General features: G+C 40.3%; 93 protein-coding genes and 1 pseudogene (1 of these 94 cut by a window edge). 57 read left to right on the forward strand and 37 right to left on the reverse strand.

Features of this window, described 5'->3' with window-relative positions:
• Nucleotides 1-48: 48 nt before the first annotated feature.
• The 3 genes from PAUR_RS22825 to PAUR_RS22835 are packed head-to-tail and all read right to left on the reverse strand — an operon-like array spanning nucleotide 49 to nucleotide 4,346.
• Nucleotides 49-405 carry an Hpt domain-containing protein gene (locus PAUR_RS22825; RefSeq protein ID WP_192510013.1) on the reverse strand — a complete coding sequence of 119 codons (357 nt, stop codon included), beginning with the start codon at nucleotides 403-405 and terminating at the stop codon, nucleotides 49-51.
• Entirely contained in the window at nucleotides 392-3,145 is a 2,754-nt protein-coding gene (locus tag PAUR_RS22830; protein ID WP_192510014.1) for an ATP-binding protein, read from the reverse strand. The genes PAUR_RS22825 and PAUR_RS22830 overlap by 14 nt, the downstream gene beginning before the upstream one ends.
• 16 nt (nucleotides 3,146-3,161) lie before the next feature.
• Nucleotides 3,162-4,346 carry a response regulator gene (locus PAUR_RS22835; RefSeq protein ID WP_192510015.1) on the reverse strand — a complete coding sequence of 395 codons (1,185 nt, stop codon included), beginning with the start codon at nucleotides 4,344-4,346 and terminating at the stop codon, nucleotides 3,162-3,164.
• A gap of 334 nt (nucleotides 4,347-4,680) precedes the next feature.
• Here PAUR_RS22835 and PAUR_RS22840 point away from each other — a divergent pair, with 334 nt between their 5' ends.
• The 3 genes from PAUR_RS22840 (at nucleotide 4,681) to PAUR_RS22850 (ending at nucleotide 8,823) form a co-directional block, all read left to right on the forward strand.
• A complete protein-coding gene (locus PAUR_RS22840; RefSeq protein WP_192510016.1) occupies nucleotides 4,681-5,571 on the forward strand; it encodes a cation diffusion facilitator family transporter in 891 nt (296 codons plus the stop codon).
• A gap of 89 nt (nucleotides 5,572-5,660) precedes the next feature.
• Nucleotides 5,661-8,429 carry an ATP-binding protein gene (locus PAUR_RS22845; RefSeq protein WP_192510017.1) on the forward strand — a complete coding sequence of 923 codons (2,769 nt, stop codon included), beginning with the start codon at nucleotides 5,661-5,663 and terminating at the stop codon, nucleotides 8,427-8,429.
• A 199-nt stretch (nucleotides 8,430-8,628) separates the two neighbouring features.
• Nucleotides 8,629-8,823, forward strand: a complete 195-nt coding sequence (locus tag PAUR_RS22850; RefSeq protein ID WP_192510018.1) for a bacterioferritin-associated ferredoxin — start codon at nucleotides 8,629-8,631, stop codon at nucleotides 8,821-8,823.
• Between the two features lie 72 nt (nucleotides 8,824-8,895).
• Here the strand turns inward: PAUR_RS22850 and bfr (PAUR_RS22855) are convergent, their stop codons facing one another.
• Together bfr (PAUR_RS22855) and bfr (PAUR_RS22860) are read right to left on the reverse strand one after the other, a co-directional pair.
• Nucleotides 8,896-9,360: a bacterioferritin gene (bfr, locus tag PAUR_RS22855; RefSeq protein ID WP_192510019.1), complete on the reverse strand. Its 465-nt coding sequence runs from the start codon at nucleotides 9,358-9,360 to the stop codon at nucleotides 8,896-8,898.
• A 9-nt stretch (nucleotides 9,361-9,369) separates the two neighbouring features.
• A complete protein-coding gene (gene bfr, locus PAUR_RS22860) occupies nucleotides 9,370-9,840 on the reverse strand; it encodes a bacterioferritin (RefSeq protein ID WP_192510020.1) in 471 nt (156 codons plus the stop codon).
• 275 nt (nucleotides 9,841-10,115) lie between these two features.
• Here bfr (PAUR_RS22860) and PAUR_RS22865 point away from each other — a divergent pair, with 275 nt between their 5' ends.
• The 11 genes from PAUR_RS22865 (at nucleotide 10,116) to sigZ (ending at nucleotide 22,042) form a co-directional block, all read left to right on the forward strand.
• Nucleotides 10,116-10,481 carry a hypothetical protein gene (locus tag PAUR_RS22865; protein WP_192510021.1) on the forward strand — a complete coding sequence of 122 codons (366 nt, stop codon included), beginning with the start codon at nucleotides 10,116-10,118 and terminating at the stop codon, nucleotides 10,479-10,481.
• 45 nt (nucleotides 10,482-10,526) lie between these two features.
• Nucleotides 10,527-11,657: an efflux RND transporter periplasmic adaptor subunit gene (locus tag PAUR_RS22870; RefSeq protein ID WP_192510022.1), complete on the forward strand. Its 1,131-nt coding sequence runs from the start codon at nucleotides 10,527-10,529 to the stop codon at nucleotides 11,655-11,657.
• 9 nt (nucleotides 11,658-11,666) lie between these two features.
• Nucleotides 11,667-14,762, forward strand: coding sequence for an efflux RND transporter permease subunit (locus PAUR_RS22875; RefSeq protein ID WP_192510023.1), 3,096 nt, complete (start codon nucleotides 11,667-11,669; stop codon nucleotides 14,760-14,762).
• A 191-nt stretch (nucleotides 14,763-14,953) separates the two neighbouring features.
• Nucleotides 14,954-15,460 carry an outer membrane protein assembly factor BamD gene (locus tag PAUR_RS22880; protein ID WP_192510024.1) on the forward strand — a complete coding sequence of 169 codons (507 nt, stop codon included), beginning with the start codon at nucleotides 14,954-14,956 and terminating at the stop codon, nucleotides 15,458-15,460.
• 21 nt (nucleotides 15,461-15,481) lie between these two features.
• Nucleotides 15,482-16,090, forward strand: coding sequence for a superoxide dismutase (locus PAUR_RS22885; protein ID WP_192510025.1), 609 nt, complete (start codon nucleotides 15,482-15,484; stop codon nucleotides 16,088-16,090).
• Nucleotides 16,091-16,208: 118 nt separating this feature from the next.
• The gene (locus PAUR_RS22890) at nucleotides 16,209-17,573 is read left to right on the forward strand and encodes a DNA-3-methyladenine glycosylase 2 family protein (RefSeq protein ID WP_192510026.1); all 1,365 of its coding nucleotides are present in this window, start codon (nucleotides 16,209-16,211) and stop codon (nucleotides 17,571-17,573) included.
• A 124-nt stretch (nucleotides 17,574-17,697) separates the two neighbouring features.
• Complete coding sequence (locus PAUR_RS22895) at nucleotides 17,698-18,477, forward strand: amino acid ABC transporter substrate-binding protein (protein WP_192510027.1); 780 nt, start codon at nucleotides 17,698-17,700, stop codon at nucleotides 18,475-18,477.
• A gap of 94 nt (nucleotides 18,478-18,571) precedes the next feature.
• Nucleotides 18,572-19,153, forward strand: coding sequence for a thymidine kinase (locus PAUR_RS22900; protein WP_192510028.1), 582 nt, complete (start codon nucleotides 18,572-18,574; stop codon nucleotides 19,151-19,153).
• 57 nt (nucleotides 19,154-19,210) lie between these two features.
• Entirely contained in the window at nucleotides 19,211-20,617 is a 1,407-nt protein-coding gene (locus PAUR_RS22905) for an ATP-binding protein (RefSeq protein ID WP_192510029.1), read from the forward strand.
• Between the two features lie 112 nt (nucleotides 20,618-20,729).
• Nucleotides 20,730-21,425, forward strand: coding sequence for a glutathione S-transferase family protein (locus PAUR_RS22910; protein WP_192510030.1), 696 nt, complete (start codon nucleotides 20,730-20,732; stop codon nucleotides 21,423-21,425).
• A gap of 74 nt (nucleotides 21,426-21,499) precedes the next feature.
• Entirely contained in the window at nucleotides 21,500-22,042 is a 543-nt protein-coding gene (gene sigZ, locus PAUR_RS22915; RefSeq protein ID WP_192510031.1) for an RNA polymerase sigma factor SigZ, read from the forward strand.
• Nucleotides 22,043-22,130: 88 nt separating this feature from the next.
• Here the strand turns inward: sigZ and PAUR_RS22920 are convergent, their stop codons facing one another.
• Nucleotides 22,131-22,421, reverse strand: coding sequence for an ArsR/SmtB family transcription factor (locus tag PAUR_RS22920; protein ID WP_192510032.1), 291 nt, complete (start codon nucleotides 22,419-22,421; stop codon nucleotides 22,131-22,133).
• A gap of 110 nt (nucleotides 22,422-22,531) precedes the next feature.
• Between PAUR_RS22920 and PAUR_RS22925 the strand changes: the two genes are divergently transcribed.
• Together PAUR_RS22925 and PAUR_RS22930 are read left to right on the forward strand one after the other, a co-directional pair.
• Nucleotides 22,532-23,446: a permease gene (locus PAUR_RS22925; RefSeq protein ID WP_225738559.1), complete on the forward strand. Its 915-nt coding sequence runs from the start codon at nucleotides 22,532-22,534 to the stop codon at nucleotides 23,444-23,446.
• Between the two features lie 190 nt (nucleotides 23,447-23,636).
• Complete coding sequence (locus PAUR_RS22930; RefSeq protein ID WP_192510033.1) at nucleotides 23,637-24,803, forward strand: MalY/PatB family protein; 1,167 nt, start codon at nucleotides 23,637-23,639, stop codon at nucleotides 24,801-24,803.
• Between the two features lie 180 nt (nucleotides 24,804-24,983).
• Here PAUR_RS22930 and rlmF read toward each other — a convergent pair whose 3' ends face one another.
• On the reverse strand, nucleotides 24,984-25,883 hold the full coding sequence (gene rlmF / locus PAUR_RS22935) for a 23S rRNA (adenine(1618)-N(6))-methyltransferase RlmF (RefSeq protein WP_192510034.1): 900 nt from the start codon (nucleotides 25,881-25,883) through the stop codon (nucleotides 24,984-24,986).
• A gap of 150 nt (nucleotides 25,884-26,033) precedes the next feature.
• Between rlmF and PAUR_RS22940 the strand changes: the two genes are divergently transcribed.
• Nucleotides 26,034-26,954: an alpha/beta fold hydrolase gene (locus tag PAUR_RS22940; RefSeq protein ID WP_192510181.1), complete on the forward strand. Its 921-nt coding sequence runs from the start codon at nucleotides 26,034-26,036 to the stop codon at nucleotides 26,952-26,954.
• Here the strand turns inward: PAUR_RS22940 and PAUR_RS22945 are convergent.
• From PAUR_RS22945 to PAUR_RS22955, 3 genes are all read right to left on the reverse strand, one after another.
• Complete coding sequence (locus PAUR_RS22945; protein WP_192510035.1) at nucleotides 26,917-28,362, reverse strand: tetratricopeptide repeat-containing sulfotransferase family protein; 1,446 nt, start codon at nucleotides 28,360-28,362, stop codon at nucleotides 26,917-26,919. The two genes, PAUR_RS22940 and PAUR_RS22945, sit on opposite strands and share 38 nt — an antisense overlap.
• Nucleotides 28,363-28,458: 96 nt before the next feature.
• Nucleotides 28,459-31,104 carry a TonB-dependent receptor plug domain-containing protein gene (locus PAUR_RS22950; RefSeq protein ID WP_192510036.1) on the reverse strand — a complete coding sequence of 882 codons (2,646 nt, stop codon included), beginning with the start codon at nucleotides 31,102-31,104 and terminating at the stop codon, nucleotides 28,459-28,461.
• Nucleotides 31,105-31,339: 235 nt separating this feature from the next.
• Nucleotides 31,340-31,519 carry an oxidoreductase-like domain-containing protein gene (locus tag PAUR_RS22955; RefSeq protein ID WP_192510037.1) on the reverse strand — a complete coding sequence of 60 codons (180 nt, stop codon included), beginning with the start codon at nucleotides 31,517-31,519 and terminating at the stop codon, nucleotides 31,340-31,342.
• Nucleotides 31,520-31,613: 94 nt separating this feature from the next.
• Between PAUR_RS22955 and PAUR_RS22960 the strand changes: the two genes are divergently transcribed.
• Nucleotides 31,614-31,985, forward strand: a complete 372-nt coding sequence (locus tag PAUR_RS22960; protein WP_192510038.1) for a hypothetical protein — start codon at nucleotides 31,614-31,616, stop codon at nucleotides 31,983-31,985.
• 59 nt (nucleotides 31,986-32,044) lie between these two features.
• Nucleotides 32,045-33,412 (forward strand): leucyl aminopeptidase family protein, encoded by a 1,368-nt coding sequence (locus PAUR_RS22965; RefSeq protein ID WP_192510039.1) that lies wholly within the window; start codon nucleotides 32,045-32,047, stop codon nucleotides 33,410-33,412.
• 331 nt (nucleotides 33,413-33,743) lie between these two features.
• On the opposite strand, the gene PAUR_RS22970 is transcribed toward PAUR_RS22965, so the two are convergent.
• On the reverse strand, nucleotides 33,744-35,213 hold the full coding sequence (locus PAUR_RS22970; protein WP_192510040.1) for an aminoacyl-histidine dipeptidase: 1,470 nt from the start codon (nucleotides 35,211-35,213) through the stop codon (nucleotides 33,744-33,746).
• A 67-nt stretch (nucleotides 35,214-35,280) separates the two neighbouring features.
• Entirely contained in the window at nucleotides 35,281-36,345 is a 1,065-nt protein-coding gene (locus PAUR_RS22975) for a ketoacyl-ACP synthase III (protein WP_192510041.1), read from the reverse strand.
• A 143-nt stretch (nucleotides 36,346-36,488) separates the two neighbouring features.
• On the opposite strand from PAUR_RS22975, the gene PAUR_RS22980 reads away from it, so the two are divergent.
• From PAUR_RS22980 to PAUR_RS23035, 12 genes are all read left to right on the forward strand, one after another.
• Entirely contained in the window at nucleotides 36,489-36,887 is a 399-nt protein-coding gene (locus PAUR_RS22980) for a nuclear transport factor 2 family protein (RefSeq protein ID WP_192510042.1), read from the forward strand.
• 106 nt (nucleotides 36,888-36,993) lie between these two features.
• Nucleotides 36,994-38,223: an ATP-binding protein gene (locus tag PAUR_RS22985; RefSeq protein ID WP_192510043.1), complete on the forward strand. Its 1,230-nt coding sequence runs from the start codon at nucleotides 36,994-36,996 to the stop codon at nucleotides 38,221-38,223.
• Nucleotides 38,223-38,750, forward strand: coding sequence for a response regulator transcription factor (locus tag PAUR_RS22990; RefSeq protein ID WP_192510044.1), 528 nt, complete (start codon nucleotides 38,223-38,225; stop codon nucleotides 38,748-38,750). Before PAUR_RS22985 ends, PAUR_RS22990 begins: the two co-directional genes overlap by 1 nt.
• Before the next feature lie 85 nt (nucleotides 38,751-38,835).
• A complete protein-coding gene (locus PAUR_RS22995; protein ID WP_192510045.1) occupies nucleotides 38,836-39,240 on the forward strand; it encodes a DUF1761 domain-containing protein in 405 nt (134 codons plus the stop codon).
• Between the two features lie 5 nt (nucleotides 39,241-39,245).
• Nucleotides 39,246-39,497 (forward strand): hypothetical protein, encoded by a 252-nt coding sequence (locus PAUR_RS23000; protein ID WP_192510046.1) that lies wholly within the window; start codon nucleotides 39,246-39,248, stop codon nucleotides 39,495-39,497.
• A gap of 160 nt (nucleotides 39,498-39,657) precedes the next feature.
• Entirely contained in the window at nucleotides 39,658-39,921 is a 264-nt protein-coding gene (locus tag PAUR_RS23005) for a CBU_0592 family membrane protein (protein WP_192510047.1), read from the forward strand.
• A 124-nt stretch (nucleotides 39,922-40,045) separates the two neighbouring features.
• Nucleotides 40,046-42,040: a TonB-dependent receptor plug domain-containing protein gene (locus tag PAUR_RS23010; RefSeq protein WP_192510048.1), complete on the forward strand. Its 1,995-nt coding sequence runs from the start codon at nucleotides 40,046-40,048 to the stop codon at nucleotides 42,038-42,040.
• A 235-nt stretch (nucleotides 42,041-42,275) separates the two neighbouring features.
• Nucleotides 42,276-43,709 (forward strand): imelysin family protein, encoded by a 1,434-nt coding sequence (locus PAUR_RS23015; RefSeq protein ID WP_192510049.1) that lies wholly within the window; start codon nucleotides 42,276-42,278, stop codon nucleotides 43,707-43,709.
• A 96-nt stretch (nucleotides 43,710-43,805) separates the two neighbouring features.
• Entirely contained in the window at nucleotides 43,806-45,509 is a 1,704-nt protein-coding gene (locus PAUR_RS23020) for a di-heme oxidoreductase family protein (RefSeq protein WP_192510050.1), read from the forward strand.
• Nucleotides 45,506-46,948, forward strand: coding sequence for a di-heme oxidoreductase family protein (locus PAUR_RS23025; protein ID WP_192510051.1), 1,443 nt, complete (start codon nucleotides 45,506-45,508; stop codon nucleotides 46,946-46,948). Before PAUR_RS23020 ends, PAUR_RS23025 begins: the two co-directional genes overlap by 4 nt.
• A gap of 17 nt (nucleotides 46,949-46,965) precedes the next feature.
• Nucleotides 46,966-48,168, forward strand: coding sequence for an imelysin family protein (locus PAUR_RS23030; RefSeq protein WP_192510052.1), 1,203 nt, complete (start codon nucleotides 46,966-46,968; stop codon nucleotides 48,166-48,168).
• A 2-nt stretch (nucleotides 48,169-48,170) separates the two neighbouring features.
• Nucleotides 48,171-49,295, forward strand: a complete 1,125-nt coding sequence (locus PAUR_RS23035; protein WP_192510053.1) for a DUF1513 domain-containing protein — start codon at nucleotides 48,171-48,173, stop codon at nucleotides 49,293-49,295.
• Between the two features lie 131 nt (nucleotides 49,296-49,426).
• Here the strand turns inward: PAUR_RS23035 and PAUR_RS23040 are convergent, their stop codons facing one another.
• Nucleotides 49,427-49,849 (reverse strand): hypothetical protein, encoded by a 423-nt coding sequence (locus PAUR_RS23040; protein ID WP_192510054.1) that lies wholly within the window; start codon nucleotides 49,847-49,849, stop codon nucleotides 49,427-49,429.
• A gap of 439 nt (nucleotides 49,850-50,288) precedes the next feature.
• Between PAUR_RS23040 and PAUR_RS23045 the strand changes: the two genes are divergently transcribed.
• The 4 genes from PAUR_RS23045 (at nucleotide 50,289) to PAUR_RS23060 (ending at nucleotide 57,736) form a co-directional block, all read left to right on the forward strand.
• A complete protein-coding gene (locus tag PAUR_RS23045; RefSeq protein ID WP_192510055.1) occupies nucleotides 50,289-52,478 on the forward strand; it encodes a M4 family metallopeptidase in 2,190 nt (729 codons plus the stop codon).
• A gap of 65 nt (nucleotides 52,479-52,543) precedes the next feature.
• The gene (locus PAUR_RS23050) at nucleotides 52,544-54,400 is read left to right on the forward strand and encodes a M28 family metallopeptidase (RefSeq protein WP_192510056.1); all 1,857 of its coding nucleotides are present in this window, start codon (nucleotides 52,544-52,546) and stop codon (nucleotides 54,398-54,400) included.
• Between the two features lie 337 nt (nucleotides 54,401-54,737).
• Complete coding sequence (locus PAUR_RS23055; protein ID WP_192510057.1) at nucleotides 54,738-56,195, forward strand: SLC13 family permease; 1,458 nt, start codon at nucleotides 54,738-54,740, stop codon at nucleotides 56,193-56,195.
• A 173-nt stretch (nucleotides 56,196-56,368) separates the two neighbouring features.
• Nucleotides 56,369-57,736 carry an aldehyde dehydrogenase family protein gene (locus PAUR_RS23060; protein ID WP_192510058.1) on the forward strand — a complete coding sequence of 456 codons (1,368 nt, stop codon included), beginning with the start codon at nucleotides 56,369-56,371 and terminating at the stop codon, nucleotides 57,734-57,736.
• A 79-nt stretch (nucleotides 57,737-57,815) separates the two neighbouring features.
• Here the strand turns inward: PAUR_RS23060 and PAUR_RS23065 are convergent, their stop codons facing one another.
• The 4 genes from PAUR_RS23065 to PAUR_RS23080 all read right to left on the reverse strand — a co-directional run bounded on the left by PAUR_RS23065 (nucleotide 57,816) and on the right by PAUR_RS23080 (nucleotide 60,508).
• Nucleotides 57,816-58,559, reverse strand: a complete 744-nt coding sequence (locus PAUR_RS23065; RefSeq protein ID WP_192510059.1) for a tetratricopeptide repeat protein — start codon at nucleotides 58,557-58,559, stop codon at nucleotides 57,816-57,818.
• Nucleotides 58,560-58,715: 156 nt separating this feature from the next.
• Entirely contained in the window at nucleotides 58,716-59,372 is a 657-nt protein-coding gene (locus PAUR_RS23070) for a flavin reductase family protein (RefSeq protein ID WP_192510060.1), read from the reverse strand.
• Between the two features lie 33 nt (nucleotides 59,373-59,405).
• Nucleotides 59,406-60,128 (reverse strand): SDR family NAD(P)-dependent oxidoreductase, encoded by a 723-nt coding sequence (locus PAUR_RS23075; RefSeq protein ID WP_192510182.1) that lies wholly within the window; start codon nucleotides 60,126-60,128, stop codon nucleotides 59,406-59,408.
• The gene (locus PAUR_RS23080) at nucleotides 60,128-60,508 is read right to left on the reverse strand and encodes a thiol-disulfide oxidoreductase DCC family protein (protein ID WP_192510061.1); all 381 of its coding nucleotides are present in this window, start codon (nucleotides 60,506-60,508) and stop codon (nucleotides 60,128-60,130) included. The genes PAUR_RS23075 and PAUR_RS23080 overlap by 1 nt, the downstream gene beginning before the upstream one ends.
• Nucleotides 60,509-60,627: 119 nt before the next feature.
• Between PAUR_RS23080 and ppc the strand changes: the two genes are divergently transcribed.
• The 3 genes from ppc to cdd all read left to right on the forward strand — a co-directional run bounded on the left by ppc (nucleotide 60,628) and on the right by cdd (nucleotide 64,756).
• A complete protein-coding gene (ppc, locus tag PAUR_RS23085; protein WP_192510062.1) occupies nucleotides 60,628-63,261 on the forward strand; it encodes a phosphoenolpyruvate carboxylase in 2,634 nt (877 codons plus the stop codon).
• 224 nt (nucleotides 63,262-63,485) lie between these two features.
• Complete coding sequence (locus PAUR_RS23090; protein WP_192510063.1) at nucleotides 63,486-63,854, forward strand: hypothetical protein; 369 nt, start codon at nucleotides 63,486-63,488, stop codon at nucleotides 63,852-63,854.
• 44 nt (nucleotides 63,855-63,898) lie between these two features.
• Nucleotides 63,899-64,756: a cytidine deaminase gene (cdd, locus tag PAUR_RS23095; RefSeq protein WP_192510064.1), complete on the forward strand. Its 858-nt coding sequence runs from the start codon at nucleotides 63,899-63,901 to the stop codon at nucleotides 64,754-64,756.
• Nucleotides 64,757-64,836: 80 nt separating this feature from the next.
• Here the strand turns inward: cdd and udp are convergent, their stop codons facing one another.
• Nucleotides 64,837-65,589 carry a uridine phosphorylase gene (udp, locus tag PAUR_RS23100; RefSeq protein WP_192510065.1) on the reverse strand — a complete coding sequence of 251 codons (753 nt, stop codon included), beginning with the start codon at nucleotides 65,587-65,589 and terminating at the stop codon, nucleotides 64,837-64,839.
• A gap of 155 nt (nucleotides 65,590-65,744) precedes the next feature.
• On the opposite strand from udp, the gene PAUR_RS23105 reads away from it, so the two are divergent.
• The 3 genes from PAUR_RS23105 (at nucleotide 65,745) to PAUR_RS23115 (ending at nucleotide 68,949) form a co-directional block, all read left to right on the forward strand.
• Entirely contained in the window at nucleotides 65,745-66,524 is a 780-nt protein-coding gene (locus PAUR_RS23105) for a DUF2189 domain-containing protein (RefSeq protein ID WP_192510066.1), read from the forward strand.
• A 296-nt stretch (nucleotides 66,525-66,820) separates the two neighbouring features.
• Nucleotides 66,821-67,933, forward strand: coding sequence for an arginase family protein (locus tag PAUR_RS23110; RefSeq protein ID WP_192510067.1), 1,113 nt, complete (start codon nucleotides 66,821-66,823; stop codon nucleotides 67,931-67,933).
• Between the two features lie 302 nt (nucleotides 67,934-68,235).
• Nucleotides 68,236-68,949 (forward strand): substrate-binding periplasmic protein, encoded by a 714-nt coding sequence (locus PAUR_RS23115; protein WP_192510068.1) that lies wholly within the window; start codon nucleotides 68,236-68,238, stop codon nucleotides 68,947-68,949.
• On the opposite strand, the gene PAUR_RS23120 is transcribed toward PAUR_RS23115, so the two are convergent.
• Together PAUR_RS23120 and PAUR_RS23125 are read right to left on the reverse strand one after the other, a co-directional pair.
• Nucleotides 68,935-69,180: a VF530 family protein gene (locus PAUR_RS23120; RefSeq protein WP_192510069.1), complete on the reverse strand. Its 246-nt coding sequence runs from the start codon at nucleotides 69,178-69,180 to the stop codon at nucleotides 68,935-68,937. The genes PAUR_RS23115 and PAUR_RS23120 overlap by 15 nt on opposite strands.
• Before the next feature lie 23 nt (nucleotides 69,181-69,203).
• Complete coding sequence (locus PAUR_RS23125; RefSeq protein ID WP_192510070.1) at nucleotides 69,204-69,494, reverse strand: DUF1496 domain-containing protein; 291 nt, start codon at nucleotides 69,492-69,494, stop codon at nucleotides 69,204-69,206.
• Nucleotides 69,495-69,618: 124 nt separating this feature from the next.
• Here PAUR_RS23125 and PAUR_RS23130 point away from each other — a divergent pair, with 124 nt between their 5' ends.
• A complete protein-coding gene (locus PAUR_RS23130) occupies nucleotides 69,619-69,849 on the forward strand; it encodes a TIGR02647 family protein (protein WP_192510071.1) in 231 nt (76 codons plus the stop codon).
• A gap of 40 nt (nucleotides 69,850-69,889) precedes the next feature.
• On the opposite strand, the gene maiA is transcribed toward PAUR_RS23130, so the two are convergent.
• Together maiA and hmgA are read right to left on the reverse strand one after the other, a co-directional pair.
• A complete protein-coding gene (gene maiA, locus PAUR_RS23135) occupies nucleotides 69,890-70,516 on the reverse strand; it encodes a maleylacetoacetate isomerase (protein ID WP_192510072.1) in 627 nt (208 codons plus the stop codon).
• Nucleotides 70,517-70,582: 66 nt separating this feature from the next.
• A complete protein-coding gene (gene hmgA, locus PAUR_RS23140) occupies nucleotides 70,583-71,878 on the reverse strand; it encodes a homogentisate 1,2-dioxygenase (RefSeq protein WP_192510073.1) in 1,296 nt (431 codons plus the stop codon).
• Nucleotides 71,879-72,000: 122 nt separating this feature from the next.
• Here hmgA and PAUR_RS23145 point away from each other — a divergent pair, with 122 nt between their 5' ends.
• Together PAUR_RS23145 and PAUR_RS23150 are read left to right on the forward strand one after the other, a co-directional pair.
• Nucleotides 72,001-72,435 carry a MarR family winged helix-turn-helix transcriptional regulator gene (locus PAUR_RS23145; protein WP_192510074.1) on the forward strand — a complete coding sequence of 145 codons (435 nt, stop codon included), beginning with the start codon at nucleotides 72,001-72,003 and terminating at the stop codon, nucleotides 72,433-72,435.
• Between the two features lie 415 nt (nucleotides 72,436-72,850).
• Nucleotides 72,851-73,816: pseudogene (locus tag PAUR_RS23150) on the forward strand (IS256 family transposase).
• Nucleotides 73,817-73,851: 35 nt separating this feature from the next.
• On the opposite strand, the gene PAUR_RS23155 reads toward PAUR_RS23150, so the two are convergent.
• From PAUR_RS23155 to PAUR_RS23170, 4 genes are all read right to left on the reverse strand, one after another.
• Nucleotides 73,852-74,670 carry a hypothetical protein gene (locus PAUR_RS23155; protein ID WP_192510075.1) on the reverse strand — a complete coding sequence of 273 codons (819 nt, stop codon included), beginning with the start codon at nucleotides 74,668-74,670 and terminating at the stop codon, nucleotides 73,852-73,854.
• A gap of 811 nt (nucleotides 74,671-75,481) precedes the next feature.
• Nucleotides 75,482-78,691 carry a TonB-dependent receptor gene (locus PAUR_RS23160; RefSeq protein WP_192510076.1) on the reverse strand — a complete coding sequence of 1,070 codons (3,210 nt, stop codon included), beginning with the start codon at nucleotides 78,689-78,691 and terminating at the stop codon, nucleotides 75,482-75,484.
• Nucleotides 78,692-78,965: 274 nt separating this feature from the next.
• On the reverse strand, nucleotides 78,966-82,085 hold the full coding sequence (locus tag PAUR_RS23165; protein ID WP_192510077.1) for a TonB-dependent receptor: 3,120 nt from the start codon (nucleotides 82,083-82,085) through the stop codon (nucleotides 78,966-78,968).
• Nucleotides 82,086-82,112: 27 nt separating this feature from the next.
• Nucleotides 82,113-82,970, reverse strand: a complete 858-nt coding sequence (locus PAUR_RS23170; protein ID WP_192510078.1) for a S1/P1 nuclease — start codon at nucleotides 82,968-82,970, stop codon at nucleotides 82,113-82,115.
• 344 nt (nucleotides 82,971-83,314) lie between these two features.
• On the opposite strand from PAUR_RS23170, the gene PAUR_RS23175 reads away from it, so the two are divergent.
• Both PAUR_RS23175 and PAUR_RS23180 read left to right on the forward strand, forming a co-directional pair.
• Nucleotides 83,315-84,082, forward strand: a complete 768-nt coding sequence (locus PAUR_RS23175; RefSeq protein WP_318782648.1) for a PhnD/SsuA/transferrin family substrate-binding protein — start codon at nucleotides 83,315-83,317, stop codon at nucleotides 84,080-84,082.
• Complete coding sequence (locus tag PAUR_RS23180) at nucleotides 84,082-85,008, forward strand: hypothetical protein (protein ID WP_192510080.1); 927 nt, start codon at nucleotides 84,082-84,084, stop codon at nucleotides 85,006-85,008. The genes PAUR_RS23175 and PAUR_RS23180 overlap by 1 nt, the downstream gene beginning before the upstream one ends.
• Before the next feature lie 112 nt (nucleotides 85,009-85,120).
• On the opposite strand, the gene ushA is transcribed toward PAUR_RS23180, so the two are convergent.
• The 3 genes from ushA to PAUR_RS23195 form a co-directional block, all read right to left on the reverse strand.
• Complete coding sequence (gene ushA / locus PAUR_RS23185; RefSeq protein ID WP_192510081.1) at nucleotides 85,121-86,719, reverse strand: bifunctional UDP-sugar hydrolase/5'-nucleotidase UshA; 1,599 nt, start codon at nucleotides 86,717-86,719, stop codon at nucleotides 85,121-85,123.
• Nucleotides 86,720-86,789: 70 nt separating this feature from the next.
• Nucleotides 86,790-86,975, reverse strand: coding sequence for a hypothetical protein (locus tag PAUR_RS23190; protein ID WP_192510082.1), 186 nt, complete (start codon nucleotides 86,973-86,975; stop codon nucleotides 86,790-86,792).
• A 106-nt stretch (nucleotides 86,976-87,081) separates the two neighbouring features.
• Entirely contained in the window at nucleotides 87,082-87,507 is a 426-nt protein-coding gene (locus PAUR_RS23195) for an MAPEG family protein (protein ID WP_192510083.1), read from the reverse strand.
• A 106-nt stretch (nucleotides 87,508-87,613) separates the two neighbouring features.
• On the opposite strand from PAUR_RS23195, the gene PAUR_RS23200 reads away from it, so the two are divergent.
• Nucleotides 87,614-90,493 (forward strand): insulinase family protein, encoded by a 2,880-nt coding sequence (locus tag PAUR_RS23200; RefSeq protein ID WP_192510084.1) that lies wholly within the window; start codon nucleotides 87,614-87,616, stop codon nucleotides 90,491-90,493.
• A gap of 200 nt (nucleotides 90,494-90,693) precedes the next feature.
• On the opposite strand, the gene PAUR_RS23205 is transcribed toward PAUR_RS23200, so the two are convergent.
• From PAUR_RS23205 to PAUR_RS23220, 4 genes are all read right to left on the reverse strand, one after another.
• Entirely contained in the window at nucleotides 90,694-91,290 is a 597-nt protein-coding gene (locus PAUR_RS23205; protein ID WP_192510085.1) for a PqiC family protein, read from the reverse strand.
• Nucleotides 91,290-92,945 (reverse strand): intermembrane transport protein PqiB, encoded by a 1,656-nt coding sequence (pqiB, locus tag PAUR_RS23210; protein WP_192510086.1) that lies wholly within the window; start codon nucleotides 92,943-92,945, stop codon nucleotides 91,290-91,292. Before pqiB ends, PAUR_RS23205 begins: the two co-directional genes overlap by 1 nt.
• Entirely contained in the window at nucleotides 92,938-94,146 is a 1,209-nt protein-coding gene (locus tag PAUR_RS23215) for a PqiA/YebS family transporter subunit (protein ID WP_192510087.1), read from the reverse strand. Before PAUR_RS23215 ends, pqiB begins: the two co-directional genes overlap by 8 nt.
• An 82-nt stretch (nucleotides 94,147-94,228) precedes the next feature.
• A complete protein-coding gene (locus PAUR_RS23220; protein WP_192510088.1) occupies nucleotides 94,229-95,029 on the reverse strand; it encodes an acyl-CoA thioesterase in 801 nt (266 codons plus the stop codon).
• Between the two features lie 228 nt (nucleotides 95,030-95,257).
• Between PAUR_RS23220 and dnaK the strand changes: the two genes are divergently transcribed.
• The 3 genes from dnaK to ybaK all read left to right on the forward strand — a co-directional run bounded on the left by dnaK (nucleotide 95,258) and on the right by ybaK (nucleotide 99,310).
• Complete coding sequence (gene dnaK, locus PAUR_RS23225; protein ID WP_192510089.1) at nucleotides 95,258-97,189, forward strand: molecular chaperone DnaK; 1,932 nt, start codon at nucleotides 95,258-95,260, stop codon at nucleotides 97,187-97,189.
• Nucleotides 97,190-97,329: 140 nt separating this feature from the next.
• The gene (dnaJ, locus tag PAUR_RS23230; protein WP_192510090.1) at nucleotides 97,330-98,463 is read left to right on the forward strand and encodes a molecular chaperone DnaJ; all 1,134 of its coding nucleotides are present in this window, start codon (nucleotides 97,330-97,332) and stop codon (nucleotides 98,461-98,463) included.
• A gap of 388 nt (nucleotides 98,464-98,851) precedes the next feature.
• Complete coding sequence (ybaK, locus tag PAUR_RS23235; RefSeq protein ID WP_192510091.1) at nucleotides 98,852-99,310, forward strand: Cys-tRNA(Pro) deacylase; 459 nt, start codon at nucleotides 98,852-98,854, stop codon at nucleotides 99,308-99,310.
• 10 nt (nucleotides 99,311-99,320) lie between these two features.
• On the opposite strand, the gene PAUR_RS23240 is transcribed toward ybaK, so the two are convergent.
• On the reverse strand, nucleotides 99,321-100,181 hold the full coding sequence (locus tag PAUR_RS23240) for a helix-turn-helix domain-containing protein (protein WP_192510183.1): 861 nt from the start codon (nucleotides 100,179-100,181) through the stop codon (nucleotides 99,321-99,323).
• 182 nt (nucleotides 100,182-100,363) lie between these two features.
• Here PAUR_RS23240 and PAUR_RS23245 point away from each other — a divergent pair, with 182 nt between their 5' ends.
• From PAUR_RS23245 to PAUR_RS23255, 3 genes are all read left to right on the forward strand, one after another.
• Nucleotides 100,364-101,290 (forward strand): DMT family transporter, encoded by a 927-nt coding sequence (locus PAUR_RS23245; RefSeq protein ID WP_192510092.1) that lies wholly within the window; start codon nucleotides 100,364-100,366, stop codon nucleotides 101,288-101,290.
• Between the two features lie 264 nt (nucleotides 101,291-101,554).
• Entirely contained in the window at nucleotides 101,555-103,804 is a 2,250-nt protein-coding gene (locus PAUR_RS23250; protein ID WP_192510093.1) for an acyl-CoA dehydrogenase, read from the forward strand.
• Between the two features lie 102 nt (nucleotides 103,805-103,906).
• The gene (locus PAUR_RS23255; RefSeq protein ID WP_192510094.1) at nucleotides 103,907-104,914 is read left to right on the forward strand and encodes a phosphotransferase; all 1,008 of its coding nucleotides are present in this window, start codon (nucleotides 103,907-103,909) and stop codon (nucleotides 104,912-104,914) included.
• A 57-nt stretch (nucleotides 104,915-104,971) separates the two neighbouring features.
• Here PAUR_RS23255 and PAUR_RS23260 read toward each other — a convergent pair whose 3' ends face one another.
• Nucleotides 104,972-106,591, reverse strand: coding sequence for a S8 family serine peptidase (locus PAUR_RS23260; protein WP_192510095.1), 1,620 nt, complete (start codon nucleotides 106,589-106,591; stop codon nucleotides 104,972-104,974).
• A gap of 202 nt (nucleotides 106,592-106,793) precedes the next feature.
• Nucleotides 106,794-107,843 carry an ABC transporter substrate-binding protein gene (locus tag PAUR_RS23265; RefSeq protein WP_192510096.1) on the reverse strand — a complete coding sequence of 350 codons (1,050 nt, stop codon included), beginning with the start codon at nucleotides 107,841-107,843 and terminating at the stop codon, nucleotides 106,794-106,796.
• 146 nt (nucleotides 107,844-107,989) lie between these two features.
• On the opposite strand from PAUR_RS23265, the gene PAUR_RS23270 reads away from it, so the two are divergent.
• The 4 genes from PAUR_RS23270 to PAUR_RS23285 all read left to right on the forward strand — a co-directional run bounded on the left by PAUR_RS23270 (nucleotide 107,990) and on the right by PAUR_RS23285 (nucleotide 115,079).
• Nucleotides 107,990-108,376: a cytochrome b562 gene (locus PAUR_RS23270; protein WP_192510097.1), complete on the forward strand. Its 387-nt coding sequence runs from the start codon at nucleotides 107,990-107,992 to the stop codon at nucleotides 108,374-108,376.
• A gap of 181 nt (nucleotides 108,377-108,557) precedes the next feature.
• Nucleotides 108,558-110,015, forward strand: a complete 1,458-nt coding sequence (locus PAUR_RS23275) for a basic secretory family protein (protein ID WP_192510098.1) — start codon at nucleotides 108,558-108,560, stop codon at nucleotides 110,013-110,015.
• A gap of 140 nt (nucleotides 110,016-110,155) precedes the next feature.
• Nucleotides 110,156-112,981 carry a TonB-dependent receptor domain-containing protein gene (locus PAUR_RS23280; protein WP_192510099.1) on the forward strand — a complete coding sequence of 942 codons (2,826 nt, stop codon included), beginning with the start codon at nucleotides 110,156-110,158 and terminating at the stop codon, nucleotides 112,979-112,981.
• Between the two features lie 13 nt (nucleotides 112,982-112,994).
• Nucleotides 112,995-115,079, forward strand: coding sequence for a basic secretory protein-like protein (locus PAUR_RS23285; RefSeq protein ID WP_192510100.1), 2,085 nt, complete (start codon nucleotides 112,995-112,997; stop codon nucleotides 115,077-115,079).
• Between the two features lie 186 nt (nucleotides 115,080-115,265).
• On the opposite strand, the gene ykgO is transcribed toward PAUR_RS23285, so the two are convergent.
• A protein-coding gene (ykgO, locus tag PAUR_RS23290) for a type B 50S ribosomal protein L36 (RefSeq protein WP_010361844.1) crosses the window boundary here: on the reverse strand, nucleotides 115,266-115,343 show its 3' portion. Its footprint extends 63 nt past the window's final position; the window shows 78 of its 141 coding nt (coding positions 64-141); its start codon lies off the right edge, out of view — the gene reads right to left on this strand; its stop codon occupies nucleotides 115,266-115,268.

The following is a 115,343-nucleotide window of genomic DNA, read 5'->3' on the forward strand; positions in this document are numbered from 1 at the left end:
CTCATAGCAGCCAGTAAGGTGTTTTAGATAAAGCGAGGGGAGACGGTGTCAGCCATTAGGTGTAATACAGTGATACACCCGTTTCAATTCTTCGCTCAGGCTCTGAATGTGTAATTTACATGTGGCTTTATCTTGCTCCTGTGAAGAGTCTTCAAGGGTTTGTAAATGATGGGCGCAAATTTCGGCGCCGACGGCTTTGGCCGAGGTTTTCAAAAAATGCGCTTCTTCTTTTATTTTTGCCAGTTGCTCGGTACGATAAAATGTGGCGATATGTTGTAAGCTTTGCTTTGCTTGTATCAAAAATTGTTGTTGAAAGCGAATGATTTCATTGTGGTCATTGCCAATAAGGTCAATCATCACTTGTTGATTTATGGTTTGTAACTCACCTACTTCATGCTCCTTCATACCACCTCCCAATCACATTTTTAAATTTGTCTAAGGTAATAGGTTTACTAATAAAGTCAGACATGCCTTTAGATAAACAATAGTCCCTGTCGCCCTTCATCGCAGCACCTGTCACCGCTATTATAGGAATGTGTGGTTTATCTAAATTACTCTCTATTTCACGGATCTGCCGCGTCATCTCATAGCCATCCATTTCAGGCATATGGCAGTCAGTTAAAATCAAGGTATACGCTTTATTTTGCCATTGCTTTAAACCCAAAACCCCATTTTCAGCGATATCACATTGATAGCCTAGTTTGTTTAGTTGCTTTGTCATTAGGTTCTGGTTAAAGGGGTTATCTTCGACAAGTAAAATAGTCGGGTTATCCTGCGTGTTTGAGTCAGTTGTGGCATAAAGCAATGAGTCATCACAGACTTGAGTAAGCTGACTGTTAATGTCTAGACCTTGATTGGGTAGGTGTGGTTCACAGACAAGATTCAGGTCAAAATCCGTTGCGCTGAGATGTGGCGTTGAGTCATTGTGAGTATGTACTAATCGGCGCAAAAGCTTTTGTATCGAAAACAGAGTTTGTGTACTTAAAAACCCAGTAGGTGTGTCTTTAATTAATTGTTTAAGCTGTGTTATGTCACCTTTTTCCACAAGGACGACCGCATTGTGATCAATCGTTTTTAACATATTGTATTGTAACGAGGACTGCATGTTATCGACAGCGAGTATATAAGTGCTGAGTTTATCTAATTGGGGTAAGGCATCCCAATCAATTACATGAACTTCATTACAAAACATATCAACTATTTTGATAAGTTGCTGTATATTAGGAACGGTTGAATTTGAGCAAATGAGGGTTATAGCCGAAAAAAGGGTATCTACTTTACGTGGTTCGAATTGCCAAGTCGGTATGCGTACTGTAAATGTGCTACCTATATTCAATTCGCTGTGTAAGTTTAACTGACCGCCCATCAAATCAATCAACCTGCCACATATTGCAAGCCCTAATCCTGTGCCCCCAAAGCGACGAGTGGTGGTTTTGTCTCCTTGTGTAAACGGGGAAAATAATTTTTTTTGCGTGTCTTTATCAATACCAATGCCATTGTCTTTCACAGAGATAACAAGCGTATGGATGATTTCATTTTCAGGTTCCCAGCTTACAGAAATATCAACGGTACCCGCGTGTGTTTTGTCGTTACCGCTAAATTTGATGGCATTACTAATAAGGTTAAACAGTATTTGTCTGATCCTATTGTCGTCGTTGTGTATGGTTAAGGGGAGGGTGCTTGATTCATATACAGACAAGTTAACCCCTTTACTGTGAGCAATGGGGCCAAATACAACCAAAATATTATAAAGTAACTCTGAAAAGTCGAAATTAATACAATCAAGCTCTAGCTTACCGGCTTCTATTTTCGTAATGTCTAAAATATCGTTGAGTATTGAAACCAGATTATTGGCTGAAATTGATGCGGTATCTAATAACTCTTGTTCTTCAAAACTATTTTGCTGGAGGGTAAGCAAGTCAAGTGCCCCAATGATGACATTCATCGGCGTACGTAGCTCGTGGCTCATCATTGAAAGGAAATCCGACTTAGACTTGTTTGCTGTTTCAGCATGTTCAAGTGCTTTATTTAACTCAGTGGTTCTATCTCGAACTTTTTCCTCCAAATTTAGATTTATTTCTTGTAGCTGTGCTTTGGTTTTATAGGCGGCGGTTTGATCTATTACAACCCCATCCATACGGATGCTCTCTCGTTGTTCATTTTTACTTACCAGTCCTTTCACTAACACATGAATGACATTGTTAGATGGTTGGATATATCGGCATTCTTGCTCAAATTCATTCCCGGTATCTAGTGCGTGTCTGAAGGCTTTAAATACATTCGAGGTGTCTTGTGGGTGAATGTTCTTCAACCAGCTTGTTATTTTACTATCTTCAGTAAGGTCCATTTGAAAAATCGCATTGGCCTGTTTATCCCACTCCCATTCCCAATGCCCATTGCGTTTTACGCTGCTCCAATTACCGATTTTACCTGCTTCTAAAGCAATGCGGCGATTTTCATTGGCCTCAGACAATGCTTTTGTCATTTGTTTTTCTTGGCTGCACTCCTGTAACGTACCATACCAGTATTTTTTATAATTATTGGGTTGGTTTGCAAGGAGTTGATACCAATGTAGGTGGCCATTTATGGTCATTCTGAATTCAAGACTTAAGGGGACATCTGCGATGGAATTAGTGAAAAATGACTTTAAGGTAATTTGATCTTCTGGGTGGATCAAAGAAACAAATTGGTCCCAAGATAAGCCTTGTGCGGGCGATTTTTTAATAAGCTGATAAAAGCTGTCTGAGAAATAAACATTGTTGAGTGAGTTATCAACTCGCCAAATCCCTATTTTGGCACAGGAAATTGCGGTATCAAGAATATAACTTGAGTTAGGTGTTAACGGTGTAATGGCACAGGTTTGATTGCAAGTGATGAGTATGTCGTAATGATTGGGCTTTGTTTTATAGCAGTGTAATGTATAAGGAAATCTATTTTTAAAATACGCAGTAATATTTTTTGACTCATTCATTTTAATGCACTGATAAGAAACATGCTGTGTGAATGCAAAGAGTGATGCTAAAGGTTTCCCAAGGAGTTCATCTATTGTGACGTTGAGTAGCTCACACGCGGGACTGTTCGCAGCGCAAACTTCTCCATTTTCAGTGACCTCTAAAAGAGGTAGCGCATCCAGTAATGAACTCATCTGTCTATCCTTGCTATTAACTGGCTAAGGCCCGCTTTGCTTTTTCGACGGTTTTTAATATTGAGTGCTTAGTAGATGGCTTTGCAATATATGCTGTTAATCCAAGTGTTGCCCACTTGCGAATTAACTCTTTGTTTTTATTACTTGTAAGCGCAACAATTGGTAAATTTTTACAGTGGTTAATATTACGAATGTTTCTGGTAGTATTATATCCATCAAGCTCTGGCATAAATAAATCCATGAAGATCATGTCGTATTTTTGTTTTTTGAGCTTTTTAATTGCCACTAAGCCACTTGATACCGCTTCTACATTATGTCCTTCGTCAATTAGGATTTTACTGATCATTTCACGATAAATTTCATTGTCTTCAACGACCATGATTTTGATATTACGATTGGTCAGTGCAATTACTTTGTCGGAAGGGTCTTCAGCTGCATATTCAGTTGCTGAGCGGGTGGTTTCAGGCAACGATTTTTCAATTAATAGTGCTGACAACTCAGCCAAAGTGATTTGCTTGTTTTTTAAGTTGTTAGTAAGTTCTTCGATACTCATAGCGAGTTTTTTTTCGAGCTGGTCTAGCAACGGATCAATATGTTGTGCCCTGAGTTCTTTCATTAATGCCGTTTGGATATCATTAACCCCCTTGGCTTGTTCTAAATTTTTTCGTGCGTTTGTTAAAGTTTGCTGAGCGTCAACATGATAAACAGCTGCATCATCAATCAGCTGTTTGAGACTTTCATCAATTTTACCAAAGTGCTCTTCTCGTATGTGTGTGGTGTCGTGTGCATTTTTACAGCGTAATAACGCATTATGTAATATCATGCGCAATCGATAGTTTTCATACATAGGTTTATAAACGAAATAGTCGCTGAAGACGTGCTTCATACAGCAGCGAAATCCAACGCCTGATTCCTTGTTTTCACACAGCAATATATTTTCATGGGGGTAATCAAGAAAACCAAGTTGTGCTAACTGCCGGTACAGTTCAATACTTGCACTGACAGAAGGCATCGCGATAATGATGACAAGGGGGGCTGACTCAAGTAACACTTCTTTTATGTCATGCATTTTTGTGAGTACGCGAAAAGCACTGACTTGCGAACTAATTATATCACTGACCCCACTGAGTTCTTCAACTTTGTTGCACAATAATACGACTTTAGGGTGGCGTTCGATATGTTCAATTTCTTTTCGAGCCATGGCTACGTCCATTCATGAATTTTTCATTACTAACACGGGTTATCTATATCTAAGTCGCATTAACATACGATAGGAATAGGACATTATTACTACATTCTTTTTTACTATAGTAAGGTTATTCAGCAACGCAACCCGCATTAAGAAGTAATTATTTTAGCTAAAATTGGGTACAAAAATATGGTCGTATTTATATATCTGCTGTTTTACATGGAAATAGAAATGGGTAAATAGTGAGGTTTTTAATGCGTCATAAGTAAATTCAGGCTACAATTGCGACTGTATATCATTACCCTTGCGGTAGCATTTCATCAGTTTAAGGTTTCCAGCTTCTTCAATGACGGACATAACAACACATCGTGCTTCTCGAGCTCGATTATTAATTGCTTTGGTAATTACTTGCACATTTATGGTTATTCAATTAATCGGTGCCTATTTTTCGAATTCACTTGCTGTTGCAGCCGATGCAGGTCACTTATTTGTTCATAACAGTAGCTTATTCATTGCTTTAATTGCTTCTACATTGGCTATTCATTTGGCCAAAACATTCAATGATGGGTATAAAAAAACCGAATATGTAGGGGGGCTAATTAATGGCTCTCTTTATTTAGTCATTTCATTGGTTATTTTGTTTGAGGGCTCAGAGCGATTTTTAGAGCACAGCCAAGGGCATGATTTTGAAGTGAATACTTATTTGATGTCAGTAGTGTCGGCGATTGGGTTTTTATTTCATGGTGCATCAGCTTGGGTGTTATACAAAGGCAGAAAAGACAGCATTAATGTATATGCCGTTTTTTTACATTCATTTTTTGATCTTCTGTCAACGATATCAACGTTTGCAGCAGGTATTTTGATCTATGTCACGGGCTATGAGGTGATTGACATTATTTCGAGCATGTTGATCTCTTTGTTTGTTTTGTTTACTGGTGTGAAAGTCATTCGTAGTTGTGTTATTGGGTTGTTTTTTACGTCAGTGAAATTACCAAAAATTCAGCAAATTGAAAGTGAGATTCTACGGACAGAGCATGTTGAAAGTGTTCACAATATCGCTATCAGTGAGTTAGATGGTAAGTTGGCTGTTGGCGCACATATTGTTTTAAAACATCATTGTACAATCGATAATCATGATGAGTCATGCCGCTCTCAAGTTGAGTTACTTTTGCAAAAAACATTTGGTGTTTCTAGCTGTGTTTTGCAAATAGAAAGTCATGATTGTCCTGAACATTAAATGTACGCTAATAAAATTGCGTAGTTACAGTATATAACTTGGCAAAATGGTGTTTTTCTTTTACCTTTAAGAGACTTAAGCTAAGAGACATGCCATTGCTCGCATTGAATAACAAATACAAGCCGATTATACTCACGCTAGCTCTGGCGACTATTGGCGGGTTTGTCAATCTATTACCCATTTGGTTTTTAGATAGTTCAGAGTTTTTGTTTGGCCAACTATTTGTTTTAAGTTGTTTGGTTTTATTTGGTTGGCAATATGCCGTACTCGCCATTGCTATTACCGGTAGCTTTATTTTTTATAGATGGGGGCATAGCTGGCCCTCCGTGGTATTTTTATTAGAAATACTCTGGCTACAATTATTTTGTGTACGTCCGAAAAAACCATTCTTTACTCGAGGATTGAGTTTTTGGCTTGTGATCGGCTTACCATTGTTATTTATTTTTGGCTTTTATGTATTACAACTCCCTTTATTAGTGATATTCACTGCGTTAGCAAAGTATTTTATTAACGCGACACTGTACCTTGCCGTCATCGATTTACTGAGCTTTTTTCTTATAAGAGCGTTATGGCGTGCGCAACCTCTCTATTCAATACTCAATTACACGATCAGCTTGTTAGTTGTGTTGGTGGTTTTGATCACATCAATTGTTTTAACCAATAATCATTACAGTAGAATAGAGTTTGAGGTGCAAGCCCAGCTTGGTGAAGCATCTGAAACAATCAATAAGCAAGTTGAAGACTATTTACAAAGTTATACAAGAGCAATTTCAATGACAGCTCGAGGAATTGCACACGGTATTGACAAAGATTTTGCATTGGAGCGTTTAATATCGATGCACTCAGGGCTTCGCACAGCCATTGTTTCAGATGAAAAAGCATTTGTATCACATTATTATCCCGCGGCATTAAAAGAAAGTTTAGTTGGTGATATTCCTTCAATTGCTGACCGAGATTATTTTATACAAGCCCCATTTCATCCTGACGGCTACATTTCTTATATTTTCCGTGGCCGTGGCTTTGGTGATGATCCCATCGTAGCAATTTCAGCACCAATTTTTGAGGGTGAAGAGTTTAAAGGGGTTGTGGAAGGCTCATTGATTTTTGAATCGCTTGAACAGTTTATTCCTAAACTGTTGTCTCAAAAAGGGGAGTTAATTGTACTTGATGGCCGTCATCAAGTGGTATACAGCTCTTTGAAAAGTGATTTCAATACGTTAGATTTGGTGCCAAAAGATGTGTTTAATGACTGGTTATCAAAAGATCAGCAATTGTTTACAACCAAGCATGGGCAGGTATTTTATCGTCAGGCATTTAAATCGAAAGCTTTAAGCTGGACTGTAGTCACAATGCTTGAGCGCAAGCATGTTAATTTGGCAGCAGCTGCAGCGTGGGGACAATCTCTGTTGTTAGCTATTTTTATTATTGTTTTGAGCAGTGTTTTTGTGAGTCAACTAACCCGAATGCTGGTTAAACCGATTGCAGCGCTCAGTGATGACATTCATAAGTTTGAACCAGATAAGCTAATAGAGGACTCTTCTCATTCAGATACCAGCTGTTTGGAGGTGATTGCATTACAACAACAATTTAATCAACTTGCGTTTAAACTCACGATGAACTTTTCTAAGTTGCAAATGGCCAGTGGAGAAAATGAAGCACTTAACAAGAGGTTAACTGATTTTAATTCAAAGCTTGAGCAACAAGTTGATGAAAAAACGCAAGAACTTATTGCTGCTGTTGCGGCGGCAAATAATGCCAGCAAAGCCAAGAGTCAATTTTTGGCTAATATGAGTCATGAAATTCGAACGCCTCTCAACGGTATTATAGGTTTAACCGGGTTATTAAAGGAGCAATTGGAAGAGGATGAAGAATCCGCACATCAACTAGAAATTATTCAAACATCAGCACGTAATTTATTACTGATCCTAAATGATATTTTAGATTATTCGAAAATTGAAGCCGGTGCATTATCTTTGGATTTACATGCAACAGATCCATTTCGTATGTTTGATAGCTTAGCTGCCGTTTTTAGGCAAACAGGATTAAAGTCAGGTGTGACATTTGAGTATTCAATTGATGCAAAATTGCCAGAATATATTCTTATTGATTCGTTACGAGCGACGCAAGTGGTCAATAATTTACTGAGTAATGCCGGGAAATTTACGGAGCAGGGGAGTGTCGCGTTAAAGGTTGAGTTTATCGAAGATCATATTGAAGTTTGTGTGAGTGACACGGGGATTGGCATTTCAGATGCTCAACAAGAGCTTTTATTTCAAGAGTTTACTCAAGCTGATGTGTCTACAACGAGAAAGTATGGGGGGACTGGATTGGGTTTAACCATTACAAAGCGTTTAGTAGAAGCAATGGCTGGGTCATTATCCTTAGAAAGTAAGGTTGGGAAGGGCAGTCGATTTAAAGTGAGATTACCAGCAACAGCAACAAACTCAGATATAGCAACTCATGCATTTAAAAAAGTACCTGATCTTGCTGGGGTTGAAGTGCTATTAGTGGAAGATAATATGGTCAATCAAATTGTTGCATCGAAAATTTTAAGTAAAACAAACTGCACTTTACATAAGGCAGTCGATGGTATTGAAGCGTTAAAACACCTTGAGAACCATGCCACAGCTTTAGTATTGATGGATTGCCAAATGCCCAATATGGATGGCTTCGATTGCACACATCATATTAAGCATGCGCCTGACAAGTATGGCACGCCGTATATTATTGCAATTACTGCAAATGCATATAGTGAAGATAGATTGAAATGCTTACAATATGGAATGGACGACTTCGTCGCCAAGCCAATCGATGAAGAGTTACTGTTTAAAGCCATTGCGCATTGGTATAGGGTGTAACTCAGCTTAATAATTCGGATTTTACGGCTATTTTCGGTAATTAATAAGCGGCTAGTTTCTCAATGAGCAGAGGAACTTATGGTACCCGACCTTATGATAATAGCAATAATTCTCATTTTTTATCTATATCGAGTTGATAACTATTTTTGTTTAGATTAAACTTAGCAGCAGTTAATGTTATTGAGATTGGTTTTCATTCATGTATATCTGCATATGCCATGGCGTCACAGACAAGAAAATAGTTCAAACCATCGAAAATGGTGCGACTAGCATGCGTGAATTAAGCAAAGAATTGGGTGTGGGTACACAATGTGGTAAGTGTACAAATTGCACTAAAAAGATACTTAATGAGAAACTAATAGATATTGTTGATATAACCGACCAAGTCGCTTAGAACACGATCAACATTCTCATAGATTAAAAAAGGGCTTAGAAGCCCTTTTTTAATGGGTATATGACTTTTACATTAGAGTTGAGACTGTAAATAATTCTCTATCCCTGTCACCTTAATTAAGTGTTGTTGAGTTTCAAGCCAGTCAATTTGCTCTTCTTGATCGTTCATTATTTTATCTAACGCATCACGAGATATGTAATCTTGGTGTTGTTCCGCGAGCGCAATCGCATGCTTTAAGTCAATGATCGATAGTTGCTCAAATGCCATGTTGGCCGCTATCATTTCTTCACTATTCTCACCAATTTTTAGGCGACCTAAATCTTGCAGGTTTGGTAATCCCTCTAAGAATAGTATTCGTTCAATTATTCGGTCTGCGTTTTTCATTTTTTGAATGGATGTTTTGTAGTCTGCTTTATCTAGTTGCATAAAACCAAAATCTTTAAACATACGCGCATGCAAAAAATACTGATTAATGCCAACAAGTTCATTTGCGAGCACCTTATTTAAAGCAATAATAACGTCTTTATTTCCTTTCATGATAGCGCCTTACCCAATTTGAGATTGAATGTAATTTTGCGAACCAATTTTTTCCATTAAACCAAGTTGCTGTTCAAGCCAATACACATGGTCTTCTTCCGTATCGAATAATAGTTTCGATAATACTTCACGAGATTGATAATCTTGTTCTTGCTCGCAAATTGCAATTGCATTTTTAACACTGGAGACGACTTCAAGCTCAAGTGTTAAATCGTTTTGCATCATTGATTTTACGTCGTGACCAATCAGTAAATCACGACGATTAGTCATATTAGGTACACCTTCGAGGAATAGTATACGCTTAATAAGCCAATCAGCGTGGGTTGTTTCCTCTTCCATTTCATGATTAAGGCGCTCATATAGTTTGCCCAGGCCCCAATCATCATACATGCGTGAATGGATAAAGTACTGATCAATTGCCGCTAACTCGTTTGCCAGAAGTGCATTAAATGCATCAATGACTTTTTGCTTACCTTGCATACGATTCACCTTCATTAATTTAATTGTCGCCAGTTTATCCAAAAACACTGCCTTGTCAATAAAATGCTTATAAATCATGTGCTTGCAATTGGTTTTGATTCGTATTACAGTTTGTTTTTAAACAATTAGAATAGAATTATTTGCATTAAGCTTCTGCCGTTTGTTGATCAAGCCACCAGCAAATGGAGCGCTTGTGCTTAAGCATGTGCTTTTTTCTTGAGTTAGGAGGCGTAGTTGGGTATGGTATTGTTTAACACCCTTATTTTTTGGTTTCTATGTATAAATCATTTATTTTAGTCTTGTTGTTACTATGCCAGCCTTTGCTGGATAGTTTCGATGTAGCTAAAAACAATGATGCTTTTCATTTGACAACACACCTGCTTGATGCGACTCAAATTTTAGAGGCACACTGTCAGGCTTCCGATGATCATGAACGCCATAAAATACAATATGACAATTTAAGTGCACAGTTATCAGAAGCCGCAAATGATGCCCATTGTCATGTGTGCCATTTGAGCCATGATTTATGGATGGGGGCTTTAACAAATAACATCGGTTATAAATCTGTACATCATCATCATACACAAGATGTGTTTATAAATGCCCAATACAAAGTCCCGCTTCGACCTCCTCTAGCTTAGTAATTAAATCAAACTGTTCCTTTTTTAATTACTGAGAATCAAAATATGAAAAAAATTAATTTTATAGACATTAAGTCTATGGGTTTGAATGTGCGTATATATGCATTGGCACTGATGTTTACTTTGCCGGTTAAGGCGAGTGAGAACGATCATGGTCACGTAGACAACAGCGGTATTGAATTAACGACGCGTCAACAAGCCAATAGTGGGATCGAAGTGAGTACAGTAGTGCTCAGTTACAACAAAGTTGTTGCTGTAGCGCCTGCTGAGGTGATTAATAATGATTTCGCAACTGAACTGGTGAGCATAGCAGTGCCTTCACAGGTTAAAAAACGTTATGTGAGCTTGGGTGAAAAAGTCAAAAGTCAGCAAAAGTTAGCCACTTTATATAGCTATGAGGTCGCAAAAGCACAGATCCGCTACCGATTGGCAGAAGATGAGTGGCAGCGAGTAACGAAACTCAAAGGTGAAGCTGTGAGTGAAAAGGCATACTTGCTAGGGAAAGCTGAGCGAGAGGCCGCCTCAAGTCAGTTAAGAGATTATGGTTTTAATGAATCAGATATTATTAATACTCAAAAAAAACATGCCAAGCAACTGGGACTTTACAATATTTATGCACAACTTGATGGCACCATACTACAAGAGCAATTAACCCTAGGGCGCCGCTTTTCTGGTGGAGAAGTTATTGCGAAAATAAGTAATGAAGCGCAAGTCTGGGTTCAAGCAAGGCTGCCGCAAGATCAAGATTTGGAAATATACCTTAATTCTAAAATCAGTATATTACATGCCGGCCAACGATTTATGGCTCGTTTGCTTCAGGCCGGACATAGTATAGACCCAAAAACTAGAACAGCCCTTATTCGCGTTGTTGTAAACAACCCTAACCACATGCTTCACGCAGGTATGTTTGTAAAAACGGAGTTTGTGACAGCTGGAACTGAACCTCAATTATTAATTTCTAGGGAGGCTCTGAGTCAAAGCGCTGATGGTGATTGGCAAGTTTTTATTGAATCAGAACCAGGACATTATGTCGCGAAAGAAATAAAAATAACGAAAGATTATGGTGAGCAAGTCGAAGTAACAGGCTTGATGGTGGGTGAGCAGTTGGTGACTGGAGGTGTATTTTTCTTAAATGCACAAGCGGCGAAATCTAACTTTGATGTTCACAACCATTAGGAGAGGGCAATGCTTAATCGATTAGTGTCAGTTGTTATTGAACAACGTGTATTAGTGATCGGTGTGTTTATCACCGTTTTAGTACTTAGTGTATTTCAAGCAAATAAATTAAATCTTGATGCCTTTCCTGATGTGACTAATGTACAAGTAGCCGTTAATACGCAAGCACCAGGCCTTGGTGCTGAAGAAGTCGAGAAATTAATAACGTATCCCATCGAAGCGGTGATGTACGCGCTCCCTGATGTTGAGCAAGTTCGTTCGATTTCAAAAACAGGCTTAAGTGGGATTACCGTCGTTTTCAAAGAAGGGGTTGATATTTATTTTGCTCGGCAACTTGTATTTGAACGATTACAAGAAGCCAAAAACTTAATTCCAGATGGTATAGGCACACCTCAAATGGGTCCTAATACATCTGGGTTAGGGCAAATATTTCAGTATGTTTTGAAAACATCACCGGATTCAGATATTGATTTAATGACCCTGCGCAGCCTGAATGACTGGTTAGTGAAACGGTTGTTGATGCCTATCGATGGCGTGACAGATGTGTTGTCATTTGGTGGGCAGGTCAAGCAGTATCAAGTACACGTATCAGGAGATAAACTGTTGTCTTATGGGCTTTCTTTACAGCAACTGATGACCGCTTTATCGGATAATAATCAAAATGCTGGCGGTTGGTACCTCCCAAAAGGGGCCGAGCAGGTTACGATAAGAGGGAGTGGGTGGTTTGATAGTGACACACAAGGGCTTGAACAAATTGCGGAAGTACCCGTTAAAGTCGTTGATGGTACGGTGGTTAAAATATCTGATGTCGGGACGGTAAAGCTTGGCGCGGAAATTCGCCAAGGTGCTGTTTCCATGTCATCAAAGAATAGAGATGGGTCAATTGAGCGCCATGGGGAAGTGATCAGCGGTATTGTTTTAAAACGGATAGGCGCCAATACATCAGAAACAATCAATAGTGTTAACGACCTGGTCCCGAAAATAAACCAAGCCCTTCCAGCTGGTGTAACACTGATACCGGTATATAACCAAGCAGAATTGGTGAATGCAGCAGTATCAACCATAACACAAGCATTAATAAGTGCTTTTGTAATGATCGTGATTGTACTTTTCCTATTTATGCTCGACGTGACGGTCACTTTTTTAGTGTTATTGGCGATCCCTATTTCAATTGCAGTTGCTTTGATGTTGTTAAGTCTGTTTGGTATATCAGCCAATTTAATGTCATTGGGCGGGCTAGCGGTTGCAATTGGTATGTTAGTTGATGGGTCTGTGGTTATGGTTGAACGTTTGTTTCATCAAGCGCAATTAGGCAAAGTCGGGTTTATTGAAAATTTAAAAGCAGGTGCGCAACAAGTTACGAAACCTATTTTACTGGCAACGAGTATTATTATTGTGGTGTTTCTGCCGTTGTTTAGTTTTGAAGGAGTAGAAGCAAAACTATTTGAGCCCATGGCCATGAGTATTATATTTGCGTTGATTTCAGCTTTGTTCGTTGCGTTATTATTATTGCCAGCATTGTCTTCATTTTTATTGAGGAACAAAGAGAAGCCCCGTAAAAACCATCTGTTATTGAAGTTGGCAGACATTTACCAGTCTAGTTTAATATGGGCGTTTAATCATGTAGGCGTAATGTGCGTACTGGTGGCGATAGCATCAGGTGCGGCATTGTATTCGTTTAAGCAATTAGGCAGTGAGTTTATTCCTACCTTGGAAGAGGGGACATTAAACTTGCGGGTAACGCTTGCGCCATCGGCTAGCCTTGCAACGTCTTTAGAATTAGCCCCAAAGATTGAGCAACAGTTATTAACGTTTCCAGAAATAACTTATGCACTTAGTCGAGTAGGGAGGCCTGAATTGGGGGGGGATCCTGAGCCAGTAAATAATATTGAAATATATATCGGCCTGAAACCAACATCACAGCGACAGGGCGGACGAACTCGCGTTGAACTTGAGAAAGCCATTTCAAAGAACTTAGCTCAGTTTCCAGGCGTTTTGTTTACATTTTCACAACCAATAGCGACAAGGGTTGATGAGCTCTTATCTGGCGTTAAGGCTCAGTTGTCAATCAAATTAAGTGGCCCTGAATTGACTGTATTAACGGAGCAAGCTGAAGTAATTTCACAAGCAATAGCAGCAGTAGAAGGCACGGTGGATGTGGCGGCAGAACAACTAGGAGGTGAGCTGCAATTAATGATAACGCCAAATCGTACGGCATTGTCGCGTTATGGTATGTCAGTAAAAGACGTCATGTCAGTGGTATCACAAGGGATCGGAGGCGCCCGAGCAGGTCAGGTAATTGTTGCCAACGAGCGTTATGACATTCAAGTACGTTTAAACGCTAGTGAACGTAATAGCCTTACGGCGATCAGAAACATTCCTGTGTTATCTGAGACCGGTGCGTGGCTTACGTTATCACAAGTGGCCAATATTGGATATCAACAAGGTCCCGCTCAAATTCGAAGGGATGACGTGCAAAGGCGTATTGTTATTCAAGCGAATGTGTCAGGTCGAGACATGGGGGGGGTGGTCAGTGATATTCAACGAAAATTGAATGAGGTGCCTTTACCGTCGGGGTATAGTTTGAAGATTGGCGGGCAATTTGAAAGTCAGCAGCGTGCTAATTTACGTTTGTTGTTTGTGATCCCCATGGCACTAGTTGGCGTTATGGTGTTGTTATATTTGGCTTTTAATTCAATTAAGCAAACATTGATTGTAACTTGTGCAATTCCCTTATCTCTTATTGGTGGCGTGATTGCATTGTATAGTTCGGGGCTCTATTTATCGGTGGCCAGTGCTGTTGGGTTTATTACATTGTTTGGTGTTGCTGTATTGAATGGGGTCGTTTTGGTCGATAGCATTAATCAACAGCGGCATACTCATAGTTTGCAATCTGCGGTGCTGATAGGGGCTCAGTCTAGGCTAACCCCTGTTTTGATGACTGCGATTACCTCTGTATTAGGGTTGTTACCGATGCTATTGGTTTCAACCACAGGCGCTGAAATACAAAAGCCTTTAGCGACGGTCATCATTGGAGGGATTTTTTCGGCCACTATACTGACATTATACATTTTGCCCACATTGTATTTTAGATCTTATAAGTAACCGTTATTGCGCACAATGAATCTTTATTGTGCGCAATAACGCTAATGGCAATATAAATAAAAATCATTTGCAATAACTTTTGTAAAGTGTATATTCGCTACACCTCATACCCATTGTGTAAGTTTAGCGAAGTCATGTATTGAATGTGTGATAGCTTTACAACGCGTGGCACTGTTATTGGAATGTAATCTATGTCATTAGCTGAACAACTTAAAAAACACCCTCAAAATTATGTAGATATGGCGTTAAGTCCATGGCAAAGCAACATTATGGCCGGAAATCATGCGTTTGAGCGCGGCGCATTTTTAGAAGCTCGAGATAAATATGTTGCAGCTTGGACTTTAGCAACCCACTTACTTGAGCAATTTTGTAAAGTACAAGTAGATAGAAATGTATGCGGTGCAATTGAGCACTGTTGCCCAGCCGTTGTGGTCGCTGCACATAATCTGGCTGATTGTTATTTGGCAATGGGAAGGCCTGCACAAGCATGCCATAAATTATGTGATGCGCATGAGTTGGTATCGCAGTTGAGGCAACATCCAGATGAAAATATTGCAAAAATAGCTTGTCACCATATAAATAAAACCCGACAAGAGTTACTGCACTTTGCCAGTCATCATCCCCATTTTCCAGAGTTGATTGTACAGGTTAATAGCAGTATTAACGTCCCAATCAATAGTTCAATTACCCTACATTAGTAAAATAAACGAGGAATAATCATGGCTTTTACTCTACCGGCATTGCCATACGCTTATGATGCATTAGAGCCACATATTGATGCAAAAACAATGGAAATCCACCATACTCTGCATCACCAAACTTATATTAATAAAGCAAATGCTGCGCTGGAAGGCACAGAGTTCGCAGATAAACCAACACAGTGGTTACTAAACAACATTTCGACACTACCGGAGTCATTGCAAAAGGCAGTCCAAGAGCATGTTGGCGGGCATAACAATCATAGTTTATTTTGGCAAGTAATGAGTCCTACAGGTGGTGTATTACAAGCGGGTGAATTAGCAAAGGCGATTGATCAAAAGTTTGGTAGTTTTGATACATTTAAAGAGCAATTTACGGCAGCAGCGGTGAGTAGGTTTGGGAGCGGCTGGGCATGGTTAGTGGTTGACGAAAATAAAGCGCTTCAAGTTACTAGTAGCTTAAACCAAGACAGTCCATTGATGGAGCAACACACACCAATATTAGGTTTGGATGTGTGGGAACATGCGTACTATCTAAAATATCAAAATCGTCGACCTGAATATATTGCGGCATTTTATAATGTAATTAATTGGACCGACGTTGAGCAACGGTACTTGGGTGCCTTGTAATAGATACACTATAAATAAACAATTGAGATAAATTGTTTGGTATTTAGTGCCATTTATGGCCATTCATAGCTTTCATATCAGTTAATATATAATCAATGATATAGATATGAGTGGTCACATGTATTCATCTGAAGTTTGTCAACAAGCAAGGAAAAGTCGAGATCATCGATTTGATGGGCTATTTTTTGTCGCGGTTAAAAGTACAGGTATTTACTGCCGGCCAATTTGTCCTGCACCGATGGCCCACGAAAAAAATGTCTCGTATTTTGAACATGCTTATAGTGCAGCAGCCGCAGGGTTTCGCCCCTGTATTCGTTGTCGACCAGATTCAGCACCAGGCAGTTATGCATGGCTTGGCGTAGAAACAACGGCGGTGAGAGCTAAAAAGCTCATAGATGAAGGCGCGCTGAGTCATATGTCAGTTGAGGGGCTTTCGAATAGACTAGGTATTTCTCAACGTTATTTAAATAAGCTTTTTAAAAGGTATTATGGCACTAGCCCAAAACAATATGTGCTGTACAAGCAATGTGATTTAGCGAAACAGCTGCTTCAACAAACACAGTTACCAATTTCCCAAATAGCGTTTGCCAGTGGCTTCAACTCATTGCGCCGTTTTAATGACGCATTTTCAAAACTATTTTCACTCAATCCCAGCCAGTTTAGAAAAGAACGCGCTATTTCCGATACGCCAATTAAGTTATTCATGGCTTTTCGCCCCCCTTACAATTGGTTCGCATTGCATCAGTTTTTTAGTACGCGATTGATAGAACCAATAGAATGGCTAGGTGAGAGAAAGTACGGAAGAACGTACTCTTTGGATGAGTATACAGGGTCATTTACAGCACACTTTGATGAAGTGAACCATGGCTTTAATGTGGAAATTAAAATCAATGATATCCGTGGGCTTCATTTAGTTGTGGCGAACATTCGTCGCGTTTTGGATTTAGACGCAGATCCAGAGTTTATTAATCAATATCTGGAGGCGAATATACCGAGTGGCTTAATATTAGAACAAGGGCTACGTCTACCAGGGATTTGGGATGTATTCGAAGCTGGTATTCGTGCCATTCTAGGTCAGCAGGTGAGTGTGTCAGCAGCTCGCAATTTGCTATGTACATTAGTTAAACATAAAGGTTTATCAGGTCAATCTAATGAACCGTTATTTCCAACTGCAAATGCTTTACAAAACTGTGAATTTGAGTTTTTTAAAATGCCAGGAGCAAGAAAGAGTGCTTTACGTAGTTTAGCTCAGTATTGCGTTGAGCATAAAAATAACGATGATTTAGATACATGGTTAGATATCAAAGGAGTCGGACCATGGACTGTTGATTACGTAAAAATGAGAGGACAAAGTAACCCAGATATATATCTAGGGGGAGATTTAGGTGTTAAAAAAGCTTTTGCACAGTGCGGATCATTTGATACCCAAACATGTGCACCGTTTCGCAGTTATCTGACATTCCACCTTTGGCGCACGTTGTAGTTGTTATAGCTGGAAGCGTTGTATTTTTGTGTTTCAGCTAGATGACTGTTTAGTGCAACAATTTCGGCAATTTCGATGAATTTGCGTATACTAGAAAGAGGCTAACATATTTATAGGTCTTACTTTGTTATTACGCTGGTTGGTTAGTTTAGCTTTTGTGGCAGTGTCTCCATTCTCTTATGGCGTGAACGTAACGTTTTGTTATGAAGATAAGGAGCTGTCACCCGCATACATGGGCAACGGACAAGCAGTTCCCAGACAAAATCCCGGAGCGGCAATTGAAATATTGCGCCGGGCTGATGCGCAAATCCCACAAGTCTCTTTTACTTATGTTCGTAAGCCTTGGCAACGATGTTTACATGAACTGAAAAAGAACAAAGTGAATGCCGTAATTGCAAGTTACCGTACTGAAAGAGAAGCGTTTATGGTTTACCCATTTAACGCGGATGGTTCGGTGAATTCCACAGTGGCGATTAGCCGTTTTGGACGATGCATCGTTGGAAAAGAGGCACTTTACCAACATATTCAAGCGCGAAACAAAGCACTCTCTTTGGCAATACCAAGTGGTTATTCAGCGGCATCGAGTATAGATACTAAACGTTTTGCTATTGTTAATACTAGTTCTCAAACAGAAGCTTATGATTTGGTTATGAAAGATGTTGTTGATGGCTCGATTGGTTTGTGTTTAATTAACGGTGAAAAAGTGCGCGCTTACCCTTATTCTCAAGAGTTGGTATCAGTTTACCCGCCTTTTGACATGAGCTATGGGTTTTTAACATTTTCAAAAGAGTTTTTTACACACAACAGCCATGAAATTAATTTGATTTGGTCTTTATTAGGTACTATGCCCGTCGCCGAGTTCTATATGGAGTATCTTGAAATGGATGATGACGATATTGAGTAATATGGCTAATCCTAAGTGACGGTAAAGTCAACATAGCAAATTTGTATTTGGTTGGGTAGACTACGGCTAAATTTCTAGTGTAGAACGATTAAGAATGGCTCAACTTTATTTTTATTATTCAGCAATGAATGCGGGTAAATCTACCACTTTATTACAATCAGCATTTAACTATCGTGAAAGAGGGATGAATCCTTTTATTTTGACGGCGGCGATAGATAATCGCGCTCAAGTGGGTAAAGTCGCTTCTCGAATTGGACTGCAAGCCGATGCGCATATTTATGCAAATGACACAGGTCTTAAACAATTAATCAAAAATCATCATAATGAAACTAAATTGGACTGTATTTTAGTTGATGAATGCCAATTTTTAACCAAAAAGCAAGTTGATGAATTAACTGACGTGGTTGACCAATTGGATATTCCCGTTTTATGTTACGGGTTAAGAACTGATTTTAGAAGCGAGTTGTTTGAAGGGTCACAATATTTGTTAGCTTGGGCCGATAAATTAATTGAACTGAAAACGATTTGTCATTGTGGACGCAAAGCGAACAGGGTGCTGCGTACTGATGAGCATGGCAAAGCGATTGCAGATGGGGCGCAAGTTGAAATTGGTGGAAATGACCGCTATGTTTCAGTTTGTAGACATCACTATAAAGCGGAGTTAAATCAAGTTTAAAACTTGAAAAATCACCTTATAGCGCCCAAGCTTAGTGTTAAAACTCCTTGGGCAGTTATGACAGATAGAAATAAACCTCTTGCGTTGTTTTCCAGTGAGCCTGAGCAGGCAAAGCCACAAGCAAGCCAACCCCAAATAAGCAACCATGATCCTTGGTATGTTTTAATTGTGGATGATGATGAGTCCGTTCATCAGCTCTCTAAGTTAGTATTAAGAAGCTATAAATTTGAGCAGCGCTCCCTTCAATTGGTGCATGCTTATAGTAAAATCGAAGCACTTACTATTTTAAAAGATTCACCAGATATTGCGCTGGTTTTGTTAGATGTCATTATGGAAAGTGATGAAGCAGGTCTTGAATGTGCGCAAGAAATTAGGCAAGTGTTGCATAACGAGACTGTCAGGATTGTACTTAGGACTGGGCAACCAGGTTCTATTCCTGAACATGAATTGATGCTGAAATATGATATCAATGATTATAAAACGAAGACTGAGTTAACAAAAGAACGACTTTATACTGTTATTACCGCGTCTTTAAGATCATATGAACACCTAATTAAACTCGCGAATATGGCCAAGAGGCTGTCGTCGTTTAATGAAGAACTGGAGCAATGTGTAGCCGAGCGCACTTATGAACTTGAGCAACGAAACATAGCGCTTGAATTGGCAAAACAAAAAATAGATGCGCAACAACAAGTGTTAGTGCAACAAGAAAAACTGGCATCCGTCGGGCAACTCGCTGCCGGCATTGCCCATGAAATTAACAATCCTTTGAGTGCCATTAGTAGTAATAACGAATTTATCTCTGAACATTTTACTAAGTTAAATGATGCTTGGGCGCGATTATGTATGGCGACGAGTGAGCATAATGAATTGGCAGGACTTGTTAAGGAAATAGAAAGGCAATTTGATTTACCTTGGATTCAAACTGAAAGTAAGGATTTGGTTAATGAAACAAAGCAAGGTTTAACGCGTATTGCACATATAGTTAGAGATTTGAGTGTTTTTACCAATTCAAGCCAACAAGTGAGCTCAGGTAATTGTATCCAAGATATTCTTGATGCTGTGATTATTAACTTAAATTTAGAACCTTCATCCTCTTTTGAGTTGATGGTAGAGTGCAAAGATTCGTTTAGTGCCGCTGCTGATTTATTAGGCCAAGCCATTGGCTGTATATTGATAAATGCTTTGGAAGCACAGTGTGATATGAATCATACCGTTCATGTTAAAGCGATACGCCGAGATGCCTTTTTAGAGATAACAGTGATAGATTCAGGATGCGGTATTAGTACTGAGCATATTCATCAAATATTCGACCCGTTTTATACATCAAAGCCGATTGGTTCAGCGACTGGTTTGGGGTTAACTATCGCAAATTCAATAGTTAAAAGTCACAATGGCACAATTCATGTTGAAAGTGAAGTTGGCTTTGGTAGTACGTTTATTGTCACATTACCGTTTTGGTAAATGCAGCTCAGCGCTCGCTTATCTCGCTATATTTTTTCAAAAAGTGTCGTCTTTTTTTATACGCCTCCGTCTTAAAGATGTAAAGACACTGAAATTACTTTAGAGGTAAAGCATGATTAAATTAGTGAGTTTTAAAATATGTCCTTTTGTTCAAAGAGTCACTGCGGCGTTAGAGGCCAAAAATATTCCTTATGAGATCCAATATATAAACCTTCAAGATAAGCCAGACTGGTTTTTGAATATTTCGCCTAACGGGCAAGTCCCAGTAATGGTGAGTGATAATGGCACTGCGATATTTGAGTCTGACGCCATTGTAGAATATATTGAAGATGAATATGGTCCATTAGAAGCGAATATAAGTAACGAGCAGCGAGCTCTAGATAGGGCCTGGAGTTATTTAGGTACTAAAAACTATTTAGCACAATGTGGCACCATGAGCAGTAAAGATGAAGAAACCTTTACAGCGCGTTCACAAAAGCTACGTCAAATATTCTCCAAAATAGAAGCGCAGTTGTCAGGTACAACGCAATTTTTTAAATCTGATGCTCTAAGTAATGTAGATATCGCATGGTTACCGCTTTTACACCGAGCCGCCATTGTTAAAAAATACACAGACTATGATTTTTTATGTGGTTTACCAAAAGCTCAGGCGTGGCAAAGTGCAGTGCTGGCGACCACGATTATGGATAATACGGTCTCAGATGACTTTGAATTTCAATTTAAAGACTTTTATCTGACAAATACTTATTTAGCAAACAACAGTCACGTAAATCAACCGAGTAACAGCAATTTAAGTGCTTGTTGTTAATTGTTATAAGAGGAGTGCCGTGCGGCACTTCTGCTCACCGATATTTTACGTGATTGGAGCACAAGGAATACTTTATGAACTTAGAAGCTATTTGGGCTGATTATCAAAGTAGCGTTAAGGCATTTTTGTACAAGCATATTTCAAACCCAAGTGATGTCGAAGACTTATTACAAGACATTCTGATCAAAACTTATCAAAACCTAGGTACAGTGAAAGATACGAAAAAAGTTAAATCCTGGGTATTCCAAATCGCGAATCATGCAATTATAGACTTTTACCGTAAACGAGCGACTATCTCTAAAATAAATGAACAGGTGCTTTGGTATGAAACAAATGAGGAAGATATCTATAGTCAACTTTCTCACTGTGTCACTGCATTTATTAACGGGTTACCTGACAGTGAAGCAAAGCTACTTACCGCAATTGATATTGATGGCATTTCACAGAAGGATTATGCAGCCTTAAACGGGATGAAATACTCAACATTAAAGTCACGGGTAAAAAAAAGCCGGCAAAATCTGAGCGAATTATTTAATCAATGTTGTGAATTATCGATAAATTCAAAAGGGGAATTAATCGATTTTGATAAGAGAGATAAAAAATGCTCATCCTGTTAAGCGCATTTTGTTAATCGCACTATTCGTTTACTTTATGTTAATTGTTTACGCCTCGAGACGCATAGGTAAGGCCACTTATCTATCACGGCTAACTCTCATCAGCACAGCATTCGTCTTGTAAAAATGCGATAACAGACAGTAATTTTTCATACTCAACAACACAGTAAAGTGTTCTACCCTCACGTCTTTGTTTAATTAACCCAGCAGAAGCTAAACTTGAAATATGGTGTGACAATGTAGAGCCAGGAATTTGTAAATCTTCTTGAACAACTCCAACAGCAATACCTTGTTCACCCGCTTTTACTAGCCGCTTAAAAATAGTTAACCGTGTTGGGTGGCCAAGTTCCTTAAGTGCTTTAGCAATCGTTTCTATTTCCAAAATAACACCTCAAAAATTCTTTATATTTCGATATTACTAGAAATGCATTGACAATGATACTGTTTCCTATATATTTCGATATAACTAGAATTGTGGAATTGTTTTTAATCATGAATATCACAGAAAATATGGTGTTTGAAGCACTGCACATGTTCGTTTTTCTGGCTATTGAGTTAACCGTACTATTTTTACTGATTAGCTATCTTGTTGGGGTACTTCAAGCGTATATCCCGCCAGATAAAATACGGGACATATTAAGTAGTAAAAATGGTAAGGGGTACATTATTGCAGGGTTTCTTGGCGCTATTACGCCTTTTTGTTCATGCTCAACTATCCCATTTTTAAAAGGGTTGCTAAGAGCTAAAGCAGGCTTTGGCACTATGATGGTATTTCTATTTGCCAGCCCCTTACTTAATCCAATTATTATCGGGTTATTTGCAGTAACATTTGGATGGAAAGTCACTGTTTTTTATTTTGTCATGGCTATGGGCGTGTCTGTGGTCGCAGGGTTTTTGTTAGAAAAGCTAGGCTTTGAGAAGTATATCCGTCCTGAAGCTTACGTCGAGCCTAAGATAAGTCGTTGTTCTGCGAGTGGTCGTAAGGAAAGTAAACCAGTAAACAAGTGGTTTGAAATATGGGTTGTGACATGGGCTGATTTCAAAAAAGTACTGCCTTTTTTAGTAGGAGGCATTGCGGTTGGTTCATTGATCTATGGCTTTATGCCTACTGAATTTGTAGTAAGAGTCGCCAGTGATGGCAACCCATTGGCAATACCCTTTGCTGCGATAATTGGGATCCCATTGTATATACGTGCTGAAGCAGTGATCCCATTAAGCGCAGCATTAGCAGCCAAAGGTATGGGATTAGGGGCGGTCATGGCGTTGGTGATAGGTAGTGCTGGAGCAAGCCTTACTGAAGTCGTGTTATTAAAATCTATTTTTAAAAATCAGATGATAGTTGCATTTTTAGTCGTGATTTTGTCAATGGCTGTGAGTGCAGGCTACTTATACTCATATCTTTTTTAATCGTGATATCTACAACAGGTTTAGAATATTCAAAATAGTCATATCAGTGAATTGAAGCTGGTATGCATAAAGTAGAGACAATAGGCGTTTGTTGCATGTGACGTATACAGCGAAACTGAAAGTTGTTTTACGTCTTTATCATAATAGCGACGTCTTATTGTTGTTAGTTATAAGTGTAAAGAGAGGATATATGTTTCAAACTACCCCAAAACATACCAATACTCGTCATAAATTCATAAAGAGCGATAGCAAGATGCTACAGCAAATTTATGGTACAGATGATGTTACACCTTATTGGATAGCTGATATGGATTTCCCTATAGCTTCTCCAATAACGAATGTAATGCAGCAATTAGTTAACCGTGAGCTGTATTCTTATGAATTCGATTCTCAAACTGTTTTTGAGGCTATTTCAACATGGAATAAAGAACGGCATAATCTTGATTTGAAGCCAGAGCATTTTGTACAAGTTCCAGGAGTACTAAGTGCCATTGCAATGTTGATACGTGATTTCACTCATGAAGGGGATGGTATTTTAATCCAAACACCCGTATACCACCAATTTCGTAGATTGATTGAATCAGCAGGGCGGCAGGTAATAAATAACCCTTTAAAAATTGAGGGTGACCAGTATGTTATTGATTTCGAAGATTACGAAGAACAGCTGAAAAGTGGAAATATAGCAATGATACTGTTGTGTAATCCACATAATCCAGTTGGTAGGGTATGGACTAAATCGGAATTACAGAAGCTTGTTTCGATTGCAAAAAAGTATAATACAACAATAATTAGTGACGAGGTGCATGGTGATATTATTTTTGACGGCGCGAGATTCACAAGTATTGCATCGTTAGATTATAACAATAGCTTAACAATTATCGGTTCACCTGCAAAAAACTTTGGATTAAATAGTATCTCAAATGGTTACATTTACAGTGATAATCAGATGCTACGAGAAAAAATTAGAGCAACGTCGAGTTCTATGTCGCTAGACCATGCAAATGCAGTAACTATGTATGCCACGATTGCAGCATATCAACATGGTCAAGAGTGGTTTGATGGATTTTTGAATTATACACAAACAACCCGTAACTGGATTGTTGACTTTATGGCCAAGCAGCTTCCCCAAGTTAAAACATTTTCACCACAAGGTACAAATCAAATTTGGTTTGATTTTTCTGGGTTGGGTTTGAAACCAAAACAATTAAAGGCGTTGTTAACTCTAGAAGCTAAAATAGCGTTAACACCAGGCACATGGTTTGGTGAGGAGGATGAAAATTTTTATCGTATGAACTTTGCATCTCCGTTAGAAAAGGTACAAGCTTCGCTTCAATTACTTAAATCTAAAGTGGGTTGAAGAATAGGTGATATTGAAGAGGGGGTTGCTAATTTTTGCATTTGCCTGAAATGAATCTCGACAATGCTGTCGGCTAAGTGGGCCATTGTTGGGCGGTAGGTATGTAGCTCATTTATTCTTTTAATTATAGAGTGATATAATGATGTACATCACAACCTCAGTTTGTGATGTACCCATATGTTATTGACAGAGCAATGTTTTACGTTGCTCTCGATTCATAAATGTCCACGCTATAAATCGACTTTGTTTTTGTCCTTGAGCCATTTTTATCACTTTAACCTCAACAGGTTGCAATTTATTTAGTGCTTTTTTGAGTGGCTGTAAATTGTCTTTGTTAGAGACTAATGACGTAAACCACACGCATTGCTGTGAAAAAAGCCTACTTTCATTGATCATTGTTTTAATAAATCGCAGTTCACCACCCGTACACCATAGCTCAGGTGCGTGCCCGCCAAAATTAAGTGTTTTTGGAGGGGTCTTTCCTAAGTTTTTCCATTTACGCTGAGTGCCTGCGCTTGCTGCTTTTTCGCTGCTATGGAACGGGGGATTACACATGGAGAAATGCAGCGTTTGATTTGGCATAATGACATTTTTGAAAATAAACTCTGCGTTAGGTTGATGAATGACTTCAATAGGTAATTTGTTTGCTGTACAAATTGTTTGAGCACTTTTCACTGCTTTTAAATTAATATCAGAGCCAATAAATTGCCACTTGTATTGCGCATTTCCAATGAGCGGGTAAATCACATTTGCGCCGGTGCCAATATCAAGCCCATATATTTGACAAAGATTGTCTTGCTTGCAGGTCATGTCACACTCTAACAGGTCAGCAATACCGTGAATGTAATCGGCTCTTCCTGGTACTGGTGGACATAAAAATTCGTCTGCTATATCCCAATACTTAACGCCGTAATGGTGTTGTAGCAGTGCTTTGTTTAGGGTCTTCACTGCAGTTTTATTCGCAAAATCAATGCTGGTTTCCCCTCGGGGTGTCACTATGGTGAACTGGGATAACGCAGGCAGTGTGGTGATCAAAGCTTTAAAGTCATAGCCCTGTTTATGTTGGTTTCTTGAATGCATATAAATTCTAGCTGTGTTTGATTTTTACATTATAGCGAAGTCATAGACATCTCGACTAGCACTGAATTTTCTTTATGTGTCGTTATGCAATTGATGGAAGTGAATTCAACTGGTACGATGAGAGGGGTTGATAATAATAATGATGAAATAATGATAAAACAAACCTCTTTATACTGCGAGTTAACAAACCAACAAACACTGCATTTAAGACATATTTATAAAGAAGGCGTAAACGGGCCTTGCATTTTTTTTATGCATGGTGCAGTTGAGAACGGCAAAATCTTTTATTCAGAAAAGAATAAGGGGTTGGCTCCTTACTTAGCAGAGCAAGGGTTTCATTGCTATGTTGCTGACTTAAGAGGACGAGGTAAAAGCCTGCCTGCAATCTCTAAGACATCGATGTATGGTCAGACAGAAGCGATCTTAGAAGATTTCCCAGCAATGCTTGCGTTTATTGAAAGTCATCATGGCAGTTTTCCTAAATACTGGGTTGCACATTCATGGGGCGGCGTATTAATGAATAGTTATTTTGCACGCTTTCCTGAGGTAATAAACAAGGTCGCATCATGTGTTTATTTTGGGTCAAAGCGCAGTTTATATAACCATCATATTAGTAAATATTTCCAGGCCAATTTATTGTGGTTTGGCCTCGCGCATTTATACACAAAAAAGTACGGCTTTTTACCAGCGAAAAAGTTGAAGTGGGGCAGTGACAATGAAACGCGTAAATCGCATCGACAAAGTGCTCTATGGGCAAAACGAGCCCCATGGGTTGATAGTGATGATGGATTTGATTACGCAAAAGTACTCAAAAATAAAGCGCTTCCACCGGTACTACATGTAGCTGGTGTTAATGACAAAGCCCTAGCTCAACCTGTTGATATTGAGAAATTTATTGATGAGTCGGGTTGCGGCATTCAAAAAATGACGATATACGGGCGAAAATATGGGTATAGCTTTGATTATGGTCATATTGATATGCTTACACATACGCTCGCCCATCAAGATCAGTTTAAAGACCTCATATCATGGTTTACTCAGTATTCTGAGCCGGAAGTAATTGTGACATAAGTTTTTCATAATGACGCCAGTTTGACCTTGGGGCTTGGTTTATAGGTTGGCGAACTTGAGATTTACTCAAAGTGTGCACTTTATGTCGAGCTTTATGAAACTCTAAACACTGAGGTTGAAAATCTTGATACATAAAATTCAAAACTTTCCGTATTTGCATAGTTGGATCGTCTAATAGATCTTCGTAACTTAAGCTATAGATGCTTCGAGGCACCATGGCTTTAAAATGATGCATGGTGTCGTCGTGGTATTGGGCATACAATTGGAATTCACTGAGAGAACAAAAATAGGGCTCGTTCTCAGCAAAGTGATTGCTAAATACTGACCAAGCAGTGGCATTGAAGCTACGAGTTAGGTGAATGATACGGGCCTCAGGAAACAATTTATAGATGAGCCCAATATTCTGAAAATTCGCAGGGAGCTTGTTTATTACAGTTTGTTCGCCGACACGATGCTTTTTGACTTCATCAATATAGAGTGCGCGGCAGTGGTCCAACACTGAAGTAGTCAAATTTTGTAAACATTCAGGAAAAGCTGATTCTGAGCGATGCATTAAAAAAGGAACTAGTTTATCACTAATAACTGTACTCTCTCCCATGCTCCCGATATTGCTATGTTGAATAAGCATCTGCTCTAATAGCGTTGAACCAGTTCTTGGTAGTCCTAGAATAAAGGTGGGTACAAATGTGGTTTTGACTTTGTCATTAGGGGATTGAAAAAAGTCACTGTTACAATGAGCTTTGATACTGTCAAAAAAGGGTTGCATATATTCGGTGCGAAAATCACAGTATTCTAATTGCGTACTATTTGCCAGCTTAAAATAATCAAACGCTTGGTTGAAATCATCTAGCCTGTGACAACATTTAGCTAGCGCATAATAGACCACCACTTTTAAGCGGTTGTTATCATATTCATTCAGCAATTCGTGTAAAGGCGTTAAATAGCCATCAAGATTTGCTTTGGGCGCTATCTGCACGAGTTCATAGAGCATAAAAGCGGTGACTGCGCCTTTTGGGCAGGTGATACCTTTTTCAAATGTACGTCTAGCGTTGTCGATGAAACCATGATCCAAATAAAATTGACCAAGCTGATAATGTGCTTGTGAATTATGCTGTGCGACGGTTAGTGTATATTCAAGCACTGTTTTGGCATCAACAGGTGAACCTGCTTCAATAAATGCGTCAGCAAGGGCAAACAATGGATCGAGCATTTTAGGGAGGTATTCACAAGCTCGTTTTAAATAATAAATCGCGCTATCGTATTCTTCTAAGCGCATACAAATCCGGCCCAACCCAAATAAAGCAGGCCCATTCTTTTGGTTCTCTTTCAAGACCGCCTTAAACATAAATTCGGCTTCTCGAAGTTGGTTATCGGCCAATAACTCGTTGGCTCTTTTAAGTAGTAGCATGTATTTTTTATAAACGGATATTCAATAGTTAGATAATAAAAATAAAAAGGCGAAATAGCTATTGCCATTTCGCCTTTGCTGCTGGGTTACAGTAAATTAGAACGTATATGTTGCTTTAACGTAATAGAAGCCACCATTAATCCCGTACGGAGAGGTTTCATAATACTTTCCACCCCAGTTATTATTCGGAATGCCTGTTGCACCCACAAAATCTAACTTTTCAGGCTCTTGGTCAAATAGGTTGTTTGCGCCGACACTGATACTCACTGACTCAGTTGCAAAATAGGTGACTTCAGCATCGATAGTTACAGAAGCATCAGCAATTTTTGCAGTTTGGTCGAAATCAACGTGTACGCCTTGATACTCACCAAAGTAGTTAGCACGTACGAATGAAGACACGGTTTCCCACTGCGAAGACCACGTAAATGATGAGCGGTGTTTAGGTAAGTCTTCTTCTAAGCGTTTTACTTTGAAGTCACCGGTAATTGCAGAAAACTTATCTACCGTAGTCTCATTCCAGTTGTAAGCAAATGCAAATGTTGAGTAACCATCTAATAAATCCATAGAGTAGTTTGCAACAACGTCTACACCCTGCGTCGTGGTATCAAAGTCATTGGTGAAAAAGCTTACTTGGGCTAATCCATCAACATTTGGTACGCCAGCCGCTTTAAGTGCTGTTTTGTCTGCCTGTGTCAGCTCAATCTTTTCTGATTGACTAATACGGTCAGTTACTTCGATGTTGTAGTAATCTACTGTTAAGAATAAATCACCAGATTGGTAAACGGCACCAAACGTATAGCTTTGCGATTCTTCTGGTTGTAGTTCACTACCACCAAGTTGCACTGCGATCGGATTTGTCGGTGGTAATAAAGCTGAATCAACTAAAACTCCACTGCTTAAGTTGGTTTGTACGTTACTTACATTTGCTTGGCCAACTGTGGGTGCTCTAAAACCAGTACTGATTGAACCTCGCAGAGATAAGTCGTCGGTTGCTTGATATTGTGCAGTTACTTTGTAGTTTGTGGTAGAGCCAAATGAATCGTAATCTTCATAGCGCAGTGCCCAACCCATCAAAAACTCGTCAGTAAAAGGTGTTTCAATATCGATATACGCGCCGTAGTTACGACGGGTAAATACACCTGCTGCTGAAGGCTGGAATCCTGGGAAGCCATTTGACCCAATACCAAAACCTTGTTGTGTTAATGGGCCTGGTAAGAATGAGGCTTCATCACCTGAAACGACTTCGAACGACTCCTCATGCCACTCAAGACCAGCCGCAACGTTGACTTCATAGGCTAAATCGAAATCGTAGCCTTTTGAAATATCAGCATTAAAATTCTTTTCTAGTTGAATATATTTACCTGGGCTGAAATCTTGTGGGCTATCTGGGCCTAAAGATGCATTCACTGTGTTAGTAATAAAATACCGTGATTCATTGCGTCCCACAGAGCCGCTTAAGTCGAAATATGCACCTTCAAAGTAACCTTCATCGATTTCACCTTTTGTACCAACAGTGAAAGAGGTATCTGTTATGTTACCACCAAAAAACGGCGTGAAACCAGCCGGTAATACTTGGTTAAATGCAAAACAATTGGCAGCAGTCAGTGAATCTAACGCAGCTTGATCAGGTAAACCATTACTGCCAATTTCGACAACAGGGCAGTTTAATTGTTGATCATAGCCATCGAGTGAGCCAACGAGTATGGTAGGCATTGCGGCATCCCATAACTTTTGTTGTTCAACATCATTAGGATCGCGGCGTGAAGGTGTGCCATTTACATTACGTATCACACCTCCGTATACACCTGGGCGAGTTGTTGGGTTACGATAGTAAAATCCACCTCGTACATCTCGTTCAGAGTAGTTACCAAACATATAAAATTGGTCATTGTTTGATAAGTCTAAACCGACATTAGCAAATAAAGAGATATCATCATTAATTTCAGGTGCACCCCAAACTTGGGCTGGGTCTCGAACGCCTTCTAAGCCTGCCGAAGCAAATGCTGCCGCATCAGGGCGTTGTACGCTGCGACTCGTTGGATCGGCTTCTTTGTATTGGAAACTTAAGTTCGCGAAACCGTCATCAGAAAAGGGTAAACCAACGTTACCTTCGTACGTTGTTGCGTCACCGTCTCCTTCGAAGTATTGACCTTTCTTAACTGAGAAACTGCCGCCTTCAGATGCATCTTTTAAAACAAAGTTAATTACACCTGCAATTGCATCAGAACCATATTGTGCAGCTGCACCGTCACGTAGAACCTCAACTTGTTTCAGTGCAATACTGGGTATCGTTGAAATATCTGGTCCTTGGGCTCCATCATTGATGCCACCGCCCAAAAATGCAATAACAGATGAACGGTGACGACGTTTACCATTCAATAAAATGAGCGTGCTATCGGCTGGTAAGCCACGTAAGTTCGCCGGACGTACTAAAGAAGCGGCATCACTAATTGGATTTTGGTGAACATTTAGCGATGGCACGGAGCCTTTTAGTAACTCAAGCATATCATCGCCACCACCTTTTGATAGTTCCTCGCCACCGATGATGTCGATTGGAACTGGTGAGTCACCAACCGAACGAGGCGCAGCCCGAGAGCCAACGACGGCAATTTTTTCTATTTTCTTGTCGGTTGCTTCATCCCCCTCCGCAGCGATAGCTGACGTTGACATAATGCCCATTGTGGCAGTTGAAGCTAGCGCGTACGTTAAAGCACGGCTTACCTTATTTAATTGTAATTTCATCCTGTTTCCCCAGTTGTTCTATTGTTGTCATAAGTTAAATAGAGCTCGGTATTATTATTTGAGCTTCTGAATATATACATATCATTAACTTAGGATGCAAATTAAATTTGCATCTTTTCAAACTTAGCAGTGTTTTTAATAAAGGCAAATATTTTGATAAGTTTATGTAATTAAATGAGGTTTTTGGTTGTTTTTTGAACTTTTCATCGAGGGGAATCAGTATTTTTCTAAAGGTTTAGTTAGATTTCTCCAATATTTCACTCTTTTGAACGCTTATTATCCATGCTTTTCGAGCGACACGGTACTCATCCCATACACAAGGACAGCAACTGCCGCCCCCACAGCAATCATCAGAACGTGGCTTGATTGGTTCTGGAAGGGGAGTATCAATATTTTGATTATTAAGCTCAGACATAATGCGTGCAGTAATTAAGACTAAAATCACATAGTAACATAGGTCTTTCTTTTGCTACACTGTCTTCATTATACATACGTGTTTATAAGTGATAATGCGCCTAATTAGAGTAGTTCATAAGGCTCCGTTGAGAGTTGCAAAAATAACAAAGCGAAAACAACAAGTGCGCTTGAGGCGTACAATGTTGGCTCTTAAAGGTGCTTTAGCTCAAGAAAAGCAAGAGACAAAAGAGATGCTCACAATCTATAAACGCTATACGATGGGGGAAGGAAATAAATCAGACTTAAAGGTGGCGAATAAGCAGCTCGTCGATATTTTGAAAGGGCTTGGTCTTGGTGTGTTTGCTGTTTTACCGTTTGCGCCTATTACGATTCCATTGATCGTAAAATTAGGACAATGGGTTGGTGTTGATGTATTACCGAGTTCTTTTTCCGTCAATAACAAGTCAAATCATAACCGTAAATAAGTGATCTCGAACGCGTAACTTGGTATTCTAAATTTAGAATTTACCAGATAGAGAGTATTATGCGCGGATTACTTGTCCACTCTGATCAAGGAACACCCTTACACTTTGTTGAGAAAGCCCAATTAGACAATTGGCTAAACAACCAAACTCAATATGTTGCGAATGTAGTTAATGCATGTCGCAGTCAATCATCACCAGTATTTACCATTACAGATGTGAATAGCAGCGAATTGCAGTTGGTCCTGTGTGTAGTGGATGAACTGGAAAGCATGTGGTTAGCTGGAGATCTTGCTAAGCAATTACCGAAAGGTCAGTATCAAATTCAAGGAGCACATGAGTTTGTAGAGCAACAGGCGCTTAGCTTTATTCTCGGTGCTTATCAGTTCTCAGCTTATAAATCGTTACCTAAAATAGAGGCGTGCTTAGCAGTCAGCGACGCGGCAATATTTAAGAAAGTATATCAACAAGCTGAGTCAATTTACTTAGTTCGAGACTTAGTGAATACACCAGCGGCAGATATGATGCCTCAGCATCTTGCTGAGACAATGATTGAGCTAGCAGAGCGCTTTGATGGGCAGTTTAACGAACTGATTGGTGATGAGTTACTCGAACATAATTATCCGACTGTGCATATGGTTGGACGTGCAAGTGATAACAAGCCACGGTTGCTAGATTTGGTTTGGGGGAATGAGTCGCATGCAAAACTCACCCTAGTGGGCAAAGGCGTTTGTTTTGACTCGGGTGGCTTGGACTTAAAACCAGCTGCTGGTATGCGCAATATGAAAAAAGATATGGGCGGAGCTGCTCATGTTATCGGTTTAGCACAAATGATTATGGCTGCTAATTTACCGGTACGCCTAAGAGTGTTAGTACCTGCTGTTGAAAACGCGGTGTCACGCAATGCATTTAGACCAGGTGATGTTATTAAAACGCGTAAAGGTATTACTGTAGAAATTGATAACACAGATGCTGAAGGGCGTTTGATCTTGTGTGATGCACTCGCAGAAGCGCAAAATGACAAACCTGACTTGTTAATGGATTTTGCGACACTGACGGGCGCGTGCAGAGTTGCGTTAGGTACTGAGTTACCAGGCTTTTTTAGTACAGATCACACTGTAGCAAGTGGGCTTGTTGAACAGGGGTTACTTAATCAAGATCCCGTTTGGCAGCTGCCTTTGTTTGATCAATACAAAGGATTATTTAAAAGTGAAATAGCTGATATTTCTAACTGTGGTTCAACCCCATTTGGTGGCGCTATCACGGCTGCACTGTACTTAAAAGAGTTTGTTGAACCTGCACAAACACCTTGGGTACATTTTGATGTGATGGCTTGGAATGTTCGCTCATTACCGGGTCGTCCAGCAGGTGGGGAAGGGTTAGGCTTACGTGCAACCTTTTCTTATTTAGAAAAACGTTATTCGGCATAATATTGCAAGAGTGTGGTGATCCACACATCGCACTCTTGCGCTTCTATATCTTGTGCTCAAGGTATAATTCAAAGCGGTAAACATAGTCTTGTTGTCTATGTTTTCGGATCCAAATAAATAGTCGCGTTAACCAGCTCTGCTAGGTCAGCCTAACTTAAGTCTGTACATTACCATCAAGTATATATGATTCGAAGAGAATAGGGACACCAAAGGCTAAAGGGACCATTTGCTTTGTAGAGCGAACAGTTTAAATAAAAATTCCAAGACTATTGTAAGCAGAGCCTTTACCAATAATGAGTAAATATTGGTAAAGGGTATACCTAACTTTCAGTTATTTCGCTGGAATATTTTCTAATATCGCTTTCATTTGCTGCCAATATAGGCCAACGGTATCAATTTTCACCTTTTCGTCAGGTGAATGGGGGAACTTGATAGTTGGACCAAAAGATATCATATCCATTTCGGGATAAGGCTTTTTGAATAATCCACACTCAAGGCCGGCATGGATCACCATGATATGTGGTTTTCTTCCGTAAATACCTTCATACACATCGCGGAAAATATGCAGTATTTTCGAGTCAGGCTCAGGTTTCCAACCCGGATATGCGCCTGAAAATACGATGTTGGCGCCAGCTAACTCTGCCAATGAATTTAGGTGCCCTTCAACGTCAGAGCGACCTGAGTCGATTAAAGAGCGAATTAAGCACAGCACTTCGAATTCGTCGGTACGTGTATTGATCACACCCATGTTAAGTGATGTCTCAACGACACCAGCAATATCGTCACTCATTCTGATCACGCCATTAGGACATGCATTCATAAGCGCTAAAACTCGCTGCTTAGTTTCGTCGCTCATTGGTAATTCAGTGGAGGATGAAGGTGTGCAGTCGAACGTTAAAGTTGTTTCGATAGAGGCAAGTTCTTGCGAGATAAGTTGAAGGTATTCATCGACGGAAGTTTCAAAAGCAGTAAGTTGAGAGGTCGCGATCGATATTTCAGCATAAGCTTCTCGTGGAATCGCATTTCTTAATGAACCGCCTTTAAAGCTAATGAGCTGAAATGGGGTGCTCTGAACATGGTTCTTTAAAAAACGTGAAAGCAACTTATTAGCATTGGCACGACCAGTATGAATATCGACACCTGAATGGCCTCCTTTGAGTCCTTTTAAAGTGAGTGTAACAATGGTTTGGTGTTCACTAGCCTGTACTCTGTCAATTGGTAAGGTGATCGTAGCATCTACGCCACCGGCACAGCCCATGTAGATTTCACCTTCTTGTTCTGAATCGGTATTTAATAATATTTCGCCTTCTAGATAGCCAGCTTCTAAGCCAAAGGCACCCGTCATACCTGCTTCTTCGTCGATCGTCAGCAGCACTTCAAGAGGGCCATGATTTATGTCATTTGCAGCAAGTACAGCTAGGCAAGATGCCATTCCCATACCATTGTCTGCGCCTAGGGTTGTGCCAGTTGCAGTAACCCATTCTCCATCAACATATGGACGGATCGGGTCTGTTGTGAAGTCATGATCAACATCGTCGTTCTTTTGTGGAACCATATCAATATGTGCTTGTAAAACAACCGGTGTGATATTTTCCATGCCAGATGTAGCTGCTTTTCTGATGAAAACATTACCAGTAGGGTCTCTTCGAACGTCCAGACCTTGCTCATTTGCCCAGTTAATAATGAATTGTGCAAGCGCTTCTTCATATTTTGATGGATGTGGAATAGCGCAAATTTGATCGAAGAACTGCCAAATAGCCTTTGGTTCAAGTTGAGCGATTTCAGTGTGTTGGGTGAACAAGGTTGTCCCCTTAAGTGAGTAAAGTTTTTATTATTTTACCACTGGATTAGGGGACAAAGGAATAACTTTATTGACATGCCTTTACAGCATGCTCTATTAGCTGTAGGCCCGTTTTATCGGTATCAGGCAGTTTGGCGTCACTTATATTAATAGGGGTTGTGCGCTCACCCCACTTAATGTAGCTTGCCGCCCATGTTAAGCCTGCGCCAAATGCTGCAGACATAATATTACTATGTGGCTTTATCAAACCCTGCTCTACAGCTTCACATAATGCAATGGCAATCGTCGCAGCCGAGGTATTACCGTATTTATCGATGTTAACCATGACTTTGTCATCGTTTATATCAAGGCGTTGTTGCATTGCCTGGATAATTCGTAAGTTTGCTTGATGCGGAACCAGAACATCGATATCAGATAAGGTTAATTGAGCTTGATTTAGCACGTCATCACATGCTTCACTCATGCCTTTTACAGCGCGTTTAAAGATTTCACGACCTTCAAAAAGTAATTCAGAAGGGCCTGTTGGATTATATTTATTCATATCGGTACCATAATTTTCGATGTGAAGAATATTGCGATCAGTGCTATCGCATCCGGTTTTAGACCCTAACAGACCGCTAGGTGTTTCGCTTGCTTCAAGCACAACAGCGCCTGCACCATCGCCAAAAAGGACCGCACTATCACGTTTTGCCCAATTGACATACCAAGTCATGCGCTCTGCTGCAACAACGACCGCGCGTTTAATCATACCAGCTTGAATTTGCGCCGTCGCATTTTGTATAGCATACAAAAATCCAGAGCATGCGGCATTGGTATCGCATGCTGCTGCGCCTTGTGCCCCAATGTTTTTTTGTACCAAAGATGCGGTATTAGCAACCATCGTAGATGGTGTGCAAGTGGCCAGTAATACCAGGTCGATATCTGAGCCATCGATACCAGCACAGGCTAGCGCATGTTGACTGGCTACCGTTGCCAATTCAGCGGTGCTTACATGACTGACGCGACGTTCTTTAATGCCCGTTCGAGTTGTTATCCACTCGTCATTAGTCTCGACTATCTGACTGATTTCGTCATTAGTAATGGTTGCTGGAGGAATGCATTTCCCCCAGCCCGTAATTTTGGCATAAATCATAATTGTTCTCTATTCTTGTCTGACCAGTCGGGCTAACCCGCATTTATAGCAAACATTGCTTTTCAAAGCCAGTTGATATTGTTAAGCATATAACTGTGAACTAAACTTTCAATACTTTAGTTAAACTGTCCCGCTTATTTGTTATGACGACAAAAATATCTGAGTCTTTACTTGAACATTTGGTTGAACTTGAACGCATCTTATTAGAACCAAGTGTAAGGCAGTCAGTGAATAGGTTAGATCAGCTACTTAGCCCTAATTTTCACGAAATATCAGCCAATGGGTTAATGTTTAATAAAGCGCATATAATGTCTAGGCTACCCAGTGAGAAAGTGCCACAGTTTTATAATCAGTCATTTATAGGTCAAATGTTGAGTGCTGATATAGCGCAGCTCACTTATCACGCGGCATATCGGCACAGTGCTAGAGCACCCTTGCATTATTCGATTAGAATGTCGATATGGAAAAAGGTCGCTGAGCAGTGGCAACTTATTTATCACCAAGGAACTCCTTGCCCAGAGTTTGCACTACAATACGAATAGTACTTTATTTGATCTAACACATACCATTCATAGACTATCGCTTGTTATTTGTCATGAGTTAGTTAAAGTGACGAGCTTAATTCGTTATCTGGTTTTGCAAATAGGCATGATAGTATTTTCACCTAACTCTTCAATCGGTCGATTACTTTTACTGAGAACAATCGCGATTGCGCTACAACTAATAATGGTGTTAAGCGGGGCTTACTTTTTTAACAAAGAAATTACTTTGCTACCTGCGTTTATTGTCATTGGTATTGAATCTTTATTTCAATTAGTCAGTGTCTATGCCTATCGCAATACCAGTGAAGCGGCACCTACAGGTATGTTATTTCAATTACTGGCTGATCTGTTGTTCTTAACCGTCTTATTATCGCTGTCTGGTGGCGCGAGTAATGCCTTTGTGTCTTTATTACTGTTGCCAATTGTTATTGCGGCCGTCACTGTACCTAAAAAGTATGTTGTTATTGTCGCAGGTTTAGCATTAGCAAGTTATGGCTATTTATTTGCCACTATGCCAAGTCATCATTTACATCATATGGACATGCATCAACATTTAACAGGCATGTTGGTCAATTTTGTTTTCAGCGTTATTGTGATTGTTGCAGTCGTAATGGCGTTAGTAAATCAAATTCAAAACAAAGAACATAAACTTGCAAAAGCACGAGAACAACAACTAAAAAGTGAGCAAATTATGGCATTGGGCAGTGCAGCGGCTCAAGCAACACATCAATTGGCAACACCCATCGCGAATTTAAATCTCTTGTTTGAGGAGGTTCAGGAGGATATGCCTGAGCATCCCGCTATTGCAGATATTCAAGTCGCGCTTACGCAATGTAAAACTCAACTAAATAGTTTTAGACGACAGACGGAGAATTTTAAAGAAGGTACTTCTGATAAAGCTAAATTGGTTTCGGAAGTCTTGGCGGAGCTTGTGACGTTAATGGCGCTTCAGTACCCAGAGCAAAAACTTGAATGCTCTGATGAAACTGGTAGATTAATGGTCAGCTCTGACCCGATGTTGATCCCCGCAATATTGAATATTTTGAGCAATGCAGCCCATGCTAATCAGCATAATGCTCATAGCACTATTGTATTATCGAGTAAAATACAGCAAAGCCGTTGGCAATTGACCATTGTGGACAATGGCAAAGGCATTGACCCGCAAAAACTCAGTGAGTTGGGTCACGAAATTGTACAAAGTGATGATGGAATGGGGATTGCGTTGTTACTTTCTCACGCTACATTTGAACGGTTAAATGGAAGCCTAACAATTGAAAATCATATGAGTTTAGGGGCTCAAACACGCCTTTTACTCCCTGCAAAATTAGCCAAATAATGAAAAAACTAATAATTATTGAAGATGATATCGCCTTTTCAAACACGTTAGCCCGTAGATTAAGTAAATATGGCTTTGAATGTGCAATTGTGAATGAGGAATGCAAGGTTTTACTTACCTGTGATGAGTTTATGCCTGATTATGTATTGTTAGATATGAAATTGACAACGCAATCAGGCTTGCATTTTATTGAACCAATTAAAGCACGATTACCGAATTGTAAACTGGTTCTTTTGACAGGGTTTGCCAGTATTGCCACCGCAGTTGAAGCAGTAAAATTGGGGGCCGATGATTATTTGACGAAGCCAGCAGATACCCAAGTTATATTACAAGCGTTAACAGGTCAGATCCCCAAAGGAAATACGAACACCGAAGAGGTGATTATGTCACCAGAGAGGTTGGAGTGGGAACATATTCAGCAGGTTCTCAAAAATAATGCAGGAAATATTTCACATACTGCGCGGCAATTGAATATGCATCGACGTACGTTGCAACGGAAACTACAAAAGAAGCCGGCACCAAGATAAATCAAATTAAAGTGAGAGAATGTTGGGTTGATCACGGTCTGTTTATTAACTAAATTAAAATAATAGTGCGTAAGAGATACGAGACATGGAGATACTTGAACTTAATTATTGGGCGGTATTACTTGCTGCTTTATCTACATTTATGTTGGGTGGGATATGGTATTCATCTTGGCTTTTTGGACAAATGTGGATGGAGGGGTGTGGCTTAACAGAACTAGACCTAAAAAATAGCGACCCCAAACTGATATACGGCGTTGCAATGTGTTTATCACTGGTCGTATCTTTTTCGATGGCACTGCTTCTAGGTAAAGATCCGACATTTTGGAGTGCGGTTGTATTCGGCTTATTAACAGGGCTTGGCTTTGTCACTGCGGCGTTTGGAATTAGCTATATTTTCGAGCAAAGACCACTCAAACTTTTGTTGGTTAATGGCGGCTTTCATACGGTTCAGTTTATACTCAATGCTGTTGTGTTAAGCCTTACTGGATAAAATTAATGGCAAAACCGAATAAATCAGGACCGACACGAACGGTTGATATCTTTTGTGCAAAATGTAAAGCCACTCTGTTTAAATATCGTAAAGGAGGGAAGGGGGCATTGGTAAAGTGCTTTATTGAGCGAATATCAAAAGACTTTACACATGATCAAGTGCACTGTCCTGAATGTGATACTCTTTTTTCTCGGCAAACTTTGATCCGTGGCACGCCAGCATTAAAAATAATTGGGGGTAAAGTGACGTTTAAGTGAAGCGGACAATTGCCCTGTATTTAACATGCTTAAATGGTAGGATTGCCCGGTTTTGTGCTGTTTCAACGATTGAAAATAACCCTTCCCATGGACCGGGCCAGTCAGTTTGGGTGACTTTTATTGTCGATATTATTGTATCGGCTGCACAGATGGAAAAGACATGATCGATTTATTGTTTGATGTTATTGGTATGAGTGGTACTGGGTTAGTAGTTGGCGCATTCTTTATGTTGCAATTGGGAAAAGCAAACCCAGAGAGCCTCACTTATAATCTGATGAACTTATCAGGCGCCATTCTTTTACTTATTAGCTTATGTTACAACTTTAATTTGGCCAGCTTCGTCATTGAGATATTCTGGATTGCGGCTTCTTTGATAGGCCTATATAAGTACTTTAAAGCCAAACAGTCTACAGCAACAGCTTAAATATCAATAAACTCCGCTAAAAGCTTGCACAGTTAGCCATCGCTTGTATTATTAAAGTAGAATTGGTTGCTGTGCGGTGGTTTCTCTATATTGCGAGCAACATTCTTGCAATATAGAGAATGTGATGAAAAATAAATTAGTATTGTTTATAACTGGGTGTGTTTTTTCACTTTCAAGCTTTGCTCAGACGGATCCTGACGAGGGGCTATTTGAATTATCTTTTGAAGAATTGCTCGATGTAAACATTAGTTTAGCTACCAAAACCGCAGAAACACGCGCAAGCGTCCCCTCGAGTATCACTGTTTTCAATCAACAGCATATTTCTTTATTAGGTGTAAATAGCGCCTATGAATTAATGAATTTTGTGCCAGGCTTTCAATCTACTCGGGGTGATTGGGTTGGTGCAGTTCCAAAAGAACACACACGCGGTGTTTATTTAGACAGTGGCAATGTATTAGTCATGATTAACGGCCTTCGGCTAAATGAATCATCGTTTGGTAAAGCCTCTGTGTACATGCCTTTTATTCCTGTTGAAATTATTGAACGCGTTGAGTTTATACGCGGCCCTGGTTCGGCTTTGTATGGTAGTAATGCATTTCTAGGCGTCATGAATGTTGTTACAAAACAAGATGCGAATCAAATCTCGGTTGCGCTGGGAGAGCAAGGACATGTAGAAGGGAGTGTTAATCTGTTTAAGCAACTGAATGAAGAGATTGATGTATATGCCAATTTATCATGGCAAACACGCAATGGTGAGCGTTACATGCCTTTTAATGTGCGTGATCCTATAGAAACACATTTTGTTGAGTTGGGGATGAAATGGCAAAATGGACGGCTTTCTATACATCATAATCGAACTAAACTTCGGGAGTTTGTAAATTTAGCTGGCTGGTCGGTAGGGAATGAACACAATAGCGAAAATATTGCGTTTAATTTGACACATCAATGGTTAAGCAATGAAAAGTGGCAGGTAACCAGTGATGTTCAATTTATTGAGCATGAAATAATAAGCAATGGCTTAATTGCACCCGCCGAGTTATTGGGTTTAGAGAGTGACTTTTTTGTAGGTCCAGCTTGGCAAACACAAGATGCCACCATTAAGTTAGATGCTTCTTACACATTTGATGCTGAACTTGTATTGAACTTTGGCGCTGAATATTCGGAAGAAGAGCAATCGAAAGCTGGGATCAGGACAAGCTATTTCGATTTTGAACGTGGCGATGTTTACGTTGATAAACCGTATGATCAAAATGGATTAACGACGGTCTACGATTACGATGCTTTTAGTGGTCTGTTACAATCATTTGATTCATATGCGGTTTATGGTCAAGTTAAGTATGGTATTACCCCTCATACGACGTTATTTTTAGGGGCTCGATTTGATGAGGTGAAACACATTGATAATAAGCTCTCACCTCGGTTAGCGATTATTTATAATATTTATGAGCACCATACCGTAAAGCTTCAATATGGGGAGTCATTTAGAACGCCTGTGAGTAACGAGTTGAATTCAAATGACGATGTCACCATTGGCAATCCAAACTTAAAATCTGAATATGTTAAAACAACGGAGCTGGTTTGGCATGCCCAGTATGATTCGTGGCAGGCTGACGTGGTTGTATTTGATAATGAACTAGAAGACTTTATCAACCTAGTACCGATTGATGCAGAGCAAGGTCGTTTTACTTTCGATAATGTGTTTGAAACAAGTATGCAGGGTGTGGAGCTCAACGGTAACTTCAATTTGTCGAACAACACATGGTTTGAACTAGGCTATACACAATTATTCGATGAACCGTTTAATGCCAGTTTTAAACGCTTTGGTGCATTGGCATTAACACATCAGTTCTTAGATTTTCAATTGAGTCTTAATGCAGTTTGGCGTGATAGCGTTTTTGTTGAATCGCTTGATCTGAGCGTTTCTCCACATTTTAATCAATCGGCCTATTTTGTTTTTGGTTCAAGTGTTACTTGGCAATTATCACCTGTCCAGTCGTTGCAGCTAAAGGCACAAAATCTATTTGATAAAGGCTATGTTGTATTTGACCCTAGAATGCTTGATGGACAGCTTCCTGCAAAAGGACGGAACTTGCGTTTACAATACAGCTATACATTTTGATTTTAAAGCGAATATTCAGTTTTAATTCATACATAAACCTGCCAATCTAGATACCTATTGATATCAATTTCCCCAGTGTTGTGCCGCAACTTATAAGAAAACTTTGATCTAAAACAAAGAAAGAATAATTATATCTACAATGCAAATCTAAATGAAAATAATTATTGAATGCACCTTCTTTATTGGTTAGTATTTCGCGCGGTGAAACAATCTAATAAAAAAAGATGGGATAATTGTGAAAAATATTAAAAATATTGCGTTAACTTTAGTTTGTACTGCGGTACTAGCTGCATGTAGTGGTGATGATGGAAAAGATGGCACAGTTGGAACCGCTGGTGTTCAGGGTGAACAAGGCGTTGCCGGTGTCAGTAATTTCGTGACAGCACAAGATGTTGTTAACACAAATGCGCAACATGCATATGCAGCATTTGCCGATTCACTGATCGCAGCTAAATTTTTACAAGAAAAAGTTAATGAATTAGTTCAAAACCCTACCGAGGCTAATTTTACTGCGGCGAAATCAGCATGGTTAGCAGCGAGAGAACCTTATGGTCAAACTGAGGTATATCGATTCCGTGAAGGCCCTATCGATGCGTTAACAAAAAATGAAGCCGGTGAATGGGTGCTTGTCGATGGTGAAGGTCCAGAAGGTGCAATTAATGCGTGGCCTTTAGCTGAAGCTTTGATTGATTATACGATTGATATGGATGGTAACGAAGGTCGTGGCAACGCTGCTGTCTATCAAAATGGTGGAAATATTATTCATGACGTAACGTCATTCCCTGTTATCACCAAAGCACTTCTACAAGAAAAATTTGAATTAGATGGGGAAGAAGCTAATGTCACTTCAGGTTACCATGCAGTTGAGTTCTTACTTTGGGGGCAAGATTTAAACGCTGATCTTACTTATACCGCAAACCGAGATTACACAGCTGGTCACCGCCCTGTTACTGATTTTTATACCGCCGCAACCATCCCAGCTGATGAAGCAAATGGCAGAACATGTACATCTGGTGAACAAGGTGCACAAGATGCTGTATGTGAGCGCAGAGCACAATTTCTAACTGCAGCAGCTGATTTGCTGGTGGATGATTTGCAAAACGTTGTTAACGCATGGAAACCAGGGTCTGGCTTTCACTATAGTGAATATACAAAAGCAGAAAATGTTGATAAGAGTCTAGCATCGATGTTTGAAAGTATGGGTCGCTTGAGCTTCGGTGAGTTAGCGGGTGAGCGTATGAGCATTGCGGTTCGAACTGATAGTCAGGAAGATGAACATTCGTGTTTTTCTGATAATACACATAGAGATATTTGGTTAAATGCAAAAGGTGTTCAAAATCATTATTCAGGTTCTTACACCAAAGTCGATGGTGAAGCACTTATAGGTGCCAGTATTCATGATCTGCTTGTTGTAAAAGGGCATCATGAACTAGCAAATGAGCTTCGTGCAGCTTTTGAAGCAACGATGGCGACGGCTTCGGTGATTGATAACACAGCTAAGCTCGGCATGTCTTTTGATGTTCAAATACAAAATGAACAAAATAAGCAAGATGTCTATGCGACGATTCAAGCGCTTGTAAAGCAAACAGAATTGATACAAAAAGCGGTTGATGCGCTTGGCTTAGAAATTGATAACTCACTTAAAGGTGATACGGAAGAAGATATCTAATACATATCCTTTAATTTCTATAGTGGCTGATGCAACGTCAGCCTTTTTCAGTTTTCTGCATTGCAATTTTGCATTGGAGAAGTAGGGGCACTGAAGATGAATTTTTTAAATAAATATAACTATATAGCGGCATTGTTAGTCACTATTTTGCTGTCGGCGTGTGGCGGCGGTTCGAGTGAATCAAGTAATCCAACCACAGGCACACCGCCAGATACCAGTACACCACCAGATACCGTTCCAGATACGTCAAATCACGCATTTTCAATTACCGCAAATGATGGGTTACCACCATTATTAACAGATAAAGCAGATAAGAATGAGCATTTATCGGCGGGTGTTGCAACGACAACAATCCAAAACAATGATGCTTATAGCCAAGCTATTCCTGCAATTGTGCAACAGCCAGAGCGTGATGCTGTTTTTAAAGCTGGAGATCATACATTTAGAAGTAATCATGATGGCGAAGGTCCATTGTTTAATAATACGAGCTGTCAAGGTTGCCATATCAAAGATGGCAGAGGCGAGGTGCCGTCATCGAGTGACGAGCCAATGATGAGCATGTTTTTAAGGGTGGGGGATTCAAAAGGTCGTATCGATCCAATTTATGGCGACCAGATCCAAGTGTTTGGCGTAATTGAAGGTAAATCAGGACCTATATTAGCCAAATATCAAGGCGCGATTAACGAAGGCTTATCCTACGGTGAAGCATATACTTGGGTTGAATATGAAACACAACAGGGTGAATTTTCAGATGGGGAGAGTTACACACTTAGAAAACCCATCTATAAAGTGAAAGATTTGGCATATGGGGATTTTAATGAAGATGTCAGGCTTTCGGCTCGAGTGACGCCACATGTATATGGCTCAGGCCTTATAGAAAGCATTCCTGAATCGTCAATTCTGGTCTACGCAGATCCAAATGACAGTAACAACGATGGTATATCGGGTCGCGCTGCATATACATCGCAACCTATCACTGGCGCTCGCGAGTTAGCAAGGTTCGGACAGAAGGCCGTTACAGGGTCGATACTACAGCAAATATCAGGTGCGTATCGCGGAGATATGGGGGTGACCAGTAGCCTAAATCCTGAAGAGCCGTGTACGAATTTGCAACCAGCGTGTGATCAGCAAGCATTGCGAGAAAATAACAGGCACCACAATGGTGTAGATCTAAATAATATTGACTTAGCACAAGTTGAATTTTATAACCGAACGCTAGCTGTGCCTAAGCGTAGAGGGTTCGACGAAGCGAGTAATACATGGAACTCAGACGTATTAGCAGGAAGAGGTTTGTTCTATAAAGCTAATTGCCATAGTTGTCATGTACCACGCCATAAAACCGGTAAGGCGCTCGGTAGTGTTTTAGGAGATGTTGACTTGCTACAAATCAAAGAAACTAAAACCAATATTACCGCACTTGAGGACTTAGTGATTTATCCTTACACAGATTTGTTATTGCATGATATGGGGGGGTCCTGTGATGTTACTCGAGAATTGGCGTCGGGTGAAAGTTGCACTAGTGGTGAGCAGTGTGTGTATGTCCAGCGATGTGACGGGTTAGCCGATGGACGTCCGGAGGGAGATGCAACAGGAGTAGAATGGAAAACCCCGCCTTTATGGGGGATCGGTTTAGTGAAGACGGTTAACCCTAAAGCGACTTTTTTACATGATGGTCGGGCATTGACAATTGAAGAAGCGATTTTATGGCACGGCGGTGAAGCGCTTGCGGCTCAAAAAAGCTATATCAACATGACTAAAGCAGAGCGCTCAAACTTACAGGCATTTTTGAACTCGTTATGATAATAAGACGTAACTATCGACTAAATATGCGGATTATTATCGGCGTCATACTGTTCGTTGGTGCTGCTTTATATAAAGTAGCGGAATCCTTTGATGATACGCCGCAATTTAGCGCGAGTGAGTTCAAACCTGGAGGCGAGACAACCCGTAAATCAGTGTCTCACCGCACATTTGTGTATCCAGCAGAGAATGTGCCAATTATGACTCAGTTAGATTTTTGGGATGGGTTTTCTTTTTTTAGAGATCCATGGGTTGCATCACCGGCTATTACCAAGGATCGGGATGGATTAGGGCCGCTGTTTAATGCTCGGTCATGTAAAACATGCCATGTAGATGGTGGCCGTGGAAAGCCACCGAATCATGGGGAGCTTGCGCCACCAGCGTTGTTGTTTCGGTTTTTGAATATAAAGAGTTACATGGCAGACAGTCGATATGGCGGACAACTACAACCTCTTAATGTGCGTTTGTCTCATGCTAATTTGGACGGGCCAGTGAAAGGCGAGGGGCAAGTTCGCGTGTTTTATGACCAGATAGTCGGAACATATACCGACGGCACTGAATATACCTTACGAAAACCTCGATACCAATTTGAGAATTATCATTATGGTCAAATGGATAGTGACTCTAGGCTATCAGCACGTTATGCACCTGCAGTTTATGGTATGGGGCTATTGGATGCAATTAAAGCAGAAGACTTGCTAGTACAAGAAGATATCGACGATCTCGACGGTGATGGAGTCAGTGGAAAATACAACTTTGTTGTAGATGCGATTGACCAGACTCGACAGATTGGCCGCTTTGGCTTTAAAGGACTGCATAGCACATTAGAGCAACAAATTGCGGGAGCCTTTGTAAATGATATTGGTATTACTAATCCAATATTTGAGCAAGAACAATGTTTACCTCATCAAGTTCGATGTCAACAAGCCGCTGATGTTGATCCTAATGGCACACTAGATATACCAAAAAAGCTACATGACCTCACTGTCTTTATGGGTCAAACCATAGCCGTGCCACCTGCTCGGGATTTAACCAGTGATCAAGCGATACAGGGGCGAAAACTTTTTTATCAGATTGGGTGTAATACATGCCATACCCCGAGCTATATAACGGATCCTGATTATGTTATTGCGGCAATCGCGGGTCAAAAAATTTGGCCTTATACCGATTTGGCTTTGCATGACATGGGAGAAGGACTGGCAGATGAAGGCATAGAAAATTCAGCAACTGGTATTGAATGGAGAACCCCGCCGCTATGGGGGATTGGTCTACAAAAACGCGTACAAGGCTTCGCTGCGTATTTGCATGATGGTCGAGCCAGAACCATAGAAGAAGCGGTGTTATGGCATGGTGGTGAAGCAAAGTCACATCAACAAAAATTTATTGATCTAAAAATAACAGAACGTGAAGCATTACTTCACTTTATTAATCAAATTTAACCGAGGCTGGATCTGCAATGAACTTATTTTCGGAGCCTAGAATGGCGTTACACACATTAAGACCTATTGCTTTAATATTAGCAGGCGTATTTAGTTTTTCTTTCTTGTCAGGATGTGGTGGTTCATCTGGTGGGACGGATACAACCCCGACAACCCCAACGACACCTACAGTACCAACGACTCCGACTGTCGGTTCATTAAGCGTGAAAGATGGTTTAACGAAGCTAGCAGCAAGCTTAGTTGATAATACAATATTACCAGCGTACCAAAATATGTACTCAGCGGCTAAAAAGTTAGAAAGTAATAGCACAGAATTTTGTGCGTTAACTACGCCTTCAAATACTGACTTAGAAAAGCTAAAACAAACTTGGCGTGAGACCAATCTGGCTTGGCAGGCTGCAAGAACTTTGAAATTCGGGCCGATTGCTGAGACATTCTACTACTCACGAGTGCAATTTTGGCCGATATCGGCCAGTAAATTAGCCTTAGATGTAGAGGCTGCACTGGCAGAAAAAAGTGATTTTTCGGAAGGGTTTGGTAGTCAAAAACACCAAATTCAGGGCTTGCCAGCAATGGAGTACGTGTTGTTTAACAGTGATCCTGCAACATCGCTAGTCGGCGCGCAAGATAAGGAGAATAGGTGTGGCTATGTTAAGGCTATTACACGTAATGTAAGTGATATTATGGAAGATACCTTATTACAGTGGAACTCAGGGTACGCGCAGAGTTTTAAAGATGGGAGTGGCGATTTCGATAGTAAAAAACATGCATTAGAGAAGTTTCTTACTATCTGGTTTGAATATCTAGAGATCATCAATGACGATAAGTTGAAAGCGCCGTTAGGTATTGGCATCCCAGGTAAGCCTGATTTACTCGAAAGTGCCATCAGCTTAAGCTCATTAGATAATATAGCTGTTAACATCAATACCTTATTTGCTCAGTATCAAGGGGGCAATGAATTTGGTTTTGACGATTACCTAACTCAAGTTAATGATCGAGAAGATGTCAATACTGCACTTATGACGGCGTTTGATACTTTATTGGCAAATGTAAATGGACTTAAAAATGACACGTTAACTGATTTAATTAAAACAGATGAGGGTCGGGTCAAATTACAAGAACTCCGCAAAGCTATCACAGAGCTACGTACCATTATGAGTACTGATTTTGTACAAGTGACAGATCTTGCTCCAGGGTTTAATACTAACGACGGAGATTAAACTTGGCAGGCAATACAATACAGCTTGATGGTAGGCGAAAGTTTTGCAAGAACATGCTCGCAATTGGTGCAGCAGCGTCGGCTGCTGTGCTAATAAGCGGTTGTGCATTTTCGCAAACGTCACAGTTTGCCAGTGCATTCACCGACCTGTCAGGAAGGCATTTTATTGGGTGGTTCGACCATAATGGTAATATGCTTGGCCGAGTTGAAATACCAGAGCGAGCGCATGATTTAACTTATTGTGGTAAAAATAAAACGCTCTTTGCGTTTTCACGGCGACCAGGTAACAAATTATACGTTATTGATATTAATGCCGGTGCAATAAAAAAACAGCTATTATCTTCTGTTGGGCAGCATTTCTATGGACATGGTTTCTTGACTGAGAGCGGGGACTTTTTGTATACCACAGAGAATCGGTTTGACAAGAGTTATCAAGCATATGAGGGAGTGATCGTGGTTCGCAACACGACTACCTATGCAATTGAAGCCGAGTTTTTAAGTGGTGGGGTAGGCCCCCACCAACTGGCATTGATGAATCAAGGTAATACAATTGTGGTTGCCAATGGAGGGATCCATACTCATCCTGCAAGTCCAAGGACCAAACTTAATATTGAATCAATGAAGCCCAATATCAGTTACTTAGATGCTATGTCGGGTAAGTTAATGGGATCATTTTCTCCACCGAATAATCAGTTAAGCACACGTCATTTATGCGTGTCTAATGATGATAAAGTGTATGTAGGGTGCCAATATCAGGGGGCTAAACACCATACTCAGCCACTTATCTTTTCACATAAGTTAAGTGACGAGTCTGAACTAGAAGCGCTCAATACAGAATTAAATACATGGCGAGTGTTTAATCAATACACGGCAAGTCTGGCCATAGACCCTATGAATAAGCGCCTTGCTGTTACGTCGCCCCGAGGCGGAGTAATAAGCTATTGGGATACTCAAACAGATAGCTTACTTGAGGTAACTAAACAGCGAGATTGCGCTGGTATAGCCAGTAGTAATGGGCAATTTATGGGAAGTACGGGGCGAGGTGATCTCATACTGCAAGATAAGCGAAAAGTGAGATTAAAGAAACATCAACTTAAATGGGATAACCATATGATACATATGGTATAAAGTAGGGGCGCGGATGTGAGTGATTTTAAGCGTTTGTGGCTTACTTTTAGCTGCGCCCTGGATATTCCTTCGGAAATAACAGAGTTAACATTCAGAATATTGTATTATTCATATGGTTTATTAATAATTATTTAGTCAAGCTTGGATAGCACGACTTTTATTTCATCTCTGACTTTATCAATATTCAACACAATCTTATCAACCGCTATTTTATCTTCATGAAGCTGTGGCCAATTGTCACGCCAGACCTGCTCTAAATTGGCAGCACTTTTTTCTATGTCAGTAGAGGTTAATGCACTGAAGTCGTTAATAAGTCCCACTTTTATCCAGCCTTTTCTTGGATTACCTTCGACTTTATCTTGGTCGTAATAAGCGTAATAAATAATTTGCTCTAGTGACGCGAGCTCTTTTAATGTTTCAAAACAGGCGACTCGGATATTGTTATTGGTCTCGGTTGATTCTAGACGCCATATATTATATGAAAATCCAACCAGCGCAAAAATCATACTAAAGATAACGCTAAGTTGGTAAAGCTGAAATTTTTTGTCGTTCATATATATGACAACCTTATTTTTTGGTAGTTACTGTTTAGATATTTTCATTTATAGCATGGTCCTAGCATTTATTCTCATCATCATGAGTTTTGAAATATGCTTAGTTGTGTATATTTTTCAAAGTATTGATTTGATATAACATATCTTTATTGCTTTTTAAAGATACGTTCCATATTTATATTGTTAACATTTGTAAGTAAAAGTTTACACTAAAACTATACACTTAGGTTTGATGTTTATTTGAACAGTTACAATTTATTGATGTTTAAAGTTTTATTTTTTGGTAAATGAAGTATGTATTAAATGTTAAGTTTGGGTTTATTTATTTCCAATGATGTCTAGGCTGGGTGATGTAACGGTTATTACTGTTGCAAAATTCAATTTATAAAAAGCCAATCTAAATGGCTGATAATACTAAACAACATTTTGGAGCGTAAACGTGAAACTATCACAAATCACTTTAGCCACAATTACAGCGATGGCATTAAGCTACGCAGGCAATGCTGCAGCTGCGAATAAGCAGTACTTGAACGTACAAGGGAGTATGAATAGCTTATTACAGTCTAATTCTACAACGTTGTTGTCGGCAACTGCGAGTCAAGTTGTCGGTTTAGGTGCAGGGAACGATCTGGTCTTAGTTAAAGAATTTGCAGGAAAAAATGGCGAAGTTACTCGCCGATATCAACAAGTTTATCAGGGTGTACCGGTTGTCGGAGATCATGCGATTTTAACGTTTGATAAGCATGGGCAGGTGCAAAGAGCGCATGGTGCCGCTGTATATGATCTTGCAAGTGATGTTAAAACGGTAAAACCATCATTAACGGAAGCTGTGGCGGTTAAAAAAGCGATAACGCAGCATCAAGCGTTATCAGGTACGTCAGAGGAACTAACTCAGCATAATAAAACGTCTCGTTTAGTTATTTGGCTAGACGAAAACTCGACAGCACGACTTGCGTACGAAGTGACATATGTTACCTATGGCAAAACGCCTTCTCGACCGTATCAGATCATTGATGCGCATTCGGGTGAAATGATCCACAGCTTTGATAATCTACAGCATGCAAACGCAACAGGCCCTGGTGGAAATGCTAAAACAGGCAAGTATGTATACGGCACAGACTTTGGTCATCTTGACGTCGCGCAGTCAGGCAATACTTGTACGATGACAAATGCCAATGTTAAGACAATTAACTTAAATCACGGTACAAGTGGCAGTTCAGCACATAGCTTTACGTGCCCAGAAAATACGGTAAAAGAGATTAATGGCGCATTTTCGCCACTTAACGATGCGCATTATTTCGGAAATGTTGTTTTCAACATGTATAACGATTGGATAGGAACAGCCCCATTAACCTTCCAATTAAAAATGCGAGTTCATTATAGCAATAACTATGAAAATGCGTTTTGGGATGGCAGTGCAATGACTTTTGGCGACGGGCAAAGCACATTTTACCCGCTCGTAAGTCTTGATGTGTCTGCACATGAAGTGAGTCATGGTTTTACTGAGCAAAACTCAGGCCTAATATATAGTGGCAAATCAGGTGGCTTGAATGAAGCGTTTTCTGATATGGCGGGTGAAGCAGCTGAATTCTATATGAAGGGTTCTAATGACTGGTTAGTAGGACAAGAGATATTTAAAGGGACTGGCGCACTACGTTATATGAACAATCCAACACAAGATGGACGTTCAATTGATCAACAATCTAGCTATACGTCAGGTATGGATGTTCACCATAGTTCAGGAGTGTTCAATAAAGCTTTCTATAACTTAGCCACAACGGCGGGTTGGGATACTCAAAAAGCATTTAAAGTGATGGCTAAAGCAAACCAACAATACTGGACTGCAAGTACTAACTGGGACTTAGCGGGTAATGGTGTGATGGATGCAGCATGTGATCTTAATTACAACACCGACGATGTAAAAGCGGCGCTTGCTGCGGTTGGTGTTGTATCTAACTTGAGTTCGGGTAGTTCATGTGGCGGTGGTGAGCCACCCATTGGTGATGAAGAGATAAGCAATGGTGTTGCGCGTACTGGAATTAGTGGTGCGGCAAAAGAGCAAAAGTTCTTTGTGCTTAACGTGCCTGCTGGCGCATCAAACTTAAAGTTTGAAACAACAGGTAATTCAGGGGATGCTGACCTATACGTTAAATTTGGTTCTCGCCCATCATTGTCAGTTTCAGATTGTAAAAGTACGACGTCTAGTAGCAATGAAACATGCCCTATCGCAACATCTCAAGCCGGTGCTTATTATGTGATGGTAGAAGCATGGAATGCAATTTCAGGGGTGTCATTAACTGGAAGTTATTCAACAGGTGGTTCAACTCAACCAATTGACAGAACAGAAAGTAACGTGAGTGTAAGTCGCAATGGCTGGACACGTTTCACGCAAGATTTGAGCGCAGGTTATTCGTCATTAGATGTCACAATCTCAGGTGGTACAGGGGATGCGGATTTATATGTGAATTTCGGTTCACAGTCTACAACAACGTCTTATGAATGTCGCCCATATAAAAATGGCAACTCAGAAACATGTACGATCGCCAACCCACAGGCGGGTACATGGCATGTAGATGTTCGCGGTTATAGCGCAGCAAGCGGTGTCACTTTAAGCATAAAAGCGAATTAATACCTAGGACTAAGCAAGGGAGCTTCATGCTCCCTTTTTTGTTTATCAGACAATGGAATTTAGTTATGAAACATCATGTAAAGTACTTACTGAGCTGCTTGTTTTTACCCATGGGGCTGTTGGCTTCTGAAGTATCAAATGAGCATGTTTGGGTCACAGTTGGGCCTGACGCTGCTCACCACTATAAATTGAAAAAAAGCTTGCTAGGTGAACAGCTACAATCAAAACCCAGTTTTCATCAACATGCCCAGTTATTAAATATCAATGTAAATCAAGTGAATGAACTAAGTGAATTTATGCACGATAATTACCACCGTTGTGGTGGGTTCGTTGCACATGATTCAGTAGAGGAAGCGCACACGTATTTGGCTCAACTGGCTTTGGTTGAGCAGCAACAAATTCAGCCACTGGCGGTAAATTATACAATAGATAACCCTGATACGGTGAATGCCCTGATAGGGAAAATATCGGCGAGTAATTTAACGAATACAGTGAATACAATGTCGGCATTTCATAACCGTTATTATACACAGCAAACGGGCATAGATGCTTCTGAGTGGTTAAAAGGTCATTGGCAACAAATTGCCCAGTCTCGCAGTGATATTAGCGTAGAATATTTTTCGCATAGTTGGGCACAGTCCTCGGTGGTTGTGACCATTGCTGGTAGCGAAAAAGCAGATGAAATAGTTGTTATTGGAGGCCATTTGGATTCAATTAACAGCGCGAATGCCAGTGGTGGAAGAGCCCCTGGTGCAGATGACAATGCATCGGGAATCTCCGTGTTAACTGAAGCTCTGCGGGCAGTGGTTGCAAGTGATTTTAAGCCAAAAAGAACGATAAAAATCATGGGTTTTGCTGCTGAAGAAGTGGGATTAAGAGGTTCTAAGGCTATAGCTCAATCATACAAGTCACAAGGCAAAAATGTTGTGGGAATGGTACAGTTTGATATGACTGGTCGTCATGGTAGCACTCAAGACATTGTGATGATGACTGATTATACCAATGCCGCACAGAATACATTTTTAGGTCAACTAATAGACGCTTACTTACCGGCAATGAGTTATGGCTTTGATCAATGTGGTTATGGATGTTCAGACCACGCGTCATGGCATCAACAGGGTTATGCCGCTTCAATGCCTTTTGAGTCTAAAATGGCTGACATTAATCGTAAGATCCACACAGTAAATGATGCTGAATTTGACGCAGACCATGCAAGCAAGTTTGCTAAATTGGCAGTCACCTATTTGGCTGAGTTAGGTAAGTCTGCTGGAACAATAGATCCACCACCAGTTGATAACAGTTTGGAAAATGGCGTTACAAAAACAGGGATAACTGGGGCTGCAAAAGTACAGTTATTTTACACACTTGATGTCCCCGCTGACAGCACCAATTTAAAGTTTAATACATCAGGCGGAACAGGCGATGCCGACCTTTACATTAAGTTTGGCGCTAAACCATCACTACAATCTTATGATTGTAAAAGTACCAACTCGAATAGCAATGAAACATGTAACATTACAACTGCACAAGTTGGTAAATATCATGTCATGGTTGAAGCGTGGAACGCCATTACAGATGTCAGTTTAGTAGGCAGCTATCAAGTCCAAAATGGTGGACCTACTCCCATCAATCGTACTGAAAGTAACTTGTCAGTAACGCGAGGTGGCTGGGTTCGTTTTAATCAGACGCTAGATTCTGGCTACCAAAATTTAACGGTTACGGTTTCCGGTGGTACAGGAGACGCTGATCTTTACGTTAAACATGCAAGCGATGTATCAGAGTCAGTATATGATTGTAGACCTTACAAAAACGGCAACCAAGAGAGTTGTACATTTGATTCGCCAGCATCTGGGCAATGGTTCATCGGTATGAAAGGATATAGTGCAGCCAGCGGTATAACACTTTCGGTCACAGCGAATTAGTGTGGCATTACAGTTAGGTGATACGACTTAGTATCACCTTCATTATATTAAATAACCTCAGGTTTGGACAAGGGCTTTGAAATAGGAAATATTTTGTAAACAAACTCAAGTACAATTCAATGATGATATTTTGTTCAATATCAAGGCACTTTTATGCAGTAATAGCGGGCTATTACAAATGAAAGCAACGCCGAGAATGAGAAAAATAGCTTTATTGGCAAATTCGCTTACCCAGAACTGAGGTTAAATATAATTCCTCACTTGAGCTATGCATTCAGCTGCTCCATACTCTGTCCTCAATTAATTATTACTATTGTGTAAATTTATTCAAGATATTATGACTGTGAATTCAAAGAACAAAAATAGGTTTAACCAGTTAATGCTGTTACTTGGGCCAAGTATTTTTTTATTAACTTGCCTTACAAATGCACCGGTTGGTATGGAAGTGAATGCATGGAGAACTGCTGGGCTGGCTCTTTGGCTAGCTATTTGGTGGGTTAGTGAGGTTGTTCCAATACCTGCGACGTCATTGGTCCCTCTGATCGCAGTGCCACTTGCGGGTATTAACGACATTAAAACAGCGGCAAGTTTGTATGCACATCCATTGATTTTTCTTTTCCTAGGTGGTTTTTTAATCTCAATTGCTATGGAGAGGTGGCAGCTACACCGACGAATTGCACTTCATACTATGCTGCGAAGCGGCAATAATCCGAAGCGTCAAATATTGGCCATGATGTTGGTTAGTGGCTTTTTGTCGATGTGGATCAATAACACCGCAACAACCCTGATGATGCTGCCGATTGCATTGTCTGTTATTCACGTTTTAAAAGAAAACAGTCAAGGTGACGATAATTATGGGAAAGCGCTTTTACTGGCTATTGCTTACAGCGCCAGTTTAGGTGGAATTGGAACAATTATTGGCACAGCCCCGAATGCGTTAATGGTGGCATATTTATGGGAAAGTTATCAAATTAAAATAGGCTTTGCACAATGGATGGCACTGGCTGTGCCATTTAGTTTTATTATGATCATAATTTGTTGGTACTGGTTGACTCGTTTTGCATTTAAGCTACAAAACGATAAGCAGGATGACACAGTTAATTTATCTATTTTATTTAGACAACAGTTAAGCGAACTTGGGTCTATGACTTTAGCAGAAAAAAACGTGCTGGCAGTATTCGTTTTTGCTGCGGTCAGCTGGATTTTGAGACCATATATAGCACAATTTACAGGATTAAATATCACCGATACAGGTATTGCAATGATAGCAGCTATTATGCTGTTTATTTTGCCCGCGAAGAAGAAAACAGATGAGCGAGTACTCGATTGGCAGTCGGCCAACCAGTTGCCATGGGGAATTTTATTGCTGTTTGGTGGCGGCTTAACGCTTGCTGCTCAAATTAAATCTTCAGGTTTAGCCGTGTACATTGCGAACTCTTTAGCGGGAGCATCAGCAATGCCGATTGTTATTGGGGTTTTAGTTGTTACCGCTTTAATTTGTTTCTTAACTGAAATGACCAGCAATACGGCGACGGCTGCTGGGTTTTTACCCTTGCTTGGGCCTGTTGCTGAACAAGTTGCAGGCACGCCGCTTATATGGGTTATTCCGGCTGCGATTGCCGCAAGTTGCGCATTTATGATGCCAGTTGCAACACCGCCTAATGCAATTATATTTGGCTCTGGTGAAGTAAAAATAAAAGAGATGATAAAAGCAGGCTTTGCGATGAATGTTATCGCCATTGCGATTATAACAGTGATGACAATGAGTGTAGGGTCATTGGTGTTTGGCTTTTAAGGGCATATTCATTAAGGTCGAATGTATAACTAAATACTTACATTTTGTAAATACTAAGCATTAATTTTGCGTATATCACCTTGCTTGGTTATAGTGGTCATATCAGTAACTAATGTGGTCATGAAATCGTGCATGTACAAGAAATATCACAATTAAATCAAGAGCTTTTAAGGATGAAAGCTGCATACTCGGCAGCCCCATTTGCTGATTTGAATGACAGGGTTGCGTTACTTCAAACATTATTATCACGGTTGGTTAAAGCACAAGAGGCGTTTGTGAATGCAGCTGACCTTGATTTTAATGGTCGAACCGAATTTGACTCGAAAATTGGCGATATAATGCCAACTATCAATGGCTTAAAATATCAAATTAAGCATTTATCGAAATGGATGAAACCAGATAGACGCCGCTCTGGGTTAGCTATGTGGCCTTCAAAAGTGTGGGTACAACAAGTGCCAAAGGGAGTTGTGGGTGTGATAGCTCCTTGGAATTATCCCATTCAGTTGTCACTTTTACCGGTTTTCACAGCACTTGCAGCAGGTAATAGAGTGATGCTAAAGCTCAGCGAATTTACGCCACATGTGAATCAAGAAATTATCATGTTATTTGCAGACCTCACGGAGCATTGTATGATTATTGAAGGGGATCATACTGTTGCATCTGAGTTTTCGAGTTTGAATTTTGATCATTTGTTTTTTACCGGCGCAACCAACATAGGTAAAAAAGTAATGATGTCGGCGGCAGAAAACTTAGTGCCCGTGACACTAGAACTTGGGGGGAAGTCGCCGGTTATTGTTGCCGATGATGCAGATATGACACACACCGCCAAGAGTATTTTGTTGGGGAAACTGACAAATGCAGGGCAAATATGCGTTGCGCCTGATTATGTGCTAGTGACTAAAAAGAACAAGAGTGCACTCATTGAAGCATTAGAAGAGCAGTATTTATTACACTTTAGCGACGGTAAGCACGATAAAAAATTATCGAGTATTATTACTAAAAGGCAGTTTCAACGTTTGTGCGGTGTTTTAGATGATGCAATAAACAAAGGGGCAACAATTTGGCCTGAAGTCAAAAATGATACTGACCAAACTGCACCATTTCGTATGGGGTTGCATATTGTTACCGAGCCAACTGAAGATATGCGTGTGTTGCAAGACGAAATATTCGGGCCAATTTTACCCATCATCGAAGTTGATAGTATTGATGCAGCATTACAATACATAGAACTGTCTGAGCGTCCTTTGGCGAGTTATTTATTTACCGAGAATAAAACGCTGCAAGACTTAGTATGTAAACGTCTGCGCACAGGAACGTTGGCAATCAATGAAACTATTTTGCAAGTGACGATTGAAGATATGCCATTTGGTGGGATAGGCCATTCTGGAATGGGGCAGTATCATGCTAAAGAAGGCTTTCTGACCTTCAGTCATGGTAAAAGCATACTCGCCAGCAACAAAAAGTTACGCTTTAGAACGGCTTTGTTACTTAAGCAATCTAAGCTTTTGTTAGAGCCGATTAAGGCACTTTTCCTGAAATAAGTATTGCGTCTATGATCTATTGAATATTCACTAAACAGTGTGAACCAGCCAGTGAATATTCAACATTGTCATAACGCGTTTAGAATGTATAAGATTTTTGCTTTGGTCTTATCTCGGGTGCGTAAGTACCCTGTTGTATTCTTTGGTATATATCGTCTGCTATTTCAGTGGCCTTTTCAATTTGTGATGGAGACATCTGTTGCTCATCTAAATCTCGGCTTTTACTCGCGTCTCTACTGCCGTTATATTCGGCTATTAAATTCCAGATATATGATCTTTCAATATTTTTATCAGTACCAAGGCCTTGATAATAGAGTAACGCAAGATTGAATTGTGCTAAGGTATAGTTGTTAGAGGCCGCTCTTTCATACCAGTCCATCGCTGTATAATAGCTTTGTACAACACCATCTCCATTGGCATACATTACACCTAGGTTAAACTGTGCAGCTGATAGGTTTTTATTTGCAGCTTGTGTAAATAGCGTAATGGCTTTGTGCTTGTCTTGTTTAACTCCTTTTCCATCATCGTACATCACAGCCAGTGCAAACATGGCATCGGCACTGCCAAGTTCAATTGCATCATTAAAGAGTGAAGCAGCTTTACGTAGGTCTTTGTTTACGCCAAACCCACCTTGATACATTTTAGCTAACTCGTAGATACCAGGCGCGTAGTTCATATCTGTGAGGTAACGAAATTCTTTAAGTGCGATGTCAAACTGCCCTGAATTAGCAGCTTCAATACCTTCTTCTAATCCTGCGATTGAAGTGTGAGTCCAACTAAATAGTGCGACGAACATTACAGACTTGATTTTAGCGTGCCACATAACGTTGTTCCTTAATAACCATTTTGTACAGTTTAAATCACTGATTAAGAAATACAATCATTACCTACAAGTAATACAAATCGAGTGTGCGTCACGCTAAATAGAAGACTTATCAAGGAATCATGTATGATGAGACATGCTCCACTTTAAATTAAGTTAATCAGAGGGTTGTTGATTTTCCAAGTCAATAAATTGTGGCGGCTCGAAAGGCTTTGCGTATTTAAGGCGGCCTAAGGGTTTTGTCGAGTGATAGCTGTCGAGCCCAGAAACCGCGACGGTGCCCATCTTCTCCAGGTCGACAAACCCATCGTCACAGATTGAATCACATTCAATATGTACGTCTATTATTTCACCGATCACAAGCTCTGTTTTATTTATCTCCAGTGTTTGCGTGTAGCGTAATGCCAGCCCGATTTTTACACGACTTTGCTGCACATATGGGGCGGAAAAGTCGTTTAAATATTGTGAGGTAAGCTTAACCGCGTCGAATTCCGATTGGGTTTTATCGTAGCGAGCAGATGTCTGGTGTGCTGAAACCACGATATCAGTATTGACATGATTAATGGTATAAAATTGGGTTTGTAGGATATTTTCAAGTGTATGTCGAGGTACCGAATTGGGCCGTATTATCATACCCATTAAAGGTGGGTTTGCACCCAGATGAAATACTGAGCTGACAATTGCGAGGTTCTCATTGCCGTCTTTGTCAGCGGTGCCAATAAGGTTGGCACTTTTGAAACCTGAGAGTGAATTGATCATTAGCGCTCGATAACGATCATCGAATTGCTGGATATCATGTTGGGAAAAATACATAGTATGTGCTCTTTTGAGGTTTAATGGGTGTAGCTACCAGCTAATTGTATGCCCTTGCCAATCTATATAATCAACATCGCCATCTATCACACGAGTATCGATAACGTGAGATAATTGCTGTGCCACAAACATGGGTGTAAATAACTTTCCTTTTGGTACATTTTTTTGAAATGGTTCTGATAGGGGGGTATCGGTAGTACCAGGGTGAAATAACACTAACTTGGTTGTTTTTGCTCTACGTTTGAGTTCAATAGCGGCTGTTTTAACCATCATATTGAGAGCGGCCTTTGATGCGCGATAGCTATACCATCCACCAAGTTCATTTTCGGTGATACTGGCAACGCGTGCACTCAAGCAAGTAACAATGCATGGATGGTTAATTTTGCTTAAATGGGGGGCGAGATATTTGAGCCATAACAATGGCGTTGCGGCATTTGCTCTGAACAGCCAATCGAAATAGGCCAGTGAAAAGTCTTCAAGCTTTTTTTCTGGGGAAAACTCGCTGTTGTGGAGCTGGCCAGTAAAGATAGTGATGCTTTTAATTGACTTCAATACCTCTGAGAGTTGTTGTACTGCAGATTCAATGCTCTGTTCATTGTAGTCGCACGTGATGTGGTGGTGATTTTCATCCTGTTCCACTAGGCTTTTTTGACTTATTGAATAAAGCGATGAAGTAGGTTCTTTTTGCCTTTGAAGTTTTATAAAAGCCTGTGCTATGGCGGCAGAAGCACCAATAACAATGTGGTTATCTTGCATCATTGTCCCTTACACCGAGGGTGAGCACATTGGTTTGGGAACAACCGTGTAGAAAAACGGACTCTATGCTTGGCAAACAGCAGATAAGCTTTGTCAGCAAGCCATTTTATGGGCGGCTTGCGTAGATACTGTAGCCATTTGAATCTTCCTACCAGACCCCAAGCGCGACAAGTTACATCAAGCCCGAGCAATAGTGTACCGTCGTTGTCGATACCATGCAGTATATCTAACGTGCTTTGTTTATTTAAGTGGCCATAGTGTCGTTCAAAAAAAGCGCTGTGAACGTCAATAAGTGTGATGCTATTGTTCGTATCGTGCTTTTTTAGGCTGTTCATTTCCCGTGAGCACAATGCGCATTGTCCATCGTAGAATATTATCATAATCGACCTTTTGTCATTTTTACATGAGGTAATACGCAGTGAAGGACATAATCGATCGATCGTATTTATCTTAAATCTCTGTATAGTTAAAAGTATGAAATATAGACAAAGGATGTATGATGACTGAGCAATATCAAACACTTCGCGCTAACGTAAGTATGTTGGGTGAGCTACTAGGGCAAACAATAAAGCAGGCCCAAGGTCCTGCAATGCTGGAAAAGGTTGAACAAATTAGGCAACTATCTAAATCATCACGAGGGGGTAATGAGCAAGATAGAGCAAAGTTAATCGACACACTCCACTCTTTAAAAGACGATGAACTCTTACCTGTTGCACGTGCATTTAATCACTTTCTTAATTTGGCGAATGTCGCTGATCAATACCACACAACCTCAAAAAGCGGCGCGCCAGAAGGGGTGCTTCAACCGCTCAAAAAAACCTTGGCTACACTGGCCGACGACGTAAAAGCAGGGACGTTAAATTTAAACACGGTCGCAGATACCATCGCAAATTTAAAAATGGATTTGGTATTAACGGCCCACCCAACCGAAGTAACTCGACGAACTATCATCAATAAGCATGTTGAGCTCAGCGATTGCCTTGCAGCTATGGATTTACATTGCTTGACACCCGATGAACAAAGCTATTTAAGCAACCGAATTGAGCAATTGATTTGTCAAGCTTGGCACACAAACGATATTCGCCAAAAAAGACCAACCCCATTAGATGAGGCTAAGTGGGGGTTTGCAGTAATTGAAAACAGTTTATGGCAAGCTGTACCAGATTTTATTAGGGAGTTTCATGCACAAACTAAGTCGCTGCTTGCTTTAGAGTTACCAAATTCGTTTGCGCCAATTAATTTTACATCATGGATGGGCGGAGATAGAGATGGAAACCCATTTGTCACGGCGCAAGTGACAGCAACCGTGTTGGATCATGGCCGATGGATGGCATTAGATTTGTACCGTCGTGACCTTGATAAACTCAGTGCCGAGCTGTCAATGTATCAGGCCAGTGATGCGCTTTTAAATATTGTAGGAAATGAGCCAGAACCCTACCGCTATTTACTCAAAGGATTAAAGGCAGACATTACTGAAACCATTAATGCGTTAGAGAGCCGAATAAAACAGCAACCCAGCAAGTGCCAAGATATAGTGGTTGATTTGTCTCAGTTAAAAACCCCATTGGAGTTGATATACCGGTCGCTGGTCGCATGCGATATGACAGTAATAGCGGATGGACTATTGCTTGATGTATTAAGGCGCCTAGAGTGTTTTGGTATTAATTTATGTAAGCTCGATATCAGACAAGACTCAGCGCGTCACACTGAGGTTTTGAGTGAATTAACGGGGTATTTGGGCCTAGGTCAATACGGTGATTGGAGTGAGCAAGATAAGCAAGCATTTTTGTTAGCGGAGCTACACTCGCGGCGGCCTTTGATCCCCAAACATTGGCAGCCTAGTTCAAATGTGCAAGAAGTCTTGGATACTTTCGACGTGATAGCCAAGCAAGACCTGCAATCATTAGGTATTTATATTATTTCTATGGCGCGCGCTGCATCAGATGTGTTAGCTGTAGAGCTACTTTTACAAGAAGCGGGTTGCCGTTTTAAGCTTCCTGTTGCGCCTTTATTTGAGACTTTAAATGACCTTAATAATGGTGCTCAGGTGATGTCAGAGTTATTTAGTCATTCTTGGTATCGACAACATATTGACCGGTCACAACATGTAATGATTGGCTATTCTGATTCTGCGAAAGATGCAGGAATGATGGCCGCGGGCTGGGCTCAGTATAGCGCCATGGAGCAATTGGTTTCTTTATGTGCAAATCAAGATATTGAGTTAATCTTGTTCCATGGTCGCGGAGGCACGATTGGCCGAGGTGGCGCACCTGCGGCTCAAGCACTTCGATCTCAACCCCCAGGTTCACTTAAGAATGGTTTACGGGTGACAGAACAAGGCGAAATGATCCGCTTTAAATTTGGTTTACCCAAGGTTGCATTGCAAAGCTTCGCGCTATACAGCTCAGCAATTATTGAGAGTAATTTATTACCACCTCCTGCACCAAAGGCGCATTGGCGAGAAGTTATGGAGACTATTTCCGTTAATTCTTGTCAGCATTATCGGTCGATAGTGAGAGAAAATCCGCAATTTGTACCGTATTTCAGAATGGCCACACCGGAGGTAGAACTCGCTAAATTACCGCTTGGTTCTAGACCTGCAAAACGCAATCCGCAAGGCGGAGTCGAGAGTTTACGTGCGATCCCATGGATTTTCGCGTGGAGTCAAAATCGTCTGATGTTGCCAGCATGGCTTGGTGCACTGCAGGGGTTGGGGGCGGCACTTGACCAGTTTGGTGAAAGTGAACTTCATAGTATGAGCGAACAATGGCCATTTTTTAGAACTCGATTAGAAATGCTGGAAATGGTTTTTTGTAAAGCAGATAGCTGGTTAAGTGAGCATTACGAACAAGGTTTAGTATCGCTTGAGTATCATGACCTTGGCAAACAATTAAGAACGGAACTAATGCAGGTTAAGTCTTTGGTCGAACGTCTTGCCCCTAAGTCGACGCTGCTGTCTGCACAGCCTTGGATCAAAGAGTCAATCGCATTGCGTAATCCTTATACGGACCCGTTGAACGTGTTGCAGGTAGAGTTGCTTAATAGGGCCCGCTCAAATCAAAGTGAAGACATTGATAATGCGCTGATGATCACCATGACAGGGATAGCAGCCGGCATGCGAAATACAGGTTAGATCTGAAATAAAAGCAGCTAAGTATATTTTAACAAATTGTTCCCACTTTGACTAAAAACCAACCCGAAAGGGTTGGTTTTTGTTTTTAATTTAGTTTATTTATACTAAATTTATTGACATTACTTCTCATTTTCATAAGAATTCCTTTCTGGTTAAACCAGTTGTCTATTTTTTGTATAAAACCAATGCTGGTGTTTATATGAACTTTTGTATATTGAGGTCCAATGTCTACACTTTCCACAAGCATTACTTATGATGAAACGACATCTTTGGTAATGATGACACTCAGAGGTATAGCAAGTGCACAGGATGTGGTTGATGTTTATCAAATAGCGAATGGATACGCCAAAACGCATAACAGTTCAAAAATCTTGGTTGATGTCAGTGAGCTAGAACATCGTTTTGCTGCGATTGATATTGTTAATATCATGCCAAAAATAGCACACTATCTTACCGATTTGCATATTGCGCGAGTGGTTGGGTTCGAAGGGTATATGCATGATTTGTTTTTACTTAAAGCAAAGCGCTTTAATGTACGTGCAGAAAATTTCGAATGTTTTAAATCTGCAAAGCAGTGGTTGTGTAATACTTAATTAGTGCTTAAACTATGCTGCCATTGGTTTACGATGAATACATAATGGCAGTATTAACTCCGCATCAAATAGAAAACTTACAAGAACAAGCGAAGCAATCGCGCGGTCACTTATCACATTTAATTATCTCTGACCTGCTCACGACATTTCATTGCGATATTGAAACGTTATTGAAAACACTATTACCTGTTGCCGCATCTTTTTCTCAAGCACCCATATCTCAGTTTAACGTGGGAGCGATAGCGTATGATGAGAAAACTGGGAGTGCGTATTTAGGTGCTAACCTAGAATTTACCCATCAGGCGTTAAATCAAGCTGTTCATGCAGAACAGGCAGCCATTAATAATGCATGGTTAAATGGGGCTCGTTCAGTCTCCTTGATTGCGATTACCGATGCACCGTGTGGTCATTGTCGCCAATTCATGAATGAAATAGCGGGTGCCGAGTCTCTTAGGGTTCTGTTACCAACACAAGAGACTGATTTAAAAGCGCTGTTACCAAGCTCTTTTGGCCCCTTAGATTTGGGTAATAGTTATCGCTTGCTGGATAGCAATACCGGAAATGCTACTTCAACGTCAGAGGCGCTGAGTTTAATGCTGAGAGAGCAACTTTCGTTGGCATACGCACCTTATTCAAAAAATGCCGCTGCGGTCGAAGTGGTCACAGTTGCACATGGCACTTTTTATGGCAGATACGCAGAGAATGCGGCTTATAATCCAAGCTTATCGCCAATGCAAAGTGCGTTAAGCCAACTTGCATTAGCCGGTTTAACTATTGACGATGTTGAATTGGAGTCTGTGACGTTAGTAGAGTCAAAAAATGGCTTTAATCAAAAGGCAGTGGCACAAGCAGTACTTGATAGTTATGTGGCAGATATAACACTGCGGCATGTTTTAGTTTAGGGCTGAGGTAGAAAACCGCGTCATATTAAACAACAAAAAAGGGGCAATATTGCCCCTGAATCTATGAATGACAGGACTAATTACAATAAACTTGCAGCTGCTGAAATGACCACTGCAACGGCATTTTTTTCAATTTCACCATGATCAACGTTAGGGATCTCTTGACGTGTACGATTCACAAGTACACCAGCAACACAGGCAGCCTTGAGTCCTAGTGCGGCACACATAGTGAATAATGTGGCTGACTCCATTTCATAGTTCATGACGTTGAGCTTTTGCCATTGCTCAAATGTGCCTTGGAAGTCTTTGGCAACATAACCTGAGTAAGTATCATATCGCTCTTGTCCTGGATAAAACGTATCACTAGAAGCGGTGATACCAACATGGTGTGTTACGCCTAAAGACTCACAGGCTTTAACCATTGCTTGTGTACAATGAAAATCAGACACAGCAGGATAGCTAAGTGGTGCAAAATGCTGGCTTGCACCATCTAAACGCACAGATGCGGTACTGACCAGTAAATCACCTTCATTGATATGCGGCTGAATTGCGCCAGTTGTCCCGATGCGTAAGAAAGTAGTGATGCCTAGCTGAGCAAGTTCCTCAACAGCAATTGACGTTGAAGGGCCGCCAATACCGGTTGAACAAACAATGACGGTTTTATCTTTTAGTTTTGCTGAATAGACATGAAACTCACGAGTCTGCGCTAGACATTTTGGAGACTCCATTTTTTCTGCGATGCGCTTAGCGCGTTCTGGATCGCCCGGGACTATTGCTAACGTTGCACCTTCTAAAGCGGCTTTGTCTAGTCCTAAATGAAATACCTTGTCCATAGTAAACCTTATTTTTGTGTAAAGCGTAATACTTAATAGTTATGAGTTAAAAGTACAGGACAGATGTCCGAATGTTTTGTTCAGAATAGGGTATTGGCTTGCAACTTTAAAGTTGTTCTTCTAAACCTTAAGTAATGCAACTATGAGGAAGAGTTATGCCTGCATCACCGTCACTAGATAAAAACACAGAATTTGCTCGTTGTCTTGAAAGCAATAAAATCGCTGCATTAGCGCCTTTTCATTGGCTGGCTTTGGCGTTTAAAGACATCTCTCGGGCACCCATTTTAAGTCTCATTTATGGACTGGTCTTCACAATTATCCCAGCAAGTATCATGTACCTAGTGTATGAAGCCGGTACACATTTAGTCATACTTCCAGCTGCGGTTGCGTTTGCACTCATTGGCCCTGCGTTTGCCTCGGGTTTATACGACGTGGCATGGGAGCTTGAAAAAGGGCACAAACCAACATTAGGTCATAGTTTACATTCTATGTTTAGAAACCCAGCAGGAGAATGGGGGTTTGCGATTCTTCTAATGGTAATAATGATTGTTTGGATGCGTTTGGCCGCGTTAATACATGCACTGTATCCCAATGTACCTAATCCGACCTTTGAACAATTGTCGGCATTTCTCACTCTGGGAAGTATTGTGGGTGGTTTGTTAATGGCTGCGGTTTTTGCAATCTCCGCATTTACCCCTCAAATAATGATGGAGCGCCGAGTTGATATCATGACAGCGGTGATCTCCTCGATTCACGCGGTAAAAATGAATGCGCCCGCAATGTTTGTTTGGGGCGCATTGATCGTCACTTTGGTATTGCTTGGCTTTGCAACCGGCACTGCTGGGTTTATTGTGATTATGCCGCTGTTAAGTTATGCAAGCTGGCATGGCTATATCGCCATTATTAAAACCAAAAAAGCGCGAGGGTACGAATAACACGTAACTATGCACCCTCAATGCATATAAAACCATAGCGCGTACTGAAGCTAGTAGCGCTATGGTTGACTTTCCTTATTGGCATGTTATATCTCTCGACTAAAGCATAAATAGCAAGATTGCGGCATCAATTAGCGAACACTTAATTTAAGTAATCCTTTGATTTAAATTGATATTATTAGAAAGTAATTTGGGTGTGACCGACTCATTCAGCCGTAACAATATGCACATGCGTAAATAGTGAAATATATGGCTATTCGCATGAATATGCAAAAATTAGCTACCCGGAGGACAATATGACTAACCCAAAACAACAACTTCAAGAAAAACTAGAGCATTGTTTGTGCCCACCAGGAGATGGAGTATTTACCGTTAATACAGCCAAGGAACGCAAAGACGCGCTACGAACTAAGTTATATGGGCAAACTGACGGTGTAGATGAAATTTGGAAACAATCATTAAAGACCATTGATTCTTCTGTGCACAAAGCGGCAATTTTAGGTATTGCATCAGATTGTGGCGGCGGCATATTGCGCGGTGCAAATTGGGGGCCTTTATTTTTACGTTCAACCTTAATTGAGCAGCACCCCCATATTAGCGCGTTCGATCTAGGTGACGTACGGGTGATCCCGCACTTATTACACGATAAGTATTTAAATGAAGCGACTATCAGCAACTGCCAGAAAGCGCTTTATCAAAACCCAAACAGTGACTATTACGTGTCACCTTTGTCAATTACAGAAGATGTGTGCGATGGTTTTTATCAGCAGCATCCAGATAAAGGAATATTTGGTATTGGCGGCGATCACTCAATCAGTTACCCATTAACTAAGTCTTACTTAAAAGCTAAGCGTGATGCAGGAAAGCGTACGGCGATCATCCATTTTGATGCCCATACAGACTTGCTAGTGGAGCGTTTAGGTATTGATTTGTGCTTTGGCTCGTGGTGCACACATGTACTTGAGTATTTACCTGCACCACACCATTTAATCCAATTCGGTATTCGCTCCAGTGGTAAAGATAAATCTCATTGGGAAAATACATTTGGCGTTAAACAACATTGGGCACATGAAATTCGTGAACAAGGTCCTGCTGCGATAGTTGCGCAAGTTATTGCACAGCTAAAAGCAGATAATGTCGATGAGCTATATGTTAGTTTTGATATTGACGCATTAGATGAAGAGTTTGCGTCAGCAACAGGTACTCCTGAAGGGAATGGGATGACCCCAGATGAAGCACTTGAAATTTTAGCTGCGTTACGCGCTGAGTTTCCAATAACAGGTGCAGATATGATGGAAATCGCGCCATTTACCGACAGTTCGTTGGTTGGCCAAACAAGTTCAGAAACCACGTTAAGAGAAGGTGCGAAGATTTCAGCATTTTTAATTGATGCAATGAATAATAGCTAAAATTACAATCAGGCGGAGTGACAGCTCCGTCTTTTCATGTACTACTCCTACCTAATTGTATTTAAATAGCCATTTTATTAAAACATTGACCATTGTAGCGCGTTAAATAGCGGAATTAATTGCGTCAAAATAATGTATATAAAATAACGACATTTTGAAACTCTTGCCTCGGTACGACGCTGTTTTCTTGCCGATTTATCTGTGCTTTTATTTCAAACAATGTGCATAACAATTGTAACAGGCTTTATCATCTTTAGCTTATACGCTATATTTTTCTGTAAGTTAACAAAGAAGCACAATACATGTATATAGGATTTGTACTGCTACTGAGCGTGTTTACAGGGAGCGCTTTTGCACAAAAATTGAGTATTGTAACGGAAGATTTTCCCCTATTTCAGTATTATAAAAATGGTCAACTAGTTGGGGAAGCCGTTGATAAAGTTCAAGCCGTGCTTAGACAAGCCGGAGTGGATTATACAATCCATGTGAATCGATGGTCAGTGTCATACACCGCTGCGCTTCGTGATGCGAATACCTGTATATTTTCAATGGGTCGGTCACATACTCGTGAAAAATTGTTTACCTGGGTGTTTCCTATTTCGAAATTTACTACGTCATTTTATGGGCTGAAGTCAGAGAATATTAAAATTCAGACACTGGGTGATGCAAAGCAGTATAAAACAGGTGTGATCCGCAATAATTATAGTCACCAATACCTTAAAATGAGAGGCTTTAAAGAAGATCAGCAGCTTATCATGTTATCAAGTTTTGACCGGGTGTTTGAACTGCTTGAAGCGCGGCGAGGGCTCCTTGATTTGGTTATCTTAAATGACGCACAATTTGACTACCGCGCATTAACCGACCCATTTACCGTGCAGCTTGAAAAGGTGTATACACTAGAAAATAGTGGGGCACAGTTATATTTTGCATGTAATAAACAGGTGCCCAAGCCACTTATCAATAAAATGAGTAGTGCTTATGAAGCATTGCTTCACGATTCATCACTTTTTAATTGATGGCCATGTGAAGCTGTGAAACGTATCTAAGTATAGTTGCTCAACTTTGTCTCTGGCCCACGGTGTTTTTCTTAAAAACTTAAGGCTCGATTTAATACTTGGATCATGTGTGAAGCATCGAATGTCAACCGCGTCACCCATAGCGCGCCAACCCAACTGATCTTCGAGTTTGATTAATATATCTTCTAGTTTAATGCCATGAAGTGGATTTTTTGGCTGCTCTTGGCTCATGATTACCCTAATTCTCAAATCGGTTATTTTACGCGAATAGTACGTTCAGGGTCTAGCTTTATTGGTACACCCGATGCATCGGCTTTTACCCATACGACTCGACTATTGGTTTGTTTTGGATGTTTATTGCTGCAGGCAAACAGCATATCAAACTGTTTGATAAGCGCCCCTTCACTGTATTTTTGGCCTTGATACCAACACACATTTAAGGGTTCATCTATAAAAACGGTATTTTTATGATTTTTATCAAATGCCATACTGTGGGTTGTGGTTAGTATGAAGCATAAGTTGGTGGTTAAAGTTAAAATTCGCATGGCATAACTCCCAGATTTGTCTAATCTTACTATGATTGTAGATAAGATCTTAATTGTGTGAGTAATATTACAACGATTAATCACCTTTCAGATAAGATTAAAAACAAAATAAGAGGGAATCACAATGGCTTTTGATCAAAATATGATGGCAGAGCTGACCTTATTAGCTAAATTTCCGAGAAACAGTATGCATCAAGGTATTAAGCTCCATAAGTCGGCCGAGCCCAGTCTTAAAGATGCGGCAGAACGACTATTTAATAAAGGGGTGATTGATAGCCCTGATGGCGGGTATTTAACAGATTTGGGATTAGACTTAGTAGTGCACCTTGATCAGGTGCACTGTGCACTACAATAAGTCATTACTTAGGAGTAAGCTTAGGCATTAGTACCATTCATTATTGCGCGTCAGGTTGATTCTCTGGCGCTGCATCGATAAAGGCAGGTAATGTGTTGCAACGCGCATAAATCGCTGAGATTTTTGGGTATTGCGACATATCTACTTTAAAACGCAGTGCATTGAACACTTGTGGCACTAGGCAGATGTCTGCCAGTGATGGCTCAGACCCAAAACAATAATCGTGATCACCCAGTAGTGATTCCAGACGGTTAAACCCTTCGATTACCCAATGACGATACCAGGTGTTTTTTTGCTCATCATTCACATTTAGCTCGCCACTTAAATATTTCAACACCCGTAAGTTATCGATAGGGTGTATATCGCTTGCGATGGCATAACAAAAACTACGTACTTGGGCTTTTTCCCAGCTATCAGCAGGTAATAGCGGGGTATCAGGGTGTGTTTCTTCTAGCCATTCTAAAATTGCCAAAGATTGTGCTAACACACCGTGTTCAGTTTCCAGTGCTGGCAGCAATCCTTGGGGATTTTTCTCGGTATATGGCGTAGCTTGCTGCTCTGACTTCAATAAATTAACGCCAGACAATTCGTGCGAAATGTTTTTTAAATTCAGTGCAATGCGCACTCGGTATGCCGCTGACGAGCGGAAGTAAGTATAGAGTTTCATAGTTGTTCCTTAATCACGACAAAGGCACTATATCAGTGCCTTATTAAGTATTAGTGTATCGGCTGGTTATTCGCCTTTGTAGTATTTTTTGATGTTTTTCCAACATTCTGCATAATTAGGCTGGCGTTCTTTTCCTTCCAATGCATATTTTGTTGGCGATATGATATATCGAGATTCAAACATAAATGCCAAGGTATTGTCATAACGCTGTGGCTTAAGATCAGCATTTGAGGCTTTCTCAAATACATCAGCTTCAGGCCCATGCGGAGACATACAGTTATGCAAACTCATACCACCTGGTACAAAGCCGTGTTCTTTCGCGTCATAAACCCCCTCAATGAGGCCCATGAATTCACTCATAATATTGCGATGATAATACGGCGGACGGAACGTATTTTCTGCTACCATCCAACGTGGTGGGAAAATAACAAAGTCGACATTGGCAACTCCTTCTGTGCCTGATGGCGAGGTAAGTACGGTGAATATTGACGGATCAGGGTGATCAAAGCTAACTGTATTCATCACATTAAAGCGCGATAAGTCATATTTGTATGGGGCACTGTTACCGGTCCAAGCAACCACATCAAATGGTGAATGGCCAATATCGCAACGGAACAGGTTACCGTTAAATTTAGCGACTAATTCAAAGTCGCCTTCTTTATCTTCAAAGGCAGCAACGGGATACTGAAAATCTCGCTCGTTGGTATAGCCATTAGCGCCAACAGGACCACGTTCAGGCAACACCATTGGATGACCGTAATTTTCGCAGATGAAACCACGTGCTTCATCGTTTAATAATTCAACGCTAAATTTAATGCCGCGTGGAATAACCGCAATTTCACCAGGCTTAATGGTTAACTTGCCGCACTCAGTGTGAAGCAGTAACTCGCCTTGCTGCGGTACAAAAAGCATTTCGCCGTCGGCATTATAAAAATACCGGTCTGTCATCGATTTGTTGATCACGTATACGTGAATGCCAATGCCGGTTTGGCCGTTCGCACTGCCATTAGCGGCCATAGTGACTAAGCCATCAACAAAGTCTGTTTGTTCTTTTGGAATATCGACTGGGTTCCACCGTAACATAGTTGGCGGTGTCGGGATTTCTGTGATCGGTGCTGTGCGCAATAATCCGTTATCGAGCGGCTGATAATCACCTTGTACAACAGAAGGGCGAATGCGGTAGAACCAATTTCTACGGTTGTCGGCACGAGGGGCGGTAAAAGCGGTGGTGTTATATTGCTCAGCGTATAGATCGTATTTTATTTTTTGTGGCGAAAACTGACCAATTGGTAAAGCACCCGGTAAAGCTTCAGACTCAAATTGATTGCCAAAACCGGTTAAGTATTGATACTCGTGATTCATTCGTTCGACTCCAGTAGGTTTTTATGTAAGATACTCTCACGTGAGAGTAATATCAAGTGTCTATAACAATTCTTTTTGTATATAATTGTTTACGTAAATTGCTGTATTCAAAGTTGAGTTAGATGTCATTAAAAATAGAAGAGTTTTTACCCTATCGATTGGTAAAATTAGCGAACAAGGTAAGCCATGCATTCTCTGAAGTTTATTTTGAAGAGGCTGGGTTAAGTATGCCGCAATGGCGCGCAGTTGCACATTTGGCACAACGAGAAACATGTTCTGCTAAAACGTTATGTGATTTAACCGAAATAGATAAGTCCACCATGTCTCGTGCAGTCAAACAGCTCACTGATAAAGGCTTCATTGAGTTGTGTACAGATGTTAATGATAAAAGAGCAAAATTGCTGAGTTTAACGAGTGAGGGAAAAGCGTTATTCAACCAGTTATCTGAGAAAGCTCAGCAGTGGGAAAGTGATGTATTGGCCAGTTTATCGGACAGTGAAAGAGATACCTTACTCAGCGTGATAAGTAAGGTAGAGCAACAAGTTGATAAAGGGTAGTGTATTACGTCAAAGGAGGCTTCACAAAGCACTGTGGTGAGTACCTAGCATATTGTTGACACTCAGAGATAAAAAAGAACCGAAAAGCATATCTGTGAGTTAGCAAGTATGGACTGGTCGACCCTATCTACGGCGATTGGTTGAATCGATAAAGCCATACCAGAGGTAAGCGCTCTATGATGTATAAAGATATAAAACCAAAAATCAGAGTGGTAAACTAAACTGGTATTATATCATTAGTAATTTCAGTAAAGTAGCTTATACTTTATCGGTTAGTAAGGCTTAACAATTGGTAATACAATAATGATTAAAAGACCCTGTAACTAATTCTGTGTAACTGTCTATCATTAATACCCATGTAGGGTTTAGGATAGGCAGACTATGAGAAGAATTTGCTAAACAAGCTGCTAAATCAATAAAGTCAGAAGCCGACTTAACTGATTTTCGTAAAATGTTAACCAAGGTCACTGTTGAAGCAGCACTCAATGCTGAGCTAGACGAACATCTAGGCTACGTTCGTCATGAAAAATTTAGTACAGAGAATTATCGTAACGGTTATTCATCTAAGACCATTCGCACTGAAGATGGCGAAATTGATTTAGATGCGCCACGCGATTGAGACTCAAGCTTTGAGCCTGTGCTCGTTAAGAAGAATCAAACCCGTTTTACCTCAATGGGTGACAAGATTTTATACCTGTACTCCAAGGGCATGACCACGCGTGGTATCGTTGCGACCTTCAAAGAAATGTAGGGTGTTGATGTTTCAGCAACGCTCATTTCTCGCGTGACTAACGCGGTAATTGAGCAAGTCGTTGAATGGCAAGCTAGGCTTTTAGATGCAGTTTACCCCATTGTTTACCTCGATTGTTTAGTGGTAAAAATCAGACAAGATAAACAAGTTATCAATAAAGCGGTTTACCTTGCCCTTGGTGTTAACGATGAAGGCCACAAAGAGTTGCTCGGTATGTGGATATCAGAAAACGAAGGCGCGAAGTTCTGGCTCAATGTACTAACTGAGCTTCAAAATCGTGGCGTGAAAGATATTCTCATTGCCTGTGTTGATGGTCTCAAAGGTTTTCCTGATGCAATTAATGCCGTTTACCCTGACATCCAAATTCAACTATGTATTGTGCATACGGTACGTAATTCACTCAAATTCGTCCCGTCGAAAGACAGCAAAGCGATAGAATCAATCAACAGTGTTATTCGTAAAGCCATCAAGAAACGTAAGCAATTTCCACATGATGATTCAGTGAGGAAGGTTATTTACTTAGCGATTGAGCAAGCATCGAAAAAATGGACAATGCCAATAAGAAATTGGAAAATGGCCTTGAATCGATTTATGATTGAGTTCGAAGACCGTTTGAAAGATGTTATTTAAACTTGGCAGTTACACAAAACCTGTTACAGGCTCGATTAAAACCTTCGGAGTTTAGCTATAACTTCTTCAATTTTTGCAAATTTAGATTGGTAATATTCCTCTTTAGCTTCGTTGGCTCCATCTAGCCATTCATACCATTCTTCTTGCCCATCATAAGAATCATTAAAGATAGTGTTACCATATGGGTCGTAAATTACACAATAACGCTCTGTATCTTGGTCATATGGGTCACGCTCATCACAACGTTTACGCAGAGGATAGTCTGCACTTTTTTTATCAAGAAACATTGTATTTAGCGAATTAGCTAGTTGATTCGCTTTAACAGATACAGATTGTTTGGATATAGAGCCAGTTAAATATCGCTCAGTGTAAATAGAAACAGTAAGGGATGCTGCTAACGCATAAGTATCTGCTAAATAAAAGTAGTCATCATTATAACGTGAATCAATAGCTCTATGATTTGTTAAATCATTTACCTTTATTAATAAACTACTCAATAGTGCCAAGTCTTCTCCAGTATGAGCGATAGTATCACTGTAGTGCTTCATGCTAGCATCGATAGATCTAAACTCAGATATAAAATCAAATTCAGCATCTCTAATTACCTCTTTTCTAACTCGGTCTTGGATAGCTTGGAGGCTTTCTTCGCTGAGAGTGACATATTGAGGTCCTTGCGAACCAAATAAAGCATCTCCAAGGAGAGAGCCTACATTTGAAACAAATTTGCTTTTTGCTTTGTCGAGAATTAGAGAGCCCAAGCTTGCTGTTGTAGCTTCAGCCTGTGTTGCTTCCGTTGTAAAAGTTACAGAGCTTAGAGAAATAGCTAAGATTGAAGTAATATACTTTAATTTCATTATAAATCCTTTAAATAATTAAGTATTATGTCACTAATCATTAGTGACATAATAAAGTTATCATAATTTTATGTCCTTTTTATGTCCTGTAAATATAATGAATTAATGTTGGTTATTACTGGGTGTTCTTCACGTTATATCGTTCACTCTTTTTACGATTTATTTTTTAATAAGAATACGCAAGCTAAGCCAATAATTAAGCCAGATACTGATACCAACATAACATACGGTGTAACAAGTATTAGTATACTCAGCGCGGATGTGGGAAATAGCGTGCTGCCAAAAATAAACATATAGTATGAAAATGCAATAATTAGGGTAGTAACCGATACAAAAACAGTTAAAAACAGGTAGCCGGCCTGACTTTTTGTATATTTAATGACTAGATAAATGATGGCAGCCGGAATTGCTTTAACACACAAGTCTATGAATAACGAAAACAGTATAGTGCTGTAATAAAATTCACCTGCTCCCCGAATTAAGGAGCTCAAAATGAAAAATACGGGTGCGCTAATGAGTAGGGTACTCACAAGTGTCAACGTTGTTGCGTTTTGATACTTTTTTTCAATGTTCATGTTTCAAAATCCTTTGAAATGCAAGCTTACAGCTTTTTATAGTTAGGTTTTCCAATTTTAAATGTGAATAATATAGTTTTGAAGATGGATGAAATATCGGAATTAAATAAAGTACACATAAAAAAGGCCAGTGATCACTGGCCTTTAGAGTTTATCTAATTTGCGTGTTAGATACTCTATACAGTGTATTGTTACAAAAGTGCACTTAAATAACGTATTTAAGTGCACAATTTATATTAGAACGTGTAACGAATACCAATTTTAGCGCGCCACGCTGAAGATTCATCAATCTCAGTGTAGTTACGTACATCAGCGCCGTTGTGAGCTGAGTCGATGATCAAGCGGTTTGATTCATCTAAGCCACCGAAGTCATAAATTTTCTGATCTGAGAAGCGCAGTTTTTTCTCAATGCCCCAATCGCTGTTTAACAAGTTCGCGAAGTTCTCGATCATGAAGTAAATCTGACCTTTGTGTTCAGGGTAGAAACCAGGGATCTCTTGTTTGAAGCTCACATCCATGGTTGTTACCCAAGGCTGTGTTCCAGTGTTACGGTCTAAAAGTTGTCCGCGTTCAGAGATACCGGCGCGATTCAGTAAGGTTTCTAACTCATTCCACGATAGGCGTGAGTCTTCCCAGTTTACATTAGCATCTTCTGGCCCTGATGGGATATATGCAAGATAGGCTGATGTCCGGTCGAACCCACGACGGTCTCCTAGGTCACGGTCGTTATACGAACCCATCGTATAACTGTGAGGGCGACCAGAGCGGCGTTCAAAGAACACGTTAAACTTAGAAGCATAGCCGTCGAAGAACTCAGTGCTATACGCTAGGCTAACCTTGAAGCTATGTTCCACTTCGTAGTGACCACGGCCCACTAAGTCTACGTTGCGACTGTGTACAGTTGCGTATTGGTAGTTACTTTGAGCGCGCGATGAACTCCCTGGGTTTACATCTTCAATATCTTGGTGTGCGTAGCTTGCTGAAACATATAAACCGTTATCCCATTCTTTTGCAAGGGCAGTACTGAAAATGATAGAACGGCCATTTTCTTCAGCGTTGGTCATCATAATATCGAAGTTGTCTTTTAAGTCACCTTCGTAAATGCTGTCATAAATGATACGGCCAGTGGCTGATGTACCCACTGCTTTCATAGCAGTGTTACGCCAAACCGCTTCGTTCTCTTTTTTATGATAGGCAAGCTCCGCTGTCCATTTGAAGCCATCACCTAGTAGTTCTGAATCAAATTCATATTCAAAGCCAACTTGTGCTCGAATACTTGAAGGCAGCTCAAAGTTAGGGTCAGTGTAGTTGGTGCTACCGGCACCTTTTACAAGCGAGTTTTTAACTGCATCTGGTACACGGGTAATATCAACTTGGTCAACATTTTCGAAGTAGTCATTGATCGCGTTTGCTGATGCTTCAACATAGGTTAACCCATCGTTTTGGAATGGCGCGTTATACCAAACGTTTGGAATACCGCCTTGGAAACGACCAATACCACCGTTAATTGTCAGAGATTCAGTCGCGTAATATTTGAAACCTACGCGAGGTAAGATAATGTCGATGCCATCCAAGTTTTCTTGGTTAGTATAGCCATAAGTATTTAAGAAGTTTTGGTTTAACGTTGGTTTATCACTGGTTGACAAACGCTCGTAACGTAAACCAGCTGTGACTTCTAAGTCATCAGTTGGGTAAAACTTATCTTCAACATATAAGGCTAACTGGCTACGGGTTGCATCGTATGCCATATCGTTTGCATCATTGGTGTAGGCATTACCGTAAGTGAACTGGTAGTTATCGCGGTCGAAATGTAGTTTTTTATTAGCAAAGTCTTCTAAGCTGCCAAAGGTCCAAGAGCCTCGAGAATTTTCAGCGAATAAGTTGTAAAGGCGCAAGTTTTTATACTGTGCACCAAACCCAATTTCATGGTCACCTAGTAGGTAAGTTGCGTCGAATGTCATTTCTAAAGTTTCAGTTTCAGATACATTGTTGTGACGGAACTCAGTTGCACCAAACTCAAAGCCTGGGCCTCGACCATCATCAAGGTATACTTTCACTGCACCTAGCGGAGAATTAACGATACTGCTGTTGCTTACGTCTTTGTATGCGATACCAAATTCGGTCGAGAAATCATCTGACCAATCAGAGTAAATTTTCGTTGCGAAGTTATTAAACTTGGTGGTAAGTGCATAACGACTTGAGTTTAACTGAACTGTGCTGCCACCTTCAGGGTAGTCTTTCGCTTGCTCTTCATTTTGCCACTGGTATGTGAAGTCGGCACGGTGTGCATCACTGATGTTCCAGCTAAGCTTTACAAGTACACTGTCGCTGTTATCTTCAGGGTTGCCACCTAAGCTATCTTCAACACCATACACACTGTTTAATGTTGATAAGAATTGGTTATAATCTGTTTCACTAACAACAAATTCACTGCCAGCACCAGAGCCAGCAAAACCATAGTCTAAGTCTTTTTCTTGTTTCCAACCATTGTAGTTTACGAAGTAGAAAAGTTCATCTTCAATAATGGCACCACCAGTACTGAAGCCCATACGACTTTCTGTAATGGTTGTGTCAGCGCGGTTTGATGAATAAGTTCTATGACCATCAGCATCTAATACAGGGTCACGGCCATCGAATATTTGTTCGACGTTGTCTACTTTACCTGCAAGGCTAGGTGAGCTTTGCTCATAAAAACCGGTAAACGTGTATTCGTTTGAGCCAGACTTAGTGACCGCATTGATGGTACCACCACCAAAGTTACCTTTTTTTGCAGAAAATGGTGATGCGTCAACAGAAATTTGCTCAATAGCATCAAGTGCAACCGGTGGTTGCGCAGTAGGGTAACCATTTTTAGCTAGACCAAAGTCATCATTTTGGCCGATGCCGTCAATGGTTAAGCTGTTACTGCGTGGGTTATTACCTGCAATCGTTAACTCACCTGAACCGTTGATACTGGCCAGTGGGTTTAAACGTGCGATATCTTTAATATCGTTGTTAAAACTCGGCGCATTTTCAATGGTATCAGCACCGAACACACTGTTTGAACCGCCTGCTTGTTGTACGATACGGTAACCCGTTACTTCAATTTTTTCTACTTTTTGTAGAGGCTGAAGTTGAGATACAAGACGATGCGTGTCACCTAGCTCAAGAAAGATGCTATCTAATTCAGTGTCTGAGTAAATATCAGAATCAAGCACCACGCGGTAAGGACCACCAACGCGTAAACCTTTGGCAATAAATGCACCTGAGTCATTGGTTGTGAATGTGCTCGTTGTGCCTGTTGGCTCGTGAATAACTGTAACTTTAACGTTGGCAGCAGCGTCACCAGCAGGTGTGGTGATTTTACCGCGCATGGCTGATGACGTATCAGATGCAAATGCACTTACAGATACGCCCAAAGCGAGCGCTAACGCGCCGGCTACTTGAGTCAAGCGAACGTTTTTCATTGTGTTGTTTCCCGTGTAAGGTTATTTAAATTACTACTACTGTGCGAATAGCCAAAAAGCTGTAACTTTTCAGTATTACCAGTATTTTTATAGTGTGTTGCAGTAAAGCAGTTGTTTCAATCTGCAACGGTTTAATTTGTAAAGTACAATATTTAAGCTTATTTATTGGTTACTTCGTACTTGATAAATAACGGCTAATTTGCAATTTAAGCACCTTAGCCGCTCATAAATATCGTATTTTACAGGTGGGTTAACTCCTTGAACCCGTTAAAACTTAAAAGTCGTATTTTACCCCTAGGCGAATTTCGTACAATGAAGGTTTAATTTCAAAGTCAGTACCTGATGGGTTATTAAATTTATGAAACACATATTGACCATTGTCATTTATTGATGCGGTCACGGCATTTTGCATAAAGTTACCGGTGTTGAGGGTGCCCCAATTATCATTAAGTAGGTTACCCACATTTTTTATTACGAAGTACGCCGAGCCTTTGTGGTTATCAGAGAAACCGGCAAATTCTTGCTCAATTTTCAAATCAAACGTGACCCACCAATCGCCATCTTGCGAGTTACGGCCTTGAATTTCACCGCGTGATAAACCTTCACGCTCAACCCACTTATCAAAGTCAGTTTTTTGAAATGGAACTCGTTCCCCTGCATCATTTGTATGGAATCCGTATTCGACTAAACCGTCATTCTCGCGCGGTACGTACAAGAGATCACGTTTATTATCGGCAAAGCCAAACATATGGGTATCATCGAAAGTATAAGAGTATGGGTTGGTCATACTTGCTTGACCAAATACGCTGAACTTAGTTGCTAGCCCATCAATAAACTCATGCTTGTACGATAAAGACATGGTGGCGCGGTGTGGAATTTCATAGTTTGACGTAGATACACCAGGGTTTTGCGGGTCATGAGCGGCAATACCGTGGAAGTTTGAAAATGCCACTGAACTTGTCATTGGGTGAACATCATTCGACATGGTATACGCATATGAAAGCGCCACATCGATGCCGTTATCAAATGACTTGTTCATGCCAAATGATAAAACATGAGTATATCCATCATCACCCGTGACATTGGTTAATAGCAAGTCTGACTTACGAGAATGAAGGTCATCGTTATAAATAGGGCGACCATCTGGAGCAGTTTCGGTACTCGCAAGGGTTAAGTTGCGTACAATCGCAGAGTCTTGTTTGTCGGTATATAAGTAATCAACCGTAAATACATAGTCAGACTCAGTGACATAGGTAGCACCGAGTGAATATTTCCACTCTGATGGTAGTTCAAAGTTAGGATCAGTGACGTTAGTGCTGTCATCTGCGCTGCCAGAGCCTACCGCATTGTACAATTCTTGTGGGATTGCAAACCCTGCTTTTCCGCCATCAACAAAGGCAACCGCATCTGGCCCTAGTAGTTGAACATTCTTTTCATTTTCTTGAATGTTACGTACGCCATCGTTCGAGTAGCTATTTGAGATCCAAACATTCGGGTTACCACCAGAGTATAAGCCAAAGCCACCCCTAATTTCTAGTTGGTCGTCGTAAATCCAGTTAAAGCCAAAACGTGGTTGAATGAGGTCAACGCCATCTAGGTTTTGCTGATTAGAAAAACCAAAACGTTCTTGGAAATTTGGGTTATGTGCAGGTACATCGTCACTGGTATACCAGTCGTAGCGCAAACCGGCTGTTAGGGTGATGTCGTAATCAATTAGGTCGAACTTATCTTGCGCGTATAGGGTATTTAATGCGTACTTAAATTCCCCCGCAGCATCGACTGGGTTATGCGATGACGCATTACCGTAGTAAACACGGGCAACCCCGTTTTCAAAGTCTTCGATACTACCAAAACGGTGCTCACCTTCATTGTGCTGTACGAACATGTTGAATACATCGAGTTCTTCACGCTCATAACCAAATGATAGCTCGTGATCGTCTAGGTAGTATGTACCGGCAAACTTTAACGATAGGTTGTCGTATTTTAATTTATTTGCTTGACGAGAGTCATCTGGCCCCAAATAAACAGTAACGTCGTTGTTTCTAATTTGGAATTCACCAAAGCCAGATGTTTGGTCTAAAGAAAGTTGACGGTTGTCCAGTTCAGAGTAGCCGACGCGTATTTCTGTCGAAAATACGTCATTCCAATCTGAGTAAATAGAGGTCACGAATGATTGAAGTTCTGCACCACGCTCATAGAAGTGATTAGACAATGAGATTCTATCAGAACCGCTATCTGATTGAGATAACGTAAAGCCATCGTTGTAGTTGTAAACAAAACTTGCACGGTGGTCATCGTTGATGTTCCAGTCAAGTTTTACCAATAGCTTTTCATCTTCAACTGGCATGCTAGGAACAAGCGAACCTGCATCATAGCCATATTTGTCGAGTGATATTGCCGCAATGTTATCAATCGTCGCTTGGCTTATTTTACCGTTTGCAAGCGGAGCATATTCAAAAACTTGTGCACCTTCTAGCTTTTCATAACTGGTGAATAAGAACAGCGTATCTTCTACTAATGGCATGCCTACATTAAAGCCATAACGCTTTTCATTGTAGTCGCCGATGGCTTGCTCTTTACCATCAATTTTATCACCTGACAGTGAGTCATTGGTGTAATCAAAAAACACACCACCAGATAGGGTATTGGTACCTGATTTTGTTACTGCATTGATATTACATGATGTGAAACCACCATATTGCACATCAAATGGTGCTAACTCAACAGCAACTTGGGCAATTGAATCGAATGAGAAAGGCATACGCTCAGTTGGGTAACCATTGCGGTTGAGGCCAAAGTTATCGTTCATGCGCATACCATCAACAGTTAAACTGTTAAAACGCGGGTTACCTCCAGCACATTGAATGGCACCAGAGCTGCTTTCATCTACATAAATACGTGGATCAGTACGTACAATATCTTTGATATCACGGTTTATTGCAGGTTTTTCTTGCAGGTCTGCGAGTGAGAAATGAGTTGCAGGGCCTGTACCACCAGATTGCATAGTCATAGGGCGACCGGTAACAACAATCTGCTCCATGTTTTGCTGAGAATTTAGTTGAACAGTCACGGGATACGTTTTACCTAAAGACAAATAAATGTCTTCAACCAATGTATCTTCAAATTTGTTCGAATCGATAATAACTTGATAAGGGCCGCCTACGCGTAGCCCTTTTGCTGAAAACGTGCCATTTTCATTTACCACTGTGGTTTTCACTGAGCCTGACGGAGTGTGGATAATCGTCACTTTCGTGCCAGCAGCGGGGTTCCCTTGAGGACCAACAACTTGACCTTTCATACTAGAAGCTGTGTCGTTAGCAAATGCAGCTCCACTTGCACCGATGCTCGCTGCAATAGCAAGTGATAGGGCTGTTTTGCGCAATAGAGTTTTCATTATGTCGTTTCCCGTGTTTTGAATAGTTTATTTAACAGCGGTTACTTTTGAAGTCTTGAGTGCTTCTTTTAAAGGCGCTGCATTTTTGTCAAAAATTTGATTCAATAAGCCAGCTAAACGAATACCACCTTGTTGTAGGCGTGTTCTTACAGTCGGCATATATTTATAAATGTACCCATAACTTATTTCAGTTTCATTTAAGTTATAGACTTTATCCGAAATATAATGGCTTTCTAATAACCAGTCTGCAGGCTCACTATCAAGGTAATCACTTATAATGGTTTTATTTGACGTTTTTATGAATTCTGCAAACTCACTGTAAGATAGACTCTCATTTTCAATTAAGCGAGTGTCCCACGTTGAATGTAGGTTTGTTTTATCACCAAAAAATGTCACTTTGATCAGGTTTCCGCCACGGTCTTCGCCACGTCCTGCGTGAAATGGTTGGTGGCTATCACCCACAAGGTGCACTAAAAAACGCAGGGCAAAGCGTTTCTCATCTATTGATTTATCATTAGATTGAAGGGTGTTTTTTGCGTAGTAAATACCATCTAGGATGTGCTTTACTTGATCTTTTGAAGAAATCGTATGGTCAACATGATTATGCATTTTGCTCGCATCTTTAATGTTGATGTAGTGCCATTTTGTAGACTTTTTACGCCAGAAGTCACTGCTGTCAGAGCGCATTTCGTCTGCCCAAGTTGATATTTGCGCCAGTGAACTTTCTTCTAAAAGAGGGGTCAGAGCTTTCGTGGTTGTTTCTGTTAGATGATCTTCAGCAACTTTACCAATAATGCGGTGACCATTTTGGCCCCATGCTACGGCATTAAATGAACTAGACAATACACCCACAAGTGCAATTACAGAGAGCTTTTTAACTAACATATGCATTTTCTTCATTGTTAAAAAGTCGCCAATGACGACTATTCGATAAGGTCAATTGTCCGTATTTTTCAAGAAATAAAAAGGACTTAACGGGATTCATAATTTCTTGTCAATAAAGTATTTAATTCAAAGGTTTATAGAGTTTAAGTAAAATTACTTATTGTAATAAGTAAAGATTACTGGTCTAATGGCTAAGTCGGCACTATAAGAATAAATTACCCTTGAGATATCATAACATTCTAATCAATAAACCCTCTATTGTTACATTATTGTTTCTATCTATGTGGGCCTGCTGGGTTTTAGGTCAGGCTTTTAGTAAATCAAACATAGATGATGTAGCCCATGTGTTGACACATTCTTACCAATGCACGACCTCTTCTATTGCAAATAAATCAGTATTACGGGTGCATGTTCCTATCGAACGATTAGCCATAGACATAAAAGAAGGGCTTTGTGAGAGTAAGGTTGTTGCCAAGCAGTATGGGCACGTTGAAATATATTGGGGGGGCAACTTAGCTGAGCAAATAGAGTTTTTAGCCAAAGGTGTTGCGGATGTGATATTAAGCAAAGAGAATGTTATGCAAGCACTCATGGCTGAATCAACACACAACTACCGGCCTATTATTGGTTATCAAAATTACACTGCGTTTTTTATTTCAAATAAAGAGAAACCTAAGTTAAATAAAGCCTATTTTTTAGATAAACGAATTGGCTTACTTGACTACCCAACCAGTCGTTCAGGCCATATATTACCAAAACAGGCGTTTAAGCAGTTAGATATTGATTTAGACGCGTTAGATATTGTTTATGCGAGTACTCATACGTCATTACGAGATAAACTGGCAAAAGGCGAGGTTGATATTATTTCGTCATATTGGAGAAAAGACGACCAAGTGCGTTTTTCTAATAATTATATAGTCCCAATTGGCGGCGAAATCGTGGGCAGCCGATGGTTTTTAAAAATGAATGACGAGAATATAGACTTAGCATGCGAGTTACAATCAGTGATTAGCGCGCTTGCCCGTTCGCAAAGTTCTTCTTATTTCAAGTCATTACAACAGTATTGGCAATGCGAGAAATCACCTTATCACTTTTTAGGGGAGCAAGTGTGATGCCGCATTGGAAAAATATTACTTTATTCATTGTTATATCAGGTATTTTCACAGGAATATTTTATCGCGCACAAACTATACAAATTGAACAAGACATAAATCAACAAGCATCACAAATTATTACTCGCGTTGCGTTGGACATAAATGCATTGCCCATTGCTGATCCGTTTTTTAGCTATTCTGGCAACCCAAACGTTGTCGCATCTTATATCGAGAAAATAAACCGCAGGCTTGGGAGCCAAGCGGCGAGGGTATCACTAAAAGAAATTAGTATTTCTAAATTACCAGAGCATGATAGTACTGTGGTAAAACCGCTTGCTGCGGCACATCGTACTATATACGTGTCTTTTAATGTTGATACCCAGCACAACAAATCAGCCTATATCTTGCCATTTGTTCTCGCGTTATTAAATTCTGCTTTTTTTGGCTGGGTGAGTACTGGGGTTGTACGAGATAAAGTGCGTACTACCAACACAAATGTTGAGTCAAAAATACCAAAAAGATTGGTTGTTGACCTATATACTAAAACAATTATGCTCAATTGTGCGAAGGAAGATGCGGTTAAGCTTGCCAATAAACCACTGTGTTTTTATTTAGCGTTGGTCGAGTTCTGCGAAGTGCAACCTGACGTAATACTAAATCAGAATAAAGATGTGCCCGATGAATTAATGGTAATCGCTGACAAGTATTTTGACAGGTTAATTACATTAGGACACACCATTCGTAAGCGTCCTAACTTTTCTTCGAGTTTGGAAAAAACATTAAGTGAGATAAGAGCTGCATTAGATGAGATCATGGCTGAACATAGCGAGCTTAAAATGAAGTATTACCCACCAAAAGCACATGGTGAGGGCTCCCGTTCTAAATTACATAGTTATGGCTTATCTGACGTTTTGCTCGCAGATATTGAAGTGATCGGGAAGTAACAAAATTTACAACGTGACAATTAAACGCAGCAACTAACTGATGCATGTGTAGAGGTCTGTTATTGAACTTAAGGCATAGCCCATATAGGCGCTATGCCTTTTAAAGTCTAGATTATAGCTGGTCGACTTTAATTGGAGAGTGGTTTTGGAGATAATTGATCAATACTTCAGAGTCAGTTAAATCACTCGAAGCAAACCCTGAGTGTTTATTAAGCAGTGGGTAGCCATCTCCACCTGCGGCATTATAGCTGTTAATACTCATGGTATAAGTTCTATCAGCTTGAAATGCCTCACCCTTTATCTTTAAGTTGACTAATTTTCCAGATTCAATATCAAATGTTATACCATAGTACTGTAAGTAAGCACCTGAATCTGCAGGAAATTGAGTAACAACATTCAGGTATTGATATAGTTGCTCACCTGTAAAGGTAATTTTTGTGATCCTGTTTTTAAATGGGTGTACTTTTAGTACGTCCTTATAACTGACATCACCCGCTTTAATACTATGACGTATACCGCCACCACTGATAAGGCCAAAATCAGCGTTCACCGCAGCCATTTGTGCCTTTATGATCAAGTCAGCCAGTTTGCTTTGCTTAAACCGAACGGTATTTCGGCCTCCATCTAAGTATTTGTCGATTGACCCGACCTTTTTAGCTAATTGCTTTTCACCGATAGATTGATAAGGTTGTAGGAAGTCTTGTAGCTTTTTGTCAGGTTTTATATGCGATTGAACATAATTGCCATCGGCTTTTTTAAGGTTGACCGGGATGAGTTCATAGCTTAGTAGTGATTTCTGGCCATTTTCAATTTTAAACTCTGCTTTGCCGACGTACTTACCCCACTCGTGTGCCTGCATAATCCAAGTGCCATTTTGTTGATCTGGCTGACATGATTTACCAGGCGCAAAATGCGAGTCTTCAGCACCTGTATCAGTTACACAAATGGGTTCTTGAGAATGGCCACCAATAATAATGTCTAATGTCCCCGGTGCTAGTGCACGTGCTAACGTTACGTCACCAGGCGCATTTATTCCGTATTTACCATCGTGATAATGGCCCATGTGAGTTACTGCAATCATGACATCGATGTTTTGTTTTGCACGAATTTCATCAACGACCTGTTTGGTAATAGCTGATGGCTCCACAAAATCTAGTTCCCCAATATAAGTAGGGTTAGCAATTTTTGCAGTATCTACCGTTGTTAGACCGACAATACCTATGGTTAAGCCACCTTTATTTATAATGGTATAAGGTTGATAGGCGTGAGAGTGATCGTCTTTGTTCAAAATATTGGCTGATAACAAAGGAAAGTTAGACCAAGCAATTTGCTTGTCTAAAATAGATAAGGGATTATCGAATTCGTGATTACCTATCGCCATTGCATCATAACCGATTAGGCTCATCCCTTTAAAGTCAGGCTCGGCTTTTTGCAAATCAGACTCAGGGATCCCAGTATTGATATCACCACCAGAGAGCAGTAAAACACGATGACCTTTATTGGCTGCGGTAAGTCGTAATTCATCTATGAGTGTTTTTCGAGCTGCCATGCCATACTCACCATCTTCGTTATGCCAAAAGCGGCCATGATGATCATTGGTATGCAAAACAGTTAAGTATTTGGCTTTAGATTCCGAGGTGTTATCAGAAGACGTCGGTAATAAGTTACATGCCGATAAAAGCAAGCAACTCGCGAACAAAGTTATGCGCATAATATAATTTTGTGGAATAAAATAGTTAGGCCCTAGTTTAAACTAAAAGCTCTAAGAATAAATGCAAATATTAGGAGTTTTTTGATACCTCATTCGCTGATTGTACAGCCATGCTTCTTCGTTGCAGTTCATTCTTGGCAATGTGAGACTTTAAATGATCGGTTTCAACCATCCAATTTAAAAATGTCACAGGCAAATCACGATATGATTCACCACTATGCAACCCAAAATCACAGATTTCTTTTTCGTTATTCATCCTAGACAGCCCCGATTGTTTTTATTTTTCGGGGCTTATCCTATCAAAATATTTCAAGAGGAAAAGAACAATAGGTTACAAGGTGATGCTTTTTTATAACCTTTTGTTATAAAAGTGTGAATATTATTGCTGCCCATTGAATAATAAGAAAGACACAGCCGATAAGAAATGTGCGGTATCGCATGAGTACATGATTGGTACTGAGGTGTATGTAACTATGGACTAGTCTAGAAATCACGAAAAGCACCGCACCCAGAGCAAAGACCCATGACACTTTATTCAAGGCAATAGCCAACACACATACAACGAAAAATAGCATAGGAATTTCAAATTGATTACTGAAATTTCTTCCCGCAACGATGACATCTTCGGGCGCGGTCGTCAGATCCATCGTTTTAAATGCATTTTTATCGACTAACTTATTCTTGGCCGCTTTGAATCGGCGTTTACCCATAATAAACATCACCAAAAGTGTGAGTAGAGTTTGGCCAAACATAGCGAATATGACTAAAAGTAACGGAGTGTGCTGCATATTAAGATGCCTTTTTACAGAGTGTTACAAACAAAGTACGTTTATGATTGCAAATTGGCAAGGAAATTATGACTATATTAAATAGTAAATTTATTATGGAAAGTATATGAAAAGATTATTCGCATTAAGTGCACTGTCGCTGTTCGTCATTACGGGCTGCTCTACGACATCAACGGTCAATAATAGCGTTTCAGCTTCTTTGATTTCAGACTCTTTAATTGTCAGTCCAAATGATACTCGACAATATGAAACAATGACACTTGAAAATGGTATCGATGTGTTATTGATCTCAGATCCAAAAGTAGAAAAGTCGGCAGCTGCATTAAGTGTGGGGGTCGGGTTGCTTCATGACCCTATGAGTCAACAAGGCATGGCACATTATCTTGAGCATATGCTTTTTCTGGGGACTGAGCGTTACCCAGATTCAAAAGGGTATACCAATTTTATGACGCAAAATGGGGGCGTTCATAACGCTTATACTTGGCTTGATATCACCAATTATATGTTTAAAGTGAACAATGATGCTTATGACGAAGGACTTGATAGATTTTCTGATTTTTTTAAAGCGCCGAAGCTTTACCCTGAATACACAGATAAAGAAAAAAATGCCGTAAATGCAGAATGGTCAATGCGCAGAGAAATGGATTTTTTTGGTCAATTCAAACTCTCTAGAAATATGCTGGGTGATCATGCCGCCAACCGCTTTTTAATCGGTAATTTAGAAACATTGGGTGATAAAAAAGACAGCAACTTGCACCAAGAAACGGTGGCATTTTACAACCAATATTATTCGTCGAATATAATGAAAGTCGCCATGATTTCCAATTTACCGACTCAGGAAATGGCGTTAAAAGCGAAAAAATACTTTTCCACAATTGAAAATAAAAATATCGAGAAGCCAGAAGTCGTCAAAGCCATCGACTTTTCAACAGTGGGCAAAAAACGGATTCACTATGTACCTAATGAAGATGTAAAGCAGCTAAAAATTGACTTTACCATCGAGAACAATAGCGCTGATTTCGCAGTAAAACCCAACTATTTTGTCACATATTTATTGAGTAATGAAATGACCGGTGGGCCTGCACAAGTGCTCAAAGACAAAGGATGGATTTCTAGTTTAACAGCCTATGCAAGTCCCGCCATGTATGGCAACTATGGTTCGTTAACGGTTGATATCAATTTAACGGATGCGGGTATGGCAAAGCGTTCAGATATTGTCGCGGCTGTTATGCAATATATTTCGTTAATTAAAAAGCAAGGTGTAGATAGTAAATACTTCAATGAGATCAACACGTCTCTTAGTAATGAGTTCCAGTTTTTAGAAAAGGGAGATGAATTTAGTTATGTCAGTAACTTAGCCGATAATATGCAAAAATATCCGCTAAATCACGTGTTGAATTCAGGTTATCATTACGCACAGTTTGATAAAAAAGCGGTTAATAATGTGCTCGAGCAATTAACGCCTGAACGGTTGCGAGTATGGTATATCAGTCAACAAGAGCCTGCGGATAGCCAACTGCACTTTTATGATGGTAAGTATCAAATCGCAAAGATCAGTGATGAAGAAGTTGCAAATTGGAATAAAGCGACAGATCTTAACTTAGAGTTACCATCAATCAACCGCTTACTACCACAGAAGTTCGATATTAAAACCACAGCTAAACAAGCAAAAGCAGGTGTTTCTGAGGTATACAATGATGAGCGGATCACCATATGGCATTCAGCGAGTGAGCGGTTTTCTCACCAACCGAAAGGGTCAATGGATATTTTTATCAATACTGCAACACCTAATACGAGTATCAAACACGATGTGGCAATGCATTTGTGGGCAGATCTGTTTGGCTTACAACAAAGTCGTTTGATCACAGAAGCGAGTGTCGCTGGTATGTCGGTTAGTTTGGCACCGAGCAATGGTTTAATTTTATCGGTTTCAGGCTTTACTGATAAGCAACCAACGCTTGTAAGTCAAGCACTAAAAAGTGTTGAGCTAAGTGTAGATGAGGTAACATTTTCTCAGGCGGTGGATAGATATCGCCGCGGGTTACTAAACGCTAAAAAGCAATTCCCATTCCGTCAGGCGTTTGGCCAATATTCAAAGCTTATACGGTCCGGAAATTATGACTTGGGCGCTCAATTAGAGGTGCTAGACAGTATCACTGTCGCCGAGTTTAATGCATTACAGCAACAAACGTTAACCGAAAATAATATTCGAGTGTTTAGTTATGGAAATTATGAGCAAGCAGAATTGGCTGTCATTGCAGCTAAAATAAATGAAGTACTGCCAGCAGCGAAATTGATCACCCAATACACAAAATCTAAACACCTAGTGCCAAAAGCAGGACAGACGTTAGTATGGCAGCAGGATATAGATGTTGCAGATGTGGCTATCGTCGATATGTATGTTAACCCAACGCCAGGATACACACAAAAAGCGGCTGGCTTATTACTTAAATCACACTTTAGTCAGCATGCATTTGAAACCCTAAGAACAGAAGAGCAATTAGCCTATGCGGTTGGCGTAACCGCACAAAGCATTGATGACTATTCCGCGATAGGGTTATATATTCAAACTCCGGTGAATGATGTAAAAAAAATGCAGGCACGTTTTGACCTATTTAAAACGCAATATAGCAAAACGCTGAATGATTTGGATGATGCAACGTTTACTGATCTGAAAAATGCATTGTTAGTATCTTTAAAAGAAGAACCTAAGAATTTAGGGGATGAATTACGACCTTTAATCGCTGATTGGTATAGAGAACGTTATGACTATGACTCAATGGACAAGTTAATTAATGCGGTGGCGCAATTGTCATTGAGTGACATCAAATCGTATTATCAACAAACAATGCTGAATAACACAGCGCCTAGAATTAACGTTCAAATGAGAGGCAAGAAGTTTGCGGATGAACCATTTGCGCAATTGCCAAACCAAACGGTTGTGCACTCTTTAGAGGAACTTTATAAGCAAATAAAAATGAAATAGTCCAATACAGTGGGGTGAACGCAGGTGTGTTCCCCCTTACTTTAGCCGACACAATTTACACTTCAGCCAAGTCACGAACATCGAAACACATTAATGTCGTTTAATTATCACTCAATTGTAATGCGCTAAGCTCTATGATGAATAAATAGTGACTGCTGAAACCAAAATGTAAGTTACGATTACTGATAAAAATAATGATTTTATTTATCGGCGTATAACGCTTCAAGTTCGGTTGCAATATCTGAGTTTAATGCGGCCCAATTCGCTTCAAGTGCGCTGATGAGTGATTGGTAGCCGTCGGCTTTAAGCGCATTAGATTTGAAGAAGTAACTTGATTTTACTAAGTTTTTCTTGCCCTCTTTAGAAGAGAATATATACCAATTTCCAGATATTATTCCGCCATGGTCATCATGACCGGCAAAATCATTAACATGTATTTCGACCTCAAAATAGTCTGAAAATGTCGTTGAGACTCTGGCATTGATAATTTGCCATCCATGTAACTGTGAAGACAGCATTTGCTGAGCAGACTTATAAAGCATGTGCTTTGGGTGCTCTGACCAATAATTAAAATTTGCAATGGAAACACTATGATTGGTGTGAACTTGCACGATTGCTTGTTGATCAGATACACCAATTAGCTTGACCGGTTTTAGGAGTAAAGTGCCGTTCGGTACTGCGGCACTCGTTATAGCTGGGGTCGTATTAAATTGATAATAATTGACCGCATTTTGTGAATTACCGCTGCACCCACTAATAAACAAAATGACCCATATTATTATTAACAAACCCTTCATTATTTCTTCCTTGGTTGCTTATCTTCTGGGCTTTGTTTGTCGAAAATGAGCATACTTGGTTGCTCAGTTAAGCCTTTTGATATAGGTTTTAAAGTATTGGACAGGCTTTCTAACTCCTCAAGAGTATCAGTGAGTTGGTCAACCATTCCTGAGCCTTGTTGATAATTCGTCAACGTTTTCTCAAACTGTTTTAAGCTAGAGGTTAATTGACTTAAAGTGGTGTTGATTTGGCCTAAACTGCCTTTTGTGTCACCAGCTAAATCTTGCTGATTAAATTCACTAATTAGTTTATTCATTTCCATTGCAAGTAACCTATATTCCTGTAATGTGCTGTCAAATGTTGTCATTGTTTGTGACAGTGGAAGATTATTTAATTTGTTAAGTAAATCTGTAACTTGTTCTGATATAGCAGTGAAACCACTAGAAACACTGGGCAATATCGGGTAAACCGAAGAGTTTGCTAGTACAGCTTTAGGTGCTTTGCTATAAAAATCTAATTCTATGTATACAGCACCCGTTAAGATATTACCACTTTTTAGCGATGCCCTCAGTCCATTTCTAATCCATTTTTCTATATTATTTTGCCAGTAACTTTCAGCTAAGTCACTTTGTTCGTAAATTCTCCCATATTCAATTTTTATAAGTACAGGCACAGATGTTGTGTCTTGTTGAAAGTATAAAGGCTGACCATCTCTTTCAATTTGTGCGGGGGCTTGTTCAACTGTGCCTATGCGCATGCCACGGTACTCAACAGGTGCACCGACCGTTAATCCTCTAATTGATTGTTCAAATTCAACTAGGAAAAAATCAAAGTTATTAAAACGTTTTTCTAAAGCTGCAGCAAAATTTTCATGGAGTTTATATTGTCTGAGTGCACTGGCAACGTCTGATGCGGTGCTATTCGGTGGATAATCGACAGATATGCCTCCCTTAATCAACTTTGATAGGCTCCCCGTAGAGACTTGGATGCCTTCTGTCGACAGGTTGACGTCAACCCCTGAGCTTACCCAGAAAATCGCGTTGGTCGTGATCAGTTTATCGTAAGGAGAGAAAATAAATATGCCATATTCCATAATAAGGTCATCGACATTGAATTTAGCCGATTCAATTTGCCCTATTTTATAGTTACGAAAGTAGATGCCGGAACCAATATCGAGCACTTCGGCTTGTTTAGCTTTCAATTGAAACCGTTTTCCTGACACATCTTGGCTTATTAATGCCGGTTCTTCTTGCAACGTGAAAAGCGTTGAGCGTGCTTCACTTTGACCGGGCTCTAACTCCAAATAAACCCCAGATAATAAAGTATTCATACCTGATATACCTGATTCATCAATTCTAGGTTTCACCACCCATAGTTTTGCATCTTCGGTTAAGAGGTGGTCATAGTGACTGTCTATTTGAACGCGCGCTATAACGGCATTTTGCTCCAATTGCAGCCTTAATGTTTCAACAGTCCCAATTTTAACATTACGCACTTTCACTTGCGTTTTTCCTGCGACAATGCCCTCGGCACTGGCCATTTTAACAAAAATGGTATACCCCTGATTTATTTGATGTTGATAGAGCATCCATCCTGTAATTAATAGTGCAATGACTGGAATAAACCAGATAAATGAAAACTTAGGTTTGCTTTCTATATGTGCGTGCTCATTCATAAGCGTGATATTTATCCCATAATATACGAGGGTCAAAACTGTGTACGGCTATCATTTGGCATAAAACCATAGCGGTAAAAAATACGATGCCTAATTGGGGTTCGACCGTTAAAACATTTCCCAGCTGGACTAAAGACACTAATACAATTACTACGAAGACGTCAATCATGGACCATTTTCCAATAATTTCCAACAATCGGTAAAGTTGGCTTGCTCGTTGTGGAGAACGACATTTGTTTGTTTGTACTATTAAGTAAAAAAGTAAAATAGCTTTTACGATAGGAATGCAAATACTGGCAACAAAGATAATGGTTGCAATGGGGTATGACCCAGATTCCCACATAATGATGATACCTGAAAATATTGTTGCAGGAGTATGTTGGCCTAAATTGATGGTGTCCATAATAGGCAGAAAATTAGCAGGTATTAATAGTACGAGTGCAGTGAGCATCCATACCGACGCGCGTTCGATAGATTTCGGTTTTCTAAAATAGGTTTTTGCTTCACATCGTGGACAAGTCTCGCTGCGCGAGAGTTGGTTACATATATGGCATTGTCTAAGTTTGTTTAGCATTGCAGTTTGTCCACACACATGTGGGACCGGTTCAAATTGGCACTGTTGACGCTCCCAAAGCTCGCTTTCATCAATCAATGTTAATAATTCGATAAAGCAAATTACAAACAAAACGTAAGCCCAAAACCCATAGCCAAGTGATAACTCTGCAAGTGACATCAGTTTAAATGCACTGACCAGAACGGCAACGAGAAATATATCGGCCAAATTGAGCGGGGTAATATAGCTAAAACTTTTGGTAAGCTTTCGTGCAAGACTTAACGAAAGTGTTGACCAAATCTTACTATGCGAGATCAAAGTTAATGTACATACATACACCGGCATAATTAAAATAGTAAATAGAAACAAACCAGCAAGTATGGCGTTGTACTTTTCGCTTAATAGGACACAGGCTTGCCAAAGGCTGATTTCTTGAACCAGACCATGCTGACTAAAGGAAATAAAGCTTGGGTATAAACTGGTGAATAAAAAGAGTAAGGAGGTAACGGCAAACGCCATATTCCATTGTGATAAATTTTGTCTACAGGTGATCAAATGTGCATTGCAGTTGGGGCAATTTGCACGTTGCTGCGCCCCTAACTGTGCTACATTAACTAACCTATCGCATTGTTTGCACGCCAATATCACGAGAAAACCAAGTCTACTTTACCCATGTTCACAGTGTGATACATCATTCGAGTGAGTGCAATCCCTATCATGTTTATATGATTCACATATCAAAAATAGCAACGGTTTGACGGCTCAAAGCCAGTAAACGGCCATCGTCAGCATATATTTTTGCATCTTCTAACCCATACCCGTTTGCGCTGTGATGTGTGTGTGCTTCAAACCCAAGCCATGCGTTGTTTGATAAGGTTATATCTTCTACAAACTCTATGTACCATGACATACTGCTTGCAGGGGAAGGGGTGTCAGCCATTTGTAATAATGTGGGAGGCCAAGCATCAGCTAATGCGAGTAGGTGCACGTCTTGTAAGGTATCGGTAGGCGCTTGCTTGAATTTCATCCATCCGCCTAACGTGGAGTTGTTTGAACCACTAAATGGCATATCACCGTCTTGAAGGTTCAGAGCAACATGTTGAAAGAATTCTGGCATAACATTTTTTTGATATGGTAAAATGCGTTCACTATTGGCAGGCGATAACTGGTGGTTTTGGGTAATAGGTACTATCGCTTTGGATTCACGTTCTTTTGCAAAACACCCTTGTGCAACAAGGCATACCTTCTCATCTTGTTTGATAGTAGACAGCATTTGTGTGGCATTTTTACCACTGCGGAGTATGTGTGTTTCTATTATAAAAGGGTGTTCAGAAAAAAGAGGGCCAACAAAATTAACACTCATAGATAGCACTCTGCGGTTGTCGGGTAGTTGATGCTTCATATTTTGTAGCATCATCGCAGCAGATAAACCACCAAAAGCAGTGCGCCCTTGGCACCAACTCTGAGGAAATACCAATTCGCAAGGCGTTTTTAGTAAGGTGGGATTACTTAATAGTTCATCAAATGTCATTATGCATCCTATTTATCATTCATTTTTTTATAATTATGGATAGCATATCTGGTCATACCTGTTTAATAAACCGTTAATGTTGGTGTTTTTTTGACTAAAAAAGCAGATATCGAAAAAAAATTTCAAAAAAATGCATTTTTTTTTGTTTTTACGGTTGAATTCGATTTTCTCGCCCCTATTTACAAGTCATCTAAACAGAACAACGAATTTTGAAGTCGGAGAAGATTCATGGGTAAAATTATTGGAATCGATTTAGGTACTACTAACTCTTGTGTAGCAGTACTTGATGGTGAAAAAGCACGCGTTATCGAAAACGCAGAGGGCGATCGTACAACCCCTTCTATTATTGCATTTACTGCAGAAGGTGAAACGCTTGTAGGTCAACCTGCTAAGCGCCAAGCGGTTACAAACCCACAAAATACATTATTTGCAATCAAGCGTCTGATTGGTCGTCGCTTTGAAGATGAAGAAGTACAACGTGATATCGATATCATGCCGTTTAAAATTGCAAAAGCTGACAATGGCGATGCATGGGTAGAAGTACGCGGTGAAAAACGTGCTGCACCACAGATTTCAGCAGAAGTTCTTAAGAAAATGAAGAAAACTGCTGAAGACTTTCTTGGTGAAGAAGTAACTGAAGCGGTAATCACCGTACCAGCTTACTTTAACGATTCACAGCGTCAAGCAACGAAAGATGCTGGCCGTATTGCGGGTCTAGAAGTTAAGCGTATCATCAATGAGCCAACAGCCGCTGCACTTGCATACGGTATGGACAAAAAGCAAGGCGACAACGTTATTGCTGTATACGATTTAGGTGGTGGTACGTTTGATATCTCAATCATTGAAATCGATGAAGTAGATGGCGAGCACACGTTTGAGGTACTAGCGACGAATGGTGACACGCACTTAGGTGGTGAAGATTTCGATAACCGCGTCATTAACTACCTAGTAGATGAGTTTAAGAAAGATCAAGGTATCGACCTTAAAACTGACCCTCTAGCGATGCAACGTGTTAAAGAAGCTGCAGAAAAAGCGAAGATTGAACTATCTTCAGCACAGCATACAGAAGTTAACCTTCCTTATGTAACTGCAGACGCAACGGGTCCTAAGCACATGAACGTGAAGCTTACTCGTGCAAAACTTGAGTCTTTAGTTGAAGACTTAGTAACTCAATCTATCGAGCCACTTAAGCGCGCACTAGCTGATGCTGACCTAACAGTAAGTGATGTAAATGACATCATTCTAGTTGGTGGTCAAACACGTATGCCACTAGTACAAACAACGGTTACAGAGTTCTTTGGTAAAGAGCCTCGTAAAGATGTAAACCCTGATGAAGCGGTTGCCGTTGGTGCAGCTGTTCAAGGTGGTGTATTAGCTGGTGACGTTAAAGACGTACTATTACTAGACGTTTCTCCATTGTCTCTAGGTATCGAGACTATGGGTCAAGTAATGACTGCGCTAATCGAGAAGAACACAACGATTCCTACTAAGAAATCGCAAACATTCTCAACAGCTGAAGATAACCAATCTGCGGTAACTATTCATGTATTGCAAGGTGAGCGTAAGCGTTCAAGTGATAACAAATCTCTTGGCCAATTCAACCTTGAAGGTATTCGCCCTGCACAACGTGGCGCGCCGCAAATCGAAGTGACTTTTGATGTAGATGCTGATGGTATCTTACATGTATCTGCAAAAGACAAAGATACAGGTAAAGAGCAAAAAATCACAATCCAAGCTTCTTCAGGTCTAAACGACGAAGAAATTGAGAAAATGGTACGTGATGCAGAAGCGAATGCAGAAGAAGATAAAAAGTTTGAAGAGCTAGTTGCTTCACGCAACCAAGCTGATGCAATGCTACACGGTACTCGTAAGCAAGTTGAAGAAGCGGGTGAAGAACTTCCAAGTGAAGATAAAGAAGCAATTGAAGCGGCTTTAACTGAACTTGAAACTGCGATTAAAGGCGATAGCAAAGAAGACATCGATGCTAAAGTACAAGTACTTGCAGAGAAGTCACAAAAGCTAATGGAAATCGCACAAGCTAAGGCGCAAGCACAACAAGCAGGCCCTGATGCTGGTGAGCAACAGCCAGGAGCTGGTTCAGCTAAGCAAGACGACGATGTTGTTGATGCTGAATTTGAAGAAGTTAAAGACAACAAGTAATTGTTGACTTGTAAGGGCGCGCTGGCGAATTTCGCTTGTCGCGCCCTTAGTGTATGTAAATTTGGGTAATACATGCTTACGCATGGATTCCATAATGGCAGATACTTCATTTGCCAACCAATTAGAGTAGTGTGATAACGATGTCAAAAAGTGATTATTACGACGTACTTGGTGTTAGCAAAGATGCCAGTGATCGTGACATAAAAAAAGCGTATAAACGCTTAGCCATGAAATATCACCCAGACCGTACAGCAGGTGATACTGCACTCGAGGCCAAATTCAAAGAAGTAAAAGAAGCCTACGAAGTACTGACGGACAGCCAAAAACGTCAGATGTATGATCAATATGGTCATGCCGCATTTGATCAAAACGGTGGCACTGGAGGCCATGGTGGTGGTCAAGGTGACTTCGGCGATATTTTCGGTGATGTGTTTGGTGACATTTTTGGAGGGGGCGGTGGTCGCCGTCAATCTCGTCAACAACGTGGTGCCGATTTGCGTTACAACATGGACCTATCTTTAGAAGAGGCGGTTCGTGGTAAAGAAGTTGAAATTAAAGTACCTACATGGGTAAGTTGTAAGCCATGTGATGGCAGTGGTGCGAAAGCGGGTTCTAAACCGAAAACATGTTCTACGTGTCATGGTGCCGGTCAAGTACAAATGCGACAAGGTTTCTTTGCTGTACAGCAAACTTGTCCAACATGTAATGGCACAGGTCAAACAATCTCAGACCCATGTAATAAGTGTCATGGTCAAGGTCGTGTTGAGAAGACCAAAACGCTTTCAGTTAAGATCCCAGCAGGTGTTGATACGGGTGATCGTATTCGTTTATCTGGCGAAGGTGAAGCTGGTATGCATGGTGCGCCAGCAGGTGACTTGTATGTACAAGTTTCGGTAAGAGAGCACCCTATCTTTGTGCGTGACGGTAACAATCTATACTGTGAAGTACCGATCAGCTTTACCACTGCAGCAGTGGGTGGCGAAATTGAAGTACCAACGCTAGATGGTCGTGCTAATTTGAAGATCCCTTCAGAGAGTCAAACAGGTAAGATGTTCCGTATGCGTGCGAAAGGCGTCAAGTCTGTACGCAGTGGTGCGGTGGGTGATTTGATCTGTAAGGTCGTGATTGAAACACCGGTTAACCTAAATGAACACCAGCGTGACCTTTTAAAACAGTTAGAGGACAGCATGGGTTCAGATGGCAATAAAAACCGTCCGAAGGCACAAGGCTTTTTCGATGGTGTAAAAAAGTTTTTTGATGATTTAACGAAGTAAATTTCGTCGTAGAAATCACGTTTTAAAGCGGTGCCTAGGCACCGTTTTTTGTATGGTTAGATTAATTTAATTTAATAGTACGAGATAGTCCTGCTTACTGTCACATTTGCAGCCAATCATTCTACGCTGGTCACTGAAAATGAGCTTTCCAGATTTGCATCCCAATATTTCGCATTTAGTACTACAGGCCAAGTTGCTGGTCCATAAAGAATACTCGGTCATCATAAATTTGATCGCGAAGAAAGCCATAAACATTAAAAGTAAAACCCTCCAGTTACGATTAAGCATATCCTAAACCTGTTATCACACTGCATTATTAGACTTTAGTCTAATATATGAATTAATCTAGTCGGGCATATTGATGTGTAGGCGCTGCAAAGGGGATCTCATGACACCAGCAATAAGGTTATTGGAAAAATACCAAATACCATTTGAGGTATTGCAATTTAAGCACCTGAAAACCTCTGTAAACTTCGCAGAGGAAGCGGTGGAACAACTCGGTTTAAATCCTGAGGAAGTATTTAAAACCCTATTAATTAATGTGGATGGTGATTTACATGTGGCGATATTACCGTCAACGCATAGAGTGGATTTGAAAGCTTACGCAAAAGCGTGCAAGGGCAAAAAAGCAGAGCTGGCCGATGTACAGCAAGCACAAAGGAGTACTGGGTATGTGGTCGGTGGGATCAGTCCCTTGGCACAAAAAAAACAATTAAAAACACTACTACATTATAGCGCTGAGTATCATGCTCATATTTATGTCAGTGCAGGGCGAAGAGGCGTTGAAGTAAAAGTGCCTCCATTAGATTTATTGCGGGCATGTCGTGCTGAGTTTGCACATTTTTAGCTATCAATCGTCATATATTGCGGCGATATGTGCTGGGTGTGACGCCTACATGTTGCTTGAAATTTCGACCAAAATGACTTTGATTTGCAAAACCACATAGTAATGCAATCTGAGCGAGTGAGTGCTCTGAGGTTTTCAAAGCCATTTTTGCATACTCAATTCTTATCGACATTAAATATTGCTGAGGAGTTTGAGCAAAATTTAACTTAAACATACGACAGAAATGATATTCACTGAGTTCGGTTAAATCGGCCAGTTCAGACAGCAATATTTGGCGACTAAAGTTACCATGGATAAAGTCGGTCACTTGCTTGGCTTTTTTCGGTGAAAGCCCTCCGGTGATGATTTTTCGTGTATTTTTTAAATCTAAGCTCTGTAATACGTTGACAAGAATAGTATCTGTGAATTGTTCTATTGCTAATATATTGTACTTATCATACCAATCAGTGTCGTTAATTTGGTGGCGGAATAAGGTTTCTAGCTTCGAGTTTTCAAAAAAAATTCGTTCTGGTAGGCAAACTTGTCGCGGGTCAATATCGAATACTTTTAGCGCAGTATGTTTGAGGTGTGCATCACTAAAGTACAGATGAATAAATTCTACCGGTACGCCAATTTCCCAACGACTTTCACTCTCCTGTGGCATAAGGCAAAATCGCCCTGGTGCACCATTTACTGAAGGCACATCAGTACGGTGTGTTTCATAACCACCATTGAGGTACATACTCAAGGTATGTTGTTGTTGGTTTTGGTAACACACACGTTCGTACTGATTTGTATAGTGCGACCATGAAACTTCATTACGCAGTAGTGTATGTCGAACACTCTGTTTTTTCGATTGTTCAAAACTAACATGGGGGCTTTTATTTTGCATCACACTGTACTACATACTTGCTCTTATTGTTTAGCTTATATTAAGAAACTTGTACTCGCAATTAGTTATGTTCTCGGGCCTCACTAATTAACCGCAAGATCGTGTTAATTGTGGCAATAACGTGAGATATAGACTTGGTTTAATGCTAGATACTTAGTGGCATTATTAAGTGGGAGTACATAATGTCATTAGTTTTATATTTTCTATTGGTCTGTATCTGGGGTTTATCTTGGATTGCAATAAAATGGCAGCACGGTGACGTAGCGTTAGAAGTATCGATATTCTATCGGTTTTTTATTGCTGCGATAACGATGCTAGTTGCAGGTAAAATCTTGAAATTATTGCAGCAGACATCTTATCAAGATCATATGTGGTTTGCTCTACAAGGCGCAAGCTTATTTTGTTTTAATTTTATCGCATTTTATGTAGCTACGTCGTATATACCCAGTGGGTTAGTTGCCTTACTTATGGCAACGGCACCATTATTTAACTGTGTTCATGGTCGGCTATTTTTTGGTGAGCCTATCACTTTTAATTTTCTTTTAGGGATATTCTTTGGCTTACTTGGTATTGGATTTTTGTTTGCCAATGAGCTATCAACTTTGCAGTTGTCGACTAATACATTGTCCGGAGTATTTTATTCACTATTTGGCACATGGTGTTTCTCAGTGGGGAACATGCTGAGTGTTAAAAATACAAACAAAGGTATTCGCCCTTACACAGCAACAAGTTACGCTATGGTGTATGGGTGCGTATGTTTGCTCTCAATCATATTTTTTAAAAAGTTAAGTTTCAACTTTGAGTTTACCACCTTGTATGTCGGTAGTTTATTGTATTTATCTATTCCTGCCACGGTACTTGGCTTTACTGCATTTTTAGTGCTCGTTAATCGTATCGGTGCCAGTAATGCAGCGTATATTTTAGTTTGCACGCCAGTTATTGCACTAACGATGTCGAGTATGTTTGAAGGATATATTTGGACTCTTAGTGCGGGTGTAGGACTTGTCCTAATTTGCCTAGGCAATGTGATTTCACGTATGCATGAAAACATGTTTAATTTAGCGATTCGTTTATTTAAATGGCGACCAGTAAGGTTGACGGATCAATAACTGAACTCTCTATTTTTACTCAGTGACGTAATGAATAACGGTACTTTTTACCGGAAAAGTTACTTCACTGGTGTTAAATACGAGATTTAAATAAAATTGATAAAATTTAATTTTAAAGTTGTAACTTTATGATTATTAGTGTTTTAGTTTGATTAGTGCAACTGTGTTATTGAGAGAGTGTATAAAAATAATTATTGAGTATTTGATCTAAACTGATTTTTATGCAGTAATGTACTTATATCTATCTGGTCGGATGAGTTGATTATGAGCTTAAGAACACAATTAAAAAAAGTATTACCGAGTATTTCAGTAACTGAACAAGAGGCATTAGACGCAGGGGACGTTTGGCTAGAAGGGTCGATTTACCGCGGTAAACCTGACTTTGATGCATTACGTGCCGTTCCTGAAGCGAAGTTATCTAATGAGGAACAAGCATTTCTAGACGGCCCTGTAAAAGAGCTTATGGCAATGGTAGACGACTCGGTTATTCAAAACAGTAAGCACTTGCCTGATCACATTTTAGAATTTTTGAAAAAAGAGCGGTTTTTTTCTTTGATCATTCCCAAATCGTTTGGTGGTTTAGAGTTTAGCCCTTATGCAAATTCAACCATTGTAGGCACAATTGCAACCAAGTCTTCAGCAGTTGCAGTGACGGTAATGGTACCAAACTCATTGGGGCCAGGTGAATTATTACTCCACTATGGCACTAAAGAACAACAAGCCCATTATTTACCTCGATTGGCAAATGGACGTGAAATACCTTGTTTTGCTTTAACAAGTCCTGAGGCTGGTTCAGATGCCGGTGGGATCCCAGACCGTGGGATAGTTACCAAAGGCATGCATGAAGGAAAAGAAGTTATTGGTATGGAGGTGACATGGGATAAACGCTATATCACACTCGCACCAATCGCGACCGTATTAGGTCTTGCATTTAAAGTAGAAGATCCTGAAGGGATTTTAGGAGGCAAAGAGCACTTGGGCATAACGTGTGCATTAATTCCTAAATCTCACCCAGGAGTAGAGCTAGGTAATCGCCATGATCCTATGGGGATACGATTCTACAACGGAACAACGCGCGGTAATAAAGTGTTCATCCCGATGGAGTTTATCATTGGTGGCCAAGAAAATATTGGCCGAGGCTGGCAAATGCTGGTCAGTTGTTTAGGCGCAGGTCGTGGTATTTCTTTACCTGCCTTGGGGGTTTCTACGAGTCAAGTGTCTTTCAAGTCTGCATCAGAATATGCCGCTGTTCGTGAACAGTTTGGTTTGTCCATCGGACAATTTGAAGGTATTCAAGAGAAGCTTGCCGATATTGCGGGTAAAACCTATTTACAAGAGTCGATGCGAGTATTAACAACCGAAGGTTTAGGCATGGGTCTTAAGCCATCTGTTGTCACTGCAATTGCAAAATATCATATGACCGAAATTGGTCGAGATGTGCTTGATTCTGCAATGGATATTCAAGCGGGTAAAGCGATTCAAAATGGGCCTCAAAATACGCTAGCAAGCGGTTATGTTGCACAACCTATAGCGATCACCGTTGAGGGAGCAAATATCCTTACCAGAAACTTAATGATCTTTGGTCAAGGTGTCATGCGATGTCATCCATATTTACAATCGATGGTTGAATCTATACATAGTCAAGATAAATCAGCAGATAAAACATTTAATAAAATTTTTAGAAAAACGGTTGGCTATAGTGTTGGTAATGGTTTGAGAGCATTCGGCTTAGGCTTGATGCCGTTTACTGCGAGCAGCACATCGACTTTGCCTGAAGTGCAGCAATACGAAAAGGCGGTGCATCAGTTATCAGCGAAACTGGCAGTTTATGCGGATTTCTCTTTGCTGGTATTAGGTGGAAAGCTAAAGCAAGCTGAAATGTTGTCGGCCCGTTTAGGTGATGTGATGAGCCATTTGTATGGTGCGATGGCAGCAATTAAGTATTATGAACAGAAAGTTGCCGTGAGCGATAGACAATCAGCTGCACCATATTTTCATTATGCAACTCGCTGGTCATTGCAAAGCGCAGAAAATGCACTTCACAAGTTTTTAGATAACTTCCCTGCTTCAGCAGCACGTAAAGTAATGCGTACAATTACTTTGCAATTTAGACATAAAATGCCTGCAATATCAGATGATATGATACGTGAATTAGCCAAGGCGGCACAGCAAGATTCGGCTTTCAAGGCGCAACTTACGCATTTGGTAAAACCGAGCCCAGGAGACGGGCACGATATAAATGAACAAGCATACAAAGCAAAGTTAGCGTGTTTAGATTTGCTATCTAAAGTTAAAAAAGCGCTGCGCAAAAAAGACATTAAACCAGGAGTTCGTTTCGGTGAAACGTTGGATAATGCCTTGGCAGCGAGTTTAATTAATGCGCAAGAGTATGCACAATTAGTTGATTACAATAAAAAGCGTGAAAAAGCGATTCGTGTTGACGAATTCGACTTTGATATGAATTTGTTAGATGACAATGCTCAGCCTATTGAGCAGGTAAAACAAGCAAGCTAGTCAACAATGCCTAAGCGCTCGCTGTATCAGCGCTTAACTACTCAAAAACCTCGATGTATCATCGAGGTTTTTTATTATTTTCGTTTGATGATAATAAATGGCATGCGTGATAGGGTACGCAAAAATGGCGTGACGTTTAGAACAAATATGACGGTATATTTAAAGCAATTAAAAAATGCGTTTGATCAGGTTTTACTCTACGATGATACACACGCCTTGTGGAGTGGGTGTGGCTCAATTATTAAAGCCAATATTGATGGGCAAGATGTTGTTATTAAGCATACATACGTTCCGGATTCACTGAAACATCGGCATATCATACAAACCGATATAGCAAAGCACCGGAAGGCCAAGTCATATGCTGTTGAAATGGACTTTTATCAATTTATTACTGCGGCGTTACCTGCTCACATTGACGTACCTAAATTAATTTGGTCGGCATCATCAGATGTTAGTAATACATTGGTTTTTAGGGATTTTTCTGTTTCTGGTTTTGTGACCCCTGAAATTGCAAGTCTAGCTGATATTAAAGAGATTATTACTTGGCTGGCTCGATTTCATGGCACATTCTTAGGTGTAAGCAGCCCCTTAATTGAACAGAAGCTGTGGTCTCAGGGCGGCTATTGGCACTTAGCAACTAGACCTGACGAGTTTCGTAAAATGGCGAATTGCCCAGAGAAAATTCATGCAGCTCAGATGGATACAATAATAACAAATAGTCCATTTAAAACACTGATCCATGGTGATGCGAAACTCGCGAACTTTGCTTTAAATCAACAAATAGTTATTGGCTATGATTTTCAGTACGTAGGGAAAGGTATTGGCCTGCAAGATGTGATGTTATTTTTTACCAGTGTATTCAATGCTGAACAGTTAACTGAGCATTGTGATATGTTACTCGAGTTTTATTTTAAGGCATTACAACTTGCTTTGTCCAATAGGTTCGAGCCGCGTGTTATTCAACAGATCGAACAGTCATGGCGTGAAGCATGGCCTATTATATGGGCTGACTTTTATCGCTTTTTGCTTGGTTGGAAACCAGATCATTCCAAGATTAACCCCTATATGAAGATGCAGTCAAAAACGGCTGTGGCACAGATGGTATTGTAATTGGCAAAAAAGGCGCTGTGTCAAACACAGCGCCCAAGGTATTAATAAATAACGCGCTTATTTACATGAAGCACCACGACGCCAAACGTTAGAGAATACGTCTGGTTGTGCGCCTCGTGACCACCAAATTGCTGCATATTCATTGTTCTTGTATGCAACCTTGTCGCCTACACGGTAGTACTTCGAACTATTCCATGCTTCAATTCCTTGACAACCACCGCCCGTTGAACCGTCGGTTACAGTAACTGTCGCTGTTTTTGAAGAGGTCTTCTGGTCTGCGCCTGTCGCAGTCAAAGTTACTTGGTAGCTACCAGCAGCCGCATAAGTGTGATTAGGGGACGTCGCTGAACTGCTAGACCCATCACCGAAGCTCCAATTGTAGCTTTGTGCATTTGTTGATGAGTTACTGAAGCTGACACTTAAACCAGATGCGTTATGTGAAAAGTTAGCCACTGGTGTAACAACTGGGTCACCACTACAGCCATTTTGGGCAATATAGTCATATGCTGCTTTAGCTTGCACAATACCATACCCGTATGAGGTATCTTTACCCGCAGCACCTTTATCTTTGGCTGTAACATTTAAGATGTTACGGATCTGCTTGTTGGTACATTGAGGATAGTGACTCCATACGAGTGCGGCAACACCTGAAACGTGTGGCGTTGCCATTGATGTGCCACTGATACTCTTATAGCCATTGTTATTCCAAGTAGAATTAACGCCAACACCTGGCCCCGCAATTTCAACTTGGCTATTATATTGTGAGAAAGAGGCTTTGTTTTCGCCACTATCAACGGCAGCAACAGATACAACATCATCATATGACGCTGGGTAACTTAGGCTGCTATTTCCGCCATTACCAGCGGCTGCAATGTGTAAAACACCACGGTTGTAACTCGCTTGGAACGCATTACGCTCTGCTGTAGAACTACCACTACCACCTAAACTCATACTTGTTACATTTGCGCCAGCAGCTTCACATTGTTCAATGGCTTTAATTAAATCTGAACCATAAGCCCAACGTCCTTGGTCGTTAAATACTTTAACGATATGGAGTCCAAGTTGACCTGATGGATTCACACCTACAACGCCTTGGCCATTGCCGCCAACTGCCGCGATTGTACCCGCCACGTGCGTCCCGTGACCATTACCATCGTTATACCAGTTGCCAGTATTATTGCTGCCATGGCCATCGTTACCTGTGATTCCAGTGCTAGGAAGATCTGGGTGATTCAGTGTATAACCGGTATCCATGATACACACTTTACGATTACCGCTCATCGTATCTGCAAGTTGGTTCGCTTGGACCATACCAATACCGTAAGGGGTTGATTCAGCCATTAAATAGCGTTTTGGATCTACTTCAACCAACGCAACATCATCACTTTCAGCCAGCTGAGTCATTTGCTCTTGAGTTACTTCAGCTACAAAGCCATTCACACTTGGCAGCGTTGAAAGTGCTGGAGAGTTAACTGAGCTAGCAAACTCAGCCAAAGTTTGCTGTTTGAAAGACGTTAATTCTTGACCAGACATTTTAACTGGTAAGTGAGCATTAACCGCTTGTGACTTTAGAGTTACTATCACGCGTTGAGTATCTTGAGCGTGCGCAGTTAGAGATGCACATATACACGCTGATAGCGCTGTCATTTTTAAGCTTGTTGAAACCATATTTTTCATTTTTTATTACCTTAGTTACATGTTGTTAACGGCTGTAAATAAAACAGGTAATTAGTTCAGTGTCAATTGTGTGTAATTTACCCAATAATAAATTGGTGGTATTAAATTTTAATAATGATGGTAATTCAGGGTTTTTAATTTTATATGTATATGTTGTTTGCATTAACTATTTATTAATTTGTTTTTTTTGGAAATTTTTAAGTTATTTAAAAAAACCATTTAAGACATCTAGGTTATAATTCAAAGGGGAGATCGCTGTCTCAGAGAATTGTGTAAAGTCAATTTCTGTAACATTTTTGTCATGTATTGCTCGATACAATGGCATGTATTTTTCACTGAACACGTCAAATATCGGGTACTGTTCTTCGCTCTGTATTGGCTTTTTATTACGAGCATGGTCATAAATTTTCACCATGGCTAATCCCCCAAGTGTGACATGTCCACCAACCGAAGCATCTAATGCGAGGTGTTGGTTTTTGTCCCAATTGATACCCCCAACTTTGACTTTTTTACGAACGCCGAGCTTCTCAAGTGCTTGAACTGATCCCATTGCCATTGCATCGTTTGCAGCCCAAATAATTTTGGTGTCTGGTAGCCGTTGCATGAGCCCTAACGTGAGTTGAAACGCTTCATCATGAGACCAGTTAGCAGATATTCGTTGTTTTAACTGTAAGCTAGGTTCCCTATTAGAATAGCTCAGGAGACCTTGTTCTCTGTTTCTGGCTGCTAAAGTGGCGGTCTCACCCAACAATGCAATCATCTGATTACGTGTATATGACTTGGGTGGTGTTACAATGGTGCTGAGGTGTTGCGCAAGAAGCTTTCCTGCTTGAAAGTTATCAGGCATTATGCTGCCAAGAATACCAAAGCCTTTACTATTGATGCGTTTCATCTGTTGATCATGTGGCTTGTTCAATAGAAAAACAATAGCGGGGTGCGTTTGTGTTGAGTTTATGATCGTGTCTGTAATTACCGATTTTTCATCCACTAAGATTAAATAGCTGCTGGTATCTTGTATCGCCTTTCTAACCATTTTCTTCATAACAATATGGTTGCGTTCAGCATAATGTACTGTTAACTGTATATCTAAATCATCCGCCGCAGCTTGCATAAATAAAGTAACGTTGAGCCAGAAGTCTCCAGTCGGGTTTTCAAACTCATAGCCTGGATTAATAAAAGTAACTTTTGTACTCGATAGTGCGTGGCAGGAAAATATAAACAAAAATGCAAGGCTAATAATTGGCAATTTCATCGTGTATTCTAATAATGAATCTTACTTACTATTATGACACATATTCAGACTTTCGACGTTGTTTCGTAAAGGCCCTTTACACGGCAAATGCATTCTTTTAATGCGTGATAGCAGGTATAATACAGTCTGTCTATTATGGGGGCGTTATGTATAAAATACTATTACTCATCAGTGTAATTTCTTTATCAGTGAGTGCACAACAATCAAGTGAACTATCAGTTGATATGAAAAATATTGGCTTGAGCTACAAAAAAGTTATGCACGCAGAGAATAAAGTCGATTTATTAATGTCATTGGAAGCAATGGCTACCTTGATATCAAATATTCAAAAAGATCAATTTAAACCAGATCTGCAAAAGCAATCAATTGAGGGGTTAGAAAAAGTGCTTAGCGTCATTTCCGTCGCGAAAAAGTACGCTGAAAATGATGATATTAAACGTGCCAAAAAGGCCTTAGAAAGAGTTGATAGCTATAGAAAAGAATATCATAAGCTGCATGAGCCTCCCAGTATTTGGCAACTGTTATTTGGTTAATTTTAGTCATATATTAACGGTGAATTATCCACATTGAACTATGTATAGAACTTTTGGATAAGAAATTAGAACGAGTGTATTTTTCAATCACTTTTTTGACTAGAGCCTCTTATTAATTAAAGCTTGCTTTGCATTAGGAACGATCCAATAATGTTGTTTTTACTTTACTAGGAGATAAAGAATGCAGTGCAAGTTTATTGTAGTGACCGCGTTAGCGGGGAGTATAGCAAATCATACGGTTGCAAAAGACACCGTATTATATGACATAACGGAGCAAAGTCCGTTTACGACCGCCACACAGTATGAAACATTCATAGAAAACGAAGGGGTTGAGCAACTGTTTGATGTATCGCTACGTAGTAAGTTTATTTCAAAGCACGCGCGTAGCTGGGTTTCTTTAGCGTTCGATAACAAGCAACAGGTTTTGGAGTATAGCTTAACTTCAGCAGCAGATGCACCTGAGAGGGACCCAAAGCAATGGACCTTGTATGGGTCAAATGACGCTAAGGTTTGGCAAACGTTAGATTCTCGCGACAATATTAATTTTGCAAAACGTACGCAGGTAAAGCGGTTTGTCGTAACAAACCCCGGTAAATTTACATTTTTCAAGTTAGATATGGCGCAGCAAGGCACGACAGCGTGGGGGGACAGCTATTTACAGTTGGCTGACTTCAGTCTGTTCGCGCCAACAAATTTACCTGTTGCACAATTTGAAATAGAAGCACCAACAACTTTAATTAATCAGCCTGTCGACATTGTTGGTAAGGTTCAAAATACGCCAGCAACACTAAATTGGTTGGTACCTGGTGCTAAAATATTCTCCCATGGCAATAAAGCAAAAGCGTACTTTTCCAAACCTGGCCGCTATTCGGTTACGCTGATTAGTAAAAACATTTATGGTGAGAGTCGGGTAGTTCAACGAAATGCCATTAAGGTACTCGATAAATCACACCCATGGCTAGGTTACGAAACGCCTGAAGTAAAAGTTGTTATTGAAGACGGTGAGTCAGAAGGTGCGAAACGGTTACTTCGATTATTTCCTGATATTAAGCGCACAATTGATCGGGTGACAAGAGAGCTTGCACCATTGCTCTACAAGAATTTTGTAGAATTACCCGACTTCGAGCAAGTTACTTTCACTTTAAAATGGATGGATACTATTGCTTATCGTGCAGGAGATGATAGCAATATGGAGATTGCATTTAGCTCTAAATATATCACTGAGCGTCTAGCCAATAAACCTGATGAGGTCGTTAAGTATGAATTACTTGGTGTGTTGTGGCATGAATTGACGCATGGGTATCAACATTTTCCTAAATCAATAGGCTACGATGATCCCCAAGCTCATGCTTTTATTGAGGGAGTAGCTGATTTAATTCGTATTCAAGCTGGTTATCACAAAACCCGAAAACCAAAATTATCAGAAAGTTACTTGGGGGGCTATACCAATACAGGATTCTTTTTACATTGGCTTGCACCTCAATATCCAGACTTTACGTACCGGTTTAATCAAACGGCGATAGAACTGAATGAGTGGAGTTTTGAGAAGGCAATTCATGTTGTAACGCAAGAAAATATTGAACAATTGTGGGCTAAATATCAATCTCATCTCAGAAGTCAATTGACGATTATTGAATAAAATACATTGACAGGAAATTAAACAGTGCTAATAATTGGAACGTTCCTTTTTGTTTTATTTAGAGAATTTAATTCGATTCTTACTTTATTTAACATTTAATTGGAACGTTCTAACTTAAAATAATAATCAATGGGTTGAATATGAATAATAATTTAGGTCGATTATCGCCAATTGCAATAGCGATGACTATGGCTGCTTCAAGTATGGCATCTGAAGTCAATGGTGTTAACACAATTGAGCGAGTAGAAGTCACGTCGTCTCGAATAAAGCGAGTCGATGTTGAAGGGGCAATCAATGTCCATAGTATTAGCTCATCAGATATGGTGAGAAATGGTTTTGACTCAGTATACGATGCACTTATGGGTTCAGTTGCTGCTGGGGGGGCAGTACTAGGGGAAGTTGAAACAGGTTCTTATACGCCTGGTGCGAAAGAGCTAAATTTAAGAGGTTTAGGCCCAGAGTATACGCTTATACTCGTTAATGGTAAGCGATTGGCCTATTACCCCATGCCTTTTGGTGGTCAAACTAACTTTGTTAATTTAGATATGATCCCGACCGCGATGGTGGAGAGGATTGACATTCAAACCGGTGGTGCATCCGCTATTTATGGCTCTGACGCGATGGCGGGTGTGGTAAATATTATCACCAAAAAAGGCATAGATGGGCATTTTATTGATGCCAAATTTGGTCAAGACACCTATGGAAAAGGGGACAAAAAATCGCTGACGTTTGTCGGCGGAACAAAAAGCGACAAGTTAACGTTTGACTATGCACTCGAATACAAAAAAGAAGATGCATTGCTGTCAGGAGACCGACCTTTTCACGACAGTGTATGGGATAACCCTGATCCTGATGCGAATAAAGAAGTGAACCGCTCAATTACAGTCTGGGCAGAAAACACGGAATATAGAAACCAATATTCGAAGCAATTTTGTAATACTGATGATAATCCGCATCCGTCAGCGATTCAACATTTTGTCAGCCGTAATGGCTATGGTCCAAGTTGTGGCTGGGATGAAACTGGCGATAAATTACTGAGAAATGAAAGTGAAACTTACAGTATTTACCTGAATTCGGAATATGCTCTGTCAGAGTCTATGAGTTTGTTTGCTAATGGGTTTTATATCCAACAAGACAAAAAGGGCCGTCGAAACCCTTTTCTATGGGGGCATTTAGATTCAATTCATGGTGGTAACTTTTGGGATCCCGACATCGAAAATAAAGATGGCGGCTATGGCGCGCCAGTTAAGTACATGTGGCGAGTCCTCTCTGATGATGAATACACCGATGATGGCCTAGGACGTATTTTTAATGACGAGTCTTTGTCATTTAATTTTGGTCTACGCGGAGAAGTCGCGGGGTTTTATTACTCTGTTGGTTACAGCCACGCAAACTATGATTTTGCAGACCGATATTTGTCTCACACTGTTGAAGGAAATAAACGACTCAAAGGTCCTAAACTCGGTGAAGTGGATGGTATGGCGGTTTATCGTCCGAACTATAAATTGTGGTTTGGTGGTGTAACGGCTGACAGTGTCAGCGAGTTAATGGATTGGTCAACCTATGATGGTAATTCGTTTAATGACACCATCACTGCGGATCTATCGGGGGATTTATTTGAGTTACCTGCGGGACCACTACAGTTTTCTGCTTACATAGAGTTAATGAGAGAGGGCACTAGAGCAACACCCGACAGTCGTATCCTGAATAAACAATTTGTTGGTTTAACTGGCGTTGTGACAGACGGAGAGCGTGACAGATATGCCGCGGCATTTGAGTTTTTAGTGCCTATTGCGCAAGAGCTGAGTGCTGAAGCGGCGGTGCGTTATGACTATTACGATGATGCGAGCCAAGTTGGTGGGGCAATGACATCGCAATTAGGTTTAACCTACAAACCCTCAGAGCAGATTGTGATTAGAAGTGCCTTTGGCACAACGTTTAGAGGCCCAGATATGTCGTCATTGTATCAAGGGTTTAGCGGTAATTTTGGTTCATCAAACGATCGGATCACGGCTGATGCTTGTCGTACGCTCATAAATACACAGCAAGCTGGTGGCTATAATACACAAGCACTTGCGCATACGTGTGCTACCGGTGATTTAGACTTAACGAGTAATAATATTAGTCGTCTGAAAGCTGATTTTGAAACATTGTCGGCAGGAGATTTAACCTTAGAGGAGGAAACGGGAAGTTCATTTACCGCGGGTGTAGTGTATGAATATTCAGACGAACTGTCGTTTAACATCGATTTTTATTCGATTAAAATTGAAAATAAGATCAAAAAACTTGATGCAACGTATATCTTAGACAAATTGTGGTTGTGCGAAAATGGCGGTGAAAAAGCAGATTCGAGTTTGTGTAATAACATGCGCAACCGAGTTAAACGCTACGATGAACATGGCAAAGGAGTAGATAGGTTAGGTAATGGCATCGCTGGGTTAGCATATACGCCCCATACGATTCAAGAGGGTTACATTAATGCCGCTGAGCGACAGGATGCAGGAATTGATTTAGGGATTAGAGGCTTTTTTGATACCGATTTTGGAACGTTCCGCTACAAGGCAGATTACAACAGAGTGATTAAGAAAAAAGAGCGTATAAAAGCGGAAGACCCGCTTGTTGATATTTTAAATGATCAAGATAATCGTGACTTTAAAGAACTTGGCTCTTTTGCGACCACGTGGGAACAAGGTGACACTTCTGTGAGTTGGTTGATGCTGTACAAAGGGAAAATGTGGAATAACGCTGAATATGGAGAACGTCAAAAGTTACCCGCTTGGATAAAGCACAACTTAACCCTTGGTCAACATATTAATGATGAAACTCGACTGATATTTACGGTTAAAAACTTATTAAATGCAATGCCGCCACAAGATGAAACGTTCAGTAGTTATCCATTTTATCATGGCGGTCGTTACGACAGCATCGGGCGTGAATTCAGCCTTCGTTTAACCTACCAATTCTAATAAGGTGCAAGTTATGTTTAATTTTAAATATCCAGCGGTTATGTTTGCAATATGCACAGTATTAACCGGGTGTAACGATGGATCAGGGTTTACTCCTACGTTAAAGAATGACACGTCTGAATTGTCAAGTGCAGTGGTTGAAGCAGCTCAGCGTAATATGGCTCAAGACGCTGGGTCAACAATTGAAGCATTCTTGCAAGAGGGTGTAAACGCGTCTCCAGCAGGAGAGCAAGTAACGAATTTAATTGATGGCAATAGCGCGACCAAATATTTGGCGTTTGATGGCAAAGCCACCATTGTATTTTCGTCTGTGAAACCCTTTGAATTAAAAGGGTACAATTTTATTTCTGCAAATGATGAACCTAAACGTGACCCGATGAATTGGGTGGTGTTTGGGTCTAATGACAAATCTGAATGGGTTGAAATAGACTCTCGCTCAAATGAGGCATTTGAATTTCGTGGTTTGACTCGCTCCTTTGTCATCGAAGCAGGCGTTGAATATCAGCATTTTAAATTTGAAATGGTGCATGGTGGTACTGATAGCTATGGCAGCAACATATTACAACTAGCTGAAATACAATTAATGGTGGTGTCAGATGTACCATTGGTTGAATTTATAGCGACTAACACGACCCCAGCTATGGATGAATTAGTGGTATTCAAAGATGAATCATTAGTCAACCCAACGAGTTGGAAATGGACATTTGAAGGAGGAACGCCCGAAACGAGTAATGAAAAATCGCCCTTGGTGAAGTTTTCATCGCTTGGTGCAAAATCGGTTACTTTGGTTGCTGCAAATGACAAAGGAGAGTCAACACTTATAAAGGAAGACTACATACGTGTATGGGATGAAAATGAGCCTTGGAAAGGGTTTGAAAATCCAAGTGTCACGTTTGAGAGAAAACAGCCTACACACCCAGGTCAAGTGGCCCTTGAGCGAGTAATGCCGGATTTAGAGTCAGTGATACAAGATATTTCTCTTAAAATTGCCAAGCGACTTTTTGACAATGTGACACAAATTAATACATTCGAATCCGTTACTTTTATTACTGATGAATATGACTTCCCAGCAGCAAAAGGAGGGTCAGATAAGCATATGGAACTGATGTTTGACTTGAACCATATAGCAAACTTAGAAAGTCAAGGTGATGACGCGTTGCGGGAAGAAATATTAGGGGTACTGTGGCATGAGCTGACGCATGGTTACAATAACAGCCCGAAGACTGGGCAGTATATAACCGGTACCGATTACCATACATACTTAGAATCTTTGGCCAATTTTATTCGCATTGAAGCCGGTTTTTATGAGCATGCTCGAGCCAACATTACGTGGGTAAAAGACTACAATGAAGACGCTTATAATCAAACATCATTCTTTTTAGAGTGGGTGGTTAAAAGCCATCGCAATATTGACTTTATCAAACAGTTTAATGCCAGTGCAAAAATACTCGATGAGTGGAGCTTTGATTTGGCATTTAAACACATATTCGGTGAAGCTCGAGGCATAGACACTGTGTTTAGTGAATATATTCAGTACTTAAGTGATGAGAAAGGGATCATGGCACCATTTACCACGCCAGTAGAGGGTTACCAAAATATATCAATTGAAGAGGGCGTCTTAGTAACGACTAACGCTACGCACATTGGTATTTGGGATGAGGGCCCTGATAAGTTGATAGATAATAACATTAATAATAAGTTTAATGCGCTAATAGAAGCACCTTGGTGGGTTGCAGAGTATGCTGCGTCTTTATTACCAATCGCCGATGTGAGCAGTGTCTATGCAGATTTTATCTTGCCAGAAGCAAAAATGGTTGAGAAGTACTCAATTGCAACAGCGAAAGACAATGAAATTCGGTTTCCGAGTCGGTGGGATGTGTACGGCTCTCATGATGGCATAACATGGAAATTAATAGATACACAAAATTTTTCGGAGTTACCACAGTTGAGCACAACCTATACCTTTGATGTACAAACGCCAGACAGTTACACACAAGTTCGATTTGATTTTTATAATGAACGAACAGGAGATCAGATTGGAGGGGATGAAGGAAGGTTGGTGCAAATTGGTGAAATTGCGTTACTCATAAAAGAATAAAAGCACACTCGGTAGCATGACCTCAATGATTGGCTGTTGTTTAACGTGTTAGATTTATTGGTAAGGGAGGTGAATTAATATTCTATGCTAACTTACCATTAAAAATGCGCCGTTGCAGGTTAGCTGTTATAACTAGAAAAACCTCTACCGCGTTGGTAGAGGTTTTGCTTTGTTAAGATGGCCTCATTATTTCTTAGAGCCGCCTTTACCTTGAACTGCTTTAAAGCGAGGGTTAGTTTTGCAAATTACAAACACACGACCGCG

Source organism: Pseudoalteromonas aurantia 208, from assembly GCF_014858725.1.
In the GTDB taxonomy this organism is placed as follows: domain Bacteria; phylum Pseudomonadota; class Gammaproteobacteria; order Enterobacterales; family Alteromonadaceae; genus Pseudoalteromonas; species Pseudoalteromonas aurantia.

What these genes read in the sequence shown, in the direction of transcription:
- dnaK (WP_192510089.1), top strand. Translation starts at nt 95,258, where the DNA reads ATGGGTAAAATTATTGGAATCGATTTAGGTACTACTAACTCTTGTGTA.
- PAUR_RS23130 (WP_192510071.1), top strand. Translation starts at nt 69,619, where the DNA reads ATGGCTTTTGATCAAAATATGATGGCAGAGCTGACCTTATTAGCTAAA.
- PAUR_RS22865 (WP_192510021.1), top strand. Translation starts at nt 10,116, where the DNA reads ATGTATAAATCATTTATTTTAGTCTTGTTGTTACTATGCCAGCCTTTG.
- PAUR_RS22880 (WP_192510024.1), top strand. Translation starts at nt 14,954, where the DNA reads ATGTCATTAGCTGAACAACTTAAAAAACACCCTCAAAATTATGTAGAT.
- PAUR_RS22965 (WP_192510039.1), top strand. Translation starts at nt 32,045, where the DNA reads ATGCGCGGATTACTTGTCCACTCTGATCAAGGAACACCCTTACACTTT.
- PAUR_RS22825 (WP_192510013.1), bottom strand. Translation starts at nt 405, where the DNA reads ATGAAGGAGCATGAAGTAGGTGAGTTACAAACCATAAATCAACAAGTG.
- PAUR_RS23240 (WP_192510183.1), bottom strand. Translation starts at nt 100,181, where the DNA reads ATGCAAAATAAAAGCCCCCATGTTAGTTTTGAACAATCGAAAAAACAG.
- PAUR_RS23070 (WP_192510060.1), bottom strand. Translation starts at nt 59,372, where the DNA reads ATGTATTTTTCCCAACATGATATCCAGCAATTCGATGATCGTTATCGA.
- PAUR_RS23025 (WP_192510051.1), top strand. Translation starts at nt 45,506, where the DNA reads ATGATAATAAGACGTAACTATCGACTAAATATGCGGATTATTATCGGC.
- hmgA (WP_192510073.1), bottom strand. Translation starts at nt 71,878, where the DNA reads ATGAATCACGAGTATCAATACTTAACCGGTTTTGGCAATCAATTTGAG.
- PAUR_RS23075 (WP_192510182.1), bottom strand. Translation starts at nt 60,128, where the DNA reads ATGCAAGATAACCACATTGTTATTGGTGCTTCTGCCGCCATAGCACAG.
- pqiB (WP_192510086.1), bottom strand. Translation starts at nt 92,945, where the DNA reads ATGAATGAGCACGCACATATAGAAAGCAAACCTAAGTTTTCATTTATC.
- PAUR_RS23255 (WP_192510094.1), top strand. Translation starts at nt 103,907, where the DNA reads ATGCGTGATAGGGTACGCAAAAATGGCGTGACGTTTAGAACAAATATG.
- PAUR_RS23055 (WP_192510057.1), top strand. Translation starts at nt 54,738, where the DNA reads ATGACTGTGAATTCAAAGAACAAAAATAGGTTTAACCAGTTAATGCTG.
- PAUR_RS23020 (WP_192510050.1), top strand. Translation starts at nt 43,806, where the DNA reads ATGAATTTTTTAAATAAATATAACTATATAGCGGCATTGTTAGTCACT.
- PAUR_RS22910 (WP_192510030.1), top strand. Translation starts at nt 20,730, where the DNA reads ATGATTAAATTAGTGAGTTTTAAAATATGTCCTTTTGTTCAAAGAGTC.
- PAUR_RS23250 (WP_192510093.1), top strand. Translation starts at nt 101,555, where the DNA reads ATGAGCTTAAGAACACAATTAAAAAAAGTATTACCGAGTATTTCAGTA.
- PAUR_RS23040 (WP_192510054.1), bottom strand. Translation starts at nt 49,849, where the DNA reads ATGAACGACAAAAAATTTCAGCTTTACCAACTTAGCGTTATCTTTAGT.
- PAUR_RS22995 (WP_192510045.1), top strand. Translation starts at nt 38,836, where the DNA reads ATGGAGATACTTGAACTTAATTATTGGGCGGTATTACTTGCTGCTTTA.
- PAUR_RS23145 (WP_192510074.1), top strand. Translation starts at nt 72,001, where the DNA reads ATGTCATTAAAAATAGAAGAGTTTTTACCCTATCGATTGGTAAAATTA.
- PAUR_RS22940 (WP_192510181.1), top strand. Translation starts at nt 26,034, where the DNA reads ATGATAAAACAAACCTCTTTATACTGCGAGTTAACAAACCAACAAACA.
- PAUR_RS23220 (WP_192510088.1), bottom strand. Translation starts at nt 95,029, where the DNA reads ATGACATTTGATGAACTATTAAGTAATCCCACCTTACTAAAAACGCCT.
- ybaK (WP_192510091.1), top strand. Translation starts at nt 98,852, where the DNA reads ATGACACCAGCAATAAGGTTATTGGAAAAATACCAAATACCATTTGAG.
- PAUR_RS22925 (WP_225738559.1), top strand. Translation starts at nt 22,532, where the DNA reads ATGAATATCACAGAAAATATGGTGTTTGAAGCACTGCACATGTTCGTT.
- PAUR_RS22990 (WP_192510044.1), top strand. Translation starts at nt 38,223, where the DNA reads ATGAAAAAACTAATAATTATTGAAGATGATATCGCCTTTTCAAACACG.
- rlmF (WP_192510034.1), bottom strand. Translation starts at nt 25,883, where the DNA reads ATGCATTCAAGAAACCAACATAAACAGGGCTATGACTTTAAAGCTTTG.
- PAUR_RS23245 (WP_192510092.1), top strand. Translation starts at nt 100,364, where the DNA reads ATGTCATTAGTTTTATATTTTCTATTGGTCTGTATCTGGGGTTTATCT.
- PAUR_RS22835 (WP_192510015.1), bottom strand. Translation starts at nt 4,346, where the DNA reads ATGGCTCGAAAAGAAATTGAACATATCGAACGCCACCCTAAAGTCGTA.
- PAUR_RS23065 (WP_192510059.1), bottom strand. Translation starts at nt 58,559, where the DNA reads ATGTGGCACGCTAAAATCAAGTCTGTAATGTTCGTCGCACTATTTAGT.
- PAUR_RS23010 (WP_192510048.1), top strand. Translation starts at nt 40,046, where the DNA reads ATGAAAAATAAATTAGTATTGTTTATAACTGGGTGTGTTTTTTCACTT.
- PAUR_RS23205 (WP_192510085.1), bottom strand. Translation starts at nt 91,290, where the DNA reads ATGAAGGGTTTGTTAATAATAATATGGGTCATTTTGTTTATTAGTGGG.
- PAUR_RS22875 (WP_192510023.1), top strand. Translation starts at nt 11,667, where the DNA reads ATGCTTAATCGATTAGTGTCAGTTGTTATTGAACAACGTGTATTAGTG.
- ppc (WP_192510062.1), top strand. Translation starts at nt 60,628, where the DNA reads ATGACTGAGCAATATCAAACACTTCGCGCTAACGTAAGTATGTTGGGT.
- PAUR_RS22945 (WP_192510035.1), bottom strand. Translation starts at nt 28,362, where the DNA reads ATGCTACTACTTAAAAGAGCCAACGAGTTATTGGCCGATAACCAACTT.
- PAUR_RS22985 (WP_192510043.1), top strand. Translation starts at nt 36,994, where the DNA reads ATGATAGTATTTTCACCTAACTCTTCAATCGGTCGATTACTTTTACTG.
- PAUR_RS22905 (WP_192510029.1), top strand. Translation starts at nt 19,211, where the DNA reads ATGACAGATAGAAATAAACCTCTTGCGTTGTTTTCCAGTGAGCCTGAG.
- PAUR_RS22850 (WP_192510018.1), top strand. Translation starts at nt 8,629, where the DNA reads ATGTATATCTGCATATGCCATGGCGTCACAGACAAGAAAATAGTTCAA.
- PAUR_RS23000 (WP_192510046.1), top strand. Translation starts at nt 39,246, where the DNA reads ATGGCAAAACCGAATAAATCAGGACCGACACGAACGGTTGATATCTTT.
- PAUR_RS22830 (WP_192510014.1), bottom strand. Translation starts at nt 3,145, where the DNA reads ATGAGTTCATTACTGGATGCGCTACCTCTTTTAGAGGTCACTGAAAAT.
- PAUR_RS23160 (WP_192510076.1), bottom strand. Translation starts at nt 78,691, where the DNA reads ATGAAAAACGTTCGCTTGACTCAAGTAGCCGGCGCGTTAGCGCTCGCT.
- PAUR_RS22930 (WP_192510033.1), top strand. Translation starts at nt 23,637, where the DNA reads ATGTTTCAAACTACCCCAAAACATACCAATACTCGTCATAAATTCATA.
- PAUR_RS23090 (WP_192510063.1), top strand. Translation starts at nt 63,486, where the DNA reads ATGTCTACACTTTCCACAAGCATTACTTATGATGAAACGACATCTTTG.
- PAUR_RS23270 (WP_192510097.1), top strand. Translation starts at nt 107,990, where the DNA reads ATGTATAAAATACTATTACTCATCAGTGTAATTTCTTTATCAGTGAGT.
- sigZ (WP_192510031.1), top strand. Translation starts at nt 21,500, where the DNA reads ATGAACTTAGAAGCTATTTGGGCTGATTATCAAAGTAGCGTTAAGGCA.
- PAUR_RS23275 (WP_192510098.1), top strand. Translation starts at nt 108,558, where the DNA reads ATGCAGTGCAAGTTTATTGTAGTGACCGCGTTAGCGGGGAGTATAGCA.
- PAUR_RS23110 (WP_192510067.1), top strand. Translation starts at nt 66,821, where the DNA reads ATGACTAACCCAAAACAACAACTTCAAGAAAAACTAGAGCATTGTTTG.
- bfr (WP_192510020.1), bottom strand. Translation starts at nt 9,840, where the DNA reads ATGCAAGGTAAGCAAAAAGTCATTGATGCATTTAATGCACTTCTGGCA.
- udp (WP_192510065.1), bottom strand. Translation starts at nt 65,589, where the DNA reads ATGGACAAGGTATTTCATTTAGGACTAGACAAAGCCGCTTTAGAAGGT.
- PAUR_RS23190 (WP_192510082.1), bottom strand. Translation starts at nt 86,975, where the DNA reads ATGAATAACGAAAAAGAAATCTGTGATTTTGGGTTGCATAGTGGTGAA.
- PAUR_RS22955 (WP_192510037.1), bottom strand. Translation starts at nt 31,519, where the DNA reads ATGTCTGAGCTTAATAATCAAAATATTGATACTCCCCTTCCAGAACCA.
- PAUR_RS23280 (WP_192510099.1), top strand. Translation starts at nt 110,156, where the DNA reads ATGAATAATAATTTAGGTCGATTATCGCCAATTGCAATAGCGATGACT.
- PAUR_RS22870 (WP_192510022.1), top strand. Translation starts at nt 10,527, where the DNA reads ATGAAAAAAATTAATTTTATAGACATTAAGTCTATGGGTTTGAATGTG.
- PAUR_RS22840 (WP_192510016.1), top strand. Translation starts at nt 4,681, where the DNA reads ATGACGGACATAACAACACATCGTGCTTCTCGAGCTCGATTATTAATT.
- PAUR_RS23105 (WP_192510066.1), top strand. Translation starts at nt 65,745, where the DNA reads ATGCCTGCATCACCGTCACTAGATAAAAACACAGAATTTGCTCGTTGT.
- PAUR_RS23260 (WP_192510095.1), bottom strand. Translation starts at nt 106,591, where the DNA reads ATGAAAAATATGGTTTCAACAAGCTTAAAAATGACAGCGCTATCAGCG.
- PAUR_RS22960 (WP_192510038.1), top strand. Translation starts at nt 31,614, where the DNA reads ATGCGCCTAATTAGAGTAGTTCATAAGGCTCCGTTGAGAGTTGCAAAA.
- bfr (WP_192510019.1), bottom strand. Translation starts at nt 9,360, where the DNA reads ATGAAAGGAAATAAAGACGTTATTATTGCTTTAAATAAGGTGCTCGCA.
- PAUR_RS23170 (WP_192510078.1), bottom strand. Translation starts at nt 82,970, where the DNA reads ATGTTAGTTAAAAAGCTCTCTGTAATTGCACTTGTGGGTGTATTGTCT.
- dnaJ (WP_192510090.1), top strand. Translation starts at nt 97,330, where the DNA reads ATGTCAAAAAGTGATTATTACGACGTACTTGGTGTTAGCAAAGATGCC.
- PAUR_RS22975 (WP_192510041.1), bottom strand. Translation starts at nt 36,345, where the DNA reads ATGATTTATGCCAAAATTACGGGCTGGGGGAAATGCATTCCTCCAGCA.
- PAUR_RS23165 (WP_192510077.1), bottom strand. Translation starts at nt 82,085, where the DNA reads ATGAAAACTCTATTGCGCAAAACAGCCCTATCACTTGCTATTGCAGCG.
- maiA (WP_192510072.1), bottom strand. Translation starts at nt 70,516, where the DNA reads ATGAAACTCTATACTTACTTCCGCTCGTCAGCGGCATACCGAGTGCGC.
- PAUR_RS23050 (WP_192510056.1), top strand. Translation starts at nt 52,544, where the DNA reads ATGAAACATCATGTAAAGTACTTACTGAGCTGCTTGTTTTTACCCATG.
- PAUR_RS23155 (WP_192510075.1), bottom strand. Translation starts at nt 74,670, where the DNA reads ATGAAATTAAAGTATATTACTTCAATCTTAGCTATTTCTCTAAGCTCT.
- PAUR_RS22845 (WP_192510017.1), top strand. Translation starts at nt 5,661, where the DNA reads ATGCCATTGCTCGCATTGAATAACAAATACAAGCCGATTATACTCACG.
- PAUR_RS22980 (WP_192510042.1), top strand. Translation starts at nt 36,489, where the DNA reads ATGACGACAAAAATATCTGAGTCTTTACTTGAACATTTGGTTGAACTT.
- PAUR_RS23005 (WP_192510047.1), top strand. Translation starts at nt 39,658, where the DNA reads ATGATCGATTTATTGTTTGATGTTATTGGTATGAGTGGTACTGGGTTA.
- PAUR_RS22900 (WP_192510028.1), top strand. Translation starts at nt 18,572, where the DNA reads ATGGCTCAACTTTATTTTTATTATTCAGCAATGAATGCGGGTAAATCT.
- PAUR_RS23030 (WP_192510052.1), top strand. Translation starts at nt 46,966, where the DNA reads ATGAACTTATTTTCGGAGCCTAGAATGGCGTTACACACATTAAGACCT.
- PAUR_RS23125 (WP_192510070.1), bottom strand. Translation starts at nt 69,494, where the DNA reads ATGCGAATTTTAACTTTAACCACCAACTTATGCTTCATACTAACCACA.
- PAUR_RS22885 (WP_192510025.1), top strand. Translation starts at nt 15,482, where the DNA reads ATGGCTTTTACTCTACCGGCATTGCCATACGCTTATGATGCATTAGAG.
- PAUR_RS23080 (WP_192510061.1), bottom strand. Translation starts at nt 60,508, where the DNA reads ATGATAATATTCTACGATGGACAATGCGCATTGTGCTCACGGGAAATG.
- ushA (WP_192510081.1), bottom strand. Translation starts at nt 86,719, where the DNA reads ATGCGCATAACTTTGTTCGCGAGTTGCTTGCTTTTATCGGCATGTAAC.
- cdd (WP_192510064.1), top strand. Translation starts at nt 63,899, where the DNA reads ATGGCAGTATTAACTCCGCATCAAATAGAAAACTTACAAGAACAAGCG.
- PAUR_RS22890 (WP_192510026.1), top strand. Translation starts at nt 16,209, where the DNA reads ATGTATTCATCTGAAGTTTGTCAACAAGCAAGGAAAAGTCGAGATCAT.
- PAUR_RS23115 (WP_192510068.1), top strand. Translation starts at nt 68,236, where the DNA reads ATGTATATAGGATTTGTACTGCTACTGAGCGTGTTTACAGGGAGCGCT.
- PAUR_RS23120 (WP_192510069.1), bottom strand. Translation starts at nt 69,180, where the DNA reads ATGAGCCAAGAGCAGCCAAAAAATCCACTTCATGGCATTAAACTAGAA.
- PAUR_RS23195 (WP_192510083.1), bottom strand. Translation starts at nt 87,507, where the DNA reads ATGCAGCACACTCCGTTACTTTTAGTCATATTCGCTATGTTTGGCCAA.
- PAUR_RS23180 (WP_192510080.1), top strand. Translation starts at nt 84,082, where the DNA reads ATGCCGCATTGGAAAAATATTACTTTATTCATTGTTATATCAGGTATT.
- PAUR_RS23265 (WP_192510096.1), bottom strand. Translation starts at nt 107,843, where the DNA reads ATGAAATTGCCAATTATTAGCCTTGCATTTTTGTTTATATTTTCCTGC.
- PAUR_RS23200 (WP_192510084.1), top strand. Translation starts at nt 87,614, where the DNA reads ATGAAAAGATTATTCGCATTAAGTGCACTGTCGCTGTTCGTCATTACG.
- PAUR_RS22950 (WP_192510036.1), bottom strand. Translation starts at nt 31,104, where the DNA reads ATGAAATTACAATTAAATAAGGTAAGCCGTGCTTTAACGTACGCGCTA.
- PAUR_RS23285 (WP_192510100.1), top strand. Translation starts at nt 112,995, where the DNA reads ATGTTTAATTTTAAATATCCAGCGGTTATGTTTGCAATATGCACAGTA.
- PAUR_RS23060 (WP_192510058.1), top strand. Translation starts at nt 56,369, where the DNA reads ATGAAAGCTGCATACTCGGCAGCCCCATTTGCTGATTTGAATGACAGG.